Source organism: Aliisedimentitalea sp. MJ-SS2 (assembly GCF_032586155.1).
In the GTDB taxonomy this organism is placed as follows: Bacteria; Pseudomonadota; Alphaproteobacteria; order Rhodobacterales; family Rhodobacteraceae; genus JAWHTC01.
In genome coordinates, this window is record NZ_JAWHTC010000001.1 from 901,759 (window position 1) to 1,012,888 (window position 111,130).

General features: G+C 61.0%; 110 protein-coding genes and 2 tRNA genes (2 of these 112 running past the window's edge). 56 read left to right on the top strand and 56 right to left on the bottom strand.

The genetic code is table 11. The features are described 5' to 3' along the window. Both RXV86_RS04425 and RXV86_RS04430 read right to left on the bottom strand, forming a co-directional pair. Positions 1–205, bottom strand: the beginning of a protein-coding gene (locus RXV86_RS04425; protein WP_316297787.1) for a methyltransferase. Its footprint begins 515 nt before the window's first position; 205 of the gene's 720 nt are visible here — the first part of the coding sequence; it begins with the start codon at positions 203–205; its stop codon lies beyond the left edge, outside the window. Between the two features lie 55 nt (positions 206–260). Beyond that, on the bottom strand, positions 261–515 hold the full coding sequence (locus RXV86_RS04430; protein ID WP_316297790.1) for a hypothetical protein: 255 nt from the start codon (positions 513–515) through the stop codon (positions 261–263). A 330-nt stretch (positions 516–845) separates the two neighbouring features. Between RXV86_RS04430 and clpB the strand changes: the two genes are divergently transcribed. Continuing rightward, positions 846–3,461, top strand: coding sequence for an ATP-dependent chaperone ClpB (gene clpB / locus RXV86_RS04435; RefSeq protein ID WP_316297792.1), 2,616 nt, complete (start codon positions 846–848; stop codon positions 3,459–3,461). A gap of 70 nt (positions 3,462–3,531) precedes the next feature. Here clpB and RXV86_RS04440 read toward each other — a convergent pair whose 3' ends face one another. Beyond that, positions 3,532–3,978 (bottom strand): DUF302 domain-containing protein, encoded by a 447-nt coding sequence (locus tag RXV86_RS04440; protein WP_316297794.1) that lies wholly within the window; start codon positions 3,976–3,978, stop codon positions 3,532–3,534. Between the two features lie 114 nt (positions 3,979–4,092). On the opposite strand from RXV86_RS04440, the gene RXV86_RS04445 reads away from it, so the two are divergent. Then, complete coding sequence (locus tag RXV86_RS04445; RefSeq protein WP_316297796.1) at positions 4,093–5,583, top strand: FMN-binding glutamate synthase family protein; 1,491 nt, start codon at positions 4,093–4,095, stop codon at positions 5,581–5,583. Here RXV86_RS04445 and RXV86_RS04450 read toward each other — a convergent pair. Continuing rightward, on the bottom strand, positions 5,580–6,791 hold the full coding sequence (locus RXV86_RS04450) for a multidrug effflux MFS transporter (RefSeq protein ID WP_316297798.1): 1,212 nt from the start codon (positions 6,789–6,791) through the stop codon (positions 5,580–5,582). The two genes, RXV86_RS04445 and RXV86_RS04450, sit on opposite strands and share 4 nt — an antisense overlap. 221 nt (positions 6,792–7,012) lie before the next feature. Here RXV86_RS04450 and RXV86_RS04455 point away from each other — a divergent pair, with 221 nt between their 5' ends. From RXV86_RS04455 to RXV86_RS04485, 7 genes are all read left to right on the top strand, one after another. Then, entirely contained in the window at positions 7,013–8,545 is a 1,533-nt protein-coding gene (locus tag RXV86_RS04455; RefSeq protein ID WP_316297801.1) for an acyl-CoA carboxylase subunit beta, read from the top strand. An 11-nt stretch (positions 8,546–8,556) separates the two neighbouring features. Further along, positions 8,557–9,024, top strand: coding sequence for a DUF6497 family protein (locus tag RXV86_RS04460; RefSeq protein WP_316297803.1), 468 nt, complete (start codon positions 8,557–8,559; stop codon positions 9,022–9,024). A gap of 214 nt (positions 9,025–9,238) precedes the next feature. Further along, positions 9,239–9,379, top strand: a complete 141-nt coding sequence (locus RXV86_RS04465; RefSeq protein WP_316297805.1) for a hypothetical protein — start codon at positions 9,239–9,241, stop codon at positions 9,377–9,379. A 66-nt stretch (positions 9,380–9,445) separates the two neighbouring features. Beyond that, complete coding sequence (locus tag RXV86_RS04470) at positions 9,446–9,814, top strand: hypothetical protein (RefSeq protein WP_316297807.1); 369 nt, start codon at positions 9,446–9,448, stop codon at positions 9,812–9,814. Between the two features lie 340 nt (positions 9,815–10,154). Then, on the top strand, positions 10,155–10,361 hold the full coding sequence (locus tag RXV86_RS04475) for a hypothetical protein (protein WP_316297809.1): 207 nt from the start codon (positions 10,155–10,157) through the stop codon (positions 10,359–10,361). Between the two features lie 150 nt (positions 10,362–10,511). Next, complete coding sequence (locus RXV86_RS04480; RefSeq protein WP_316297811.1) at positions 10,512–12,512, top strand: acetyl/propionyl/methylcrotonyl-CoA carboxylase subunit alpha; 2,001 nt, start codon at positions 10,512–10,514, stop codon at positions 12,510–12,512. A gap of 5 nt (positions 12,513–12,517) precedes the next feature. Continuing rightward, a complete protein-coding gene (locus RXV86_RS04485; protein WP_316297813.1) occupies positions 12,518–13,048 on the top strand; it encodes a hypothetical protein in 531 nt (176 codons plus the stop codon). 19 nt (positions 13,049–13,067) lie between these two features. Here RXV86_RS04485 and RXV86_RS04490 read toward each other — a convergent pair whose 3' ends face one another. Then, entirely contained in the window at positions 13,068–13,499 is a 432-nt protein-coding gene (locus RXV86_RS04490) for a DUF4174 domain-containing protein (RefSeq protein WP_316297814.1), read from the bottom strand. A 284-nt stretch (positions 13,500–13,783) separates the two neighbouring features. Here RXV86_RS04490 and scpA point away from each other — a divergent pair, with 284 nt between their 5' ends. Beyond that, positions 13,784–15,913: a methylmalonyl-CoA mutase gene (gene scpA / locus RXV86_RS04495; RefSeq protein ID WP_316297815.1), complete on the top strand. Its 2,130-nt coding sequence runs from the start codon at positions 13,784–13,786 to the stop codon at positions 15,911–15,913. A gap of 92 nt (positions 15,914–16,005) precedes the next feature. Here the strand turns inward: scpA and RXV86_RS04500 are convergent, their stop codons facing one another. Next, positions 16,006–16,467 (bottom strand): tail fiber protein, encoded by a 462-nt coding sequence (locus RXV86_RS04500; RefSeq protein WP_316297816.1) that lies wholly within the window; start codon positions 16,465–16,467, stop codon positions 16,006–16,008. A 74-nt stretch (positions 16,468–16,541) separates the two neighbouring features. Here RXV86_RS04500 and RXV86_RS04505 point away from each other — a divergent pair, with 74 nt between their 5' ends. Genes RXV86_RS04505 through RXV86_RS04530 form a run of 6 tightly spaced genes read left to right on the top strand, consistent with a single transcriptional unit; the run spans position 16,542 to position 20,291 of the window. Then, entirely contained in the window at positions 16,542–17,027 is a 486-nt protein-coding gene (locus RXV86_RS04505) for an MAPEG family protein (RefSeq protein WP_316297817.1), read from the top strand. A 1-nt stretch (position 17,028) separates the two neighbouring features. After that, positions 17,029–17,643: a VOC family protein gene (locus tag RXV86_RS04510; protein ID WP_316297819.1), complete on the top strand. Its 615-nt coding sequence runs from the start codon at positions 17,029–17,031 to the stop codon at positions 17,641–17,643. Continuing rightward, positions 17,640–18,122, top strand: a complete 483-nt coding sequence (locus RXV86_RS04515) for an N-acetyltransferase family protein (RefSeq protein WP_316297821.1) — start codon at positions 17,640–17,642, stop codon at positions 18,120–18,122. The genes RXV86_RS04510 and RXV86_RS04515 overlap by 4 nt, the downstream gene beginning before the upstream one ends. A 46-nt stretch (positions 18,123–18,168) precedes the next feature. Continuing rightward, the gene (locus tag RXV86_RS04520; RefSeq protein WP_316297823.1) at positions 18,169–18,849 is read left to right on the top strand and encodes a molecular chaperone DjiA; all 681 of its coding nucleotides are present in this window, start codon (positions 18,169–18,171) and stop codon (positions 18,847–18,849) included. 4 nt (positions 18,850–18,853) lie between these two features. Continuing rightward, positions 18,854–19,879, top strand: a complete 1,026-nt coding sequence (locus RXV86_RS04525; RefSeq protein ID WP_316297825.1) for an endonuclease/exonuclease/phosphatase family protein — start codon at positions 18,854–18,856, stop codon at positions 19,877–19,879. Between the two features lie 37 nt (positions 19,880–19,916). Further along, positions 19,917–20,291, top strand: coding sequence for a hypothetical protein (locus tag RXV86_RS04530; protein ID WP_316297827.1), 375 nt, complete (start codon positions 19,917–19,919; stop codon positions 20,289–20,291). Between the two features lie 119 nt (positions 20,292–20,410). Here the strand turns inward: RXV86_RS04530 and RXV86_RS04535 are convergent, their stop codons facing one another. The 3 genes from RXV86_RS04535 to RXV86_RS04545 form a co-directional block, all read right to left on the bottom strand. Then, the gene (locus tag RXV86_RS04535) at positions 20,411–21,955 is read right to left on the bottom strand and encodes a trimethylamine methyltransferase family protein (protein ID WP_316297829.1); all 1,545 of its coding nucleotides are present in this window, start codon (positions 21,953–21,955) and stop codon (positions 20,411–20,413) included. A gap of 239 nt (positions 21,956–22,194) precedes the next feature. Beyond that, complete coding sequence (locus RXV86_RS04540; protein WP_316297830.1) at positions 22,195–23,040, bottom strand: TPM domain-containing protein; 846 nt, start codon at positions 23,038–23,040, stop codon at positions 22,195–22,197. 63 nt (positions 23,041–23,103) lie between these two features. Beyond that, positions 23,104–24,276: a pyridoxal phosphate-dependent aminotransferase gene (locus RXV86_RS04545; protein ID WP_316297832.1), complete on the bottom strand. Its 1,173-nt coding sequence runs from the start codon at positions 24,274–24,276 to the stop codon at positions 23,104–23,106. Positions 24,277–24,301: 25 nt separating this feature from the next. Between RXV86_RS04545 and RXV86_RS04550 the strand changes: the two genes are divergently transcribed. The 6 genes from RXV86_RS04550 to RXV86_RS04575 all read left to right on the top strand — a co-directional run bounded on the left by RXV86_RS04550 (position 24,302) and on the right by RXV86_RS04575 (position 29,960). Then, positions 24,302–24,541: a hypothetical protein gene (locus RXV86_RS04550; RefSeq protein ID WP_316297834.1), complete on the top strand. Its 240-nt coding sequence runs from the start codon at positions 24,302–24,304 to the stop codon at positions 24,539–24,541. Positions 24,542–24,856: 315 nt separating this feature from the next. Then, positions 24,857–26,284, top strand: a complete 1,428-nt coding sequence (gene cysS / locus RXV86_RS04555) for a cysteine--tRNA ligase (RefSeq protein WP_316297836.1) — start codon at positions 24,857–24,859, stop codon at positions 26,282–26,284. Between the two features lie 189 nt (positions 26,285–26,473). Continuing rightward, positions 26,474–28,087 carry a citramalate synthase gene (gene cimA, locus RXV86_RS04560; RefSeq protein ID WP_316297838.1) on the top strand — a complete coding sequence of 538 codons (1,614 nt, stop codon included), beginning with the start codon at positions 26,474–26,476 and terminating at the stop codon, positions 28,085–28,087. Positions 28,088–28,099: 12 nt separating this feature from the next. Continuing rightward, entirely contained in the window at positions 28,100–28,816 is a 717-nt protein-coding gene (locus RXV86_RS04565; protein ID WP_316297839.1) for a class I SAM-dependent methyltransferase, read from the top strand. Beyond that, positions 28,813–29,205 carry an alpha/beta hydrolase gene (locus RXV86_RS04570; protein WP_316297841.1) on the top strand — a complete coding sequence of 131 codons (393 nt, stop codon included), beginning with the start codon at positions 28,813–28,815 and terminating at the stop codon, positions 29,203–29,205. Before RXV86_RS04565 ends, RXV86_RS04570 begins: the two co-directional genes overlap by 4 nt. Then, complete coding sequence (locus RXV86_RS04575) at positions 29,202–29,960, top strand: squalene/phytoene synthase family protein (protein WP_316297842.1); 759 nt, start codon at positions 29,202–29,204, stop codon at positions 29,958–29,960. The genes RXV86_RS04570 and RXV86_RS04575 overlap by 4 nt, the downstream gene beginning before the upstream one ends. 60 nt (positions 29,961–30,020) lie before the next feature. On the opposite strand, the gene RXV86_RS04580 is transcribed toward RXV86_RS04575, so the two are convergent. From RXV86_RS04580 to cobA, 3 genes are read right to left on the bottom strand one after another with little or no spacing between them, the layout of a single operon-like run. Beyond that, positions 30,021–31,253 (bottom strand): MFS transporter, encoded by a 1,233-nt coding sequence (locus RXV86_RS04580; protein WP_316297843.1) that lies wholly within the window; start codon positions 31,251–31,253, stop codon positions 30,021–30,023. Between the two features lie 44 nt (positions 31,254–31,297). Further along, positions 31,298–32,575 carry a cobyrinate a,c-diamide synthase gene (locus tag RXV86_RS04585; RefSeq protein WP_316298447.1) on the bottom strand — a complete coding sequence of 426 codons (1,278 nt, stop codon included), beginning with the start codon at positions 32,573–32,575 and terminating at the stop codon, positions 31,298–31,300. A gap of 7 nt (positions 32,576–32,582) precedes the next feature. After that, positions 32,583–33,443, bottom strand: coding sequence for a uroporphyrinogen-III C-methyltransferase (gene cobA, locus RXV86_RS04590; RefSeq protein WP_316297844.1), 861 nt, complete (start codon positions 33,441–33,443; stop codon positions 32,583–32,585). A 227-nt stretch (positions 33,444–33,670) separates the two neighbouring features. Here cobA and RXV86_RS04595 point away from each other — a divergent pair, with 227 nt between their 5' ends. From RXV86_RS04595 to RXV86_RS04610, 4 genes are read left to right on the top strand one after another with little or no spacing between them, the layout of a single operon-like run. After that, the gene (locus RXV86_RS04595; RefSeq protein ID WP_316297846.1) at positions 33,671–33,886 is read left to right on the top strand and encodes a twin-arginine translocase TatA/TatE family subunit; all 216 of its coding nucleotides are present in this window, start codon (positions 33,671–33,673) and stop codon (positions 33,884–33,886) included. 6 nt (positions 33,887–33,892) lie between these two features. Beyond that, positions 33,893–34,468 carry a Sec-independent protein translocase protein TatB gene (gene tatB / locus RXV86_RS04600; RefSeq protein ID WP_316297848.1) on the top strand — a complete coding sequence of 192 codons (576 nt, stop codon included), beginning with the start codon at positions 33,893–33,895 and terminating at the stop codon, positions 34,466–34,468. Beyond that, on the top strand, positions 34,465–35,508 hold the full coding sequence (locus tag RXV86_RS04605) for a twin-arginine translocase subunit TatC (RefSeq protein ID WP_316297849.1): 1,044 nt from the start codon (positions 34,465–34,467) through the stop codon (positions 35,506–35,508). The genes tatB and RXV86_RS04605 overlap by 4 nt, the downstream gene beginning before the upstream one ends. Next, positions 35,505–36,347, top strand: a complete 843-nt coding sequence (locus RXV86_RS04610) for an ATP-binding protein (RefSeq protein ID WP_316297851.1) — start codon at positions 35,505–35,507, stop codon at positions 36,345–36,347. The genes RXV86_RS04605 and RXV86_RS04610 overlap by 4 nt, the downstream gene beginning before the upstream one ends. Before the next feature lie 13 nt (positions 36,348–36,360). Here RXV86_RS04610 and RXV86_RS04615 read toward each other — a convergent pair whose 3' ends face one another. The 4 genes from RXV86_RS04615 to RXV86_RS04630 form a co-directional block, all read right to left on the bottom strand. Next, positions 36,361–37,575: a LysM peptidoglycan-binding domain-containing protein gene (locus RXV86_RS04615; RefSeq protein WP_316297853.1), complete on the bottom strand. Its 1,215-nt coding sequence runs from the start codon at positions 37,573–37,575 to the stop codon at positions 36,361–36,363. A 57-nt stretch (positions 37,576–37,632) separates the two neighbouring features. Continuing rightward, positions 37,633–38,286: a protein-L-isoaspartate(D-aspartate) O-methyltransferase gene (locus RXV86_RS04620; protein ID WP_316297854.1), complete on the bottom strand. Its 654-nt coding sequence runs from the start codon at positions 38,284–38,286 to the stop codon at positions 37,633–37,635. After that, positions 38,283–39,062: a 5'/3'-nucleotidase SurE gene (gene surE / locus RXV86_RS04625; RefSeq protein ID WP_316297856.1), complete on the bottom strand. Its 780-nt coding sequence runs from the start codon at positions 39,060–39,062 to the stop codon at positions 38,283–38,285. Before surE ends, RXV86_RS04620 begins: the two co-directional genes overlap by 4 nt. 106 nt (positions 39,063–39,168) lie before the next feature. Beyond that, a complete protein-coding gene (locus RXV86_RS04630; protein WP_316297857.1) occupies positions 39,169–39,810 on the bottom strand; it encodes an SDR family oxidoreductase in 642 nt (213 codons plus the stop codon). A gap of 123 nt (positions 39,811–39,933) precedes the next feature. On the opposite strand from RXV86_RS04630, the gene RXV86_RS04635 reads away from it, so the two are divergent. Then, the gene (locus RXV86_RS04635; RefSeq protein ID WP_316297859.1) at positions 39,934–40,242 is read left to right on the top strand and encodes a hypothetical protein; all 309 of its coding nucleotides are present in this window, start codon (positions 39,934–39,936) and stop codon (positions 40,240–40,242) included. A 10-nt stretch (positions 40,243–40,252) separates the two neighbouring features. On the opposite strand, the gene RXV86_RS04640 is transcribed toward RXV86_RS04635, so the two are convergent. From RXV86_RS04640 to RXV86_RS04745, 22 genes are all read right to left on the bottom strand, one after another. Then, complete coding sequence (locus RXV86_RS04640; protein WP_316297861.1) at positions 40,253–40,564, bottom strand: amidophosphoribosyltransferase; 312 nt, start codon at positions 40,562–40,564, stop codon at positions 40,253–40,255. A gap of 133 nt (positions 40,565–40,697) precedes the next feature. Beyond that, positions 40,698–42,152: an amidophosphoribosyltransferase gene (gene purF / locus RXV86_RS04645; RefSeq protein WP_316298448.1), complete on the bottom strand. Its 1,455-nt coding sequence runs from the start codon at positions 42,150–42,152 to the stop codon at positions 40,698–40,700. A gap of 126 nt (positions 42,153–42,278) precedes the next feature. Then, positions 42,279–42,842 (bottom strand): CvpA family protein, encoded by a 564-nt coding sequence (locus tag RXV86_RS04650; RefSeq protein ID WP_316297863.1) that lies wholly within the window; start codon positions 42,840–42,842, stop codon positions 42,279–42,281. A 30-nt stretch (positions 42,843–42,872) separates the two neighbouring features. Next, entirely contained in the window at positions 42,873–44,240 is a 1,368-nt protein-coding gene (gene radA, locus RXV86_RS04655; protein WP_316297864.1) for a DNA repair protein RadA, read from the bottom strand. A gap of 111 nt (positions 44,241–44,351) precedes the next feature. Then, positions 44,352–44,801 (bottom strand): paraquat-inducible protein A, encoded by a 450-nt coding sequence (locus tag RXV86_RS04660; RefSeq protein WP_316298449.1) that lies wholly within the window; start codon positions 44,799–44,801, stop codon positions 44,352–44,354. A gap of 234 nt (positions 44,802–45,035) precedes the next feature. Next, a complete protein-coding gene (locus RXV86_RS04665; protein WP_316297866.1) occupies positions 45,036–45,782 on the bottom strand; it encodes an ATP-binding cassette domain-containing protein in 747 nt (248 codons plus the stop codon). Positions 45,783–45,869: 87 nt separating this feature from the next. Next, positions 45,870–46,652, bottom strand: coding sequence for an ABC transporter permease (locus tag RXV86_RS04670; RefSeq protein ID WP_316297868.1), 783 nt, complete (start codon positions 46,650–46,652; stop codon positions 45,870–45,872). Beyond that, positions 46,649–47,686, bottom strand: a complete 1,038-nt coding sequence (gene alr, locus RXV86_RS04675) for an alanine racemase (RefSeq protein WP_316297869.1) — start codon at positions 47,684–47,686, stop codon at positions 46,649–46,651. Before alr ends, RXV86_RS04670 begins: the two co-directional genes overlap by 4 nt. A gap of 340 nt (positions 47,687–48,026) precedes the next feature. Next, positions 48,027–49,265, bottom strand: a complete 1,239-nt coding sequence (gene pepT / locus RXV86_RS04680; RefSeq protein ID WP_316297870.1) for a peptidase T — start codon at positions 49,263–49,265, stop codon at positions 48,027–48,029. A 6-nt stretch (positions 49,266–49,271) separates the two neighbouring features. Then, positions 49,272–50,213, bottom strand: coding sequence for a 2OG-Fe(II) oxygenase family protein (locus RXV86_RS04685; protein ID WP_316297872.1), 942 nt, complete (start codon positions 50,211–50,213; stop codon positions 49,272–49,274). Positions 50,214–50,469: 256 nt separating this feature from the next. Then, on the bottom strand, positions 50,470–51,234 hold the full coding sequence (locus tag RXV86_RS04690) for a DUF1194 domain-containing protein (protein ID WP_316297873.1): 765 nt from the start codon (positions 51,232–51,234) through the stop codon (positions 50,470–50,472). 60 nt (positions 51,235–51,294) lie between these two features. Beyond that, positions 51,295–51,696, bottom strand: a complete 402-nt coding sequence (locus tag RXV86_RS04695) for a VOC family protein (protein ID WP_316297875.1) — start codon at positions 51,694–51,696, stop codon at positions 51,295–51,297. A gap of 4 nt (positions 51,697–51,700) precedes the next feature. Beyond that, on the bottom strand, positions 51,701–52,129 hold the full coding sequence (locus RXV86_RS04700; protein ID WP_316297877.1) for a nuclear transport factor 2 family protein: 429 nt from the start codon (positions 52,127–52,129) through the stop codon (positions 51,701–51,703). Next, complete coding sequence (locus RXV86_RS04705; protein ID WP_316297879.1) at positions 52,129–53,613, bottom strand: replicative DNA helicase; 1,485 nt, start codon at positions 53,611–53,613, stop codon at positions 52,129–52,131. The genes RXV86_RS04700 and RXV86_RS04705 overlap by 1 nt, the downstream gene beginning before the upstream one ends. Positions 53,614–53,841: 228 nt before the next feature. Further along, the gene (locus RXV86_RS04710; protein ID WP_316297881.1) at positions 53,842–54,522 is read right to left on the bottom strand and encodes an orotate phosphoribosyltransferase; all 681 of its coding nucleotides are present in this window, start codon (positions 54,520–54,522) and stop codon (positions 53,842–53,844) included. Positions 54,523–54,603: 81 nt separating this feature from the next. Further along, positions 54,604–55,641, bottom strand: coding sequence for a dihydroorotase (pyrC, locus tag RXV86_RS04715; RefSeq protein WP_316297882.1), 1,038 nt, complete (start codon positions 55,639–55,641; stop codon positions 54,604–54,606). A gap of 63 nt (positions 55,642–55,704) precedes the next feature. Beyond that, positions 55,705–56,667: a phosphoadenosine phosphosulfate reductase gene (locus tag RXV86_RS04720; protein ID WP_316297883.1), complete on the bottom strand. Its 963-nt coding sequence runs from the start codon at positions 56,665–56,667 to the stop codon at positions 55,705–55,707. Between the two features lie 119 nt (positions 56,668–56,786). Continuing rightward, positions 56,787–57,848: a glycosyltransferase family 2 protein gene (locus RXV86_RS04725; protein ID WP_316297885.1), complete on the bottom strand. Its 1,062-nt coding sequence runs from the start codon at positions 57,846–57,848 to the stop codon at positions 56,787–56,789. A gap of 4 nt (positions 57,849–57,852) precedes the next feature. Then, positions 57,853–58,545 (bottom strand): FkbM family methyltransferase, encoded by a 693-nt coding sequence (locus RXV86_RS04730; protein WP_316297886.1) that lies wholly within the window; start codon positions 58,543–58,545, stop codon positions 57,853–57,855. Between the two features lie 4 nt (positions 58,546–58,549). Beyond that, positions 58,550–60,979, bottom strand: coding sequence for a glycosyltransferase family 2 protein (locus tag RXV86_RS04735; RefSeq protein WP_316297887.1), 2,430 nt, complete (start codon positions 60,977–60,979; stop codon positions 58,550–58,552). Further along, positions 60,976–61,629: a hypothetical protein gene (locus RXV86_RS04740; protein ID WP_316297889.1), complete on the bottom strand. Its 654-nt coding sequence runs from the start codon at positions 61,627–61,629 to the stop codon at positions 60,976–60,978. The genes RXV86_RS04735 and RXV86_RS04740 overlap by 4 nt, the downstream gene beginning before the upstream one ends. Beyond that, positions 61,626–62,657: a glycosyltransferase family 2 protein gene (locus RXV86_RS04745; RefSeq protein ID WP_316297890.1), complete on the bottom strand. Its 1,032-nt coding sequence runs from the start codon at positions 62,655–62,657 to the stop codon at positions 61,626–61,628. The genes RXV86_RS04740 and RXV86_RS04745 overlap by 4 nt, the downstream gene beginning before the upstream one ends. Positions 62,658–62,889: 232 nt before the next feature. Between RXV86_RS04745 and RXV86_RS04750 the strand changes: the two genes are divergently transcribed. From RXV86_RS04750 to RXV86_RS04760, 3 genes are read left to right on the top strand one after another with little or no spacing between them, the layout of a single operon-like run. Beyond that, positions 62,890–63,798, top strand: coding sequence for a MoxR family ATPase (locus tag RXV86_RS04750; protein WP_316297891.1), 909 nt, complete (start codon positions 62,890–62,892; stop codon positions 63,796–63,798). Next, on the top strand, positions 63,795–64,187 hold the full coding sequence (locus tag RXV86_RS04755) for an ADP-ribosylation/crystallin J1 (protein WP_316297893.1): 393 nt from the start codon (positions 63,795–63,797) through the stop codon (positions 64,185–64,187). Before RXV86_RS04750 ends, RXV86_RS04755 begins: the two co-directional genes overlap by 4 nt. 58 nt (positions 64,188–64,245) lie before the next feature. Next, positions 64,246–65,508, top strand: coding sequence for a VWA domain-containing protein (locus RXV86_RS04760; protein WP_316297895.1), 1,263 nt, complete (start codon positions 64,246–64,248; stop codon positions 65,506–65,508). A gap of 58 nt (positions 65,509–65,566) precedes the next feature. Here the strand turns inward: RXV86_RS04760 and RXV86_RS04765 are convergent, their stop codons facing one another. Next, the gene (locus tag RXV86_RS04765) at positions 65,567–66,085 is read right to left on the bottom strand and encodes a hypothetical protein (protein WP_316297896.1); all 519 of its coding nucleotides are present in this window, start codon (positions 66,083–66,085) and stop codon (positions 65,567–65,569) included. 314 nt (positions 66,086–66,399) lie between these two features. On the opposite strand from RXV86_RS04765, the gene RXV86_RS04770 reads away from it, so the two are divergent. Both RXV86_RS04770 and RXV86_RS04775 read left to right on the top strand, forming a co-directional pair. Next, positions 66,400–67,374, top strand: a complete 975-nt coding sequence (locus RXV86_RS04770) for an XdhC family protein (RefSeq protein ID WP_316297898.1) — start codon at positions 66,400–66,402, stop codon at positions 67,372–67,374. Next, the gene (locus tag RXV86_RS04775) at positions 67,371–68,375 is read left to right on the top strand and encodes a molybdopterin-binding protein (protein WP_316297900.1); all 1,005 of its coding nucleotides are present in this window, start codon (positions 67,371–67,373) and stop codon (positions 68,373–68,375) included. The genes RXV86_RS04770 and RXV86_RS04775 overlap by 4 nt, the downstream gene beginning before the upstream one ends. 220 nt (positions 68,376–68,595) lie before the next feature. Here RXV86_RS04775 and RXV86_RS04780 read toward each other — a convergent pair whose 3' ends face one another. Both RXV86_RS04780 and infC read right to left on the bottom strand, forming a co-directional pair. After that, a complete protein-coding gene (locus tag RXV86_RS04780; RefSeq protein WP_316297902.1) occupies positions 68,596–69,183 on the bottom strand; it encodes a class I SAM-dependent methyltransferase in 588 nt (195 codons plus the stop codon). Positions 69,184–69,253: 70 nt separating this feature from the next. Then, entirely contained in the window at positions 69,254–69,802 is a 549-nt protein-coding gene (gene infC, locus RXV86_RS04785) for a translation initiation factor IF-3 (protein ID WP_367575554.1), read from the bottom strand. Between the two features lie 213 nt (positions 69,803–70,015). On the opposite strand from infC, the gene RXV86_RS04790 reads away from it, so the two are divergent. Beyond that, positions 70,016–70,852, top strand: a complete 837-nt coding sequence (locus tag RXV86_RS04790) for a translation initiation factor 3 (protein ID WP_316297906.1) — start codon at positions 70,016–70,018, stop codon at positions 70,850–70,852. 96 nt (positions 70,853–70,948) lie between these two features. On the opposite strand, the gene RXV86_RS04795 is transcribed toward RXV86_RS04790, so the two are convergent. The 5 genes from RXV86_RS04795 to RXV86_RS04815 form a co-directional block, all read right to left on the bottom strand. Further along, positions 70,949–71,803 (bottom strand): ferredoxin--NADP reductase, encoded by an 855-nt coding sequence (locus RXV86_RS04795; protein WP_316297907.1) that lies wholly within the window; start codon positions 71,801–71,803, stop codon positions 70,949–70,951. Between the two features lie 229 nt (positions 71,804–72,032). Beyond that, the gene (locus tag RXV86_RS04800; protein WP_316297908.1) at positions 72,033–72,458 is read right to left on the bottom strand and encodes a DUF934 domain-containing protein; all 426 of its coding nucleotides are present in this window, start codon (positions 72,456–72,458) and stop codon (positions 72,033–72,035) included. Then, complete coding sequence (locus RXV86_RS04805; protein WP_316298451.1) at positions 72,455–73,219, bottom strand: phosphoadenylyl-sulfate reductase; 765 nt, start codon at positions 73,217–73,219, stop codon at positions 72,455–72,457. Before RXV86_RS04805 ends, RXV86_RS04800 begins: the two co-directional genes overlap by 4 nt. A 5-nt stretch (positions 73,220–73,224) precedes the next feature. Beyond that, positions 73,225–74,871, bottom strand: coding sequence for a nitrite/sulfite reductase (locus tag RXV86_RS04810; protein ID WP_316297910.1), 1,647 nt, complete (start codon positions 74,869–74,871; stop codon positions 73,225–73,227). Between the two features lie 27 nt (positions 74,872–74,898). Continuing rightward, a complete protein-coding gene (locus RXV86_RS04815) occupies positions 74,899–75,204 on the bottom strand; it encodes a DUF2849 domain-containing protein (protein ID WP_316297911.1) in 306 nt (101 codons plus the stop codon). A 147-nt stretch (positions 75,205–75,351) separates the two neighbouring features. Here RXV86_RS04815 and RXV86_RS04820 point away from each other — a divergent pair, with 147 nt between their 5' ends. Continuing rightward, the gene (locus RXV86_RS04820) at positions 75,352–75,813 is read left to right on the top strand and encodes an Lrp/AsnC family transcriptional regulator (RefSeq protein ID WP_316297915.1); all 462 of its coding nucleotides are present in this window, start codon (positions 75,352–75,354) and stop codon (positions 75,811–75,813) included. Between the two features lie 61 nt (positions 75,814–75,874). Here the strand turns inward: RXV86_RS04820 and RXV86_RS04825 are convergent, their stop codons facing one another. Next, entirely contained in the window at positions 75,875–77,038 is a 1,164-nt protein-coding gene (locus RXV86_RS04825) for a cytochrome P450 (protein ID WP_316297917.1), read from the bottom strand. Positions 77,039–77,097: 59 nt separating this feature from the next. Here RXV86_RS04825 and RXV86_RS04830 point away from each other — a divergent pair, with 59 nt between their 5' ends. From RXV86_RS04830 to RXV86_RS04860, 7 genes are all read left to right on the top strand, one after another. Then, positions 77,098–78,771, top strand: a complete 1,674-nt coding sequence (locus RXV86_RS04830) for an ATP-binding protein (RefSeq protein ID WP_316297918.1) — start codon at positions 77,098–77,100, stop codon at positions 78,769–78,771. Further along, positions 78,768–79,997, top strand: a complete 1,230-nt coding sequence (locus RXV86_RS04835; RefSeq protein ID WP_316297921.1) for a sigma-54 dependent transcriptional regulator — start codon at positions 78,768–78,770, stop codon at positions 79,995–79,997. The genes RXV86_RS04830 and RXV86_RS04835 overlap by 4 nt, the downstream gene beginning before the upstream one ends. Before the next feature lie 205 nt (positions 79,998–80,202). Continuing rightward, positions 80,203–80,619 (top strand): hypothetical protein, encoded by a 417-nt coding sequence (locus RXV86_RS04840; RefSeq protein ID WP_316297923.1) that lies wholly within the window; start codon positions 80,203–80,205, stop codon positions 80,617–80,619. A gap of 275 nt (positions 80,620–80,894) precedes the next feature. Beyond that, complete coding sequence (locus RXV86_RS04845; RefSeq protein ID WP_316297924.1) at positions 80,895–81,899, top strand: TRAP transporter substrate-binding protein; 1,005 nt, start codon at positions 80,895–80,897, stop codon at positions 81,897–81,899. 90 nt (positions 81,900–81,989) lie between these two features. Beyond that, on the top strand, positions 81,990–82,655 hold the full coding sequence (locus RXV86_RS04850) for a TRAP transporter small permease (RefSeq protein WP_316297925.1): 666 nt from the start codon (positions 81,990–81,992) through the stop codon (positions 82,653–82,655). Next, entirely contained in the window at positions 82,655–84,031 is a 1,377-nt protein-coding gene (locus RXV86_RS04855) for a TRAP transporter large permease (RefSeq protein ID WP_316297926.1), read from the top strand. The genes RXV86_RS04850 and RXV86_RS04855 overlap by 1 nt, the downstream gene beginning before the upstream one ends. 244 nt (positions 84,032–84,275) lie before the next feature. After that, positions 84,276–86,159, top strand: a complete 1,884-nt coding sequence (locus RXV86_RS04860; RefSeq protein WP_316297927.1) for an SLC13 family permease — start codon at positions 84,276–84,278, stop codon at positions 86,157–86,159. A 151-nt stretch (positions 86,160–86,310) separates the two neighbouring features. Here RXV86_RS04860 and tpiA read toward each other — a convergent pair whose 3' ends face one another. The 4 genes from tpiA to RXV86_RS04880 all read right to left on the bottom strand — a co-directional run bounded on the left by tpiA (position 86,311) and on the right by RXV86_RS04880 (position 88,998). Beyond that, complete coding sequence (tpiA, locus tag RXV86_RS04865) at positions 86,311–87,063, bottom strand: triose-phosphate isomerase (RefSeq protein WP_316297928.1); 753 nt, start codon at positions 87,061–87,063, stop codon at positions 86,311–86,313. 87 nt (positions 87,064–87,150) lie between these two features. Further along, the gene (locus RXV86_RS04870) at positions 87,151–87,543 is read right to left on the bottom strand and encodes an iron-sulfur cluster assembly accessory protein (protein WP_316297930.1); all 393 of its coding nucleotides are present in this window, start codon (positions 87,541–87,543) and stop codon (positions 87,151–87,153) included. Positions 87,544–87,572: 29 nt separating this feature from the next. After that, the gene (locus RXV86_RS04875) at positions 87,573–87,935 is read right to left on the bottom strand and encodes an SUF system Fe-S cluster assembly protein (protein ID WP_316297932.1); all 363 of its coding nucleotides are present in this window, start codon (positions 87,933–87,935) and stop codon (positions 87,573–87,575) included. Positions 87,936–88,215: 280 nt separating this feature from the next. Then, positions 88,216–88,998, bottom strand: coding sequence for an enoyl-CoA hydratase-related protein (locus RXV86_RS04880; RefSeq protein ID WP_316297934.1), 783 nt, complete (start codon positions 88,996–88,998; stop codon positions 88,216–88,218). Between the two features lie 120 nt (positions 88,999–89,118). On the opposite strand from RXV86_RS04880, the gene tgt reads away from it, so the two are divergent. Beyond that, the gene (tgt, locus tag RXV86_RS04885) at positions 89,119–90,249 is read left to right on the top strand and encodes a tRNA guanosine(34) transglycosylase Tgt (protein WP_316297937.1); all 1,131 of its coding nucleotides are present in this window, start codon (positions 89,119–89,121) and stop codon (positions 90,247–90,249) included. A gap of 62 nt (positions 90,250–90,311) precedes the next feature. Here the strand turns inward: tgt and RXV86_RS04890 are convergent, their stop codons facing one another. Further along, on the bottom strand, positions 90,312–90,710 hold the full coding sequence (locus RXV86_RS04890) for a hypothetical protein (protein WP_316297938.1): 399 nt from the start codon (positions 90,708–90,710) through the stop codon (positions 90,312–90,314). A 129-nt stretch (positions 90,711–90,839) separates the two neighbouring features. After that, positions 90,840–91,307, bottom strand: coding sequence for a helix-turn-helix domain-containing protein (locus RXV86_RS04895; protein ID WP_316297940.1), 468 nt, complete (start codon positions 91,305–91,307; stop codon positions 90,840–90,842). A 389-nt stretch (positions 91,308–91,696) separates the two neighbouring features. On the opposite strand from RXV86_RS04895, the gene lon reads away from it, so the two are divergent. Continuing rightward, positions 91,697–94,099, top strand: a complete 2,403-nt coding sequence (lon, locus tag RXV86_RS04900) for an endopeptidase La (RefSeq protein ID WP_316297942.1) — start codon at positions 91,697–91,699, stop codon at positions 94,097–94,099. 225 nt (positions 94,100–94,324) lie between these two features. Here the strand turns inward: lon and RXV86_RS04905 are convergent, their stop codons facing one another. After that, complete coding sequence (locus RXV86_RS04905; protein ID WP_316297944.1) at positions 94,325–94,510, bottom strand: hypothetical protein; 186 nt, start codon at positions 94,508–94,510, stop codon at positions 94,325–94,327. A 150-nt stretch (positions 94,511–94,660) separates the two neighbouring features. Here RXV86_RS04905 and RXV86_RS04910 point away from each other — a divergent pair, with 150 nt between their 5' ends. From RXV86_RS04910 to RXV86_RS04920, 3 genes are all read left to right on the top strand, one after another. Next, positions 94,661–95,182 carry an HU family DNA-binding protein gene (locus tag RXV86_RS04910; RefSeq protein WP_316297946.1) on the top strand — a complete coding sequence of 174 codons (522 nt, stop codon included), beginning with the start codon at positions 94,661–94,663 and terminating at the stop codon, positions 95,180–95,182. A 19-nt stretch (positions 95,183–95,201) separates the two neighbouring features. Beyond that, positions 95,202–95,276: transfer RNA gene (locus tag RXV86_RS04915), tRNA-Val, on the top strand. Between the two features lie 186 nt (positions 95,277–95,462). Beyond that, positions 95,463–96,038 (top strand): histidine phosphatase family protein, encoded by a 576-nt coding sequence (locus RXV86_RS04920; RefSeq protein ID WP_316297947.1) that lies wholly within the window; start codon positions 95,463–95,465, stop codon positions 96,036–96,038. 48 nt (positions 96,039–96,086) lie between these two features. Here the strand turns inward: RXV86_RS04920 and RXV86_RS04925 are convergent. After that, a tRNA-Val gene (locus tag RXV86_RS04925) sits at positions 96,087–96,162 on the bottom strand. Between the two features lie 334 nt (positions 96,163–96,496). Here RXV86_RS04925 and RXV86_RS04930 point away from each other — a divergent pair. Further along, the gene (locus RXV86_RS04930; protein WP_316297949.1) at positions 96,497–98,476 is read left to right on the top strand and encodes a hypothetical protein; all 1,980 of its coding nucleotides are present in this window, start codon (positions 96,497–96,499) and stop codon (positions 98,474–98,476) included. A gap of 56 nt (positions 98,477–98,532) precedes the next feature. On the opposite strand, the gene RXV86_RS04935 is transcribed toward RXV86_RS04930, so the two are convergent. Continuing rightward, on the bottom strand, positions 98,533–99,030 hold the full coding sequence (locus RXV86_RS04935; RefSeq protein ID WP_316297950.1) for a hypothetical protein: 498 nt from the start codon (positions 99,028–99,030) through the stop codon (positions 98,533–98,535). A 191-nt stretch (positions 99,031–99,221) separates the two neighbouring features. Between RXV86_RS04935 and RXV86_RS04940 the strand changes: the two genes are divergently transcribed. From RXV86_RS04940 to RXV86_RS04980, 9 genes are all read left to right on the top strand, one after another. After that, positions 99,222–100,739: a class I adenylate-forming enzyme family protein gene (locus RXV86_RS04940; protein WP_316297952.1), complete on the top strand. Its 1,518-nt coding sequence runs from the start codon at positions 99,222–99,224 to the stop codon at positions 100,737–100,739. A gap of 160 nt (positions 100,740–100,899) precedes the next feature. Next, the gene (locus RXV86_RS04945; RefSeq protein ID WP_316297953.1) at positions 100,900–102,006 is read left to right on the top strand and encodes a class I SAM-dependent RNA methyltransferase; all 1,107 of its coding nucleotides are present in this window, start codon (positions 100,900–100,902) and stop codon (positions 102,004–102,006) included. 201 nt (positions 102,007–102,207) lie between these two features. Further along, complete coding sequence (locus RXV86_RS04950) at positions 102,208–104,361, top strand: indolepyruvate ferredoxin oxidoreductase subunit alpha (protein WP_316297954.1); 2,154 nt, start codon at positions 102,208–102,210, stop codon at positions 104,359–104,361. Continuing rightward, entirely contained in the window at positions 104,358–105,908 is a 1,551-nt protein-coding gene (locus RXV86_RS04955) for an indolepyruvate oxidoreductase subunit beta family protein (protein WP_316297956.1), read from the top strand. The genes RXV86_RS04950 and RXV86_RS04955 overlap by 4 nt, the downstream gene beginning before the upstream one ends. Continuing rightward, positions 105,901–106,821 carry a PDR/VanB family oxidoreductase gene (locus tag RXV86_RS04960; protein WP_316297958.1) on the top strand — a complete coding sequence of 307 codons (921 nt, stop codon included), beginning with the start codon at positions 105,901–105,903 and terminating at the stop codon, positions 106,819–106,821. The genes RXV86_RS04955 and RXV86_RS04960 overlap by 8 nt, the downstream gene beginning before the upstream one ends. Positions 106,822–107,129: 308 nt before the next feature. Next, positions 107,130–108,476, top strand: coding sequence for an aromatic ring-hydroxylating dioxygenase subunit alpha (locus RXV86_RS04965; RefSeq protein ID WP_316297960.1), 1,347 nt, complete (start codon positions 107,130–107,132; stop codon positions 108,474–108,476). Continuing rightward, positions 108,473–108,952: an aromatic-ring-hydroxylating dioxygenase subunit beta gene (locus RXV86_RS04970; protein ID WP_316297962.1), complete on the top strand. Its 480-nt coding sequence runs from the start codon at positions 108,473–108,475 to the stop codon at positions 108,950–108,952. Before RXV86_RS04965 ends, RXV86_RS04970 begins: the two co-directional genes overlap by 4 nt. Further along, a complete protein-coding gene (locus RXV86_RS04975; RefSeq protein WP_316297964.1) occupies positions 108,949–110,571 on the top strand; it encodes an AMP-binding protein in 1,623 nt (540 codons plus the stop codon). The genes RXV86_RS04970 and RXV86_RS04975 overlap by 4 nt, the downstream gene beginning before the upstream one ends. After that, positions 110,568–111,130 carry the beginning of a thiolase family protein gene (locus RXV86_RS04980; RefSeq protein WP_316297965.1) on the top strand. It continues 604 nt past the right edge of the window, so 563 of the gene's 1,167 nt are visible here — the first part of the coding sequence; it begins with the start codon at positions 110,568–110,570; its stop codon lies beyond the right edge, outside the window. The genes RXV86_RS04975 and RXV86_RS04980 overlap by 4 nt, the downstream gene beginning before the upstream one ends.

Genomic DNA, 111,130 nt, shown 5'->3' on the forward strand with positions numbered 1-111,130 from the left:
CCACGACTTGATGCAAGATCGCCAGCAGAATCGATGTCTTGGCCCATGTCGTGGCGGACATCCCGAGAAGCGTTGCGTTAGGGACGGGGACAAGCAGGGAAAATGCGCCGAGGGTCAGGAGAGTGGCAATCGCGGCGTGCTGCGGCTGACCTTCGAGAATGTCGGAGAGGCGGGATTGGCTGCGAATGTCAGCGAGTCGGGACATGTGGTCAGTATGCGGACCGGCAGAGTGTCGGTCCAGCCTTTGGCATCAGCCTGTGTCAGGCGGCCAGTGGACGCGAAGTGGCCAGTGGGCGCGAATGCATGCGCAGACCAGGCCGGGCCGACTTATGGGCGCGTAGGGCGGCCTCGGACAAGCGGCGCGAGATCAACGCCGCTTCGGCATTCAGAGGGGCGGCGGCGAAGGCTGGGTAGAACCAGACGGTACCTCGATCATGGACGGCAACCTTGGCCTCGAACCCTTCGCGTTCGGGGTTATAGCGGATGTCCGACAATCTGAGCTTCTGAGCATACATTCCGTTCACTCCTGGGCAGCACGCCGATTCGATTCGGCGCTTGTGGATAAATCTGTGGGTAACATGGGCAGGTTTTGTGACATTTCACCCCCTGACCACAAAATAGTGAGGGTTTCGTGTTGAAAATGCTGCAGGTGCAAAGTGAGTTTGCTGAATTCCGCCGATTTTGGCGTAAATTGCAAGCGGTATGGCGTAAAATGTTTATCGCAAATTGATCCAGGAACCCTTGAACAAGGCAGGATGACCCCCATTTTGATCTCAAGGTTCCCGCATGTTGCATGCCTCGAAGAGGGTGTGGCGCTTGGGAAAGCTTAACAAAGGAGAGAGTATATGAACTTGGAGAAGTTCACCGAGCGGTCGCGTGGTTTCATTCAAGCGGCACAAACGATCGCCATGCGGGAAGATCACCAGAGGCTTCTTCCCGAACACCTTCTGAAAGCGTTGATGGATGATGAACAGGGGCTGGCAAGCAACCTGATCAAACGCGCGGGCGGAGCGCCCGAACGCGTGGTTGAAGCCGTTGAAACGGCGATTGGCAAGATTCCCAAGGTCAGCGGCGATGCCGGGCAGGTCTATATGGACTCGGCCTTTGCCAAGGTGACTGCCGAGGCTGAGAAACTGGCCAAGAAAGCTGGCGACAGTTTCGTACCGGTCGAGCGGATGCTGATGGCGCTGTGCATGGTCAAATCCAAAGCGAAAGAGGCGCTCGAAGCCGGAGCTGTGAATGCGCAGGCGTTGAACGCCGCGATCAACGATATTCGCAAGGGGCGAACGGCCGACAGTGCCAGCGCCGAAGAAGGGTATGACGCGCTGAAGAAATACGCGCGCGACCTGACCGAAGCCGCGGGCGAGGGCAAGATCGATCCGATCATTGGCCGTGACGAGGAAATTCGCCGCTCGATGCAGGTTCTGAGCCGCCGGACCAAGAATAACCCGGTTCTGATTGGTGAGCCGGGTGTGGGCAAGACCGCGATTGCCGAAGGTATGGCGCTGCGCATCATCAATGGCGACGTGCCTGAAAGCCTGAAGAACAAGAAGCTGTTGGCGCTCGACATGGGCGCGCTGATCGCCGGAGCGAAATACCGGGGTGAATTCGAAGAGCGTCTGAAGGCAGTTTTGACCGAGGTGACGGAAGCCGCGGGTGAAATCATCCTGTTCATCGACGAGATGCACACACTTGTTGGCGCTGGCAAAGGTGATGGCGCGATGGATGCGGCCAACCTGATCAAACCGGCGTTGGCACGTGGCGAGCTGCACTGTATCGGGGCCACCACGCTGGATGAATACCGTAAGTACGTCGAAAAAGACGCGGCCCTGGCGCGGCGGTTCCAACCGGTTTTGGTTGAAGAGCCCACGGTCGAGGACACTGTATCGATCCTGCGGGGCATCAAGGAAAAATACGAGCTGCACCACGGGGTGCGGATTTCGGATAGCGCCCTGGTGTCGGCGGCGACCTTGTCGCATCGCTACATCACCGACCGGTTCCTACCGGACAAGGCGATCGACCTTGTCGACGAAGCGGCATCACGGCTGCGGATGGAAGTGGACAGCAAACCGGAGGAGCTGGATCAGCTGGATCGGAATATCCTGCAGATGCAGATCGAGGTTGAAGCGCTGAAAATGGAAGACGATGCGGCCTCCAAGGACCGGCTGGAGAAGCTTGAAAAAGAGCTGGCGGATCTGCAGGAGAAATCCGCCGAGATGACCGCGAAATGGCAGGGCGAGCGTGACAAGTTGGCTTCGGCTCGTGATCTGAAGGAACAGTTGGACCGCGCCCGCGCCGAATTGGACATTGCCAAGCGTGAGGGCAACCTCGGAAAGGCTGGTGAGCTGTCCTACGGCGTCATTCCCAAACTCGAGAAAGAACTGGCCGAGGCCGAATCCGCCGAGAGCGACATGATGGTTGAAGAAGCAGTGCGACCGGCACAGATCGCAAGCGTGGTCGAGCGTTGGACCGGCATTCCGGCCGGTAAGATGCTGGAAGGTGAGCGCGAAAAGCTTCTTGCGATGGAAGAAAACCTGCATGCGCGGGTGATCGGCCAGAATGCGGCTGTGACCTCGGTGGCCAATGCGGTGCGCCGGGCGCGTGCGGGGCTCAATGACGAGAACCGTCCGCTGGGCAGCTTCCTGTTCCTCGGGCCGACTGGTGTCGGCAAGACCGAGCTCACCAAGGCTGTGGCCGAGTTCCTGTTCGATGATGACAACGCCATGGTGCGCGTGGACATGTCCGAGTTCATGGAGAAACACTCGGTCGCGCGTCTGATTGGTGCCCCTCCGGGTTATGTCGGTTATGACGAAGGCGGTGTGCTGACCGAGGCCGTGCGTCGGCGTCCATACCAGGTGGTTCTGTTCGATGAAGTCGAAAAAGCCCATCCGGACGTGTTCAATGTGTTATTGCAGGTGCTCGACGATGGCGTCCTGACCGATGGCCAGGGGCGCACCGTAGACTTCAAGCAGACGCTGATCATCCTGACCTCTAATCTTGGGGCGCAGGCGCTGAGCCAATTGCCGGACGGCGCCGATGCCTCGGATGCGCGGCGCGATGTGATGGACGCGGTCCGGGCGCATTTCCGGCCCGAGTTCCTGAACCGTCTGGACGAGACCATCATCTTTGACCGGCTGTCGCGTGGTGACATGGACGGCATCGTCGAGATCCAGCTGAAACGTCTGGCCAAACGTCTGGCGGGTCGCAAGATCGTTCTGGAGTTGGACGAGGCGGCCAAGACATGGCTGGCGGATGAGGGTTATGATCCGGTATTCGGCGCGCGGCCGCTCAAGCGGGTAATCCAGCGTGCAGTGCAAGATCCGCTGGCCGAAGCACTGCTGGCCGGGGACATCCTGGATGGCAGCACCGTCGAGGTGAGCGCGGGGGCCGATGGTTTGATCATCGGAGACCGCGTCGGGGCGTCGAACCGCAACCCGCCCGAGGATGCGGTGGTGCACTGATACGCCCGCAAGAATGAGACGGCCCGCCAGATTTGTCTGGCGGGCCGTTTCCTATTTCAGTTTGCCTGGATCACTCGATACCGATTGCAACCTTGGAGATCCCGTCCAGCAGAGCCTGAACTTCTTGCATCGGGCCGTCAGGATAAGTGCGATAGCCGATGGTGACCTCGTCGCTGTCCGGCATTTGCAGGACAAAAATGTTATAAGGGCAATAGACCACGTTCATCGGGTCGGCCTCCATCACCCGACGCGAGATCGCTGCCGAGCAAAAGGAATAAATATCGGCCTTCTTGAAGATCGTCACATCTGAGCCGACATCACCCTTGGTGCGTTCCAGCATGTCGCCGGTATGGGATACAGAATCGACCACGAGGCCTGCATCGACAATGGCGTTTTCCAGCCCGAAGACCACGTCGTCGAAGCTCTCATCGGTGGTGTAGGTGATTGCGCCGTCATCAGCGTGCACCGGGACGGCGAGAAAGGCCGCGGCAAAGGCGGCATAGAAATAGCGTTTCATCGAATCCTCCGTAACATTCAAAGGCGCGCACGGCTTGCTCCGTGGCTTTGTCCGGCCCACAGTAATGAATGACGATGATAAGGCAACTGATACATATGAAAAGGGGAATTTGTAATGAATTTCGCGCTCAATGCCCTGAATGTCCTGATGATGCTGTTCGTCGTGGCAGTGGGCGTGATCTCGGCCACCATTCTGGTGCTGTTTGTCATCGACCGGATGCAGCGCAAGGATGCGATCCGGCGGAATTACCCGGTGATCGGGCGGTTCCGGCACCTGTTCTCGGCGCTGGGCGAGTTCTTCCGGCAGTATTTCTTTGCCATGGATCGCGAGGAAATGCCGTTCAATCGGGCGCAGCGGGATTGGGTGGAGCGGACTTCTGACGGGGGCGGCAATACCGTTGCCTTTGGCTCGACAAGGAGTCTGGGTGTACCGGGGACGCCGATCTTTATGAACGCGGCCTTTCCGCCACTGGAAGAGCAATTTGCCGAAACACGGCCGATGGTAATCGGGCCGGGGGCGGCGGTGCCTTTTGTCGCCAAGTCGATTTTCAACATCTCAGGCATGAGCTATGGCGCGCTGTCACGACCCGCGGTGCGAGCGCTGAGCCGCGGTGCGGCCAAGGCCGGTGTCTGGATGAATACGGGCGAAGGGGGCTTGAGTCCGTTTCACCTGGAAGGGGGCTGTGACGTGGTGTTCCAGATCGGCACGGCGAAATACGGTGTGCGTGACGGCGAGGGACATCTGAGCGATCAACGGCTGCGCGAAGTGGCCGAGAACCCGCATGTGAAGATGTTCGAGCTTAAGCTGGCACAGGGCGCCAAACCCGGCAAGGGCGGCATCCTTCCAGGTGAGAAGGTGAGCGAAGAGATCGGCAAGATACGGGGTATCGAACCGGGCAAGCCGTCGATTTCACCCAACCGGCATACCGAAATCGATGGATGGGGCGATCTGCTGGACATGATTGCCCATATCCGCACCGTGACGGGCAAGCCGGTGGGGTTCAAGACGGTACTGGGCTCGTCTGATCCATGGGAAGAATTTTTTACCCTGATTGACGAACGCGGGGCGGAGAGTGCACCGGATTTCATCACTATCGATGGGGGAGAGGGCGGCACCGGGGCGGCACCGATGCCCTTGATCGATTTGGTGGGGATGCCCATTCGTGAAGCGCTGCCGCGGATCGTTGATCTCCGCGACCGCCATGGGCTGCATGACCGCATTCGGATCATTGCCAGCGGCAAGCTTGTCAATCCCGGCGACGTGGCCTGGGCGATCTGCGCGGGCGCTGATTTTGTTACCTCGGCACGCGGGTTCATGTTCTCGTTGGGCTGTATTCAGGCTTTGAAATGCAATCGCAACACCTGTCCGACAGGGATCACCACCCATGACGCGCGTTTGCAGCGTGGGTTGGTTGTCGAGGAAAAGGATGACCGTGTGGCACATTATGCCAAGGGGATCATTAAGGAGATCGAGACCATTGCCCATTCGGTCGGCGTGACGGAGCCGCGTCAGATGCGGCGGCGGCATGTGCGGATCGTGCAGGCGGATGGGCGCTCGGTACCGATGAATCAGCTGTTTCCAAGCGTGGATTTGGGGGCAAGCTAAACTGCCGTACCCAGCCGTGCTTCGCGCCGCATCACCAGTAGAATCATCACGATCCCGATCACCGTCGAGAGTGTCATCAGCAGCACCAGGGGAAAAGCGCTGGTGCCGTCCTTGAGTAGCAGGCCTGACAGGGCTGACAGTCCGGCCCCTCCGGCCAGCATCAGAGCGCCACTGAGCCCCGATGCGGTGCCGGCCAGCTCCGGGCGCACAGATAGCGCACCAGACATACCGTTGGGGATGCTGACCCCATTGCCGACCCCCACCGGTACCATCAAGGCAAAGAAGGTCCAGAGCTGTTGGGCGCCGGCGAGTTCCAGCGCGAAGGAGGTGCCAACGCCAAGTAACGTAAAGAGGAACCCCAGCAGGATCATGCGGTTGACACCGATCCGCGAGGAATAGCGCCCGGCAAAGAAATTGCCGAAAAAGTAGCCCAGAGAAGGCGACGCGAAATAGAGTCCCAATTCCTGTGGTTCGAGATGGAAGACATTACTGGCAATGAAGGGCGCTCCGCCCAGGAAAGAAAAGAATGATCCGGCGGCGAACAGGGTGGACAGGCTGTAACCCCAGAACCGTGGGCTTTTAAGAAGCTCGGGCATCTCGCGATACTGCTGGGCGAGCGTAAACCCGGAAGGTCGGGCCGTTTCTCCCATATCGGCCCAGGCCAATGCCAACGTTGCCAGGCCGGCAGCAAAGAGCAGCCAGAAATTGGCGTGCCAGCCGAAATGCTGTTCCAGATAACCGCCGATCGCCGGGCCGATCATCGGGACGATCGCCATGCCCATGGTGACGTAGGCGATCTTGGAGCCGGATTCTTCTGCCGGGGTGGTGTCACGGACCACGGCGCGGGAAAGCACCATGGCGACGGCGACACTGGCTTGTAGCATGCGGAACGACAGAAACATTGTGGCATTGGTGGACGCCAGGCAGCCAAGCGTGGCCACAAGGTAGATCAGAAGCCCGGCCAAGATTACACGGCGGCGACCGTATTTGTCCGATATCGGACCTATCACCATCTGCAGCGCGGCGTTGACGAAGAGGTAGACGCCCACTGACAGGCCAATCACTGCGGGAGAAGTATTGAAATACGCCGCCATGCCGGGCAAGGAAGGCAGGAATAGGTTCATCGCCAGCGCCGACATGCCCGAGAGAGCAATCAGCGTGCCGATATGTGGTGGACTGTTGCGATCAAGGAATTGCGGCGGTGGCATTGGGCTTCGGCTCGGACTGACAGGTGACGCCCGACTAGAACAGGTCGTGGGCGGATTGACCAGATGGCACACTTGGGGTTTGCATCTTCCGTCACGGAATTTGCATAGTTGCAGTTTGCTAACCATGTCTTCTCATTTGTTTGCAAATTTGCGGAATTTTCCTTCCGCCGCGGTGCAGCGCCGGATATGTTGCGTCAAATCGGCCTGACGGGAGAGACCCCATGAAAGACATTTTGAACGAGCTTGACAACCGCCGCGAAGTTGCACGGTTGGGTGGCGGCGAAAAGCGGATTGCGGCACAGCATTCCAAGGGAAAACTGACCGCACGCGAGCGGATTGAACTGCTGCTCGATGAGGGCTCTTTCGAAGAGTTTGATATGTTTGTTAGCCACCGATGCACCGATTTCGGCATGGAAAATCAAAAGGTTGCCGGCGATGGCGTTGTCACGGGCTGGGGTACGATCAATGGCCGGATGGTTTACGTGTTCAGCCAGGATTTTACCGTTTTCGGTGGCTCGCTTTCGGAAACCCACGCCCAGAAAATCTGCAAGATCATGGATATGGCGGTGCAGAATGGCGCGCCTGTCATTGGCCTGAACGACTCGGGTGGGGCGCGGATTCAGGAAGGTGTCGCCTCGCTTGCCGGTTACGCCGACGTATTCCAGCGTAATATCATGGCCTCGGGCGTGGTACCGCAGATTTCCGTGATCATGGGGCCGTGCGCTGGTGGGGCGGTCTACTCGCCCGCAATGACAGACTTCATCTTCATGGTGAAGGACACCTCCTATATGTTCGTTACCGGTCCGGACGTGGTGAAGACCGTAACCAACGAAGTGGTGACCGCCGAGGAACTGGGTGGGGCATCAACCCACACAAAGAAATCTTCGGTCGCCGATGGGGCATTTGAAAACGACGTGGAGGCGCTGGCCGAAGTGCGCCGCCTCGTCGATTTCCTGCCTTTGAACAATCGCGAAAAGCCGCCCGTGCGTCCGTTCTTTGACGCACCGGGCCGTCTGGATAGCAGCCTTGATACGATCATCCCGGACAACCCAAATACGCCCTACGACATGAAGGAGTTGATTCTGAAGGTCGCAGACGAGGGTGACTTCTACGAAATCCAAGAGGATTTTGCCAAGAACATCATCACCGGTTTCATCCGCATCGAGGGTCAAACGGTAGGTGTCGTTGCCAACCAGCCGATGGTCCTGGCCGGCTGCCTTGATATCGACAGCTCGCGCAAGGCCGCCCGGTTCGTACGCTTCTGCGATGCGTTCGAAATTCCGATCCTCACTTACGTCGACGTGCCGGGATTTCTGCCGGGGACCGGCCAGGAGTATGGCGGCGTGATCAAGCACGGTGCAAAGCTGTTGTTTGCCTATGGTGAGGCGACGGTGCCCAAGGTGACAGTGATTACCCGCAAGGCTTATGGCGGCGCCTATGACGTGATGGCGTCCAAGCACCTGCGTGGCGATTTCAACTATGCCTGGCCCACCGCCGAAATCGCTGTGATGGGTGCCAAGGGGGCAACCGAGATCATTCATCGCGCTGATCTTGGCGACGAAGAGAAGATCGCGGCACACACGGCGGAATATGAAAAGAACTTCGCCAACCCGTTCAAGGCAGCAGAACGTGGCTTCATTGACGAGGTGATCATGCCGCATTCGACCCGCAAGCGCGTGGCGCGCGCGTTCGCGTCGCTGCGCAACAAGAAACTCCAGAACCCCTGGAAAAAGCACGATAACATCCCGCTCTGAGGACGTTGTAGATGCGGTGGTCAATCCTCATAGCTGTGCTGGCCCTTGCTGCGTGCAAGGACGGGTCAGAGCCTGTGTCGCAAGAGGCAAGCCCGGTTCTGGCCGAGCTTGCCGCGCGTACAGCGGCAGAGGGGCGGCCAGAAGTCCCGGCCTTGCCTTCGGGCATGGCGGCAGGGTTGCAGGAGGTCCGCTTCGACGAAAAACCGGACGGGCAGTTCAGCTATTTCCGCTTCCGTTTCGTCGTCCCGGCGATTGCCGGGGCGCGGCCCAAGGGGGTTGAAGAGCGGGCCGGGGACATGGAATTCCTGTGCAACGAATACGCGTTGAAAACCCTGTCAGGAACGCCGCGTGCCTATGACCGGATCGTCATTTCGATGGCCGACCAGGAAACCGAATTTGGCGTTGCTAATCCACAAGCCACCCAGTTTTTCGAAAGCTTCCGCGTCGAAAACGGGGTCTGCATCTGGGAGGATTTTTGATGCGGCCACAACATCTTGCGGATCGGCGCGTGTTGCGACCCCTGGTTGAGGCTTTGGAGTCACAGGCTGTGGGCAGCTTTGGGGATAAGTATCAATTGTCGCCGGATTCCGGTATGTTACGGGCGGGTTCTCTCCAGGACCCGCATACCTCGTACGAGGGGCAGGAAGGGTCAACGAACCCGGAACTGTCCGTAACAAGAGACAGGAGAAACAGATGTCGAAAGCCATCAAGAGCGTTCTGGTTCTTGGCCTCGCAGCCCTCGTGGTTGCATGCGCCCAGCCGGAAGAAGAATACGTCGTGGTCGATCCCGAGCCTATCTCGGTCGAACCGACTTACACCGGTAAATACAAGTAATCGGTCTTTGGGGCGGGCCTTGCGGCCCGTCCCGCCTTACCGCCCCTGCAATCCGGGGGGCGGGACATGCTGAAACATCGCGGCTTTCCCGGGCGTCTTCCCGGTACGGATTTCCAGTTTACAATTCGAAGGGCCAACCCGCGCGGCGTGACCGAGATCACCCGGCGCGAGCGCTACCGTGATCGGCGCACACCGGACAAGAAGGCCGATCAGGCCTTTCTGAGGGCCCTGTGGGAGCATTTTGGTGATGCACCTTTCGAACGCGGCAACCTGGATGCTGGGCGTTTGAGCTGGCTTTTTGGTCGCGAGGTGGTGGCGGCAGAGGATCCGTTCGATCCAGCCAATTATGAAGCCATGCTGCAGATTGATGAGGATGTGGCGCGGGCCAGCTTTCCCGAGGCGTTTGCCGAGGACTTTCCGGAGGGATCGGCATGATTCAGCCGGGCAGAGGCAAAAATAGGCGTATCTCAGCGCATTTTGCCCGCGGGGATTGTGCGGGCTTGGCATATCCATCCGTTCGGGCAAGGCTCACAGATGTAGTGGCGGTCTTCAGCGAGACCGAGACGCATTGTCTGAACCGTTACCCTTCCCCTAAGGGGCGGATTGGTTATCCCCAAGGCCATCCGCCCCAATTTTTTTGCAAAAATTCAAAGTGTTGCGAGATTCGGCAATCTGCCGCGCATCGCCCGCGTATGCGCAGATTTCGCTTCACAACGTCTGGAAATCAGGCCATTCCGGTTGTCATAAAAAAGACAACCGAAAGAGGCACTACAATATGCGCAGACATATGCTCAAACTCGTGGCCGTTGGCGCGCTTGCGTTCACGGCCGGGTGTGGCGACACGGCGGTCGAACAGGCCCTCATGGGCGGTGGCGCCGGTGCGGCCACGTCGCTCTTGCTGGACGGGGACCTCACCACGGGTGTCGTCGTCGGCGCTGCGGCCAACGTCGCTTATTGCCAGAAATACCCGACACGCTGCTGACCTGAAACCGGGTCAGGGTGATTTCATTTATCCGGCCCTGGGGTCGGACCAGTTTTGCACGGCCATCGCAGGGGTGATTCCCGGCGATGGCCGTTTTCATGCCATGACCCGGGCGTCACGTCCCGGGCTGAACGACGGAAGGGACGTACCATGTTCAAGAAGATCCTGATTGCCAACCGGGGCGAGATCGCCTGCCGGGTGATCAAGTCTGCCCGCAAGATGGGTATCAAGACGGTGGCGATCTATTCGGATGCCGACCGTAACGCGCTGCATGTGCAGATGGCCGACGAGGCGGTGCATATCGGTCCGCCGCCCGCGAACCAGTCCTATATCGTCATCGAAAACGTGATGAAGGCGATCAAGGAAACCGGCGCCGAGGCCGTCCACCCTGGGTATGGTTTCCTGAGTGAAAACAGCAAGTTCGCGGAGGCTCTTGAAGCGGCTGGCGTGGCGTTTATTGGGCCGCCCAAAGGTGCCATCGAAGCCATGGGCGACAAGATCACCTCGAAGAAGATCGCACAGGAAGCCAACGTATCGACCGTGCCCGGTTACATGGGGCTGATCGAAGATGCCGACGAGGCGGTGAAGATATCCAACGAGGTCGGCTACCCGGTGATGATCAAGGCCTCTGCCGGTGGCGGCGGCAAGGGCATGCGGATTGCCTGGAACGATGAAGAGGCCCGCGAGGGGTTCCAATCCTCCAAGAACGAGGCGGCTAGCAGTTTTGGCGATGACCGGATCTTCATCGAAAAATTCGTGACCCAGCCGCGCCACATCGAAATTCAGGTTCTGTGTGACAGCCATGGCAACGGCATCTGGCTCAATGAGCGGGAATGCTCGATCCAGCGTCGGAACCAGAAGGTGGTCGAAGAGGCGCCCAGCCCCTTCCTTGACCCGGAAACCCGCAAAGCCATGGGCGATCAGTCGGTCGCGCTGGCCAAGGCGGTGGGCTATGCCAGCGCCGGGACCGTGGAATTCATTGTCGATGGCGACAAGAACTTCTATTTCCTTGAAATGAACACCCGCTTGCAGGTGGAACACCCGGTAACCGAACTGATTACCGGCGTCGACCTGGTGGAACAGATGATCCGTGTTGCCAATGGCGAAGAGCTGTCGATCAAGCAGGAAGACGTGGGCATCAACGGCTGGTCGATCGAGAACCGGCTTTACGCCGAGGACCCGTATCGTGGTTTCCTGCCGTCGATTGGGCGTCTTTCCAAGTACCGTCCGCCGGAAGAAATTGCCGAAGCGGGCCATGTGGTGCGCAACGATACCGGCGTCTATGAAGGCGGCGAGATCAGCATGTATTATGACCCGATGATTGCCAAGCTCTGCACCTGGGCGCCGACGAGGGAAGAGGCCATCGAGCACATGAGGAACGCGCTTGATGGGTTTGAAATTGAAGGGATTGGCCATAACCTGCCATTCCTGAGCGCGGTGATGGATCACCCGATCTTCATGTCTGGCGACATGACCACGGCCTTCATCGAGGAACAGTATCCTGACGGGTTTGACGGTGTCGAACTGGACGGTTCCACCCTGCGCCGGATCGCGGCCTCGGCGGCGGCCATGCACCGGGTTGCCGAGATTCGCCGCACGCAAGTCTCGGGTCGCATGGACAATCACGAGCGCCGGGTTGGCGATGACTGGGTGGTGACGCTGCAGGGCGAAAGCTTTCCGGTATCGATCAAGGCCGACCACATGGGCTCGACCGTCGTGTTTGACGATGGCAGCGAGCATCGTGTCACCGGCGACTGGACCCCGGGGATGAGCTTGGCCGACATGGTGGTGGATGGCGATCCGCTGGTTCTGAAGGTGGGCAAGATCCCGGGCGGATTCCGCATCCGCTCGCGCGGTGCTGATCTGAAAGTGCATGTGCGCAGCCCGCGCCAAGCCGAACTGGCAGCGTTAATGCCCGAGAAACTTCCGCCTGATACCTCGAAAATGCTGCTCTGCCCGATGCCCGGCTTGGTCGTGAAGGTCGATGCCGCGGTGGGCGACGAGGTTCAAGAGGGCCAGGCCCTGTGCACCATCGAGGCAATGAAAATGGAAAACATCCTGCGCGCCGAGAAAAAGGCCGTGGTGACCAAGATCAACGCCGGTGCGGGCGACAGCCTTGCGGTGGACGACGTGATCATGGAGTTCGAATAGGCCGGATGCATGACACCCCCCGCCATATCCGAAAGCTTGGGGCAAGGGCCGGTTTGGCCCTTGCCGGGCTTCTGGCCGTGGCAGGCTGTGATCGTCATAGCGAAGACGACGCGCGAGCGATGCTGGCCGGGTGGTTCGACTTGGGCGAGACGCTCTATTTCAAAAGCCAACGGGGCTGCACGGCGGGCGTGTTTCGGGTCAAGACGATGGACGTGAAGTCGCGGGTGCCGCTGTTTGACAATGCTGAGGCCGTGGTGGTGAGCGGGCGGCAGGAGGGGGCCTTTGCCCTGTCAGTGCCGGGCAAGACGCCGGACAAGCTGTTCATCGAGTTGATGAATGTCCATCGTCCCACCGGTGTGGCGATTCAGGCGGCGGGGCTTGAGGCCAAGCCATGCATGAACGAAAAGGCCCGCAACAGCTTTTTTGCCGCGCTCAATGCTGATCCATCAGTGGTGGTGTTTTCGCGCCCCGATGCCAGTTTTGCCGTGCTGGACCCGGTGCGTGGTATCGTGGTTCTGACCAGCGGGGGCGATTGATGACCTCGCTGGCCGCAGATCACTTGCGCATTTCCTGGCGTCTGAGCGGCATTTTGTCGATGGAGCGCGAGATTTCGCGCGTGTCCCAGGGGCGCGGCTTGCGTAGGTATACGTTGCTGTCCTTGCCGATCAGCACCAACATGAAGCCACGCGGCCGGAATTTCTCACGTAGCTCCGAGTCGACTGTGGGGGCGGTGTCGATCAGGACGATCACGTCGCGCTCGACCAGATCTTCGACCCGGATTTCGAGCAAGCCCATCTGCTCGACGAATTGGGGGTCGCCGGGGCTGTCGGCAAATATCACCAGCAGCCGGTTTTTCCAGCGGAATTGCGATAAATCCAACGCTTCACCCGTGCTCGCCCCCGGGGAAACCTGCGGTGGCACGTCGGTTTGCGCCCCCACCATGGTGGCAAAAAACGCTGCGATTACAAATGGCAAGACTGGCTTCATGATGTCTCCTGACTGCCAAGATATAGGGCCTAGGTCGACAAATACGACTGTGAATCTGCTCAAACCGAAAAAAAACGGCAATATGCGCTTTGACGGGAAAGCCGCTCGGGTTGTCTCGCAGGGCTCAATTGCCCACCTGGAGCGACCCCGAGTCAAACGAAATAGCCTGGCGGGCGTGATACTGCTGCCGGTCTCAAGAAAACAGCCCGATACACCAAGGAAGATCAGCCGGATCAGGCGGGGGCAAAACCTGCCAGGCGGCGCAACGACAAGAGGACCAAGACATGACCGACAAGACGGAAGACTGGCGCGCGCTGGCTGAAAAAGAGCTGCGGGGCCGGGCGTTGGACGATCTCAACTGGAACACGTTGGAAGGGATCGAGGTCAAACCGCTTTATACTGAGGCTGACACCGCCGAGCTGCCGCATATGGGTACGCTGCCGGGGTTCGGGCCGTTCACCCGGGGTGTGAAGGCGACGATGTATGCCGGGCGACCCTGGACGATCCGGCAGTATGCCGGGTTTTCGACCGCCGAGGCGTCGAACGCATTCTATCGCAAGAACCTGGCCGCTGGTCAGCAGGGCGTTTCGGTGGCCTTCGACCTGGCGACGCACCGTGGATACGACAGTGACCATCCCCGTGTTGTCGGCGATGTCGGCAAGGCCGGTGTGGCGATCGACAGTATCGAGGACATGAAGATCCTGTTCGACGGTATCCCGCTGGACAAGGTTTCGGTCTCGATGACGATGAACGGCGCAGTGATCCCGATCCTGGCGAGTTTCATCGTTGCCGGAGAAGAGCAGGGCCACGACAAATCAGTGTTGGCGGGCACGATTCAGAACGACATTCTGAAAGAGTTCATGGTGCGCAACACCTATATTTATCCACCCGAGCCGTCGATGCGGATCATTTCCGACATCATCGAATATACTTCGAACGAGATGCCGAAATTCAACTCGATTTCGATCTCGGGCTACCACATGCAAGAGGCCGGGGCGAACCTGGTGCAGGAACTGGCCTACACGCTGGCGGATGGCCGGGAATACGTGCGCGCCGCGATCAACGCTGGCATGGACGTGGACAAGTTTGCCGGGCGCTTGAGCTTCTTCTTTGCAATCGGCATGAACTTCTTCATGGAAGCGGCCAAGCTGCGCGCGGCGCGGACCCTGTGGCACCGTGTTATGACGGATTTCGACGCCCAGTCGGAACGCTCGAAAATGCTGCGCACCCACTGCCAGACCTCGGGTGTAAGCTTGCAGGAGCAGGACCCCTATAACAACGTGATCCGCACCGCCTATGAAGCGATGAGCGCGGTTCTGGGCGGTACCCAATCGCTGCACACCAATGCGTTGGACGAGGCGATTGCCCTGCCGACCGAGTTTTCCGCGCGGATTGCCCGGAATACCCAGATCATCCTGCAGGAAGAGACAGGTGTGACCAACGTCGTCGATCCGCTGGCCGGGTCCTATTACGTTGAGTCCTTGACTGACGAGCTGATCGAAAAGGCGTGGGCCCTGATGGAGGAGGTCGAAGAAATGGGCGGCATGACCAAGGCCGTGGCCAGCGGCATGCCCAAACTTCGCATCGAGGAAAGTGCGGCCAAGCGCCAGGCGATGATCGACCGGGGCGACGAGGTGATCGTAGGGGTCAACAAGCACCGCTTGGACAAAGAGGACCCGATCGACATCCTGGACGTTGACAACATGGCTGTTCGCGACTCGCAAATTGCGCGGCTTGAAAAGATGCGCGCCGAGCGTGACGGCGCGGCCTGTGACGCGGCTTTGAATGAACTAACACGTCGCGCTCAAGAGGGCGGCAACCTGCTCGAAGCGGCGGTTGAGGCCGCGCGCGCACGGGCCTCCGTGGGGGAAATCAGCATGGCAATGGAAAAGGAGTTCGGCCGTCACCGCGCCGAGGTCAAAACGCTGGCCGGGGTTTACGGCGCCGCTTACGAAGGCGACGAAGGCTTTGCCGCGATCCAGAAAAGCATCGAGGCCTTCGCCGAGGAAGAGGGGCGTCGCCCGCGCTTGCTGGTGGTCAAAATGGGGCAGGATGGTCACGACCGCGGCGCCAAGGTGATTGCCACGGCCTTCGCCGATATCGGCTTTGACGTCGATGTTGGCCCACTGTTCCAGACGCCGGATGAGGCGGCCCAGGACGCGGTTGACAACGACGTGCACGTGGTTGGTATTTCCAGTCAGGCGGCGGGGCACAAGACCCTGGCACCGCAGCTGATCGAGGCGCTGAAGGAGAAAGATGCCGAGGATATCATCGTGATTTGCGGCGGGGTGATCCCGCAGCAGGATTATGATTTCCTCAAATCCGCGGGAGTGAAAGCGATCTTTGGACCGGGGACCAATATCCCGGCGGCCGCGCAGGATATCCTGGACCTGATCCGGGCAACACGTGGTTGAAAACAACAAGGGAAAGGCGCGTGACTTGCGCCCTTCCCGCCGTTTTCATGGGGTGGCGGATCGTTGGAGTGAAATCACAAAGGCGAACCGTGTCATGCCTCGCTACGCGACGGGTAGAGCCCTTGCAGCGCAATGCACCAAACAAAACTGCTTGGATAATCCTCGTCGATGACAACCGGTTTTGGCCCTTGTCCCCTGAGATCTGGCAGCGCGAAGGTTGTGCGCCCATCGCCACCATACGCAGTGCCCAGAAGAGAAAACAGCGCCTCGTTTTCTGTTATTGCAAGCAATTGGCCTTCAGCGTGGGCAAAATTACGTGGGCAGAAATTGGCGCCAAACAACATCATTTGCCCGATAAACGGCTCGGCCTCGGTCTCGGCCTTGACCACGGGCGCGCTGGATAGTGTCGCCATCAAAGCCAAGCCTGCGCCCATTACGTAGCGTTTCAAGCGATATACCATTTTTCCTCCCCGCATGACATTTCTTTGTTGGTTTGATCCTCCGACCTGATGTGTTCGGTATGTGAAATGGTCAAACCTGCCACTGTTGTACATTAAGGTTGGTTTCTGACTTGCATTTTCTGTCTCCGGAACGAGGATTGCGGAGAGAACGAAGGGATGGGGGCGCAATGACCAAGCGGCACAAGATTGTCATCGGTATGGTGCTGGCGATGATCTGGTCCGTGGTCATCGTCTGGTTGCCGCAGACCATGAAAGCCCCGTTCATGCCACTGAATGCGGTAATCATCACGGCGCTTTTACCCGGCGGGCTGGTGATGGTTTTGCTCATCGGGGCGCTTGGATTCCGGCGTTTTTTCGATGCCTCTGCGATTGACGGCGCACCGTTCGAGGTCGGGACCGGTGGCGATATCGACCAACGCGTGCTGATCAACACCGCCGAACAGATACTTCTGAGCGCGGTGCTGTGGCCTTTTGTGGCACTGACATTGGGAGGTCTGGTGACGCTGTGGCTGGGGGTCGGCTTTGCCGTAGCCCGGCTGGCATTCTGGATCGGCTACCACATCTCGCCGCCCCTGCGCGCTTTTGGCTATGGGGCAACCTTTTACCCGACTGTTTTGGCCACGCTTTGGGCGCTGGCCGTGTGGATGTTCTGAAATGATGAAACTGGACCATATCGCCGTTGCCGCCGAAACGCTGGAAGAGGGCCGCGCCTATGTCGAGGACGCTCTGGGTGTGGCGTTGGAGCCCGGGGGCAAGCACACCAAACTTGGTACCCATAACATGCTCATGGGGCTAGAGGACGGCGTCTATTTCGAGCTTATTTCCATCGACCCTGACGCCCCGGATCCGGGGCTACGGCGCTGGTTCAACCTGGATGACTTCGCGGGAGCGCCCCGATTGACTAACTGGATTTGCCAGACCGAAGACCTGGAAGATGCGTTGGCTGTGGCCCCGGAACAGATGGGCCAGCCGATCGAGCTGACGCGCGGAGATCTACGCTGGATGATGGCGGCGGGGATAGAGGGGCGGTTGCCCTTTGAACAGGGGTTCCCGGCAATGATCAGCTGGGGTGATAGCCCGCATCCCTCGACCCGGTTGAAACCGTCTGGGCTACGGCTTGAGCGGTTGGTGATCACCAACCCCGAGGCCGAGGCCCTGCGAAAGGCTCTGGCACCTTTGATTGCCGACACGCGGATCATGATCGTACAGGGCGACGTTGGCATGCGGGCCGAGTTTTCCTCGCCCAGCGGGCAAAAGGTGCTGGAATGATCCGGCAGGCAGTGTCCGGAGACGCCGCGGCCATCGCTGCAATCTGGAACCCGATTATTGCTGAGACTACGGCGACCTTTACCACCGAGCAGAAAGACGAAGCAGTGCTGGCGGAACTGATTGCCGATCGGGGCGAAGCATTCGTGGTGGCCGATGAGGGCGGGTTCGTTCTGGGATTTGCCACTTATGGGCCGTTTCGCGGCGGACCCGGCTATGCCGCCACCGCCGAGCACAGCGTCATGCTGGCAAAAGAGGCACGGGGACGGGGCGTGGGACGGGCGCTGTTGTCCAGGCTTGAGGTTATTGCGCAAAAAAACGGTATCCACGTAATGATAGCCGGGATCAGCGGTGAGAATGAGGGCGCCATCGCCTTTCATCACCGCATGGGCTTTGCCGAAACCGCCCGCATGCCCGAAGTCGGACGCAAGTTCGGCCACTGGCTTGACCTGGTTTGCATGCAGAAGATTTTGAATTCATAACCCAAATAAGCCTGACTTCCGCAACTCCGCCGCCTATGTTGGCCGCATGTCGATTTGGACCCGCATCACCGCTGCCGTTTCCGCCCTGGCCAAGGGTGAGCCGCTTTCGGCGGTATTCGATCACCTGAAATCGCCGCCTGAGCGCTCGGTCGGGTTCACCATCGCGGTGATCGCGCTGGGCGCCAAGATGGCCAAGGCCGATGGGAGGGTGACCCGCGATGAGGTTACGGCGTTTCGCGAGGTCTTCAAGATAGCTGGCGAAGATGAGGCCGGGGCGGCCAAGGTCTTTAATCTGGCCCGCCAGGACGTGGCCGGGTTCGAGGATTACGCACGCAAGATTCGCGTCATGTTCGGCAAGGGCGACGCGGCGTTGTGTGATCTGATGGAGGGGTTGTTCCATATCGCGATGGCCGATGGGGACTATCACCCGAATGAGGACGAGTTCCTGACCCGGGTGGCGGACATTTTCGGCGTGCCCGAGAGCAATTTCCGGCAGTTACGCTCACGCTTCGTGCCGGATGCGGTGCCAGACCCGTACAACGTGTTGGGCGTGGCGCCGGATGCACCGATGGAGGAGGTGCGCGCGGCCTGGCGAACGCTGGTGCGCGAGACCCACCCTGACCGAATGGTGGCGCGGGGCCTGCCGGAAGAGGCCGTGACGCTGGCTGAAAGCCGCATGGCGGCCATCAACCAGGCCTGGGAGGAGATCCAGGCCGAGAGGGGATAGGCGCATGCGGATCGCCACCTACAATGTCGAATGGTTCAACAACTTGTTTGACGATGACGGCAACCTCTTGATGGATGACGGCTGGTCTGGGCGGCAGGACGTGACCCGGGCACAGCAGATCGAAGCCCTGGGTGTGGTTTTCACCGCGCTCGATGCCGATGCGATCATGGTGATCGAGGCACCTGACCACAATGGAAAACGGGCCACCGTGCCCGCGCTGGAAGGGTTTGCCGAGGCGTTCGGTTTGCGCGCCTGCAAGGCAATTGTCGGATTCGAGAATGACACCCAGCAGGAAATCGCGCTGCTTTATGATCCCGAACAAATGACTGCGCGACACGATCCGGTGGGGCAGGAGACCGGCAAGAAGGGCTCGCATGGTTCCCCCCGGTTTGATGGGGTGTTCCGGATTGACCTGGATATCGATGCCACTGAAGACTTGGTGCGGTTTTCAAAGCCGCCGCTTGAGCTGGCGATGGCGACCAAGGGTGGCTTTGCGTTCCGCATGATCGGCGCGCACCTCAAGTCCAAGGCACCGCACGGTGCGCGCTCGAAGGCAGAAGTGATGAAACTGTCGATCCAGAACCGGCGCAAGCAGCTGGCTCAGGCGATTTGGCTGCGCAAGCGGGTGGATGAGCATCTGAGCCAGAAAACACCGCTGATCGTATTGGGTGACCTTAATGACGGCCCTGGGCTGGATGAATACGAAGGCCTGTTTGGGCGCTCGTCGGTCGAAATCGTGATGGGGGAAAACGGCGACGCGCGCCTGTTCGATCCGCATGCGCGCCAGGCGTTGCAACGGCGGATCGGGGCCCGCCCGACCTCGGCCCGGTTTTACATTGCCAGTAACAAGCGTTACCTTCAGGCGCTGCTCGATTACATCATGGTCTCGCTTGATCTGGCAGACCGGGTGCCGGTCTGGCGGATATGGCATCCGCTGGACGATCCGGATTGCTGGAACCTGCCGGAGCTGCACCGGGCGCTGCTGACGGCGTCGGATCATTTCCCTGTGACACTTGATATCGATCTGTGATCTTAAAATCGTGACGTTGACCGCCTATATTGGGGGCATGAGACGGATTGTTGTTTTCGCGCTTGCCGCGTCACTTGCCACGACCCCAGTGGTTGCCGGGGATACGGAAGAGGGCTTTTCTCTGATGGAGGAGGGAGCCAAGCTGGTTTTACGCGGCCTGATGCAGGAGATGGAACCTGCCATGGAGGATTTGCGCAGATTCAGCGAGGAGATAGAGCCGGGCTTCCGCCAGTTGATGGAAGAGATGGGACCGGCCTTGGTCACGCTGATGGGCAAGATCGACGATTTCACTGCCTATCACCCACCGGAAATCCTGCCCAATGGCGATATCATCTTTCGCCGCAAGACTCCTCTTGAACAGGAACAGAAACAAGATCAGGGCAAGGGCGACGGCGAAGAGATCGAATTGTAAGGGGTCAAGGGTTTTCGAAAGCCCTTGACCACACAAATTCGAATTTACGTCGGAAGCGCGTTCGCAGGCGCTTGGCGAACGTGTTTTGAGACGCGTTGGCAAAGTCCGTCGAAGGGACCCTAGGCCGGCAGGTGAATGTTGAACCTCGCGCGAATGGCCCTGTCGAGAACAGGGTCGAAGCGTGCGCTCGAGCGTTCTAACAAGATTTCCTCTTTGCGCGCGATGGCCTTGGCGATCAGGTCGGGTTTGCCTCTTTCGTCCCATTCCTTGGGCGAGGTGCGGTCGCCGAGTGATGGGTAGACATGGTCGGCCTGCATCCGCGACAGGGTCTGGCTGGTGCCCAGGTAATGGCCCGAACCGCCCAGGCAGACTTCGCGCATTTGGTCCAGCGCCAGGGTTTCGTCATCCACCTCGATCCCACGCACGCAGCGCAGGGCCTGGCCGATGATGTCGTCGCCCAGGATCAGGGATTCGTGGCAGAATCCGAGAAGCGAGGCATGCATGCCGGCTGCCTCGTATACCATGTTGAGTCCGGAAAGACCGGCCATCACGTTCGAACACATCTGTTCCCACCCCGCCTGCATGTCTGGCAGTTTGCTGTCGGCGATGCCTGCGGCGGCACCACCTGGCAGGCCATAGAACTTGTGCATCTGAGAACAGCCCGCGGTCAGCAGCGCCTGTTCACCCGAGCCACCGGTCATGGCGCCTGTTCGCAGATCGAGGCCAAAGGGCCAGGTGCCGAAGATCGCTGGGTGGCCGGGCTGGATGGCGTTGACATAGACGACACCGGCAAGGCATTCCGCAACCGCCTGTACGATGGCTCCGGCAACGGTCGAGGGTGCGGTGGCCCCAGCCATGCCTGCACTGAGCAGCAGGACGGGCATGCCTGCTGCAATGGTCTTTTCCATAACCTCGCAGGATTCGGTGGCGAATTTCATCGGCGGTACGACGAAACAGTTCGAGTTCGACATGAAGGGGCGCGCGCGCCAGGCCTCTTCGCCGCCTGCAATCATGTGCAACATCTCGATGGCGTCATCGACGAAATCGGGCTCGGTGAAAGACGTGCCGATATGCTTGGTCGTGCCACAGGCGCAAGCATAGACGGTGTTGAGGTCCATCTCGCGATTGTCGGCGATGTCGCGCGCCACCATGGGGCGTTGCAGGAAGTGGATATTGTCGAGCCGGTCGGTAATGCGCGCGGCATCGTGCAGGTCTTGCAGCGTGCTGTCACGGTAGTGTTTGGCATCAACATCGACCATGTGCACGGCGGCCCCGGCGGTGCCGAAGTGCACGCGGTTGCCCGAGAGGGTCAAGTCATGGGCCGGATCGCGGCCCGGAAGAGTGATGGCTTTGGCGGCCTTGGCCAGCATGTCCTCGACCAAGGCGCGCGGAAAGCGCAGCCGCCCGTCTTCGCCAAGAATGGCACCGGCACGGGTCATGATCTCGACACCGGATTGTGGGGCATCGGCAAGGCCGATCTCCTCCAATGCCTGAAGGGCGGCGTGGTGGATGCGCTGAACGCCGTCGTCGCTCAACGGGCGGTACTGGCCGCCTTCCATTCCCGCACGGATGGGGCGGATGTCTTGCGAAAGGGGGGCGGAGCGGGCGGCGTGGCGGGCACGGCGGCCGCCCGAGCGACGGCTTGATGATGTCATCTGGTTCATTTGTCTGGGGTCCCTGTATTGATCTGAATAGTGGTTCAAACCAGGGTAGGTCGCCCCCGAGCGGCGCGGCCACGTTCCGCCCCGATGGTGATGATCACCAGATTGATTTTACACAGCGAATCCTGCATCGCGCGCCTCGGTTGTCTACGCGCCAACCATGCCAGCGTTCTTGAGCCGATCTTGTCCGACTGCGACATCTTGTCGTTTTCAGACCAATCCGGCCCGTCAATCCGGCCTGTTTACCAGCGCCCCGAGGCCCCGCCACCACCCGACGAGCCACCACCAAAGCTGGACGATGAACTCTTGGAACTGGATATCCGCGAGATCGTGTAGGACGACGTGTCGTGGTAGTCGCAGCTTGTGCAATGGGTTGTGCGTTCACCCCGGCCCGAATGCGCCCGCGTAGCGGCTTCGAGCGTATGGCGTTCAATTGACAGAGTGCGTTGGCCGCATTTCGGGCAGCGGCGCATCGAGGCGAGCTTGTCCTTGATGGTTCGTCCGAAGATCACCAACCCAATGGGCACGAAAATCAGGCCAAACCACCATAGAGGAGCCCCGTCACCACCGCGATCCGGTGGCGCCGCGCCCGCGTGAAAAGGGCGGGCGATCTTGCGGATTGTTTCGTCGACGCCCTCCTTGATGCCGGATTCGTAGTTGCCGTTCTTGAACTCGGGAATGATGGCGTTGTCCATCACCCAGTTGGCCTCGAACTGCCATTCCCCGGCATAGCCTTTGCCCAGTTCGATCCGGGATTCGCGGTCAGTCAGCAAAACAAGGAAGAGGATACCGTCATTGCGGGTCTTGTGGCCAATGCCCCATTGATCGAAGAGACCGGCGGCGAACTCTTCAAGGCTGAGGTCCGGCGCGAACATGTCCTTGCGCGACAGGGTGACGACGGTCATCTCGATGCCGGTGTCCTCGCGCAGCAAGTCAAGCTGGGTGGAGATCTCGGTTTCGGTCTCGTCCGAAAGAAGCCCGGCAAAGTCGTTGACCGTGAGGCTTTCATAGTCGGGATAGGTCTGTGCTATGGCAATGCCCGACAGCATTGCGACAGCCACCAGAAGGCTGGTCAGAAAACGTGTCATATGAAAACTCTCAGGCTGCAAATGTGATGCCCAAGAATAGGCCCGTGACGGGTTGGAACGCAATCAGATTTGCGCTGCAGCGAATGCGACAAGTGATTTCAGGGCCGCGGCAAATGCGTCGTCCCCGATGGTCATGGCAACGCGGATATGGCCTGATGCTGCTTTGCCAAAGCTTTCCCCGGGCATGACGGCGATACGGTGCGTGTCGAGCAGTTTCTCGGCAAAGGCATTGCCCGAAAGGCCTGTCGCACGGATGTCGAGCATCAGGTACATAGCTCCTTGCGGGGGTACTGCGCGAACAACATTCTGTCCGGCGAGGATGTCCAGGGCGATCTCGCGGCGGCGACGGAATGGGGCCGCGATTTCTTCTTCGAAACCGGGGCCCTGGCGTAGGGCGTAAAGCGCGGCATCCTGCACGAACCCTGCGACGCCATAGTTTGTGTGGGTCGAGAGGTTGGTGATGTGGGCAATGGCCTCTTTCGGTCCAACGATCCATCCGATGCGCGAGCCGGTCATGGCGTGGCTTTTCGACATGGAGCCAACGACAAGTGTGCGCTCGGCCATACCCGGCAGGGCGCGGATCGACAGGTGGTCTCCCTGCCAGACCTGCGTGTCGTAGACCTCGTCCGAGATGACCCAGAAATCGCTGTTTTGCGCCACCTCGGCAATGCCTTCCAGGGTGGTGCGGGAATAGACCACGCCGGTGGGGTTGTTGGGGGAGTTGATCAGCAGCGAGGCGGCACCGTCCGCTGCGGCGGCGTCAATGTCTGCCGGGTCGGGTTGAAAGGCGGAATCGGGGCTGGCCTTGACAGGGACCGGGGTCGCGCTGGCCCCGCGCAAGGTGCCGGGATAGGTGGCGTAGTAAGGATCGATGAACAATGCCCGATCGCCAGAATCACAAGTGGCGACATGAGCGGCGAAAAGCGCGGCCTGTCCTCCGGCCGTGACAACCACGTTGTCGAGCGTCGTGGGAACGCCGGTGGCAGCTTGTACCCGGGCGGCGATTTCTTCCCGCAACGGCGCGATGCCGGGGATCGCGGCGTATCCAGTATGGCCAGCGCGCGCGGCGCGGTGCATCTCGTCAAGGATGCGCGTGTCGGTGCGGATGTCGTGTTCGCCTATGGTCAGCTCGGTCACTTGTTCGCCTGCATCAATCATGGCGCGCGCGCGAAAAAAAAGTTCCCATCCGCCCGAGGCATCGGGGGTCAGCGTGGTGATCCGGTTTGAAAGTGACATGGCGATTCCCCTCTGCTCCTGTCGCATGACAGGCCAGAAGGTTCGCGCCCTGTCAATTGCTACGCAGGGGCAGGGTGGTCCGGGCTTTCTTGCTTTGGCTGGTACGGACGGTGTCATAGGAGATCGTGAGGCGGCGGCGGAGTTCGTCCTCTTTTGTCCCGTCAAACGGCATATGCTGTCAGAAGCGCTACAAATTGGACGCTTTGATGCCGACGCTGGCCTTGATCAGCATTTGTGCCATGTCGATATCTGGGGATTTTTTTGAGATACTCCGTCACCAACCGAACCAATACAGGCAAGCAGCTTATCGCCAACCGTCCATGCGTTATGGCCACCACCCCAAGGGTTCGATCGCTCGACTTCGCGGAAGGTGGCGGTGATGCGATTGGCCGTGTCGCGGCTCATTGCACTCTCCTACTTGGCAGGTACGGATTTATTCCATAAGATTGATCTCATGAACGGAACTATCATCATTATCTGCTGCATTACCTGCTGACATCGTCAGGCGGGCCGTTCTTCTGTTTTCATCCATGATCGAAGTTGCTAAGCCCGCCACGGATTACGTGTGCGTGAGGACACCATGACCGACATCAAGCTCTACAATACCAAGACGCGAACCAAGGAACGGTTCGAGCCAATCGACGCGCAGAATGTCCGCATGTATGTCTGTGGTCCCACGGTCTATGACCGCGCTCATATCGGCAATGCCCGGCCGGTGGTGGTGTTCGACACGCTCTATCGCCTACTGCGCCATGTCTATGGGCCGGATCACGTGACCTATGTGCGCAACTTCACCGATGTGGATGACAAGATCAACGCGACCGCGCTGGCCCGCAAAGAGGCGGGGGCCGCGGGGACGTTGGAAGAGCTGGTGCATGAACGGTCCGCGGAAACCATCGGCTGGTATCTCTCGGATATGGGTGCGTTGGGGGCGGTGGAGCCTGACCATATGCCGCGGGCAACCGAATATATCCCGCAGATGATCGCGATGATCGAGGACCTGATCGCCAAGGGCCATGCCTATGAGGCCGAGGGCCACGTGCTTTTTGCAGTGGATTCGTGGCGCGAGCACTATGGCGAACTGTCAGGGCGCTCTTTGGATGACATGATCGCGGGAGCGCGGGTCGAGGTCGCGCCTTACAAGCGCAACCCGATGGATTTCGTGTTGTGGAAACCGTCAACGGATGAATTGCCGGGATGGGATTCGCCTTGGGGTCGGGGGCGGCCGGGCTGGCATATCGAATGCTCGGCGATGTCTTATGAGCTGCTGGGCGAAACGTTTGATATTCACGGCGGCGGCAATGACCTGATGTTCCCGCATCATGAGAACGAGATTGCGCAGAGTTGCTGCGCCCATGGTGATGATACATTCGCCAAGGTTTGGATGCACAATGAGATGCTGCAGGTTGAGGGCAAGAAAATGTCCAAGAGCCTTGGCAATTTCTTTACCGTGCATGATCTTCTGGAGGGCCATGACGGGGAACCGCCAGTGCCCGGAGAGGTGATCCGGTTTGTCTTCCTGTCGACGCACTATCGCAAGCCGATGGACTGGACCGAGAAGAAGCGGCAGGAAGCCGAGGCAACGCTGCGCAAATGGCGTGGGCTGGTTGACGGTGTAGAGGCCGGGAAACCCTCGGAGGCGGTGCTGGCGGCCTTGGCGGATGACCTGAACACGGCAGGGGCGATTACCGAGATGCATAAGCTGGCTGCGGCTGGTGATGCGGCATCGCTGAAAGGGTCTGCTGGTCTATTAGGACTACTATTGCCGATGTGGGATGAAGCTTTCCATTCCAAGCACAAGCAAAAAGATTTGGCAGCCTTGGCTCGCCTTGAAAAACAGCTTTTCGCAATCCGCCAAGCCGCGATGGCTAGCAAGGACTTTACCCAAGTTGATGCCATGAAAGCCGCATTGACGGACGCTGGGGTCGAAGTGCGCATGTCCAAAGAAGGGGTCGAACTGATCCCTGGACCGCAGTTCAATGCCCCGATGCTGGAGGGGTTAGAATGACGCACACCGTTTCTACAGGGAACAACCGGCGCGCATGCGCCATGCCCGACCTCCCCCTCGGGAGGGCATTCAGCAACATTGGCAGCGTGCGCAGCGTGAGCGGGTGTTTCGCCACCTCTGCCACACCAAACCTTGACACCTCCCGAGGTCAAGCATGGCGCATGCACACCTCCGGGGAAGGGGGCCAACATGACTGAACGCCTTTACATCTACGACACCACACTGCGCGACGGTCAACAGACGCAAGGCGTGCAGTTCTCGACCCCGGAAAAGCAGCAGATCGCCGAAACGCTGGATGCGCTGGGGGTGGATTACATCGAGGGCGGCTGGCCCGGGGCGAATCCGACCGATAGCGACTTCTTTGCCGAGGCTCCCAAGACCAACGCCACCTTCACTGCCTTTGGCATGACCAAGCGGGCCGGTCGGTCCGCCGAAAATGATGACGTGTTGGCCGAGGTGATGAACGCCGGAACCCCCGCCGTCTGTCTTGTCGGCAAGACCCATGATTTCCACGTGCGCACCGCGCTGGGTATCGCGCTGGAGGAAAACTGCGAAAACATCCGCGCCAGTGTGGCCCATATCAAGGCGCAGGGCCGTGAGGCGCTGTTCGACGCCGAGCATTTCTTTGACGGTTACAAGGCCAATGCACCTTATGCGCTGGAATGTGTGCTCGAGGCCTATGAGGCCGGCGCGCGCTGGGTGGTTCTGTGCGACACCAATGGCGGCACCCTGCCGCAGGATATCCACGACATTACCCGCGCGGTGATCGAAGCGGGTATTCCCGGTACCCGTCTGGGCATTCACACGCACAACGATACGGAAAACGCCGTGGCAGGCACGTTGGCCGCGATTGATGCAGGTGCGCGGCAGGTGCAGGGCACGCTGAATGGGCTGGGCGAGCGTTGCGGTAATGCGAACCTGACCACGCTCGTTCCGACGCTGTTGCTCAAGGAACCCTATGCCAGCCAGTTCGAGACCGGGATCACGCTTGAGGCGCTGAAAACCCTGACGCTGGCCTCGCGGCAACTCGATGACATCCTGAACCGGGTGCCATTGCGCCAGGCGCCTTACGTTGGGGCCAGTGCCTTTGCCCACAAGGCCGGGCTGCATGCCAGTGCGATCCTCAAGGACCCGACGACCTATGAGCACATAGATCCCGAGACGGTGGGCAATGCGCGCATCATCCCGATGTCGAACCAGGCGGGGCAGTCGAACCTGCGCCGCCGACTTGCCGATGCCGGGCTTGAGGTGGAAAAGGACAACCCGGCGCTGCCGCGTATCCTCGACGAGATCAAGCGGCGTGAAGCGGCGGGCTATACCTATGACAGCGCCCAAGCATCTTTCGAATTGCTGGCGCGGCGCGAACTGGGGCTTTTGCCCGAGTTCTTCGAGGTCAAGCGCTACAAAGTCACCGTCGAGCGGCGCAAGAACAAGTACAACCGCATGGTGAGCCTCTCCGAGGCCGTGGTGGTGGTGAAAATCGACGGGGAAAAGAAGCTCTCGGTCAGCGAGTCGCTGGACGAGAGCGGTTCTGACCGTGGTCCTGTGAACGCGCTCAGCAAGGCGCTGGGTAAGGACCTTGGTCCATATCAAGCGATGACTGACGACATGCGGCTGGTGGACTTCAAGGTGCGCATCACCCAGGGCGGGACCGAGGCGGTGACCCGCGTCATAATCGACAGCGAGGACGGGCAGGGGCGGCGCTGGTCGACCGTGGGGGTCAGCGCTAACATCGTCGATGCGTCCTTCGATGCGCTTCTCGATGCGATCAACTGGAAGATCTTGCGCGATACTGGTTCGTAAGGGGCACCCGAGATGGACATGGAGGGTTTCTTTCGCCTGCATGACGGGTTGCCACGCGAGGGGCCCGGTTGTGACGGTGATGTGGAATGGGCCGTTGCCAAGGCCGGAATGGCGGGTGCGGCGCGTGTTCTGGATGCCGGGTCAGGGCCCGGGGGCGATGTGACCGCGTTGCGTCGGGCCATGCCCGGGGCTAAAATCGTTGCGGTGGACAGCCACACGCCCTTCATCGATACGTTGAATGCACGCTTTGCCGGCGATCCGAAGGTAAATGGCGTTGTCGGTGATATGATGGTGCAGGACGGCCCGTTCGACCTGATCTGGTCTGCCGGGGCGATCTATTTCATCGGCGTCACAGAGGCATTGACCGGCTGGCGGCAGGCCTTGGCACCGGTTGGCGTGGTGGCGTTTTCGCAGGCCTGCCTGTTTCGTCCCGATCCGCCCGAGGCAGTGAACACACTGTTCGAGGGATATCCGATCACCGATGCGGCGGGAATTTCGGCGCAGGTTGTTGCGGCGGGGTACAAGGTTCTGGCCTCGCGCCCGGTGGGCGATACGGCCTGGGAGACCTACTACCAGCCGCAGGAGGCGCGGATTGCCGAGCTGTGGGCAGCGGGGGGTATTGATCAGGCGCTGCAAGTGGCGATTGACGAGGCCGAACAGGAAATTGCTATCTGGCGCACGCATCGGGCGGATTTTGGCTATCAGTTGTTTGTGGTGGAACCGGCATGATTACCGGAGTGACAAAATTCCTCGCGATTTCCGTTGCAATTTACTTTGCCATTGCGCTGGGTTTGATCTTGTCGCAATCACCCAAGAGCCTGAAGGGCAACGCGCAATCACTTGATTTCGAAGCAATATTAGATCGGCCTTGGATGTTACGTCCGCCCAACGGCGTGGAAGAGCTCCAGGCGACCTTTACCGCGGCGAACGGGGACGAATTGCCGGAGTTCCTGCTGATTGCCGGGGCAGAGGACGAGTCTTTTATCGCTTCGCTATATCAACCGACCATGGAACCGTTGTCCACGAAGGGACGCTACGAGGTCGTTCCTGACTTAGGCCATCTGGCGGTGGTGGACGCGCCCGAGACACTGAACCTGATCCGCGAGTTCCTGCGATGATTGACGATTTTACCGCTTGTGCACAAATTGTTGAGCGGGGTGACCCGGCGCGGTTTCGTGCGGTGATGGCGGCACCGCCGGGGGTGCGGGAGCGATTGTTCGCCCTTTATGCTTTCAATGTCGAAATCGCCCGCGCGCCGTACGTGACCTCGGAACCTGGAATCGCCGAGATACGCTTGCAGTGGTGGATCGACGCGTTGGGCGAGATTGCCCAGGGCGGAGCGGTGCATAAACACGAGGTGGTGGTGCCCCTGGCGCTCTCCATCACATCCTCGCAGGCGCTGGATTTGCAAGCCGTGGTCGAGGCACGGTTTCATGATGTTTATAACGATCCCTTTGCCGACGGCGTGGCGTTGTGCCGGTATCTGGAGGCTACGTCGGGTACCGTGCTTGAAGTGGCGGCGGGGATGTTAGGGCAGGGCGACGCGGCTCCGGCACGGGCGGCGGGATTTGCGCAAGGTCTGGCGAATTGGTTGCGGGCAGTGCCTGCACTCAAGGCGCATGGCAAATCTCCCTTGCCGGATGAAAGCGACGCGGCGATTGCGGCTCTGGCGACTGAAGGGCTGGTGGCTTTGAATGAGGCTCGTGGTATCGTCAAAACGGCGCAACCGGCCTTCTATGCCGTGGCGGGAACGCGGCGAGTGTTGAAAAGCGCGCGGGCCAATCCCGGTCGGGTTCTCGCGGGGAGGTTGGAGCCGGGGCCGATGGCGGAGAGCCTGTCTTTGCTACGGGCAGTCGTTCTCAAGTCCTGGTAGATTGCTCTTCGGACGTGACGGTCCGCCTCGCGAGGCCGTCCGCCAGGACGGAAGAGCGGTTCAGACCAAATCCTCGTCGCGACGGAACCACAACCAGATCAGCGCGCCGCCAGCCAGCATCAGGAACGGGGCCATAGCGAGGTTGACGCTGGCCCAGCCGGCCTGGGCATCACCACCCGAACAGTTCATCAACCCGCCTGAGGCGAGTGACGCCATGGTCACGCCCCCAAATACGATCACGTCGTTCAAGCCCTGCATCCGACCGCGTTCCTCGGGGGCATGCGAAGACGCCAGCAGAGTCGTGGCGCCGATGAAGCCAAAATTCCAGCCGATGCCGAGCAGGATCAGGGCAATGTAGAAGTTTTCCAATGCTACGCCCTGAAGCGCCACCGCACCCGCGCCCGCAAGGATGACAAGACCTGTCGCCATAATCGTCTTGATCCCGAACCGGGCAATCAGGTGGCCGGTAAAGAAGCTGGGCACATACATGGCCAGCACGTGGGCGCTGACGATATTGGCCGCCGTACCAGTCTCGAAGCCACAACCGACCACGGCCAGGGGCGTCGAGGTCATGACCAGGTTCATTAGTGCATAAGATACCATCGCCACGATCACAGAGACCGTGATGACCGGTGTTGTGATCATTTCGCGCCGAGTGCGGCCCACCGGTGCACCTTCGGCTGGCGGTTTTGGTGTCGGTATATCGAGGAACAGGAACAAGGCAGAGCCCAGAACGTTGGTGACGATCACCGCAAGGTAGGTACCCATGAAGGGAACCACCATCGCTTCGGCGGTGAATTTCACCACCTGCGGGCCGATGATCGCAGCGGCCAGCCCACCAGCCATGACATAGGAGATCGCCTTGGGGCGGAACTCGTCACTGGCGGTATCTGCGGCAGCAAAGCGGTAAAACCCGTGTGCCGACATGTAGACGCCGGTCAGAAGCGAGCCTGTCAGAAAGATCGGGAACGAGGCTTGATAGAGCCCATAAGCCCCGACGATGCCACCCAATGCACCGAAGGCAGCGCCAAGGAAGAATCCGGTGCGGCGGCCCCATTTCTGCATAATCATCGACACCGGCGTCGCCGCCAGCATCGAACCGAGAACGATTAGCGAGATCGGCAGGGTTGCAAAACAGGCATTGGACGCAAGCGACTGCCCCGCCAACCCGCCGATGGTAAAAATCATCGGCATCTGCGCGCCCAGAATGGCCTGCGCCAACGTGAGGATGATCACGTTGCGTTTGGCACGGCTGTCGTCATGCGGGGCAGGTGAGGCGGTCGCTAGGGTCATGCCGTCCCGCCTAACGGTTTCGCGGCAGGGCTGCAAGCGGCACCTTACGTCGGGTGTTTCACGTCAATCAGGTGGGCAAACGAGCCCGCCACTTTACCGTTCACGAGCCCCATGTCGGGCAGGGCCATGCCCTCGGCATCGCTTGCGCGAAAAAGAGGTGTGCCGTCTGTCTTGAGCGTGGTGGCGTAATGAAACTCGTGCCCGTTGAAGCTGCCCTGGAATGGGCCGCGCAGGGCAGTTAGGCTACGATAGCCCAAATGCAAGCGGCGCTTTTCGAAGGAGGTGGCAAGCGGGAGCAACCCGGCCATGGCATGCGCCACGCCCTGAGCGTCGATCAGGGTCTCGCCAAGTGTCATGTATCCGCCGCATTCTCCATATATTTCAGCGCATTGCGCGGCGTTCCTGAGGGTTGTCAAAAAGATTTTTGCCGTGCTGAGATGTCCGGCATGCAATTCGGGATAGCCACCGGGGAGATAGACGAAATCGGCCTCGGGTACCGGATCATCGGCCAGCGGCGAGAAAAAGCGCAGCTCGGCACCGGCTGTGCGCCAATCGTTCAGCATATGCGGATAAGCAAAGGCGAAGGCTTGGTCGCGGGCTATGGCAATGGTCTGCGCCGGAGGACGAAGCCTGGCGGTCGGCGTTTTGGCTGGGCGCACTGGTTGTGCGATTTGCAGGAGCCTGTCGACATCGAGGCTTTTGCCCAGCTCAATCGCTGCCTTGTCGAGAAACGCGTCGAGATCGGCTCGCTCGCCCGCCTGCACAAGGCCCAGATGGCGCGAAGGCAGGGTCAGGTCGGGATTGCGGTGAAGTGCGGCCAAAACCGGCACGCCCAATGGTTCAAGCGCAAGTCGTAACAGGCGTTCATGCCGGTCCGAGCCGATATTATTGAGGATCACCCCAGCGATCGTGATCCGCGGGTCATGCGCTGCGAAACCACGCACCAACGCAGCCACCGATTGCGCCATGTGGCTGGCATTGACCACCAGAACCACGGGGATGGCCAAGGACTGCGCCACATCGGCCGCAGCCCCTTTGCCAGCGGGTGGGGTGCCGTCAAACAGGCCCATGGCGCCTTCGACAACCAAAAACCCGTTGCCTGCGGCCAAGATACGTAGCCGGTCTGGCACCATCGCCCAAGCGTCGAGGTTCAGGCACTCTGCTCCGCAGGCGGCTTCGTGAAAGCGGGGGTCAATGTAGTCGGGGCCGGATTTGGCGCCGCGCACGTCATGGCCGAGGGTCTTGAGCAACCGCAACAGCGCCAGCGTGACGGTGGTCTTGCCTGCACCCGATCCGGGTGCCGCGATCAGCACGCCCGGCATGGTGGGCTCAGCCCTGTTCAGCGGGTTTGCCGCGTCCAAGCGGGTCAAGATTTCGCGGGGGCTCGCCGCGGGCCAGCCCCTGCCAGTCCAGAACTTGCCGCATCAACACAGACCGTCCGACACAGACGATGGCGGGGGGTTCCATGCCGCTTGTCTCAATATCTGCCGCCAAGTTGCCCAGCGTGGTTTCCAGGACCTTCTGATCCTTGGTGGTGGCCTGGCTGACCACGGCGACTGGTTCATCGGTGGGTTTGCCTGCCTTCAGAAGAGCATTCGCAATCCGCTCGGCATGTTTCATGCCCATATAGATCACCAGCACCTGAGCTCCCTTGGCCAGTGCGTCCCAATTGAGCGAGGCCGGGGTTTCCCCCGACTGGTCATGGCCGGTGACAAAAGTCACGGCCTGGTTCACGTCGCGGTGGGTGACCGGCACGCCGGCATAGGCCAACCCGCCGATGCCAGCGGAAATGCCGGGAATGATGCGCACGTTGACGCCGTGCTGGATCAGGGTCTGGGCCTCTTCGCCGCCACGTCCGAAAACAAATGGGTCGCCGCCCTTGAGCCGCAGCACGCGTTTGCCTTCCTTGGCGAGGTCCACCAGACGCAGCGAAATGTCGCGCTGTTTCACCGAGGGCTTGCCGCCGCGCTTGCCAGCATAGACAAGTTCGGCCTGCGGCGCCCAATCAAGAATTCTGTCCTCGACCAGCGCATCGTAAACAACGACGTCGGCCTGGCGTAAAGCGTTTACGGCATGTAGGGTCAGAAGCCCGGGATCGCCTGGGCCTGCGCCGCACAGCCATACCCAGCCGGGTTCGAGAACGGGCCAGTCCTGGCCGGGCAACGATATCTTGGTATCTGAATCGGTCATGCCCCCTTATGCCGCGCCGGAATAGCCAAGGAAAGAGCGTCAATTCGCCCTTGTTTGACCGTCTCGATGGGGCGTTCCGGCGGGCCCCCGGCAGAAAATTGCGCATTTTCCGCCACACGAGGCGCAGTTTCGGCCTTTTATCCCGGCGTTCAAGCCACTAGATAACTCTGCAACAGACATTTTGGGCGGCGCTGCGACCGTGCTGCTCGAACTAGGGAGAAGACACAATGCTCAACAATATCGGCCTTCCCGGCATCCTTCTGATCGCAATCGTGGTTCTGGTCCTGTTTGGACGTGGCAAGATCAGCTCGCTGATGGGCGAAGTTGGCAAAGGCATCACGTCGTTCAAGAAGGGCATCAACGAAGGCACCCAGGAGCTTGAAGACCAGGCGGCTGACGCGGCCAAGGACGTCACCCCCGAAGACGAAAAAGACAAGGTCTAAGCGCACATGTTCGACCTGGGTGGGTCCGAGCTTCTGGTTGTGGGCGTCGTTGCGCTGATCGTGGTCGGCCCCAAGGACCTGCCGATGCTGTTCCGCAAGGTCGGGCAGTTCGTTGGCAAGGCGCGCGGCATGGCCCGCGAGTTCAGCCGCGCCATGGAGGACGCCGCCGACGAGGCCGGGGTCAAGGAAACCGCCAAATCGCTGAAGAACATCACCAACCCAAAGCAAATGGGGCTGGATGCGGTGAAAGATGCGACAAGCGCTCTGACCAATATCGACCCTGACAGCGAGACCGGCAAACTGGCCGCCGAACGCAAGGACGCCGCGGACAAGATCCACGAGGCGACGGCGAAGAAAGCGCTGGAACGCAAGGCGGCCGAAGAGGCGGCCAAGCAGGCAGAGGCCGAGGTCGCGAAATCGACTGAGGATGCGGCAAAACCGGCCAAGAAGGTCCCGGCAAAAAAACCTGCGGCGAAAAAGGCCCCGGCCAAGAAACCGGCAGCGAAGAAACCGGCAGCGAAAAAGGCGACCACCAAGACGGCGACTAAGACGGCGACCAAGAAAAGCGGTTCCAAAGCATGAGCCAGACCGACACCTCCGAACACAATGACGAGATGGAAGAAAGCTCGGCCCCGCTGATCGAACATTTGGCCGAGCTACGCACGCGGCTGATTCGATCGGTTCTGGCCTTCGTGGTCGGCATTTGTCTGGCCTTTGTCGTGGCCGAACCGATCCTGCAATTCCTGTTGGCACCGATCGAAGCGACCCTGCGCGACCTGGGCGACCCGTCGCCGACGCTGCAATATACCTCACCCCAAGAATACCTGTTCACGCTTTTCCGAATATCGATGGTGTTCGGATTCGTGCTGGCTTTCCCGGTGATCTCGTTCCAGATGTGGCGCTTCATCGCGCCGGGGCTCTACAAGACCGAAAAGAACGCCTTTCTGCCGTTTCTGATCGCATCGCCCTTCATGTTCTTTCTGGGCGCAGCCTTTGCGCATCTGGTGGTGACACCGCTGGCGATGAACTTCTTCCTCGGCTTTGCCGATGTCAGTTCGATCTTTGCCAACCTCCTGTCCGGCGCGGCAGGAGATTTGCCCCCCGATGCCGCGGTGGTGCCGGAAACCGACGAGGGTATCAGGGTCACGTTCTTCGGCAAGGTCAATGAATCGCTGGATATCACGCTGAAATTCATTATCGCCTTCGGTCTGTGTTTCCAGCTTCCGGTGCTTCTGACCCTGATGGGCAAGGCCGGGCTGGTGAATGCCAAGGGCTTGGGCAACGTGCGCAAATACGCCATGGTCGGCATTTTGGTGCTGGCCGCACTTGTGACCCCGCCGGACGTGGTGACGCAGCTCATTCTCTTCACCGTAGTGTATGGACTCTATGAAGTGTCGATCTTCCTTGTGGCGCGGGTCGAGAAGAAACGTGAAGTCGAGCTGCGGGCGCAGGGCTTGTGGTTCGAGGACGATGAAGAGGAAGGCGAAGACCCAGAAGGCGAAGAAGACCTCTCGGAGGACATCTTCGGCGAAGGTGAGGCGTTCGACGATCCGCTGTTCAACGAGTTCGACGCCGATGAAGACGACGAGGACGACCCCGGCATGGTCGATGACACCAAGTGAGTGACATCGCGCTAAACCGGATCGCCGCGGCGCTGGAGCGATTGTCGCCCGCGCCGCTGGACACCCCGGAGTTTTCTGCCGCATCGGCCTTTGTCTGGCATGTGGAGCCCGACCGGCTTGAGCCGGTGGGCGAGGTCAACCGGGTGCCGTTGTCGCTTTTGCTCGGCGTGGATCGGTCGCGGGACACGCTGTTGGCCAATACACAGCAATTCGCTGCCGGTCTTCCGGCCAACAACGCACTTCTTTGGGGTGCGCGGGGCATGGGCAAATCTTCGCTGGTGAAGGCAGTGCATGCGGATGTGCAAGCCACCCATGCCGGACTCAAACTGGTCGAGCTGCAACGCGAGGACTTGCCTTCGGTCGGGCGCCTGCTGAACGTGCTGCGCGGGGCGTCGGAACGGTTCATTCTGTTTTGCGACGACCTGTCCTTTTCGCATGATGACCAGCACTACAAGTCTTTGAAGGCGGTTCTTGACGGCGGGATCGAAGGGCGGCCTGTCAACGTGGTGTTTTACGCCACCTCGAACCGCCGCCACCTAATGCCACGTGACATGATCGAGAACGAGCGTGGCTCGGCGATCAACCCGTCCGAGGCGGTCGAGGAAAAGGTGTCGCTGTCGGACCGGTTCGGGCTGTGGCTGGGCTTCCACCCCTGCACCCAGGACGAGTTCCTGACGATGATCCAAGGCTATTGCGACCATTACGGCATCGATATCTCTGACGAGGAAATGCGTGCCGAAGCCATTGAATGGCAGGCGACGCGCGGGGCGCGATCGGGTCGGGTGGCCTGGCAATACGTGACCGACCTGGCCGGACGAAAAGGTGTGACCCTGCGATAGGGCCACCGACCGGTTACTTAAGATAGGGCATCGGATCGACGCGGTCGAAGCCTTCCAGTACCTGGAAATGCACGTAAGAGCTTTTGCCCGAGCGGATCGCGGCGAGTTTCTGGCCGCGCCTGACCTTATCGCCTTTCTTGACGGCGATATTGGCGACATTGGCATAGACCGTCACCAGATTCTTGGCGTGTTTCACGATGATGATCGGCACCTGATCTGGGTCCGAGGTGATCGCGGCGACGGTTCCGGCCTCGGCCGCGGTAATCGACGTGCCGGCAGCGGCGGCGATGTCGATTCCATCGGTCTTGCCCTTCACGAACTCGCGGATGATCTTGCCCTGGACCGGGTAGGCGAGCTTGCCACTGCCGGTTGAGACCTTGGTCTGAGTCTTGCCCAGGTCGGTCGTGGTGGTTTTGGCTTCTGCCTTGGCCTCGGCCAGCGGTTTGGTGCTTTCCTTGGGCAGCGGCTGGGTTGAACTGGGTGGTGTTGGGGTTGGCGTACCGGTGCCGGGAGGTTCGGTTTCGGGCTGTTGCTTCTTCGCGGGTTTCTGTGGTGCAACTTCGGGCACCGGGATCAGCAGATAGCGGCCTTCCTGAATGGCAAAGTCACTGCCCAGCCCGTTCCATTCGGCCAGGGATCGCACCGATACGCCATAGAGACGAGCAATGGTATAGGCGGTTTCACCACGTTGCACCTTGTGGCGCTTGGGTTCGATCCCACGGGCGATCTTGGGCTCGGGCGGTGGCGTGGCTGCGGGCAAGGTGGTGGTTTCCACCTTCTGACTGTCGGCCCTGGCAATGGCGCTCGAGGCCAGTGTCGTGATGTCCACGCCGGGTGGCTGGATCGGGCCCGTAGTGGCCGAACCGGTCGCCGGAGAGGGTTCCGCGACGCGACGGGGCAGGGCGACCACTTCGCCGGGACGCAGGAGATCGGTAGTGGCGATGCCGTTGTACCTGGCCAAGGCATTTGCATCGGTGCCCACGCGGGCAGCCACATCGGCCAGCGTATCGCCACGCTTGGCAATGGCCACCTGGTAGTTTGGGTAGGAAATCACACCGCGATCATCGGGTTTGGGGCGTTTCGCTGTGGCCTGCCGGGCCGCATCGGCGGTATTCAGCCCGCCACCGAAGGCGCCGCGCAGATCGAGGTCCAGAGGCTGGTCACAGGCGCTTAGCGCCAGCGCGCCGATGGCCAAAAAATAGGGGGCGGGTCTGATAGAAATCCGCATCTCGATATCCTCACTCCGACCCCTTGTTGCCGGGGCTCTGGGTTTCTTTACCATTTATCAAGTGTCTCTGCCGAGACCTTCCAGCAAAGGCACAAACCGAACCGGGCGCAACTCTTCGTAGTCGAATCCGTGCTCGCCCTTGGTCACCTTGATCAGGCTTTGCACCGCGTCCGACTGGCCCACCGGCACGACCATGATACCCCCGATTTTCAACTGGGCCAAGAGCGGCCCTGGCGGGTCTTCGGCTGCGGCGGTCACGATGATGCGATCAAAAGGTGCCTGCTCGGGCAGGCCGAAGCTCCCGTCGCTGGTCATGGTGGTGACGTTGGTCAGGTCCATGGCCCGGAATATCTCGCTCGCTTCCCGCACCAGGCGGCGGTGGCGGTCAACAGTGTAGACCCGGCGCGCCAACTGGCTGAGAATGGCAGCCTGGTAGCCTGAGCCGGTCCCGACTTCGAGAACCTTGTCTCGCGGGCTGACCTCGAGTGCCTGGGTCATAAGTCCGACGACCGAGGGTTGCGAGATGGTCTGGCCACAGGCGATCGGCAGCGGCATGTCCTCGTAGGCGCGTTCAGCAAAGAGGCCGCGGACAAAAGGACCGCGGTCGATCTTTTCCATCGCTTCAAGCACGCGCGCGTCTGTCACCCCCTTGGAGCGCAGTGCAAAAAGAAACTGCATTTTGCGTTCCGCGATGTCGTTGCCCGCGCTCATTCGATGCCTTTCAGCGTATCAATCATGTCATGCGCCGTAAGATCGGCACGCATTGGCGTGACCGAGATGTAACCGTCCAGATTGACTGCGGCGTCGGTGCCCGGTTCGGTCGGGCGGTGCTGTTCGCCGCCCTTGATCCACAGGAACTTGCGTCCCGAGGGCGAGCGGTGCGGCTCGGTTGAGAACCGGGTGTGGCGGCGAAACCCTTGCGCGGCGACCCGCGTACCCAGAACACGATCAGCGGGTTGGGGCGGGAAGTTGATGTTGTAGAATAGACGGTAGTCGTCTTTGTTTTCGGGGGCGGCGTCCAGCACCTTGCGGATAACTTCGGCACCATAGACGCGGGCGGCCTCAAACGGATCATCAGCGTGGAAATTCTGCGGTCCAAGATACTGTGAGAGGGCAAAGGAGGTGACGCGCTGCAATGCGCCTTCCATCGCCGCACCCAACGTGCCGGAGTAAAGCGCGTTTTCAGCCGAGTTGTTGCCACGGTTGACACCGGAGAGGATCAGGTCCGGCTTTTCCCCCAGAACCTCGTGAATGCCGGCCATCACGCAATCGGCCGGGCTGCCCTCGGCAGCATAGCGCCGGTCGCCCATCTTGTTGATCATCATCGGGTGGGTGTAGCTGATGCAATGGCCAACGCCGGATTGCTCAAACGCGGGGGCCACGGTCCAGACCTCGCCATCGGGGCCAGCAAGAGCTTCAGCGATCTCCTGCATGACCACGAGGCCCGGTGCGTTGATCCCGTCGTCATTGGTGATGAGAATGCGCATGGTTCGGCCCCTGTTACCCTGTCATTTGCCTTAGTGGACAACGCCCCATGGGGCAAGCGGGCCAGAAACATTTCCGTTGCGATTGTGGTGAGGTGTGTTGCCCGGATCAGCCGATTTCACCCAACAGGCGCAGGGCTTCGTCGCGGGGGGCAGCCAGCGGGCTGCGGTCTTCGCCGGGGAAGAACCGGGCTCGGTTGGCCGTGGCCAACGGTTTCGGCGAAAGGACATGGACCTTAGGACCGGACTTGACCGATTCCGCGGCCCAGCTTTGTGCCAGGGCGATCTGCGCGGATTTGGTGGCCCCGTAGGCGCCAAAGAACTTCTCGCCACCACGCGGGTCGTTGAAGAACAGTGCGGTGCCGTCGCAGCCCAGAAGCGGCGCCACGAAACGGATCAGGGTGCCGGTGGCCGCGACGTTGATCGAGACCGACTTGTCCCAATCCTTGGCGTCGATGTGATCGGCTGGGGTCAGGGGGGCGGCATGAATGGCGGTATGGGCCCAGGTGTCGACGCCGCCCCAGCGATCATAGATCGAGCGGCATAGCTGGGCCATCGCGTCAGGGTTGGTGATGTCCATCGGCGCCAGCGTTGCCTTGCCGCCCTTGGCCTGGATGCGGTCATCCAGCTCTTCCAGTGCGCCGGTGGTACGGGCCACAGCAACGATGTGATGCGTGTCGCACAGCGCTTCGGCCAGTCCCGCGCCAAGCCCGCGCGAGGCTCCGGTTATGAGGGCGATTTTCTCGGACATGGGGCTACTCCGTCATTGGCTTGGTGGCGGTATTCCAGAGCGGCGGGCAATAGTCCAGTGTCTGAAGGGCTTGGCGCGCGGTCAGAGCTGCGACATGATCAACCGCAGAGATTGGAGAACGACATGAAACAGCTTCTAGCCGGACTGGCCCTGAGTCTGTCCGCCATGGCGGCGCAGGCCGATGAGATCAGCGGAGATTGGTGCTCCCCGCTGGGCGCGCATTTGCGGATAGAAGGAGAGGAGATTGTCACACCTGGTGGGCAACGCACCCACGGCGTCTATGGGCGTCACAGCTACGAGTTTATTGTGCCCGATGGCGAAGAGGGTGCAGGGCTGGTGGTGCGGATGCAGCAGCTGTCCGAAGAGCAGATGGTGCTGACTTACGAAGGCCGCGACCCGGAAGAGTGGCGCCGGTGCCAGGTGGTCAGCTGATCATTCTGAATCAGCGGCTTCCGCCACGGTTCGATTGGGCGGCAGGGGTGTGCTCGCCGGGTTGGAAAAGCGACCTGTTGCGCCCGGAGGCGGTGAAAACCACCTCGCCGTCGCTGATTGCAGCGACCCTGCGGCCAGCGACGACGTCACCAGGCGCGATGCGCTGAACCGAGCCATTCGGCAGGCGCAGCAGCGCGCCCGGGCTGCCTTTGCTGCCGAAAGTGCCAAGAAGCACGAGGCCTTTGAGATCGATGGCTACGGAGGTGGTGGCCAGGCGCGCGGCCTCGTTGCGGCCCCGCGCGGCTGTGTTGGATTGAGACATGTTGATGGGCTCGTTGATGGGCTCGGCTATCTGATTGCTTCAGGAAGCGTGCAGATATGGATCATGCTGCAGGTGCGAAAGGCCCTGACAGTAGTTCTGCGAAAGCCTGGCGGAAAGGTGCCGAAATGACGGGTTACTCGGCCGCTTTCAGCTCGAATCCCTTTTCGATCATGTCCGACGGGGCCACCGGGTATTCGCCTGAGAAGCAGGCGTCGCAATACTGCGGGCAGGATGCGTCACGGCCCGAAGCCTCGCCCACGGCGCGATAGAGCCCGTCCAGTGAGATGAACTTGAGGCTATCGACGTTGAGGTGATCGCGCATTTCTTCTTCGCTCATCGTTGCGGCCAGAAGCTTTTCGCGTTGCGGGGTGTCGACGCCATAGAAGCAGGGCCACGCGGTGGGCGGGCTTGCGATGCGGAAGTGCACTTCGGCGGCACCGGCATCAAGGATCATCTCCTTGATCTTGCGGCTGGTGGTGCCGCGCACGACGCTGTCATCCACCAGAACCACGCGTTTGCCCCGGATCAGGGCACGGTTGACGTTGAGCTTCAGGCGCACGCCCATGTTGCGAATCTGCTCGGTCGGTTCGATGAAGGTCCGGCCCATGTATTGGTTGCGGATGATGCCCATGCCAAACGGAATCCCGCTTTCGTGGGCATAGCCGATGGCGGCCGGGGTGCCGCTGTCGGGCACCGGGCAAACCAGGTCGGCCTCGACTGGCGTTTCACGGGCCAGTTCCACGCCGATCTGGCGGCGGGTTTCATAGACCGAGCGGCCGCCGATGATGCTGTCGGGGCGGGAAAAATAAACATGTTCGAAAATGCAGAACCGCGCCGATTGCTTGCGGAACGGGAAATGGCTTTCGATCCCCTTTTCAGTTATCACGACCATTTCGCCCGGTTCGATCTCGCGCACCAGCTCGGCGTTGATGATGTCGAGCGCGCAGGTCTCCGAACTCAGCACCCAGCCGCCATCTGCCAGACGTCCCAGCACCAGCGGGCGCACCCCCAACGGGTCGCGCACGCCGATCAGCTTGGTCCGGGTCATGGCTACAACAGAAAAGGCACCCTCGACACGGCGCAAAGCATCCTCCATCCGCTCGGGGATGTTGCGTTGCAGAGATCGCGCCATCAGGTGGATGATGCATTCGCTGTCCGAGGAGCTTTGAAAGATCGAACCGCGTTCGATGAGTTCACGGCGCAAAGCGTTGGCATTGGTGATGTTGCCGTTATGGGCAATGGCGGCGCCGCCCATGGAGAACTCGCCAAAAAACGGCTGCACGTCGCGGATCGCTGCCCCTTTCGAACCGGCGGTGGAATAACGCACGTGGCCGATGGCAAGCGGCCCAGGCAAGGTTTGCATCAGCGATTGCTTGGTAAAGTTGTCGCGGACATAGCCGAACCGTCGGGCGTTGTTGAACCCATAGTCGGGGTGGTGGCTGACAATACCGCCGGCCTCTTGGCCGCGGTGCTGCAGGGCGTGCAGGCCGAGCGCCACGAAATTCGCTGCATCGGTCACGCCGATAACGCCGAATACGCCGCACTCCTCTTTCAGTTTGTCGTCATCGAAAGGGTGGGCAGGCGGCATCTGGAAGGGCACGGTGAGCAGCTCCGAATCCATCGTTTTGGCAACTGACCCGTTCATACGGGCTCAGACGGGCCATGTCACGAAAGGATCACAAAAGAAACCCTGCGCAGTCCACCTGCGGCAATTTTATTGTGACGGTTGCGAACAGGACCCGACAAGTTCTTCGTATTGGCGCGTGATCCAGCCAAGCGCCTCGTCCGGGTTGTTCTCTTCGATCTTACCGGTGAAGCGCGAGAACACGCGATGCGAGCGCGAGTCGTCGATCATCTGGATATCCTGGCTTGTTACCACGGTTTCGTAGACGAAAAAGGCGATGGCAACCAACAGGATGCCGCGCAAAACCCCAAACAGGAAGCCCAGCCCCTGATCAAGCCCGCCAAGGATAGAGCGTTGAACCAGCGAGGAAAACAAGGGCGTAAACAGTGCTGCCACCACGAGCGCGACGGCAAAGACGGCGGCAAAGCCGGCAATCATCGAAAGTTCGCAGCTGTCAGCCAGGAAATCTCCCAGCATGGGGACCTCTTTGACCAGCGGTTGCACCTGCGGGGCGAATATGAAGGCAAGGATGGCGGCCACGATCCAACCGGCAATTGCCAGCGCCTCGCGCACAAGGCCGCGCGAATAGGCCAACAGTGCCGAGACCACGATGATGAGCGCAACAACGCCGTCGATGATGGTGAAACCTTCCATGGGTGTTCCCTCTAGTCCTGTTGCCGCGCCTCAACCTGCGCCAAATGTTTCCCCGACGAAGCTCGCCAGATCGCGCATCTTCGTCAGCTTCATATCACTGGACGGGGCAGATTTCCCACCCGCTGGCGTGATTGCAGAGGTGAAACCAAGTTTTTGCGCTTCTTTCAACCTGTTTTCCGTCTGGGACACCGCGCGAAGGGCGCCCGAGAGGCTGATTTCGCCGAAGACAACGGTATCTGCAGGGAGCGCGGCATCTTCTCGCGCGGACAGCAGAGCCGCTGCCACCGCCAGATCGGCTGCAGGTTCGCTGACCTTCATACCGCCGGCGACGTTGAGATAGACATCGAGCCCGGCAAACGGGATACCACAACGCGCCTCAAGAACGGCGAGGATCATGGCAAGGCGGCTTCCGTCCCAGCCGACTACGGTGCGGCGCGGTTGGGAATGCGGACTGGGGGCCACAAGCGCTTGAAATTCCACGAGAACTGGTCGCGTTCCTTCGATCCCTGCAAAGACGGCTGAGCCCGGTGTCGGGTCGCCGCGTTCGCTGAGGAACAGGGCCGAGGGGTTGAGGACTTCTGCGAGGCCGTTGCCGGTCATTTCGAACACGCCGATCTCGTCCGCCGGGCCGAAACGGTTCTTAACAGCGCGCAGCACGCGGAACTGATGACCGCGCTCGCCTTCGAAATAAAGCACCGTGTCGACCATATGTTCGACCACGCGGGGACCGGCGATCTGGCCTTCCTTGGTGACGTGACCCACCAGGATGACAGAGATGCCGACCCGTTTGGCAAAGCTGGTCAGTTCATGCGCGGCGGCGCGGACCTGGCTAACCGAACCGGGGGCGCTGTCGACATTGTCGGCCCACATCGTCTGAATCGAATCGATGATGGCCAGCGCCGGGCGCTCGGCCTCGAGCGTGGTGAGGATGTCGCGCAGGTTGGTTTCGGCGGCCAGTTGTACCGGGGCATCCGTCAAGTCGAGGCGGTTGGCTCGCATGCGCACCTGGGCGCTGGCCTCTTCTCCGGAAACATAAATTGTTTTCAGACCCTTGCGGGCGAAAGCTGCAGCAGCCTGCAACAGCAGCGTCGACTTGCCGATGCCGGGATCTCCGCCGACCAGGATCGCCGAGGCGGGCACCAGCCCGCCGCCCAGAACCCGGTCCAACTCTCCTAGCCCGCTGGTGGTGCGCGGCGGCGGGGTCTCTTGCGTGCTCAGATCGCTGAGCGCCATGGCCTTGCCACGTGCGTTGCCCAGCGATTTTTTCGCCGGACCAGCCGAAGACAGTGCGGTCTCTTCGGCGATGGTGTTCCATTCGCCGCAATTGTCGCAGCGTCCGGACCACTTGGTGTAACGCGCGCCGCAGCTTGAACAGGTGAAACTAGGGGTTTTTGCCATGGCTGCGGTGATGCATCAGAGCGCGGGTGCCGTCAAACATCAATTTTGGAATGGCAGTTTCCGGCACCGTGGTTAACGCGTTGCCAGGCGACCGTTCGGTGCGGTGTGCGGTTATACCGCGCCGAATCTTTTGAGGGTCCGTTCGGTCAGCATGCTGATTGCAAATGAGGCGATGATACAGGCGGTAAAAAGATAGAGACCCCAGGCGGTTTCGATCTTGCCGATGCCGATCCCCTTGGAAATCGTGATGTAGAGCGCGATGAGAAAGATGTCGGCCATTGCCAGTTTACCCAGCACATGCAGCACCGGTGCCACCACCGGAGAGAGCAGGTTGAAATGCGTAAGAGCAAGCCCTATCGTCTTGATATAAGGGGCGAAAAGCGCAAAGAACGTGACCAGAAGGGCCAGGAAGACATCCACGCCCCAGAGCGCCTGAAGCCCGGAAATCACCGAGATTTCATCAAGGTCAAACAGCGGCAGGCCAAGGCCGGCGCGCATCATTGGTGCAAACCAGGCGATGGGAAACAGGATCAGCAGGGACAGGTTGGCAATGCGCAGCATGGGGGCCTCGGGGTTGTCGTTCGTCATCACCTAAGGGCTCGGGATTGTTCACGCAATGAGGCGAATTAACCGGATGGTCATTTTGATGACCGTTCGGTGGCCGGGAAAAACCGGTGTATGGACTCCGTCTGGTTTCTGTCGGGTATCCGTCGGGCGTTCGGTGCGGCAAGTGGTTGTTAACGACGAAGGTTAACGGGCCGGACGGTGGAGTGGTGGGTTGGCACCCATCCTACGTCAGCGCACCGCCTCGATCGGGCCGTCGGCGCGGCCATGGATGAACTGGTCGAGATAGGGGTCGCCGCTGGCGTCCATGTCGGCCACCGGGCCGGTCCACTGGATCACGCCGTCATGCAGCATGGCGACATTGTCGGCAATGGCGCGCACCGAGGACATGTCATGGGTGATGGTCATCGCAGTGGCGCCCATTTCGACCACGATTTCGCGAATGAGCTCGTTGATGACGCCCGACATGATCGGGTCAAGCCCGGTGGTGGGCTCGTCAAAGAAGATGATCTCGGGCTCGGCGGCGATGGCGCGGGCGAGGCCGACGCGTTTCTGCATACCGCCCGAAAGTTCAGCCGGAAAGAGATCGGCGGTTTCGGGTTTCAGGCCGACGCGGCGGAGTTTTTCGATCGCGATCTCGCGGGCTTGCGCCTTGGGGCGTTTGAGCGAGCCGCGCAGCAGGCGAAAGGCGACGTTTTGCCAGACGGGGAGGCTATCGAACAGCGCACCACCCTGGAAGAGCATGCCGAAACGCGCCAGGAAGGCGTCGCGGTCGCCTGAATGGACGTCCTTGCCGTCGAGAGTAATGGTGCCCGCATCGGGCTCGATCAGGCCGAGGATGCATTTCAGCGCGACGGATTTGCCGGTGCCCGAACCGCCGATGATGACCATCGAAGTGCCCTTGTTGATGGTCAGGTTCACGCCTTGCAGGACGCGTTTGGGGCCGAAGGCCTTGTGGACGTTTTTCAGGTCTATCATTCTGGCGGTGTCTCTGGTGGAGAGACCCGGGGGCGCTGCCCCCGGACCCCCGGGATATTTACGGCAAAAGGAAGAGGGGGGCGTGTGTCATGCGGAGAAGAAGAGTTCGGTGAGGATGTAGTTGGCGGCGAGGATCAGGACAGAGGCGGCGACGACGGCGGATTTGGTGGCGCGGCCGACGCCCTGGGCGCCGTGGCCGGAGTGCATGCCGTAGAAACAGCCCATGGTGGCGACGAGGAAGCCGAAGACCGCGCCCTTGATCAGGCCCGAGACCACGTCCCACATTTCGAGGAAATCAACGGTGTTTTTCAGGTAGGCGGCGGCGTTGAAATCAAGCCGGGTGATGCCGACGAGGTAACCGCCCATGATGCCGATGGCGTCGCCGACGCCGACCAGAACCGGCACGGCCAGGGTGGCCGCCAGCACGCGCGGCAGGGTGAGGTATTTCATCGGGTTGGTCGACAGGGTGACGAGGGCGTCGATCTGCTCGGTCACTTTCATGGTGCCGATTTCAGCGGCAATCGAGGAGGCGACGCGGGCGGCGACCATCAGGCCGCCCAGAACGGGGCCAAGTTCGCGCGCCATGCCGATGGCAACGATCGAGGGCACGACGCTTTCTGCGTTGAAGCGCGAGCCTCCGGCGTAGATCTGCAGCGCCAGCGCACCGCCGGTGAAAAGCGCGGTGAGGCCGACCACGGGCAGCGACAGCCAGCCGATCTGGATCAGCGCGTTCAGGAATTCACGCGTGTAAAAAGGCGGGCGCAGCAGGTGGCTGACGGTTTCTAACGCAAACAATGCCACCCGGCCTATGAGGGCGAGCGCGGCCAGTACGGGGCGGCCAATGGCGGCGAGAGGAGCAGTGAGGGTCATCCGCCGACGTACCGCCGTGCGTAACGCGGGCCCAGCGAGGTGAGGATTTCATATCCGATGGTGCCTGCGGCGGCGGCGAGATCGTCGACCTTTTGCTTGGCACCGAGAATGTCGAGCGCGTTAGGGACCTCGGACAGGTGGGTGATGTCGACGCCGATCAGGTCCATCGAAACGCGGCCCAGGATCGGGCAGGGCGTGTCGCCGAACCAGAGCTGGCCGGTATGCGACAGCGCCCGCAAAAGGCCATCGGCGTAGCCGCCGGCAACGGTCGCAATGCGGGATGGGACCTCGGCGGTCCAGGTGTTGCCATAGCCGACGGTTTCGCCGGGTTCCAGATCGCGGGTCTGGATCATCGGCAGGGTGAGGCGCACCACCGGCGTGGCGAGATCGAAGGGCAACCCGCCATAAAGGCCGATGCCGGGGCGGGTGACGTCGAAATGGTAATCATTGCCGAGCAGGATGCCGCCCGTGGCAGCAAGCGAGCGAGGCGCGTCGACACCGGCGGTCATTTCCGCAAACTGGGCCAGCTGCTGGCGGTTCATGTCGTGGTTGGGTTCATCCGCGCAAGCGAGATGCGACATGATCAGGGTCGGGTTCTGGGCCAGGGCGATGTCGCGCACCGCGCCCCATTCGACCGGTTCCATGCCCAGCCGGTTCATGCCGCTGTCAAGCTGGATGCCGAAAGGGGCCCCAGGGAGGGCCTCGACATGGCGCAGGAGCTGATCGACATTGTTGATCATCGGCGTCAGCGTCATGTCGCCGATCATGTCGGTGTCGCCGGACATGTGGCCGGAAAAAACATTGATTTCCGGGCCGGGACCGAGGGCTTCGCGCAGCGCGGCGCCTTCTTCGGCGACGGCAACAAAGAAGCGGCGCACCCCGGCCTTGGCCAAGGCACGGGCGACCTTGGCGGCACCCAGGCCATAGCCGTCGGCCTTGACCACGGCGCCGGTTTCCGCGTCACCAAGCGCCGCGAGGCTGCGCCAGTTCTGCACCAGCGCGTCGAGATCGATTGAAAGAGTTCCTGTAGCCATGGGGCTTTGTTCACGGAGGGGGCAAAGAGGTCAAGGGGGAATGGTGAGAGATGATGCGCAGCGGGATTAGGTTTTCTGTTGGAGTAAATTTTCGCTAAGCGGGATTTGGGCGGATTCAAGGCCCTTGGGCCGCCGCCCAACCGCCAAATCGCCCGCAGGGCTGGCGATATCGAGAGGGCGTGCTTCATTGCGGGGCGGCGCGTGTTTCTCGGCAATAATGGGGGTGCCGCAACCGTTTGGTCGCCAGCCCACGATCTGGCGATTGGGCGGTTTGGCGCGTGACCAGCAGAAGGTCGCTGGGCGTTTCAGTTGCCCGGCAGCGCGTTTTCCATGCAGCTGATCACCCGTCAGCTGCCAATGCCGCAAGTTTCACGCAGGCCTGTGTTGCCAGACCCATATCCTGAACCGAGATCCACTCCAGCGGCCCGTGCAGGTTCTGCATGCCGGTGAAGATGTTGGGGCAGGGGATGCCCAGTTCGGTCAGGCGCGAGCCATCGGTGCCGCCGCGGATGGGTTGCGAAAGCGGTTCGACCCCAACGGCGCGGGCGGCGGCGCGGGCGAGGTCGACCGGTGTCATGTCCTCTTCCAACCAGTAGCGCATGTTGCGGTATTGCGGAGTAATGTCACAGCGGATGCGGGCGCGCGGTTCGGTGGCCTGCACGGTGGCGCATACGCGACGCAGCAGATCGCCCTTGGCCGCCAGCCCGACGCGCTCGAAATCGCGCAGGATGAAGGTGAGCGTGGCTTGCGCGGCGGTGCCCTGCATGTCGGTGATCATGATGAAACCGTCGCGGCCGTCGGTGGTTTCCGGAGTCTGTGTCGTGTGAGGCAATGTCTGAATGATCTTGGCGGCCAGATGCAGGGCATTGACCAGCTTGCCCTTGGCGGTGCCAGGGTGGATCGAGACCCCATCGATATGAACCTTGGCGCCGTCGGCGGAAAAGCTTTCATACTCGATCTCGCCAATGGCACCCCCATCGAAGGTGAACGCGAAATCGGCAGCGAGATCTGCGGGCAGACGTTCATGCACGCCCCGGCCGATTTCTTCGTCCGGGGTAAAGGCGACACGGATCGGGCCATGGGGAATGGATGGGTTGTCCAGCAGGTGGCGCATGGCGGTCATGATGATGGCGACGCCGGCCTTGTCATCGGCACCCAAGAGCGTGGTGCCGGAGGCGGTGATGATGTCATGGCCCTGTTTCCCGGCCAGATAAGGGAAGTCGTTGGGGCTGAGGATCAGATCGGGGTTGTCGGCAAACCGGATCGGACCGCCGTCATAGGCCCGGTGCACCACCGGTTTGACATCTTCGGCGTGAAACCCCGGCGCGGTGTCGACATGGGCGAGCAGGCCCATAGTGGGGGCATCGGTGTTGCCGGGTATGGTGGCGAGAACTGCGCCATAGTCGGTGAGCGTCACATTCTCGGCACCGATTTCGGTGAGTTCGGAGACGAGCTGGTTCTGCATGTTGAACTGGATCGCGGTGCTGGGCGAGGTGGCGGAACTGGCGTCGCTTTGGCTGTCGATGGCGCAATAGCGGGTCAGACGGCTTTCAAGCTCGGAATCGAATTGGGTTTTCATTTGTCATCAGCCTTTTGGCGGGGATTTGTGGTGGTCATAGGCGGCGCCCAGTTCGGCGCGCAGGAAGTTGTCGAAATTGAGCGGGTCATAATTTGGCGTGCCGGTGCCGGGCAGCGGCGTGACGGTGGTGCTGACATGCGGGTCGTAGAAGAAGGGCACCGAATAGCGCTCGTGCCCGGAGCGGTTGATGACGCGGTGCGGAGTCGACTTCAACCGGCCATTCGACATCCGGTGCAGCATGTCGCCGACATTGACGACGAAAGCGTCGGGAATCGGTGGGGCGTCGATCCAGTCGCCGGTTTCGGTCTGGACCTGCAAGCCGCCGACATCATCCTGGGCCAGGATGGTGAGCGCGCCGAAATCGGTATGCGGAGCCGAGCCGTAGAGATCCTCGGCACTTGCGGGCGGTGACGGAGGATAGTGCAGCAGGCGCAGCCAGGTGGTGGGGGTGTCGAAGGCTTGGAGGGTTTCGGCTTGGGCCTGTGGCGTGGCGCCGGTCGCGGCAAGGGCGATCTGGATCAGGCTGTGTCCGAGCCGTAGGAGGGCGGTGTGGTAGGCCTCGAGCGTCTCGCGAAAGCCCGGCAGGTCGGGCCACTGGTTGGGGCCGGATAGGAAATGCGCCGGGTCATGGGCCGCGTCCTCGCGCATCATCATGAAGGATTCGGACTGGTTCGGCTTGGTGACCTCGGCGAGCTGCGAATTGACGTCTGTTGAAGTGTTGATCGGGATGTAACCGCGGTGATGACCATCCAGTTCGACCTGCATCTTGGTTTCGAGCGGCTGGTCGTGGAAGCGGCGGTTCATGTCGAATACCTGCGCACGCAGAGCGGGGTCGATGCCGTGGCCAATGATATAGCCAAAACCGACTTCGCCGTAAGCGCGGGCAAAGGCGGCGGGCAGGTCGGGCGTGGTGGCAAGGTCGATGATCGGGATATCGGACGTGGACATGGGGGCAAGGTGCTTTGGCGGGAAGCGGTTGGCAAGGGGGTGCATGTGCTCGGGCCATAAGCGCTGCCCCGGTTGAGGGCCATGCTGCGGGTTGCGACCGCAAGCCGCTGTGTTCCAACATCCCGGCCCGCCTCATCATCTGACCGGAAATGCCCCGGGGTGGGGGGTGGTTCCCCGGCCGGTCGGATTGCGCAGGCAGTTCGAAAGTCGGCTCCAGGCCAAACATGACCTCTACCTGCGTGGAGGGACAAACGGCTCAGCGGCTGAAGAAATCGAGTCGCATGTTGCGATGCCAGATCTTTTCACCGACCAGGCAGTCGTAGGAACGGCTGCGCCAGAGCCGTTCAGGTTGCGCCGGACGCGCCGCCAGTTCGAGTACCAATTTGCGGCGGACGGCCCGGGAGAACTCGCTCCAGTCGCGCACCGGCAGGACAAAGGCGCCGGGGCCGCCGATGACGCATTCGGCGTAGTAGAGATCAAGGTCTGGGATGCTCCATTCGTCCCAAGCGCGACCATGGGGCATGAGGGGTAACCCGTTGATGATGATGCCCTGCGTCAGCAGTCGGTCGCGGGTGGGGGCGACCGGCGGGCCGGTGTTGTTGGGGCCGTCACCGGAGATGTCGAGCACTTTGCGAAGGCCGCGGAACTTATTGGCTTCAAAAGAATTTGCTGCAAAAAACATAACAGATGACATGGAGGTGCCGCGCTGTGTGGTTTCGAAATTGGTAGCGATCTCCTCGGCAATCTCGGCGGCATCGTCTGGGGTGTCGAGCCGAGTCCAGGGCACGATGGTACGCATTCTTCCAACCCCGGCCCATTCGACATAGGTAATGGCAATCTTGCCGAGCGGACCACGCTCGATGGCGTGCAGGACCTCCGGGCTGGTGAGCGCTGCGGCATAGCCCTGGCGTTGCAGGTCAAGTTCTTCGAAGCTCATGGATTGGGACATGTCGACGGCCAGAAACAGTTCGACATCAACCTCCTCGGCGTATGAGACGCTGGCCAGCACGCAGAGGATCAAGGACAAAAGGCGCATGCCTTATTGAGACCGGGCAGTCCGTCAAAGTCCAGACGCGTGTCATCAGTCGTAAAGAGTCACGCCTTTTTCGGGATGAGCGGTGTAATGGTTGAGGCGTGTTTCCAGCGTTCCGTCATGCAGTTCCAACCGGTGGCCGTCGGGGTCGAGGAAATAGACCGAGCCGCCTTCGGAGTGGTTGTCTTGCCAGAGCGGGGCCTGGGCGGCGATGCGGGCGGCAAGGGTATGATAGTCCGATGAAGAAAACGCGATGTGGGTGTAATCGGTGCGTTGATCGACGGCATCAGCGCGGGTCAGGCACAGCCAGATCGTTCCGAGTTCGAGATAGGCCCCGTCCGACCAGCCAGCGCGCAGATGGCCGCCCAGAAGGTCGCGGTAGAAGGCGATGGACCGCGGCAGTTCGGTAACGGCAAGCGTGATGTGATTGAGACCGGTGACCTGCGCCATGGCGTCAGGGCATTTCGGCACGGGAGTGCCACCAGATGCGGACCTCGGTGGCAAGACCTTCAGGATTGAACTGGCCCACCAGCGTCCCGTCGAGGATGAGATAGGGCAGCGGGTCACCCGGTTTGCGGTCGGGCAGGCCGGTGCCGGTGGATTTGGCCCAGATATCAAAGAGCTCCTCGGACGAGACCTGGTATTCGGTATGCCAATGGGCGAATCCGCCATTGGGAGTTTCTGCCAGCACTTCGTTGGAGTGGGTGATATTGTCCTGCAGCTTGATCCGGTCCCAGTAAACCTTGCGCAGCTCCCAGGTGTCCTGACATTGGAACGGGGTGTTCCAATATTGCCCGTCCGGCGTGAACAGATCGGCGAAGCCCTCGCTGTCCTGAGCTTCCCAGACGCGCTTGTAGGCATCCATGAAGGCGTGGATTGGCATCAGAAGTCTCCGCCGCCGCCTTGTTGCCAGGGTTTCACGAGGTTGCCAAAGCGGGTGAATTCTGGCGTGAAGCTGAGTTCAACCGTGCCGATGGGGCCGTGGCGTTGCTTGCCGATGATAACCTCGGCTTTGCCGTGCAGCTTTTCGCCCTTCTCCATCCATTCGGCCATGTTCGGGCTGTCATCATCGGGTTTTTCCCGCTCGTGATAGTACTCGCCACGATAGACGAACATGACCACGTCGGCGTCTTGTTCGATCGAGCCGGATTCGCGCAGGTCCGAAAGCTGCGGGCGCTTATCTTCGCGGCTTTCGACCTGACGGGAAAGCTGCGACAGGGCGATGACGGGAATGTCGAGCTCCTTCGCAATGGCTTTCAAACCCATCGAGATTTCGCCTATTTCCTGCACCCGGTTGTCCGAGGTGCCGCGCACCAGCTGCAAGTAGTCAACGATCAGAACGTCAAGCCCGTGAATCCGTTTCAGGCGTCGGGCGCGGGCCGCGAGCTGGGAAATCGGGATGGCGGCAGTGTCGTCGATGTAGAGCGGACAGGCTTCCAATTGTTTGGCGGCATCGACGAAGCGGCGGAATTCGCTTTCGTCCATGTCACCCTGGCGAATCTTGTGCGACGAGATTTCCGAAGCTTCGGCGAGGATACGGCCGGCGAGCTGCTCGGCGCTCATTTCAAGGCTGAAAAAGCCCACGACGCCGCCGTCAATCGCGCCTTCGGTGCCATCCGGGCGGGTGCCGCGTTTATAGGCCTTGGCGATGTTGAAGGCGATGTTGGTGGCGAGCGAGGTTTTCCCCATCGAGGGACGCCCGGCAAGGATCAGAAGGTCGGATTTGTGCAATCCACCAAGCTTTTCATCCAGGTCGACCAGCGCAGTGGGGACGCCTGCCAAGCCGCCTTCGCGCTGGTAAGCCGCATTTGCGACGTTGACCGCGTCGGTGACGGCCTTGAGGAAGCTTTGAAAGCCGCTTTCGGTCTGCCCCTGTTCAGCCAGTTGATACAGCGCCTGTTCGGCTTCGACGATCTGTTCTTTCGGCTCCGACGCGATGTCGACCTTGGCGGCCTTGGTCGAGATGTCGCGACCCAAGGCAATAAGGTCGCGGCGGATCGCCAGGTCATAGATCATCTGGGCGTAATCGCGCACTGCAAAGGCCGAGATCGCCGCCCCGGCAAGACGGGCGAGATAGGCCGGGCCGCCAAGTTCCTTGAGGCCGTCATCATCTTCGAAGAAGGCCTTGAGGGTCACCGGAGAGGCGAGGTTGTTCTTGGCGATACGGGCCGCGGCGGTTTCATAGATGCGGGCATGGACCGGGTCATAGAAATGCGACGAGGTGATGATCGAGGCAACCCGGTCATAGATGTCATTGTTGGTCAGGACCGCCCCGAGAAGCTGTTGTTCGGCCTCGATCGAGTGCGGCATGGTGTCGGGATTTTGTACCTCGGCACCGGTCGCGTTGAAGGTTGATACTTCGTTCATTGATCTTCCACTCTGTCGCCGTGGCCACGTCATACGCGGGGCCGGGCGGCGGGGGCAAATTGTATGTTTCTGTGGATAGTTTGTGGGTATCGCCTGACCCCGGATCGACCCCATGATATTGCGGTCGCAGCGGGTGTGTTGTCAAGATTTGGGGGTGAAGGTGGGCAGATTGCCCACCCCACGAGGCTTTGCGGGACAGATTGACCAAGCGTCAAGACGGCGCCTGTATCAGCCCTTCTTATGCATTTCCTGCCAGGCGCGCGGATCACTCAGGAACGATTCGACACCGGCCAGGGTTTCGGCGTCAAAGGCGCCTTGCGCCTTGGCCTCGGCCAGCACGTCCCACCAGGTGCAGAGGTAGTGCAGCGAGACGCCGTGATCACCGAGCGTCTTCTCGGTTTCCGGGAAGATGCCGTAGTAGAAGATCACCGCCGTGTGGGCGCAGGTGGCGCCGGTGTCGCGGATGGCGTCGACGAAAGAGAGTTTCGAGCCGCCATCGGTGGTGAGGTCCTCGACCAGCAGGACGCGCTCGCCCTCGTGCATGGTGCCTTCGATCCGGGCACCACGGCCATAGCCCTTGGGTTTCTTGCGCACGTAGGTCATTGGCAGGCCGAGCCGCTCGGCCATCAAGGCGGCGAAAGGAATGCCGGCGGTTTCGCCACCGGCGACGTTGTCGAAGGCTTCGAACCCGGCGTTGCGCATGACGGTGACAGCCATGAAGTCCATCATCGTCGAGCGAATACGCGGGTAGGAGATCGGTGTGCGGCAGTCGATATAGGTCGGGCTGGGCAGGCCGGAGGCGAGCGTAAAGGGCTCGCGCGAATTGAAATGCACCGCCTTGATTTCCAGGAGCATCCGGGCGGTGAGGCGGGCAATTTCATCTTTGCTGGGGTAGGACGTGGGGATCATGTGTACGGGCCCTTGTTCTGGTGGCGAGACCCGGGGGCGCGGCCCCCGGACCCCCGGGATATTTCTGGCAAAAGGAAGAGGTCAGGTGACATTCCAGTGGATGGGGAAGCCCGGGTCGAACACTGTGACGGTTTCGGAGCCGGCGGGGATGGTGGCGGGCCAGGTGATCGGCTCGGCCTGCCGGGTGAGGGTGATCGTGTCTTGGTTGACGGGCAGGCCGTAAAAGGCGGGACCGTGGAGCGAGGTGAAGCCTTCGAGCTTGTTGAGCGCATCGGCCGCGGCGAAGGTCTCGGCCAGGATCGAGAGCGCGTTGGGGGCGGTGAAACAGCCCGCCGAGCAGCATTCGGCCTCTTTCTTGTGGGTCGGGTGGGGCGCGCTGTCGGTGCCGAGGAAGAAGCGTTTGTCGCCGGAGGTGGCGGCGGCGAGCAGTGCTTCGCGGTGGGAGCCGCGTTTCAGGATCGGCAGGCAATAGTAATGCGGGCGCATGCCGCCAACCAGCATGTCGTTGCGATCGAGCACGAGGTGCTGGACGGTGATCGTGGCACCAAGGTCTTTGTCATTGGATTTGACATAATCAGCACCTTGCGAGGTGGTGATGTGCTCCATCACCACGCGCAGGCCCGGCGTGGCGCGGCGGATCGGGTCGAGCACGCGGTCGATGAACACCGCCTCGCGGTCAAAGATGTCGATGTCTGCATCGGTGACCTCGCCATGGACGCAGAGCGGGCAGCCGATTTCGGCCATGCGATCCAGCACGGCGCGGACGTTTTCGAAATTGCTGACACCCGAGGCCGAGTTGGTTGTGGCCCCGGCGGGGTAGAGCTTGACGGCGGTGATCAGGCCGGAGGCATGGGCGGCGGCGAGATCGTTCGGGTCGGTGTCCTCGGTCAGATAGAGCGTCATCAGCGGGGTGAAATCGGCACCATCGGGCATCGCCGCGAGGATGCGGTCACGATAGGCTGCGGCCTGGGCACCGGTTACCACCGGGGGCACCAGGTTGGGCATGATGATCGCGCGGGCAAAATGGCGGGTGGTTTCGGGCAAAACACCGGCAAGCATGGCGCCATCGCGCAGGTGCAGGTGCCAGTCATCGGGGCGGCGAATGGTGATCTGGGTCATGCCCTGCCGATTAGCCCAAACGGAAGCGGGTGACCAGAGGATTTAACGGCGCAGGGCCGGGGATCAGAGCCGCTCGGGGGGAATGACGACGCCGCCGTCGCGGGCCTCGCGTTCGAGCTGTTTCAGGCGGCGGGAAAAGCGTGGGGCATGATCGAAGCGTTTGAGCACGTTGCGGCAGATCATGGTGGCAAGCCAGGGCCGGTCCTGTCGGTCGACATGGGCCAGCACGGCACGCAGGTAGGGCGGGTATTCCCGGCGATGCCGCATCAGGCGGGCGAAATTCGTGGTGTTCAACTTGTCCGAACCGGCACGGGCCAGTAGCGGGAACAGGAGCTGCATCTCGAGAAGCTCGGTCTGGATCGTCGACCCCATGAAGCGCAGACGGAATTTCTGCACGTTGGGCCGGGTGAAAAGCGCGGCATGCATCGCGTCCAGTTCGACCTGGGGGTCATAGATCACATATGCGTGCGATGCGGCATCGAGCATGTCGGGGGCATAGCCGTAGCGGTCGGTGAACGAGGTGCGGCGCATCTCGACAAAGCGTTCGTCCCACTCGGTAACGCGCGGGTCGAGTGTGGCCTGGGGTTGGATCGCCAGAACGGTGGCACCGGGGGCAGCGACCGAAAACGCCGCCGCTGCATAGCCGCAGGGACCGGCGCCATAAAAGATGATGTTGTCGAATTCGTCGAAAAACCCGTCGTCGATCAGCGCATCGAAATAGCCATAGACCGCCGGGTCGCGGAACCACGTGTCGCCTTCGGAAATCACCGACAGCGACGACCAGCCGAGCGCGCGGGTCAGCTCCCAGCCCAGCGGCTGGGCGGTGTCCGAGAGCGTGCGAATACCTTGAATCGATTCAAAGCTGACAAGAAGGGTGGCGCCGGCATCGACAAAAGCGGCGAGGTGCTTTTGGCCAAGCGGTTGGAAATGGCCACGCTCGTCGGCGATATCCGCCAGACGGTTCAGCCATTCTGCCTTGTCGAGCCCCGCAAGCGGGGTATCGAACGTATTGGGCGTGTCTTGCATCGCGTTTTTGCCTCTGCTCGCCGCTGCTTTCATGCATGCTGGTCGGGTGTTTGCCGACCGTGATAGGCGGCAATTCAGGCGAAATTGCGAAAAATCCGTGGGGTTTTGCGGGTAAGGCGCTAGCCCTTTTCGGCTGTCTTTTCGGCGGCCCGCCCAAGGTTGGCCTGCCGGGTCAGAAAGTGGGCAGCTTGCAACGGTACGGAGCGCGAGGGCGGGGTTTGCAGCAACCGGCCATAAAGGGCCCGATAGGGCTCCAGCTGCATCAGTTCGAGGAAGCGGGATTTGCGCCAGGCGACGGCGGCGGCGTGCAATTCGGCGAGTTTCACATCCGATGCCAGCGCATCCAACTGGGCAGAACGGGGGGCGGCAAGAGCCTGAATGCTGGTGTCGTCCTCGATCATGTAGTTGCGCTCGACCCAGTAGTCGAGATCTAGCATGTGATCGCCGTGTACCGCCCGGCCTCGGTCGGCCTTGATGACGAAATTTTCCATGCTGCCAAGGGGATAGTGGTTGAGCTGCGCCAGGCCGTAATTGGGCCGGCCAAAGGGCGAAAAGATCTTGGCGGTCTTGAATTTTGCGTCCAGTTCACGACCGTGGCCGTCGAACCAGCGGGCCTGCTCCACCCGGTCGTGATCGGGCTGGCGCGGGCGGTGGATGCCGAGTTTTCCATAGGTGCCGTCGGCGCGGTAGAGCGTCTTGAACATCGAGGCGCGCCAGGGCCAGTACATCACCTCGGGGGCGGCACGGGTGAAGGTGTCGAGAATCGGAGTGTCTTCGTAACGCGCCAGCCCCATCGAGCCGAACAGCCTCCAGGTCAGGGTGATGGCTGTGGCATCCGGCAGGGCGGCCAGCAGCGCCGGGATGGTGTGATCGCCGACATGGATATTGATGAATTCGTCGGCGTCCAAGGTGATCACCCAGTCGGCTTTGCGCACCTCGGGGCGTTTGTCGGCGCGTTTCATTGCCGTGAACTGGATGCCCCCTTTGTCATGGGGGCCGTCGTTGCGGATGTGTTTGACAAGGCCCATCTCGTCGAGCCGGTCGAGCATAGTGTCGGTGCCGTCGTCGCAATCGTTCGAAAAGACCAGGAAATCGGTGATACCCACGGCCATATGGTGGGCGAGCCATTCCAGTAGGTAGGCGCCTTCGTTTCGAACCGTGAGGACTGCAAGGATTTTCAAAGGCTTACCACTCTCTTCGGAAGACGACGACCTTGCGGTAGGACCAGCGCGGATAATAGGTGAGGCCGGCCTCGTGCATGGCCTCGAAGACCGCGCGCACGCCTGTCGCGCCGATCCATTGCGGGTGCAGTTCGATCACCGCGGCACGCAGCTTGTCGTATTTGAGCGCCGGGAGGAGGTCGGCTTCGCCACCTTCGATGTCGCAGATCAGGACGTCGGGTTTGACCTCTTTAAACACCGTGTTGATGCCGCGGACCTCGACCTTTTCGACCGAGACGATACCGTCTTCAGGTCCGGTGTTGGGATCTAGCGCCGAGGCGAGGAAGTTCTGGCGGACGTAGAAATCGCGCGGCGGACCCTTGCGCGGCGCCAGAAGGGCGTTGTGGACATGGGCGTTTTCGACGCCGTTCAAGGCGTGGGCCGAACGGATATAGTCGATCAGCATCGGGTTGGCTTCGAAGCTGTGGATTTGTTTCACCGGTTTGTGTGCGCCGATCAGGGTCGAGATATAGCCGATGCCGCCACCCAGTTCGAGAATGCTGTCACCTTCGCGGGCGATCTTCATCACGGCGTCGGCCTCGTACCCCTCGTATTCGTGACGGCGCAAGGCCTTTCGGGTGCGAGGCCGGATGACATCGGGGTTCTTGGGCATCTTGATGCCACGAGACTTGATGAAGGGGATTGGTTGGTCGCTCATCAGATCAACTCTCCATATCGAGCGCCAACGCATAGGCGACGCGCTCGGTCTCGGTCAGCTTGATGGTCAGGGCCTGCTCGTAAAGATCCTGGAACTCGGGCATTCCATGCAGCTCGTCGGCCTTGGCGCGGTGCCAGGCGAGGCCGGATTGGTGCAGTTTGTTCAGCGTGCCATCCGCCAGAAGACGGTCCATTTCGGCGCGGGTGCGGGGAATGTTGCGCTTGATGGTGATGTCGCGGAAATTCGACCAGTCCATGCGGATCCAGTAGTTGATGCCGATCGAGCGGTCGACATGGAGGGCGCGGCCACGCTGGCGCTTGATCAGGTAGCTTTCGGCCGATCTCAGCGCGTAGTGATTGAGCTGAATCAGGTCGTAACCGATTGACTTCTTGGAGCTTCTCCAGCCTTTTTCAGCAGCTTCGCGGGTCATGTCATGGCCTGAGCCATTGACCCACCTGACCTTGCCCTTGAAGGCGTCGTCGAGCTTGTTGGGGCGGTGGCAAGAGATTTTTGCGTAGGCCCCGATATTGCGGAACATGGTCTTGAAGCCCCAGACGGTGTGTGGCTTGGGGCAGAATTTCGGGGCGCAGGTGTCGAACTGTTGGATCACCAGTTCGTCGGCGAGGTCGGTCACACCGTTATGGCCGAACAGCCGCCAGGTCATGGCGACATTGGTGGCATCGGGGACGTGTTCGAAAAAGTCTGCAAGCGTGCCGTTGCCGCAGCGTACATTGATGAACTCGTCCACGTCGATATGGGCGATCCACTCGGCGTTTTTGATGACCGGTTCCTTGAGCGCCTGGTTGAGGGCGTATTGCTGCGGTGAATTGCCCTTCCAGTTGTCGTTGTTGCGGTGCTGAAGCACGCCAAGCTCTTGCAACCGATTAAGAATTTCGGATGTGCCATCCGAGCAGTCATTGGTGTAGATCAGGAAATTGTCGATGCCCATGGCGCGGTGGTAGGCGATCCATTCAACGATATAGGGGGCTTCGTTCTTCATGCAGCCGACGATCACGTTGCCGGAGTTGTTTTTCGGCAGATCGCGCGGGGTGATTTCGGCGTAAGCGGCGGCCAGTTCTTCCTCGTTGACGCGGCCCAAACGGTTGTGCGGGGCGAAGGAGGAATGTTGAAGTTTTTCGAAATTTTGCTGGGCGAGGGGGGGCATGATCTTGCGGGCGACCTCGCTGAGGCCGTCAGCGGGGGCCTCATCGCCCCCGCTCGCGGCAGATTTTCCATGAAAATCGCCTGCCGGGGCAGTGGCATGCGCGCGCGCCTCGGCGGTGTGCGCGCTGCCATTGAGCTGGTTCAACGCGGCAAGCTTGGTCGTCTTGGCTTCGCGGGTGGCCTTGTCGATGCGCCACATGAAGGAAAGCAGGTATTGCGAGGCGCGGTAGCCATTACCGGGATCGGCCTCTTCCCACGCATCGGCGGCGGGATCGGGGGTCAGGCAGGCCTTGGTCAGGGCCGGATGGGCCTTGAGCAGGGCTTTTGAGGCTGGTGCGAAGGCGGTTGAAATCTCGGACAGGGCGCCGGGGTCGATGGCGGGGCCGTCGATGGCGATTTCGTTGATGAACTTGCGCCAGAGCATGCGAGGCAGGATGCGCTTGCGGCTGCCCAACACCTTGAGCAGCAATTCATTGAGCTGGCGCGCGCGGGCGAGCCAGGCAGCGGAGGGGTGCGCGGGGGGATCGACCGGCTCGGCGCGGCCGATATTGGCGGTGATGCCAAAGGTGTCGCGGATTTCCCCGGTCACATCGACCCCGTGTAACCTGTCAGCATCATACGGGCGTAGGGACATGCTGCCCTGGCCAAAGACGCCTTCCCAATGCTTGACCAGTCTTGCGTAGTCGAGCCAGAACGCAGGGGTCTGGGTTTCGAGGAACTGCCCGGCCTGCGGGTCGATCTGATGCGCATCAAGCAGGGCGTCGCCCCACCAGTCGGCGCTACCGGCCAGTTCGAATTCGAGATCAAGTGGCGCGGCGCGGCCTTCGAGGACCTGCGACGCGTAGTGACGGCTCAGCAGGCGGCCCGGTTCGTCGATATGGGCGACGACTTCGATGTCGGTGGTCAGAGGTGACAGCAGCGCCTTGAGCCGTTCGAGCTCGGACATGCGCGCCAGCGAACTGCCCAGTTGCGAGGCCGACAGGATCAGGAGGTCGGGCTTGTGGGTCTCGACCTCGCGCGCCAGACCGGCGGCGACCTGTTCGCGCAGATCGGCCTGCGACGCAGGCGCAATGTAGCCGCGATTGTAGCGCAGCGGGTCGATATGGTCGGGATCACTCACGGCCATATAGAGCCTTGTGTGATTCTTGGACCCGGGCGAGCGCGGGTAGAGCACGCCTTTGGAGAGCAGCCCTTCACGCTTGGCATTCAGCACCGATTGCAGCCGTTCGGCCCCGACCTGTTCCAGGCCAATGTGGAGGATGAGCTTCATGAGGCAACCTTACTGATATTATTGGACTTACTGTCCGTACTGTTGACATTGAGGCGGCCCCACCAAGGCAGATCACAACCAAGGTGGGCGGCGATTTTCTCGCGGGCCTCAGGGTTGGCGATGTCGAACTTCAAATAGTTCGGGTCGCCATCGAATATCCGATCAAGAAAGGCGTGATGGGCGGAAATCCAGCGGGCGCGTTCCTGGCCGGTTTCACCGTAGCCCACAGGCAGGCCGGGTACCGTGAGTTTCGGCAGGCGATGGCTGCCAAGGTCCGACCAGCGCAACAGGCTCATTGCGTGGTCTCGCGGGTTGCGGGACGAAGCGAGGAAGCGGGTTGAGGGGTGATGTTGACGGATCGCCTCGATCACGCCGAAATCGGTTTGTGGCCAAAAGGAGTGGCCGCGGCGCAGCTTGTTGATTTCGGTGAAGGCGTTGAAGTCCTCGAGGTGCTCCAGCGGATCGCCGGTAGTGAAATAGCCCTCGTATATCAAGCCGCCAACGAATCTCCCGCGCAGCTCGGGGTTTTCGGTGTCCGCCGGGCGAATGCGATAGTCGGCCACCGTGAACCCAGCCTCTCGTAAGGCGCGGGCCAGCGTGGTGGTGCCCGATTTCGGCAGGCCGAGGTTGATGACGATCGGCAGGCTCACGAGGCCAGCCCCAGCTCGACCAGCATGCTCTGTTCCTGCGGACTGATCCGAGGGGCGGTGCGCAATTGTTCATACATGCCGCGATAGGCCGGCTGGGCCAGCAGTTCGTCGCGTTTGGTGATGTGGGCCGCCACAGCTTTGTCGTGCAGTGCTTTGATTTTGCTGTCGGACTTCAAATCATCCAGTGCCGATTTAAGATCAGGCAAGTAGCGGTGGATCGAGGTGTCCAGGAACACGTCGTCATTACGCTCGCGCCAATAGGTATCGTCAAAAGCGCGGTTTTCGCGGTTGACGTCGCCGCGGTCGTTCTTGACGAGGTAGCTGTCGAGTGAACGCAGGGCATAATGGTTGAGCGTGGCGTATTCGCGCGCGCCCTGAGCCGGGAATTTGCGGATACGGCGTGGGTTGGCGGCCACGAGGAAGCGATGCGGCACTGTGCGGCCCGCGCCATCGGTCCAAGTGGGATGTTTCTTCTTGGGCAGCTTGTCGCGGAAAAACGGTCGATGAGCGCCGAAATACTTCAGCGGAAAGTCATGGCGCATCAAGGATTTGACTTCGATCGCCGTTTCGCCGCACCACAAATCCGGGTTATGCGAACGGGTGAACTGTTCAATGATTGGACGGTCGGCGTATTTCTCGATGCCGCAGTCGGAAAAGAACTGGAAGTGCAGCGATATGGCCTGGGGGTTGCCGCAGGCCTCGACCAGGGCAGGGATGGTGTGGTCGCCAACATGGATATTGAGGAATTCGTCGACATCCGCGACCCAGACCCAATCGGCTTCGGTCACGATTTCCCACCTCTTGGCGTCCTTCAGCGCCTCCATCTGGTAATTGCGCCCCTGGGCTGGGTTGGGCAGGTGCTGTACCAATCCGCGGTCTTGCAGCGCCTCTAGAAGCTCATCGGTGCCGTCGGTGCAATCGTTGGAATAGAACAGGTGATCGGTGACGCCGATCAGCCGGTTGAAGGCGATCCATTCCAGAAGGAACGGCCCTTCGTTTTTCACACAAGTCACCGCCGTGATGCGCATATCTACGCTCCCGCCGGTCTGCCGGTTGGCATTGTCATGGGGCTGCCCGCCTTGCTGCTTTTTTCTGTTCCACGGCTTTTTGCCATGGTTTTGTTGAAAAACAGCATCGCATCCGGGGGCGCTTGCGTCAATCTTTCAAGGGGATTTTAGCGATTTGGCGGTCAACACGCGACGTTGGTGTTGCTTGACCGCAGCGCGATGTCATGAAGAGATGCACGGACGGAGGAGAGCGATGAGCGAGATGCAATCCATAGATGACGTACAGGCGATGCTGGCGGGGCAGGATTATGTTTGTGGCCGGGCCTTGGCGACGGTGGTGTTTTTGTCGTTGCGGCTGGGGCGGCCGTTGTTTCTTGAGGGCGAGGCCGGAGTCGGCAAGACCGAGATCGCCAAGGCGATTGCCAGCGGGTTGGGGCGGCGGTTGATCCGGCTGCAATGTTACGAGGGGCTGGACGCGGCCAGCGCGGTTTACGAATGGAACTTTGCCGAGCAGATGATTGCCATTCGTACCGCCGAGGCGGCGGGCGGGGCCGACCGGGACGTGCTGAAGACCGAGCTCTTTACAGAAGAATATCTTATCGAGCGTCCCTTGCTTCAGGCGATGCGGGAGCAGGACGGCGGCGCGCCGGTGCTGTTGATTGATGAGCTGGACCGCACGGACGAACCCTTCGAGGCGTTTCTGCTTGAGGCGCTGTCAGATTTCCAGGTGACGATCCCCGAGCTGGGCACGGTCAAGGCGCCCGAACCGCCGATCGTGATCCTGACCAGCAACCGCACACGCGAGGTGCATGACGCGCTGAAGCGGCGGTGTCTGTATCATTGGGTGGATTATCCCAGCTTTGATCGCGAGATCGAAATCCTGCATGCCCGCGCGCCCGAGGCGGCGGAAGAGCTGTCACGGCAAGTGGTTGGCTTCGTACAGAAATTGCGCTCCGAGGATCTGTTTAAACGGCCCGGTGTGGCTGAGACGATTGACTGGGCCAAATGCCTGCTGGCGCTGGATGTGATCGACCTGTCGCCGGAAGTGATTGCCGATACACTGGGGGCAATCCTGAAGTATCAGGATGACATAGCGCAACTGCAGGGCAGTGAGGCCAAGCGGATTTTGGATGAGGTCAAAGCGGAGTTGGAGCCGGTATGATCCTGTATCGCCCTACCGGCTTGAAAGAGTTGTTGTTGGTGCGCGATTCCGGCTGGAAAGAGTGGCCGCCGCGTCTGCCGGACCAACCGATTTTCTATCCGGTTACAACCTTCGACTATGCCGAGAAGATCGCGCGTGACTGGAACTCAGTAACACCAGTGCCGGACAATCTGGGGTTTGTCACGCGTTGGGAAATGTCTGATGACATCATTGAAGCATATCCTCTTCAACTTGCTGGGGGTCGCGACCACGAGGAGTTGTGGGTACCTGCGGAAGATATGGAAGTTTTCAATGAGAGGATCGTCGGTGAAATCGAGGTGATTGCGGCCTATCGCGACAAGGCACCGATTGACTTGAATGAAGCGCAGCCATTGTGGCAATCATCCTGATGCTTCATTTTGCCCAAAATACTCCGGGGGTTTGGGGGCAGCGCCCCCATGGCGGCTGATGGTTGAACTTCCCGACCTTGAATTGCCGGACAATCCCCGGCTGACCCATAATATCACCCATTTTGCCCGCGCCTTGCGCAAGGCGGGTTTGCCGATCGGTCCGGGGCGTGTGATTGACGCCATTCGCGCAGTCGAGGCGGCGGGGTTTACCGAGAAACGTGATTTCTACTGGGTGCTGCATGCCTGTTTCGTGAACCGCCCGGAACATCGCCGGATCTTTGCCCAGGTGTTCCGGCTATACTGGCGCGATCCGCGTTACATGGAACATATGATGTCGATGATGCTGCCGGCGGTGCGCGGTGTGCAGGAAGAACGCCGGGCCGAGGCAGCGGAAAAGCGGGCGGCAGAGGCGCTGCTTGACGGGGTCAATCGTGATCTGCCGGATGTGCCCGAGGCGGGCGAGGACGAAACCAAGATCGAGATCGACGCCTCGGCGACCATGTCGGGTGAAGAGCGGCTGCGGTCGTTGGACTTCGAGCAGATGAGCACAGAGGAGGTGGCGCAGGCCAAGCGTATGCTGGCGCAACTGAGTCTGCCGGTGAAGCCAATCCCGTCGCGGCGCACACAGGCGGCAAACCTGGGTCACAAGCTGGATTGGCGGCGGACCTTGCGTAGCTCGATGCGGCGCGGAGGAGAGTTGCAAAAACTGGAAATGAAGACGCCGCGGATGCGTTGGCCCAACCTGGTGGTGTTGTGTGATATTTCCGGCTCGATGAGCCAGTACAGCCGCATGGTGCTGCATTTCCTCCATGCGGTGGCCAACCACAAGGGGGCGGGCTGGGCCAAGGTGCATGCGTTTACCTTTGGCACGCGGCTGACCAATATCACCCGGCACCTGGCAACACGCGACGTGGATCAGGCGTTGAAATCGGCCGGGACCGAGGCGCAGGACTGGGAAGGCGGCACGCGGATCGGCGCCTGCCTGCATGCGTTCAACCGCGACTGGTCGCGCCGGGTCATGGGGCAGGGAGCCGTGGTGCTGTTGATCACCGACGGGCTGGACCGCGACGAAGTGGGGCTGCTCGAACGGGAAGTGGAGCGTTTGCATCTGAGTTCGCGGCGGCTCATCTGGCTCAATCCGTTGCTCCGCTGGGACGGATTTGCACCCCGTGCGCGTGGGATCGCGGCGATGCTACCCCATGTGGACAGTTTCCGCGCCGGGCATTCGATTGCCTCGCTGGAAGACCTGGCACGGGCGATCTCGCGGCCCGAGGATGCGGGTGAAAAGGCGCGGTTGATGGAGGCGCTGCGCGACCGTTGAGGCAGGACCAGGATTTCTCGAAAACTCTTGGCCAAATTCGCCGGAAAGCTGCTGTGTGCTACTCGGGCAGAGCGCAGAGACTGCTTTCGACGCGAGTCATCAGGAAACTCTTGTCATCGGGTTCGGCCGTTAGCACCTCTTCGCCCTCATCGCAGTCATGAAAATAGATTTCATTGTTTATTTTTAGCAGGATCTGGTCGGGCCCGCGATCTTCCAGTGAAAACTGCCCACCGTCGCATTCCAGGCCGCATCCCATTCCGTCGCCTTCGGGCCAACAGAAACCGGTTGCGTTGTACATGTCCGGATAACCCCGCAAGGCAACCCAAAAATTGACGACGATCTCGGGTGCGTCCGGATACAGCATCGGTTTCCCGTCGGTGCCGAATGGGCCCGAGTGTTTGGCATCATGGGTCAGCCGGATATGGGTGACCCGTTGCAAGGGGTGCTGCGCCAGGTGGCTGTCAGAATAAACCCGTTCATAACAGCTTTGCTCGGCACCGAAATGGCGGCTGAGAGGGGGCTCGGCCAGAGCGGGAGAGCCAAGCAGGACAAGACAGGAAAGTGCAATGCCACGCATGAAAAACTCCCGTGTTTGAGCCGGTTTGAATTCGTTTGATCAAACCATTTTTAGCTGAATTGCGATAGGTTTGATTTGCGTCATTTACAATTCAATCCAGGTGGTCTTGTTTGGTCTCAATTGGCAGATAGGTGGCTTTTTCGCAGTTCCGAATTGCGGGGCTGTTGAAGGCGTTTTTTGGGGTATCGAGGCCGTTGCGATGCGGATCGCGGCGGCTTTGCCAATATCTGCCCGTGCCGGAAACACGGCCAAAGTCGGGGGAGACAAGCCGGCGAGGGCGCGCCATAGTGAGCTTTGCGAGGGGAGGAAACGCGATGGAACGGTTCGACAATATGCCGGAAACCGCGCTGGCGTGGCATCGTGCCGGGCGTAAGGTTGCATTGGCCACCGTGGTGCAAACCTGGGGCAGCGCCCCGCGCCGTGTGGGTAGCCAGCTGGTTATCGCCGAGGATGGTGCCATCGAGGGCTCGGTTTCGGGCGGTTGTGTCGAAGGTGACGTTGTGCTTGAGGCCTTGGAAGCGATTGCCGAGGGGGCCCCGCGGGCGTTGGAATACGGAATTTCCGATGGCGATGCCTTTGCCGTGGGGCTGGCCTGTGGCGGCACCATCCGGGTGTTGGTCGAACCGGTGGGGCCGGTTCTTCCGGTGGCGCTGTTGCAAGAGCTGGTGGCGGCACGGGCCGCACGTGACAAGGTGGCGGTGGTGTCGCCGCCCGAGGTCGGGGTACGGCGGCTGGTCCGCGAGGGTTTTGACGACCGGTTCCGCATGGATTGGTCGGGGTTCGAGGAAGACGGCAGTTTTGTCACTATCCACAACCCGCCTTTGCGAGTGATCATTGTCGGCGCGGTGCATATTGCCCAGGCGCTGGTGCCTATGGCGCGGCTGGCCGGGTTCGATCCGATACTGATCGAGCCGCGCCCGGCCTTTGGCAGTGAAGAGCGTTTCCCCGGCGAGACCATCGTGGATGAGTGGCCGGATGAGGGGGTGCGGGCTTTGGGCCTGGACGGGCGGACCGCGCTGGTGTTGCTGACCCATGACCCGAAGCTTGACGACCCGGCACTAATCGAAGCTTTGGAGACGGATGTGTTTTATATTGGCGCCCTGGGGTCGACCCGGACGCAGGCAAAGCGGGTCGCAAGGATGCAGGAAGCGGGATTGAGTGACGCCCAGATTGGTCGAATTCACGGGCCCGTGGGGCTGGACATTGGCGCAGCCAGCCCGGCCGAGATCGCAGTGTCGATCCTGGCGGAATGCTTGCAGGTGCTGAGAAAAGGGGAGAGCGGACAATGAAATTCGGACCGGTTTCCATTGGTCAGGCCGAAGGGGCCATTTTGGCGCATTCGGTCAAGGCGGGCCGCAAGAAGCTGCGTAAGGGAATGGTGCTGGAAGGGGCGCATATCCAAGCGCTGCGCAAGGCCGGAATCAAGACCGTTACAGTAGCACAGCTCGAGGCCGATGACAGCCACGAGGACGTGGCGGCGCAGGCGCTGGCACAGGCGCTGGTGGCGGGCGGCGATGACGGGTTGAGATTGACCAGGCCCCAGACCGGGCGTGTCAACATCCTTGCCCGGAGACCGGGGGTTGTGACGATGGACAAAGACCAGGTGAACAAGGTCAACAGGGTCCATCCGATGATCACTGTGGCGACGGTACCGCCTTTTCAGCAGATGGAAACCGGCGGCATGGTCGCGACGGTCAAGATTATCTCTTATGGCGTGCCGGGGATGGACCTTGGCAATGCCGTGGGCAAGGCACGACGCGCGATCAAATTGAATGAGCCGATTTTGGCAAGTGCGTCGCTGATCATCAGTGACATTCCCGGCGGAGCTGGCAAAAAGGGGCGCGCAGCCATTGAAAATCGGTTGACCCGGTTGGGGGTGGAATTGATCGAGACGATCACGGTGGCGCATGAGACCGAGGCCCTGACAGAGGCCATCAAGGCGGCCGAGGGGGAGTTGATTCTGATCCTGACCGGCTCGGCCACGTCAGACCCGCAGGATGTGGCGCCCGAGGCGCTGCGTTTGGCAGGGGGCAAGGTACGCCGTTTCGGGATGCCGGTTGATCCGGGCAACCTTTTGTTTGTCGGACGTGTGAAGAAGGGGCGTCCGGTGATCGGATTGCCGGGCTGTGCCCGCTCGCCCAAGCTCAACGGGGCCGATTGGGTGTTGAGCCGTGTGGTCTGTGGTATTGATGTGGGCAACAAGGATATTGCCGCGATGGGGGTTGGCGGGCTGTTGAAGGAAATCCCGACCCGGCCGATGCCGCGGTTGGGGAAGACTCCCAAGAATTGATCAGAACCGGGGCCTGGCGGTTTGTGCCATTTGTGGTTGGTGCTTTCCGGTCTGGTTTCCGGCCTCAAGCCGCCACTCGAACAACCCGGCCCCCCTTCATCTGACTAAAAAATTACCGGAGGTCTGGGAGCTGGCCCTCCGGCCGGTCGGATTGCGCAAGCAATTCGAAAACCTGTTCAAGGTCAGAAATCGGACCTCGTTTCAAACTCGGTCGACGGTCTCAGACGGGTTTTCGGGCGATGAAGTCGATATAGGCGGCCACACCTTTGCCGGACTGGGCTTCGCGTTCGTATTCCTTCACTTCCAGCACCTCACAAGTGGGGAAGCATTCGCGCAGGGTCTTCTCGGTATACATATTCTCGACGAAGGGTGGGCCGCCGGTGCCATGGGCAACCTGTTCGGGTGTATAGCCGTGCAGGATGATCAGCCCACCGGGTTTGGTGGCCTTTTGCATCTTGGCGAAGAGCTTGTTGCGTTCGACCGGGCCGACGAATTGGATGAAGAGGCCCATCACGATGTCGTATTGGCCTTCGAATTCCTGGGCGAGTACGTCGAACTGGCGGAAATTGACCGTGGCGCCGCGCTCGGCAGCCAGCATCCGCGCCTTGGCCAGCGCCGAAGGGGCAAATTCCAGCGCCGTGACATCCAGACCGCGTTCGGCCAGATGGACCGAGTTGCGGCCCTCGCCATCGGCGACGGACAACACGGTCTGGCCGGGTTTGAACCAGTCGTCGTATTCGATCATGAACCGGGCGGGGTCCTTGCCGAAAACGAAATCGGAGGTGGCGGCAAAACGTTCTTCCCACATGGCCTGATATCCTGTTCCAGAATTGAAAAACGCCCCGCGAGTGCGAGGCGTTCAGGTATTTAGGTATGGATCACTTCTGCGGCAAGGGCGCGATCATCATGATCATCTGGCGGCCTTCCATCTTGGGCATGTTTTCAACCTTGCCGACCTCGGCAATGTCGTCCGCCACCCGGAGCAGAAGCTCGCGGCCAAGGTTCTGGTGCGCCATTTCGCGACCGCGGAACCGCAGCGTGATCTTGACCTTATCGCCATTGCCCAGGAACTTGAACACGTTGCGCATCTTCACATCGTAGTCATGCGTGTCGGTGTTGGGGCGGAACTTCACCTCTTTCACCTCGATGATCTTTTGCTTCTTGCGGGCCTCGGATTCGCGTTTCTGCTGTTCATATTTGAACTTGCCGAAATCCATGATCTTGCAGACCGGGGGCGTGGCATTGGGCGAGATTTCGACCAGGTCAAGCCCGGCCTCTTCTGCCAGGTCCATCGCCCTGCGCGGGGAAACAACCCCGTGGTTTTCGCCTTCGGCGCCGATCAGGCGGATTTCGTCGGCGCGAATCTTGTCGTTGACGCGGGGGCCAGTGTCGCGCTGTGGGGGCGCATTGTGAGGTCTGCGGGCTATGGTTTTGATCCTTCGGTTGTTTTTCAACGGGTTTCGAGGGTGCAAGGTAGCTGCGCGGGCCGGGCACTTCAAGCGGCAAAATTAGCCACATTTGGGCAGAGTGCGACGAGATTCCCCCTAGTTCCCCCTTGTGGACAGGTGGCAAAGAGTGCATCCCGACAGCGTTATGAATGTCCGGCGCCGGAGTTGGCGTCGTAAACGGGGACGAAAACTATGAAAAACCTGATCTGGGCTGCTGTGGCCGTTGTTGTGATTGGCGGTGGGTACTACTGGTACTCGGAAAATGCACGTCAGGCGGAAGAAGCTGCTGCCGCCGCCGCAGCCGAAGCCGCGAAGAAGGCTGAAGAAGAGGCTGCCGCCGCTGCGAAGAAAGCCGAGGAAGAGGCTGCTGCCGCTGCCGCCGAGGCTGCCAAGAAGGCCGAAGAAGAGGCCGCTGCCGCTGCTGCCGAAGCTGCGAAGAAGGCTGAGGAAGAAGCTGCTGCCGCTGCTGAGGCTGCCAAGAAGGCCGAAGAAGAGGCCGCTGCCGCTGCTGCCGAAGCTGCGAAGAAGGCCGAAGAAGAGGCTGCCGCCGCTGCGAAAAAAGCCGAGGAAGAGGCTGCTGCCGCTGCCGCCGAGGCTGCCAAGAAGGCTGAAGAAGAGGCTGCTGCCGCTGCGAAGAAAGCCGAGGAAGAGGCGGCTGCTGCCGCTGCCGAGGCCGCCAAGAAGGCCGAAGAAGAGGCCGCTGCCGCTGCTGCCGAAGCTGCGAAGAAGGCTGAGGAAGAAGCTGCTGCCGCTGCCGAGGCCGCCAAGAAGGCTGAAGAAGAGGCCGCTGCCGCTGCTGAAGCCGCTGCTGCCGAAGCCGAGGCGGCTGCGGAAAGTGCCGACGGGATGGCCGATTTGCTGACCGTGGACGGGTTCAACATGGACAAGGTTGTCGAGATGATCGACGGCACCGATGCCATCGGCGCGATGGAAAAGACCCTGCTGAAAACCGGCCTCGAGAAGGCCAAGGACAATCCCGAGCTGCTGAAAGCGACGCTGGACAAGATCAAGGAAGCGATGGGGATGTAAACCTAACGCCATCCGGTAAAAAGAAACCGCGCCGATTTCCGGCGCGGTTTTTCTTTGGTTGGAGTGGGCACGGTGGGCAGGTTGCCCACCCTACAGTCAATCTAGGAAGGCTTTTTCCACCACGTAAGTCTTGGGATCGGAGTTGGCACCTTCTTCGAGCCCGAACTCTTCGAGCATGTCCTTGAGTTCAAGGTTGAAGGCGAGGTTGCCGCAGATCATGGCCCGGTCATGTTCGGGTTTGATCGGGGCGACATCCAGGTCCTCGAACGCCTGACCCGAGCGCATCAGGTCGGTGATGCGGCCCATTTTCGGGCTCTCTTCGCGGGTTGTGGTCGGGTAGTATTTGATCTTCTTCCAGAAACCTTCGCCGATCACTTCGTTCAACAGCTCGTCATGTTTCAGGCTGTCGATGATCGCGGCACCGTATTCCAACTCGCCACAGGTGCGGCAGGTGTGGGTGATGATGACCTCGTCATAGTCGTGATAAGTCTGCGGTTCGCGCAAAAGCGAGGCGAAGGGCGCAAAGCCAGTGCCGGTGGCAAAGAACCAGAGCCGCTTGCCGGGCAGCAGCGCATCATGCACCAGCGTGCCCACCGGTTTGGGGCGCAGGATGATCTCGTCACCGGGCTGAATATGCTGCAGTCGAGACGTAAGCGGACCGTCGGGGACCTTGATCGAGTAGAATTCCAGCTCTTCGCCCCAGGACGGTGAGGCGATGGAATAGGCCCTGAGCAGCGGTTTCTGCTTGCCCGTCTTGGGGTCCGGATCGCCCATCAGCCCGATCATCACAAACTCGCCCGAGCGGAAGCGCAGCGCCGACGGCCGAGACACGCGGAACGAGAACAGTCGGTCGGTCCAGTGTTTGACGGAAAGAACAGTCTGCGCATCGGGCAGGGCAGGGGCCTTGGGAACTTTGATGTTTGTATCGGTCACTGGGGTCAACTCGGTCATTTCATTAGCGGGCAAACGTGTTTGCCCCTCCTTAAAGCGTCACGCCAAAAATCTGAATAGAGGTTTTTGGCGTGACGCGAGAAACTTTCATGTGATGCGCAGCGCTTCAATTGCCCCGGAACAGGTGCAGGGCGAGACGCTTTGACAGATTGCGGTGGGTTTTAAGGTATATTGCTCGTGCGTCTTTGATCTGGCTCAAATTGAACCACGTGCCGTCGCGGGAGGTTGGTCAGGCGGCGGAACGCAGCCGGGACTGGAAATCGTGATCCCTCCAGTCGGCGCGAAACAGCCAATCGGCCTCGGGTTGGCGTTCGGCAAGCGATGCGGGGATTTCAACCTCGTCGAAACCGGCGCGGCGGGCCATGGCGTATTGATCGGCCACCAAAGGGCCGGCGGCGCGCAAGCGACCGTCGTAGCCCGCAAGCCGCAGTTGACGTCCGAGCGTGAAGCCACGGCCATCGGCAAAGCTTGAGAACTCGACGCGGATCATGCCGATGCTGGGCAGGCGTTGGGCCAGATCGGACAGGTTCGCGGTGTCGGGCGTCAGGATCAGCCCGGCACCGTTTTCCCCGGCGATATGGCGCGGGTTGCGGGTATAACCATGGGCCCAGTCCTCGGGGACAAAGCCGGTGTCGCGGATCAATTGGGTGGTCATTGGTCGTTTCCTTGGCGCGTGTTTCGGATGGCTTTGCCATTGGCAAAGTGGATGCCGCATTCGATCTTGTCGCGGCCGCGCCAGCGTCCGGCGCGCGGGTCTTCACCGGGTTTCGTTGGCGTGGTGCAGGGGGCGCAGCCGATCGAGGTAAAGCCGCGCGCGACCAGCGGATGGCGCGGCAGGTCGTGCGCGTCGAAATACGCAGCCACCTGAGCGGGCGACCAGTCGAAAAGCGGGTTGAGCCGGACCTTGCCGGCGTCCGGGTCTCGTTCGACCGCTTGCAGGCTGGCGCGCGTGCCCGACTGGGCTCGTTTGCGCCCGGTGATCCAGCCGTCGAACTGCGTCAGTGCGCGGGTCAGGGGTGCGGTCTTGCGCAGGGCGCAGCAGGCATCGGGATCGGTTTGGTGCAGGCTGTTGTCCGGGTCTGACTGTTCTGTAACGGCGCGCAGGATGTGCAGGTTGCCCAGGCCCAGATGCGCGGCCAGCTCCGACTGGTACGCCAGGGTTTCGGCAAAGAGCAGATGGGTGTCGAGAATCAAAACCGGCACGTCCTGGTCGATGCGCGACGCCATATGCAGCAGAACCGCGGCCTCGGCCCCGAAGGACGAAACCAGTGCGATCCGGCCTAGGGCGCCGGAAAGGGCATAGTCGAGCAGGTCTTCCGCTTTGCGGTCGGCGAAATGCGCGTCCAGCAGCGACAGGCTGCGTGGATGCAGCAGGCGCGGACCGCCCGGCGCGGTTGGATCGGTCAGGTGTAGCATGTCGATCAAGCCGATATCTTGGTGGTTTCGGGATAGAGTGCCGCCTTGAATGGGGCCATGCCGACCCGGTCAAACGTGGCTGAGAAGCCTTCGTCCGCATCGCGGCGCAGCACGAGATGGGCCTGCGCGAGCCGTTCGATGGCGGGAACGATGTCGTCGGCGGAAAAGCCGGGGCCGGTGCGGGTGCCGACGCGCATGTCATCGCCCGGTGCGCCGCCAAGAGTGATCTGGTAGGTTTCCACGCCACCCCGGTCGAGCCCGAGAATGCCGATATCGGCCAGATGGTGATGGGCGCAGGCGTTGATGCAGCCCGAAATCTTGATGCCCAGCTTGCCCAGTTTTCCGTCGAGACCGGTGTCATGCAGCATGGCCGACAGGTCCTGCGCGAGCGGGATCGAGCGCGCGGTGGCAAGGGCGCAGTAATCCATGCCGGGGCAGGCGATGATATCGGATGCGCGTCCGACATTGGCGGTGGCAAGCCCGGCGGCCAGAAGGCCATGATAAAGCGCGGGCAGGTCGGCCAGCGCCACATGCGGCAGGACGATGTTCTGCTCGGGGGTGAAACGCAGTTCGCTATGGGCATGGCGGTCGGCCAGATCGGCCAGAATGCGCATCTGGTCCGAGGTGATATCGCCCGGGGTGCCGCCATAGGGTTTGAGCGACACGGTCACGATGGCATGGCCCGCCCGTTTGTGCGGGGCAAGGTTGGTATCGGTAAAGCTGCGGAACCCCGGATCGGCGTCGCGCGCGGTGTAATAGGGGGCCGCATCACGCAGCGGCAAGACGGGCAGGGCGAATTGCTGTTCGAGCTGGGTGAGCAGGGCCTGATCGGCGCCTTTGAACGTGGGACGGCGGCGGGCAAACTCGATCTCGACCAGATCGCGCAGGTTCTCCAACCCGTGTTCATGCACCGCGATCTTGATCCGCGCCTTGTACTTGTTGTCGCGCCGGCCCAGCAGGTTGTAGGTGGCCAGCACCGCCTCGAGATAGGGCAGAAGATCGGCCTGCGGCAGGAACTCGGCCAGGGTCTGGCCGACCATCGGGGTGCGGCCCAGACCGCCGCCGATCAGTACCTCATAGCCGATCTGGCCATCATTTTGACGGATGCGCACGGCGAGGTCATGCGCCTTGAGCACGGCGCGGTCGGTGGTGGCGCCGGACACGGCGATCTTGAACTTGCGTCCCAGAAACTGGAATTCGGGGTGATCGGTGGACCACAGGCGGATCAGCTCGGCCAGCGGGCGGGGATCGGCAATCTCGTCGGCGGCAGCCCCGGCAAAGGGGTCGGCGGTGACATTGCGGATGGTGTTGCCGCTGGTCTGGATCGCATGCAGGTTCACGGTGGCCAGATGATCGAGCATGTCGGGAATGTCGGTCAGGCGCGGCCAGTTGAACTGCATGTTCTGGCGGGTGGTGACATGGCCGTAACCACGGTCCCACTTGTCAGCGATATGGGCCAAAGCGCGCAGTTGATCCGCGTTGAGCGTGCCATAGGGGACGGCCACCCGCAGCATGTAGGCATGCAGTTGCAGGTAGACACCGTTCATCAGGCGAAGCGGCTTGAATTCCTCTTCTGTCAGATCGCCCGCGAGACGGCGGGCGACCTGGTGGCGGAACTGGGCGTTGCGCGTGGCGAGAAAATCCTGCGACATGGGAGCGATCCGTTTCTGCGGGGCCGGTTATTCGGCCGCGATGGCGTGGGGTTGCGGGGCGGCGACGCTGGGACCCTGGGCGCGCAGCGCCTCGCGACGGGTCAGCGGCACGGGACCGTTATCGGTGATCTCGACCTCGGCCAGGTGGGCATCGACCACCAGACGGGTCTGGCCCTGGGCCACGAAAAGGCGGAAATCGGCGTGTTCCGTGTCGTCGATGAACTCGGCGGTCAGGATCTCGGGGCTCCATTCATCGCAGCCGGTGAGATAAACGACATCACCGGTGTCGAGCGCATTGGCAGTAACAACGTGGAAGTTGGGTTGGGTCGACATGGTTTTGCTCCTGCGTGTGAGGTGTTTCTTGTGTCTAATTTAGGAAAATGTTCTGCCTGAATGCTAGATGGCTGGAAAAACAAGAACGTATGTTTTAGTGTTCCCCTGTGATGGCGAAATAATTCGCCAAGATAGGAGATTGGCAGAATGGCAGTGCGACTGGATGATCTGGACCGGAAAATCCTTTCCGAGCTGCAACGCGATGCGGGGCAGTCATTGGACGAAATCGCCCGCAAAGTAGGCTCTTCCAAGACGCCGGTATGGAATCGGGTGCGCAAGATGCGCGAGAGTGGAGTGATCCGCCAGCAGACCGTTCTGCTGGATGCCGAGGCCCTGGGTTTTGAGGCCTGTTTCTTTGTTCTGATCCGCACCAGCGAGCATGATGCAGATTGGCAGGCGCGGTTCCTGAAAGCGCTGCAAGACCGACCCGAGGTGCAGGAGGCGCACCGGCTGGCGGGGGATATCGACTATATCCTGAAGGTGCGGGTGCAGAACGCGCGGGCTTATGACGTGTTTTACCAGGCGCTGATTTCAGAGGTGAAGGTGCATAACGTTACCGCGCTGTTGTCGATGGAGGAGATCAAGGCGAGCGTGGCGTTGCCGCTATAGATTTGCGAACCATGGCGGGCTGAGAAACGATTTATCGCGAAAAACCGGTGCGGGCGCTCACCTAACGATTGACCATCAGCCGGGCCAGCCCATGGAAATGGTAGCTGTCAGCGTAGGAAGGTGGTTCGGCCAGTTGCAGGCCCGGACAGCGAGCGAATAGAATTTCCAGCGCCAGGGTAATTTCCAGCCGTGCCAGTGGGGCGCCGACACAGAAATGGATGCCACCGCCAAAGGCGTGGTGGGGAACCGCCTCGCGGGTCGCGTCAAAGCGGTTCGGCTCGGACCAGGTTGACGGGTCGCGACCGGCCGCCGCCAGCAGAAGGCCCACCCGGTCGCCGCGTTTGAAATCATGGCCGAAGGCGGAGAAGTCTTCATAGGCATAGCGGATGAACATGTGCAGCGGGGGATCGAAGCGCAGGCATTCCTCGACCGTGTCGGGGGTTATTTTCCGTGTGTCATGCTCCAGCAAGGTTTTAACGGCGTTGCCAATGGAATGCACGGTGGCCTCGTGACCGGCATTCAGCAGCAGGATGCACGTGGAGACCAATTCGTCGGTGGTGAGCTGGTCGCCTTCTTCCTCGGCAGCGATGAGATGCGAGAGCAGGTCACATTTCGGGTCCGAGCGGCGGGATTCGATATGGGCCCGTATGAAACTGGCGAATTCATCCGCTGCCTGGGCGGCGGCGTCTTCCATCGCGCGGGTACGGCCCGCTTGGTACATGCCGACCATGTCGTGGGACCAGGCCAGGAACTGATCCGCCATCTGTTCGGGCACGCCCAGCAGACGGCAGATCACGGTGACGGGGATACGGCTGGCAAAGGCCGGGATCAGGTCGAAAGGCTCATCGGGGAAGGCGTCGATCAACTCGCGCACCAGGGTGCGGATCTGCGGGGCCAGGGCCACGATGCGGGCCGAGGTGAAGGAACGCGTGACAAGGCGGCGCAACCGGGTGTGGCGCGGCGGTTCGGCCTCGAGCATGGAATTGGCTTCGAGTGCGTAGAAGGGCGCCAGATGCTCAGGGATCGGCATGGTCAGCTCGGGAGGGCATTCGCGGCCCATGCGACGGTCGCGCAGGAGCGCGTGCACCGCCTCATGAGAGGTGGCGCAGATCAGGTCGTAATCCTGCCAGAAAAACAGGTCGCCCCCGGCGCGGGCACGGTCATAAAAAGGATAGGGATTCTGGACAAAATCGGGATCGGTAGGCGATTGGGCGAGGCTCTGCATTCGGGCATTTGCGCGCAACACTCTGGTCAATGCAAGCGGGTCGCGGTTAAACCGATGCCATGGATAGGTGGATTTTCAGGCGGGCCGCATTGGTGCTTGGCTTTGTTGTCGTGGTGTTTGCGATGACGGCGGGCCTGTTTGTTTACGGCTATGGCCAGGCTCTTGGGCAGCTGGCGCGGCGTGGTGAAGCCGACCTTGCGCTGGCCGCAGACCGGTTGACCGGCCAGTTGCGCCGGTACCAGGAGATGGCGGTTCTGCTGGCGGACCACCCGACATTGACGGGTGATCGGGCAACGGCCGAGGCGCTCTTGTTGGCGGCGTCGGACAAAACCGCGGCGCTGAACCTGATCTATGTGGACCGGCAGGGGCAGGTGTTGGCGCGGGCCAACACAAGCGGCCCGGGAGAGGTCGCGGCAGGACCGTGGGTCGCACGGGCAATGCAGGGGGCGTTGGGCTCGGGGCACGGGCTTTACGGGGCCAGACAGTTGCGGGCGCATTTCTATGCTGCACCGCGGTTTGGCGCGGATGGTCAGGTTAAGGGCGCTTTGATCGTTGTCGTCGATCTGGCCAAGCTGGAAGATGACTGGCGCGGCTCGCGCCCGGCGGTGTTCTTCGTTGACGAGGGCGGAGAGGTGTTTGTCTCGAACCGCTCGGAAATCCTGTTCTGGCGGCGCGAGGCGGGGCAGGCAGGCTTGCAACCTGCGATGTTGCGGCCACCGGCCTTCGAAGCGGTGAAACGGTCGGGACATGACATCTGGCGGATAGATTGGGGAGCTTACATCCCGCGCGAGTCGCTGCACCTGGTGCGTGACCTGCCGGTGATCGGCATGCAGGCCGAAGCGCTGGTGGGCACAGGCCCGGCCAAGCGGATCGCGATGTTGCAGGCGGTGGTGTTCGCGGCGCTGTGGCTGGTATTCGGGGCGTTCCTATTCCTGGCGATGGAAAGGCGGCGCACGCTGGCCGAGGCGAACCGTTTGTTGGAGGCGCGGGTCGAGGCGCGGACGCAGGAATTGAAACGCGCCCAGGCGGATCTGGTACAGGCAGGCAAGCTGAGCGCGCTTGGGCAGATGAGTGCAGGGATCAGTCACGAGCTAAACCAGCCGCTGATGGCGATCCGTCAATTTGCTGAGAATGGCGAGGCTTTCATCGACCGTGGCAAACCCGAAAAGGCGCAGGAAAACCTTGGCCGCATCTCTGCGTTGGCGGCGCGGGCGGCACGGATCATCAAGAACCTGCGGGCATTCGCGCGCAATGAAAGCGAGCCGATGGGGCGCGTGGATCTGGTGCAGGTGATCGAAAATGCGGTCGAGTTGACTCAGACGCGATTGAAGAGTGACCGCGTGAGGCTGATTTGGGATCGGACGGGTGAGCCGATCTATGCCTATGGCGGTGAGGTGCGGCTGACGCAGGTCTTTGTCAACCTGATCAACAACGCCGCCGATGCCATGTCCGGGCAAGAGCCGGAGAAGACAATTCGAATAGCCATAGAAAAGGGCCCGATGTTGCAGGTGACCGTAGAGGACAGCGGGCCGGGCATTGCCGATCCCGAGCGCATGTTCGAGCCGTTCTATTCAACCAAGGAAGTGGGCAGCGAAGAGGGTATGGGGCTGGGCCTGTCGATCTCTTACGGTTTGGTTCAGAGTTTCGGTGGCAATATTCGCGGGCGCAATGGCACCCGCGGGGCGGTGTTCACCGTGGAATTGGATCAGTGGCGCGAGGAGCAGGCGGCATGACGCGTAAGGTTCTGTTTGTCGATGATGATGCGGCGGTGCGTGAGGCGATTGGGCAGACGCTGGACCTGGCCGAGATGGAGCCGGTGCTGGCGGGATCCTTCGTGGCGGCCAAGGATCAAATCGCGCCCGGTTTCGAGGGGGTTGTTGTCAGTGACATTCGGATGCCGGGGCGTGATGGGTTTCACCTGCTCGATTATGCGCAGGAGGTGGATGCGGAATTGCCGGTGATCCTGCTGACCGGGGAGGGTGACATTCCGATGGCAGTGCGGGCGATGGAGCAGGGGGCGTTCGGGTTCCTGGAAAAACCCTGTGCGCCTGCCGACCTGCTGGCCGAGGTCGAGCGGGCGTTGAAAACCCGGGCGTTGGTGCTGGAGAACCGGCGGCTGAAAGCACAGTTGGAGGCGGGCGATCCGGCGGCAAGGATGCTGTTTGGTACGTCAGAGCTGGCCGAGGAATTGCGCGACAAGGTGCGCAGCGTGGCGGCGACGGGGGCCGAGGTGCTGGTCACTGGCGCGCCGGGCTCGGGCGTGTCGAAAGTGGCCGAAGTGATCCATCTGATGTCCGAACGCGGGCAGGGAGCATTTGTCAAATGCCGGGCGGCACAGATGAGCCCAAAGGAGTTCGAGGCCTCGTTGAGCGAGGCCGCAGGAGGGGCATTGTTCCTGGATGACATTGCGGCCTTGCCGGATCAGACCCAGTTTGCGGCGTTGGAACGGCTGGAGCAGGGCGTTGATGCACGGGTGATAGCCGGGACCACGGTTGATCTGGCGGAACGTGTCGAGACGGGGACGTTCAATGCCGATCTGTTCTATCGGTTGGATGTGATGCGGGTGCGCATTCCGTCGCTGAAGGAGCGGCCCGAGGATATCCCGGTTCTGTTTCGCCACTACGTGGAACAGGCGGCCGAACAGGCGGGGATTGAACCGCCCGAGGTGGCACCCGAACACCTGGGCAGCCTGATGGCGCAGGACTGGCCGGGCAACGCGCGCTCGCTGATGAGCGCGGCGATGCGCTTTGTGCTGGGGATGCCGGAAGAGGTGCAACCAGACACAGGGATGGGGCTGGCTGAGCAGATGGCCCGGGTGGAACGGGCCTTGCTGATTGCGGCTCTCGGGCGCGAGAATGGCAAGGCGTCCAAGGCGGCGGAGCGGCTGAAGCTGCCACGCAAGACCTTCTATGACAAGCTGGCGAAATACGGCATCAAGCCCGAAGATTACCGACGTTGAGCAGGATCCGGCCGCGTGGGCGAAATGCGACAGGCGGGGTGGATTTTCGGTACGGGTGCTCGAATTTTCTTGCCCGGGGCCGTCCTCCGGGGGCAGACAGAGAGCACTTGGGGGCTTTGTGACATCTGGGATGAACCGGGAGGCAAAGCGATTCATGTGGATTTCAAGGTATTCTAATCGGCTTGTTGTTTTTGTGGCCGCACTGATGGCGACAGGGCCGGTGATGTCGGAACCGGACAGGTTCTCGGTTCTGCTGGGCTCGCATCATATCAACGGAACGGGGTTCAACGAGATCAACCCTGGCCTGTTCGCGACCTGGGAGCGGGAGCGCTGGGCCTATTCGATCGGGGGTTACCTAAACAGCTATGAAAAAGGATCGTTGGCGGCGACCGCGCACCTTCCATTGTTTCACTGGGACAGGGGCGCGATCAGCGCATTTGGCGGTTTGGCCTGGTATCCCGGTGACGGGCGTCGGTTTTCTACTCGTCTTGGCGGCGATGTCGTGGGGATTGGGGGCGTGGAATTGCGGCAGGGCAACGTGTTCATGCAGTTCGTGCCGATGAGCACCAACAGTGTTGACGGGCTTGTCACCTTCGGTTTGACCTGGGCGGCGGAACAGTAGGTCGCAAAGGCGGGTTGTTACCGGGGTCGGGATTCGCCCAGACTGTGCGGATTTCCGCACAACACGGCGCTGACCTGTGCGGGATTTCGCACAATGCGGCACTGCGGCAATTACGCCATTGCCTGGAATTCCACCTAATACTCTGAAGTAAAACAATAAAACACATCTCTGCAAAGCGCGTCTCTGAGCGCTTGCCAAGGCGGCTGGCCTGCGCGGATGCTGAGATGTGACCCCCAATGTGGGGCGGACGTTTCATTGTACCGGGAGGATGAAGAATGAAATTCCTGATTGCTGCGGCCACTGCGATGGCCCTGACTGTTACTTCGGGCGCGGCACTGGCCAGTGCCTGTGACGATGGCGAGATCGTCGTCAAGTTTAGCCACGTGACCAACACCGACAAGCACCCCAAGGGGATCGCCGCGTCGCTGCTGGAAAAGCGTGTGAACGAGGAAATGAATGGCAAGATGTGCATGGAGGTCTTCCCGAACTCCACGCTTTACAACGACAACAAGGTGCTAGAAGCGATGCTGCAGGGTGACGTGCAGCTGGCCGCGCCGAGCCTCTCGAAATTCGAGAAATTCACCAAGCAGTTCCGCCTGTTCGACCTGCCCTTCATGTTCAAGGACATGGATGCGGTGGACACCTTCCAGAACGGTGAAAACGGTCAGGCACTGCTGGACAGCATGCAGCGCCGTGGCCTGCAGGGTTTGGCCTTCTGGCACAATGGCATGAAGCAGATGTCGGCCAACAAGGCACTGGTCAACCCGAGCGATGCCAATGGCCTGAAATTCCGCGTTCAATCGTCAGACGTTCTGGTCGCCCAGATGGAAGCCATCGGTGGCAGCCCGCAGAAAATGGCCTTCTCTGAAGTTTACGGCGCCTTGCAACAGGGTGTTGTCGACGGTCAGGAAAACACCTGGTCCAACATCTATGGCAAGAAGTTCTTCGAGGTGCAGGACGGTGTGACCGAAACCAATCACGGCATCATCGACTATCTTGTTGTGACCAATGTCGATTGGCTGGACAGCCTGGACGCGGATGTGCGTGACCAGTTCATGACCATCGTCAAGGAAGTCACCATGACCCGCAACGCCGAGGCCTTCGCGGTGAACGAGGCCGCCAAGCAATCGATCATCGATGCAGGTGGCACTATTCGCCAGCTGACGCCGGAGCAGCGCCAGGCCTGGGTCGACGCGATGAAACCGGTTTGGGCGAAATTCGCAGGCGACGTGGGTCAGGACATGATCGACGCGGCGCAAGCCATCAACGCGGGCAGCTAAGCCCAAGACCACTCACGTGACACGCGGGCGGGCCGTTACTCCAATGGCCCGCCCGTTCCATAAGCAGCCACAGCGCTGCGGGAGGGGACAATGCCACATCGAAAGTCATGGACGGACCAGATCGAGGAGACGCTGATCGCGTTGATCCTTGGCCTGATGACGGCGATCACATTCGCCAATGTCATCGCGCGGTTCGTTTTCAATTCCAACATTCTCTGGGCGCTGGAGCTGACCGTGTTCCTGTTTGCCTGGCTGGTGCTTCTGGGCGCCTCTTACGCGGTGAAAACCCACAGCCATTTGGGCGTGGATGCCATCGTCAACATGATGTCGAAACCGGTGCGCCGGGCGATGGCACTGATCTCGGTGGCCTGTTGCCTCGCGTTTTCGCTGCTCTTGGTGAAGGGGGCCTATGACTATTGGGCGGTCTTTGCCGAGTTGCCGCCGACATCGGGCCGCTGGTTCCCCACCGGATTCGTCGACAAATTCCGCGGGCAGGGCTGGTACGAGGTGCAGGATGTGCCGATGATCGGGCTTTTTGCCTTTCTCGAGGATTGGATCAATTTCGGCGAGGAATACGAGAAGATCCCCAAGGTGATCCCTTACATCGTACTGCCGATTTCGATGCTGCTGCTGACGCTGCGGTTCTTTCAGGTGGCAATGGAAATCTGGCATGGCCGGATCGACCGTCTGGTGGCCTCTCACGAGGTCGAGGATGAGATCGACGATGCGCGAGCCAAGATCGAGGAGGCGAACTGATGGATGTTGTTCTTCTCTTTGGCATGGTGATCGGCCTGTTGCTGATTGGTGTGCCGATTGCGGTATCGCTGGGTCTGTCTTCGGTCCTGTTCCTGCTGTGGTTTTCGGATGCGACAATGGCGTCGGTGGCCGGCACCCTGTTCGAGGCGTTCGAGGGGCACTTCACTCTGCTGGCGATCCCGTTCTTCATTCTTGCGTCGTCGTTCATGTCGACGGGCGGGGTGGCGAAACGGATCATCCGCTTCTCCATCGCTTGCGTCGGCCACTTGCCCGGCGGCCTGGCGATTGCGGGTGTGTTTGCCTGCATGATGTTTGCGGCCCTGTCAGGGTCGTCCCCCGCTACGGTGGTTGCCATCGGCTCGATCGTGATCGCAGGCATGCGGCAGGTGGGCTATTCCAAGGAATTCGCCGCCGGCGTGATCTGTAACGCCGGTACGCTGGGCATCCTGATCCCGCCGTCGATCGTGATGGTGGTCTACGCGGCTTCCGTCGAGGTGTCGGTGGGGCGGATGTTCCTGGCCGGTGTGATCCCGGGGCTGTTGGCCGGGTTCATGCTGATGGTGACAATCTATGCTATCGCCAAGATCAAGAACCTCCCCAAGGGTGATTGGCTGGGCTGGGGTGAAATCATCGAGTCCGGCCGTGAGGCCGGTTGGGGCCTGTTCCTGATCGTGATCATCCTGGGTGGCATTTATGGCGGGATCTTTACGCCGACCGAAGCCGCCGCCGTGGCCGCGGTTTACGCCTTCCTGATTGCCACGTTCATCTACAAGGATATGGGGCCGCTGGCACAGGGCGAAGGCGAGAAAGGGCGCAGCCTGATGAGCAAGCCGCAGGCGATCCTGACCGCGTTCGTCCACCCGGACACCAAGAAGACGCTGTTTGACGCGGGCAAGCTGACGGTGACGCTGCTGTTCGTGATTGCCAACGCGCTGATCCTGAAACATGTGCTGACCGAACAGCAAGTTCCGCAGGAAATTGCGGGCGCCATGCTGTCGGCAGGCTTTGGCCCGGTGATGTTCCTGATCGTGGTTAACGTGATCCTGCTGATCGGTGGACAGTTCATGGAGCCCTCGGGCCTGTTGGTGATCGTTGCACCGCTGGTGTTCCCGATTGCCATGCAGCTGGGCATCGACCCGATTCACCTGGGCATCATCATGGTGGTGAACATGGAGATCGGGATGATCACGCCACCTGTGGGGCTGAACCTGTTCGTGACCTCGGGTGTGGCAGGGATGCCGATGATGAGCGTTGTCCGCGCGGCGCTGCCGTTCCTGGCCGTGCTCTTCGTCTTCCTGATCATGGTGACGTACATCCCGTGGCTTTCGACCTATCTGCCCAATACCTTCATGGGGCCGGAGATCGTGACAAACTAGGTGCTGATCAGGCATTTAATTCCAAAGGCGGGCCTTGCGGGGCCCGCTTTTTCATTTGGCAGCGACAATTTTGCATTTGAGGCAGAGAAAATAACCACATATGCTAATCCGTGAATAAGAAGCCCGGCCTGACGGTTTCAATGAGTCCAGTTGGCCGGGCGTTCTTGTTTCAGTAACAACATTGGCGTATCGGGACCGGGCCGGAGGGGGCCACGGCACCCATGGCGCACCCGGGAGGATCTTGATGGAAGCGCTCACCCTGACGACCGAGATGATGGCGGTGCTGGCCGTGCTGGCCTTGACCGTGACCCTGTTCGTCACCGAATTTTTCCGCATCGATTTCACCGCCATCCTGATGATGGTGCTGTTGGGCATGCTGAGCATGTTGCCGGGGATGACCAACCTGGCCGATCCGACACAGCTGTTCGTGGGCTTTTCGTCAAACGCGGTGATCTCGATCATCGCGGTGATGATCATCGGGGCGGGGCTGGACCGCACGGGGCTGATGTCCAAGGTCGCCGCGACGATCCTGAAGTATGGCGGACGGACCGAGGCGCGGATCATCCCGATCATCTCGGGGACGGTCGGGTTTATTTCCTCCTTCATGCAGAACGTCGGCGCTGCGGCACTGTTTTTGCCCGTGGTTTCAAGGATTTCGGTGCGCACAGGATTGCCACTGAGCCGTCTGCTGATGCCAATGGGCTTTTGCGCCATTCTGGGCGGCACGATGACGATGGTTGGCTCGTCGCCGCTGATTCTCTTGAACGACCTGATCATCACGTCGAACAACGGTCTGCCCGAGGGGCAGAAGATGGACACGTTCGGCCTCTTCTCGGTCACGCCGGTTGGCGTGGCGCTGGTTCTGTCGGGGATTCTCTATTTCGTGCTCTTTGGCCGCTGGGTCCTGCCAAGCCGGTCGTCGAGCGAAGAGGGCAGCTCGGGCCAGTCCGTTAAGGAATACCTGAAAAATACCTACGGACTGAAATCGGACATCGTCGAAGTGGTGTTTCCGGCGGGCAACCTGCTGGAGGGGCAGACCTTCCGTGATGTGATGCAGGCGCACAATCTCTATATCATCGGTTCGGCCCACGGCGGCAAACGCTGGTTTGCGCCGCCCGTCGACACGGTGATTCAGACCCCTTGCCGGTTGGCCGTTCTGGGCCGCCGCAAGGTGATCGAGGAAGTGGCAAGCTGGTACGGGCTTGAGGTGCTCGATGACCTTGAAATGTTCGCCGAGGATTATGCGCCGACCGTGGCCGGTGTGGGCGAGGTGGTTGTGCCCCCCAACAGCCCGGTGGTGGGCAAAACGCCGCTGCAACTGGCGATGCGGCGGACCTATGGGCTGTCCTTGCTGGCAGTGAACCGTGGGGGCTCGACCTTTTCTCTGGTGGAGACGCCGGAACACGACCCTGATGACATTCTGAACATTCCGATCCAGGCCGGCGATGCGCTGGTGGCGTTTACCTCGTGGGACGCGCTGGCGCGGCTCGACCGGGGCAATGATTTCGTGGTGGTGACCTCGGACTTCCCGCGCGAAGAAATGCGGCCCAAGAAGGTGGGTTGGGCGCTTCTGTTCTTCCTGATCGCGCTGTCGCTCATTCTGTTCACCGATGTGCGCCTGTCGCTGGCCCTGCTGGTGGGTGCGGCGGGGATGATCGCCACCAAGGTTCTGCGCATCGACGAGGCTTATGAGGCGGTCAGTTGGTCGACGGTGTTCCTGTTGGCCTCGCTCATTCCATTGGGGCAGGCGGTCCAGAATACCGGCACGGCAGCCTGGATTGCGCAACAGATCCTGTCGCTGCTGGATGGCTGGCCGATCTGGGGGCTGCAGGTGGGGGTTGCCGTGCTGGCAACTATTTTCACGTTGGTTATGTCCAATGTGGGCGCCACGGTTCTTCTGGTGCCGCTGGCGGTGTCGATCGCTGTAGAAGCAGGGGGCGACCCGGCAATTTTTGCCCTGACGGTGGCGATTTCGACCTCGAACTCGTTCCTGATCCCGACCCATCAGGTGAATGCGCTGATCATGGGGCCGGCAGGTTACAAGGTGGCCGATTTCGTGCGCTCGGGCGGCATCATGACCGTGATCTTCCTCGTGGTTTCGATGGTGATGATGAATCTGGTCTATTAATTTATCGGAGCGCTAACGCGCACCGGTTTGATTGCGTTCAGGCCCATTGCCGACAGGGCCTTTTGGAACAAAGGGTCCCGAGAGGACGCAGGCCCTGGGGGACCAGTCCCCCAGACCCCCTGAGATATTTCGGGCAAGAGGAAGAAACAGATTAGGCGCTTTCTTCCAGGGCCTTGATAATCGGTGAGAAATCAGAGGCCTTGAGCGAGGCGCCGCCGACAAGGGCACCATCGACATTGGGGACGCGGAAGATGTCGGCGGCGTTGTCGGGCTTGACCGAGCCGCCATAGAGGATGCGCACACCGCGGCCGACACCGGCACCGAAGCGGCGCTCGAGGCGGGTGCGGATGAAATCGTGAACCTCGCCGATTTGCGCCAGCGTGGGAACCTTGCCGGTGCCGATGGCCCAGATCGGTTCATAGGCGATGACGAGGTTCTCGGCGGTGGAGTTGTCGGGCAGCGAGGCGGCGAGCTGGCCAGCAATGATGTCGAGCGTGTTGGCGGCTTCGCGCTGAGCCAGGCTTTCGCCGAGGCAGATGACGGCGGTGAGGCCGGAGGCTTGCGCGCTGCGGGCCTTGGCGCGGACCATCTCGGAGCTTTCCTCGTGGTCTTCGCGGCGTTCTGAATGGCCGAGGATGACTGCCGTGGCGCCTGCGTCGCGCAGCATGTCGGCGGAGATGTCGCCGGTATGGGCGCCGCTGCTTTCCGCGTGGCAATCTTGCCCGCCGATGGAAATGGGAGTGTTGTCAACGGTTTGTGCGGCGGATTGCACGATCGTGGCAGGCGGGCAGATCAGCACGTCGACTGACGGATCGGCATGGGTCCCGGCGAGCGATTTGAGCTCGTCCAAGGAGGCCGAAACCCCGTTCATTTTCCAGTTTCCGGCGGCAAGCTTGCGGCGCATTTTTCTCTCCCTGTTTCCCTGTTGGCGCAATCTCTACGAGGGCCGGGACCGGGTCAAGGGAAGCAATGTCGCGGGGGTCGAGACAGTTTACAGACGTGGGGCGCCATTCTCATGTTCGGCGGATAACTCGTCAATATCCTTGAACTTTATCGACTCGCCACAGCCGCAGGCGTCTTCGACATTGGGGTTGTTGAAGACAAATTCGGAGCTGAGCAGTGAGGTCTTGTAGTCGATCTCGGTGCCGAAGAGGAACATCTGGGCCATGGGGGCGATCATGACGCGGGCGCCGTCGATTTCGACCACCTCGTCGTGGGGGTCGACCTCGTCAACGTAGTCCATGGTGTATTCCATGCCCGCACAGCCGCCCTTCTTGACGCCGATGCGCAGGCCCTGGTGGCCTTCCTTGTTCATCAGTTTGGCGATCTGCTTGATCGCGGCAGGGGTCATGGTGACGGCCTGTTTGCCGGGAATTCCAAACATGAATGTCTCCTTTCAAGCCGTTGTGTTTATTACATGAAACCCAATTCAAGGCGAGCTTCGTCACTCATCATGTCCATGCCCCACTGCGGTTCCCATGTGAGCTCAACAGTGACATGGCGCACGCCTTCGACCGGGGCGACAGCGTCCTGAATCCAGCCCGGCATGTCACCGGCCACGGGGCAGCCCGGGGCGGTCAGGGTCATGATGATACGCACATCGCATTCATGGTCGATCTCGATCGTGTAGATCAGGCCCAGGTCGTAGATATTCACCGGGATTTCAGGGTCATAGATCGAACGGCAGGCCTCGACCACTGGCTCGTAGAGCTTGTGCGACGTCGAAGACGGTTTGATCAGCGGGGTGCCTTCGAGCGGTTCGGTCAGTTCGGTCATGCGTGGGCCTCAAGTATTTCCTGACGAAACATATAAGGTTTCCCGCAGGTGAGGTAAAGAGGTGCATCTGGGAGAAAGGTTAATGGCACCGTGCGGTGGTCTGTCGGGGGGCTGGAACCCGTCGGCTATCTGTCGGGTAGCTGTCGGGCGAATTTTAGTGAATGCGTTAACGACACCGAAGCTTAACACCGCGCGCGGCAAGGTAAACTCCGACGCGGAAAAGGCGCGTGTAAATCCGAGTCGGATTGGAAATTGTTTCCCGTGTCGGGAAACGGTTGCCTCAGCTGTTCCAGCGCGACGCTTTTTCATGGGCGATGCGGTCGGGGTCCATGAAGTGGCCGATCATGACGCGGGTCGCTTCGTCGTAGGCCGATGGCAGGTCCATGTCGAGATGGCGCATGGTAATGGACTTGCCGTCGGCGATGGGGCCGGGATTGCGGGAGGCCAGCGTCGTGGCGAAGTCGCGAGTTCGTGGCGCGAGTTGATCAGGGCCGGTGACCTCGTTCACCAGTCCTGCGCGCAGGCCCCAATCGGCGGATTTGACCGCACCCGATAGCAGCAGTTCCATCAGGTGTTTGCGGCCCACGGCGCGCGAGACCGCGACGGCAGGCGTGGTGCAGAAGCCGCCATTGTTGACGCCGGGCAGGCAGAAGGATGCATCATGGCTGGCAAAGGCCATGTCGCAGGCAGCAACGAGCTGCAATCCGGCAGCGGTGGCGATGCCGCCGACCTGGGCGATTGTGGGTTTCGGCGAATAGGTCACGGCCTGCATCATCGCGGCGCAATCCTCGAATAATTCAGTCAGGTAGGCGTGGCCGTCATCGGCGTCGGTGCGGTGGCGGGCGATTTCCTTGAGGTCATGGCCGGCGCAGAAGATATGACCCGGCCCGTCGATCACGATGACGCGGGCGTCGGGGTTTTCATTCGCTGCATTGATGACGTCGTGCAGGGCGCGGATCATCGGCTGTGACAGGGGGTGGGCCTTGCCGTTGCCAAGGGTGATTGTGATCACGCCATCGGCCAGATCGGTGGCGACGAGGTCGGGCAGGGACATCTGGTTCATGGGAGCCTCCGGGTTGCGCCGTGAGTTTGGTTGGTCGGCGTGCGTTTGTCCATGGGGGGAGGTGGGTTGGCACCCGCCCAACGGGGCGTTATGCAGGCCGCGATCAGAGGAGAACGGGTTATGAGCCAGCGCGTTGAGTTTGAGCTGAAGGCCACGGATGGGGCAGCGCGAACCGGAGTGATTTCCACGCCGCGCGGCGAGATTCGCACACCCGCCTTCATGCCGGTGGGCACGGCGGCGACGGTGAAGGCGATGATGCCGGAAAGTGTTCGGGCGACCGGTGCGGATATCCTGCTGGGCAATACCTATCATTTGATGCTGCGCCCCGGGGCCGAGCGGATTGACCGGTTGGGCGGCTTGCACCGCTTCATGAACTGGGAGCGGCCGATTTTGACGGATAGCGGTGGATTCCAGGTGATGTCGCTGGCGGGATTGCGCAAGCTGACCGAGCGGGGCGTGACCTTCAAATCCCACATTGACGGGTCCAAGCATGAACTGACGCCGGAACGGTCGATGGAGATCCAGCGGCTGCTTGGGTCGGACATCGTGATGTGTTTCGATGAATGTCCGGCATTGCCGGCGGATCGCAAGCGCATTGCCGAAAGCATGCGGTTGTCGATGCGGTGGGCGGAGCGATCACGCGAGGCCTTTGGTGACCGGCCGGGGCATACGCTGTTCGGGATCATGCAGGGCGGGCTGGAGCCGGACCTGCGCGAGGAAAGCGCCGAGGCGCTGAAGGCGATCGGGTTTGATGGCTATGCGGTGGGCGGCCTGGCTGTGGGCGAGGGGCAGGCGGCGATGTTCGACTGTCTTGATTATGCGCCGGGGTTCCTGCCCGCGAACAAACCGCGCTACCTGATGGGGGTGGGAAAGCCCGATGACATCGTCGGCGCGGTGAAACGTGGCATCGACATGATGGATTGCGTGCTGCCATCACGCTCGGGGCGCACGGGGCAGGTGTTTACCCGGCGCGGTGTGGTCAACATCAAGAATGCCCGCCATGCGGATGATCCACGGCCGCTGGATGAAGCCTGTTCCTGCCCGGCGTGTTCGAACTACAGCAGGGCGTACCTGCATCATGTGTTCCGAGCCCAGGAGATGATTTCCGGGATGCTGCTGACCTGGCACAACCTGCATTACTTCCAGGAGATCATGCAGGGCATGCGGCAGGCGATTGCCGAAGGACGTTTTGCGGCATGGGAGGAGGTGTTTCACGGCACTCGGACCCTAGGGGACATCGAGCCGGTGTGACGGCAGCAGTGCGCAAGCCGTAAGGCGGATGTCCTGCCTGCCAGTTTTCGGTCAGTGCGGTGTCAGTAGAACTCTCTCATCAACAGCATGTTGCCATTGCCGTCCGAGGTTGTGGTTTCGACCATGTTCTTGCCGTTGGGCTGTTGGCTGACCGAGAACGTTGCGCGGCTGCCCTTGTAGCGCGAAGCCAAACCGCCGGAGCAGGTGGTTTGGAACTTCTGGTGGGGGACGCGGCGCCGTTTGCGGGGCTTGCCCTGGTACTCAAGGGCCCCGACCTTGCCTTTGCACTCCCGTGCGATGAGAGCGGCAACCTGGGCCGGGCTGTAGCCTCCAACATTGAAGCTGCCGGTTACGGTGGGCTTCTTGTTGGAAATCGAGAAAAATGCCAGTTTCTTGACATCGGCTTGAGCCGGAAGCGTGCTGACGGTTAAAAATGCAATGGTGAAAAGCAGGCGTGTCATGCAATTCCTCTGGGTTGTGTCACGCAAGGATTAGCCCGGATGTGTTGTATGTTCAAGAGGGTGAGCCGGTGTGATGCGACGGGGGTGACGCGCGCGTTCCGCGACGCCCCACCCGCCGTCCCGGGGGCTCTAGTGGCCCATCTTGCGCAGGCGTTTTTCAATCTGTTTGCGTTCCCAATCTGGGCTGAAGAAATCCATAACTTCGAAGACAGTGAAGGCGTGGCTGATCAACCCGATGGCCCAGCCACCGATGACCCAGAGAACCCAGGGATAACCCGGGGTGACGAAGATGTTGATGATCGACAGAAAGACGATCACCAGCACGAAGGTCACAAGGTGGGTGTAGAACGATTTTATGTCGCGCACGTATTCAACCGCTTCGCGTTCATGGTCAACAGAATGTGTATTTTGCATGTCGGTATCCTCTCGCAAATTGTGAAAGTCTGTCTCGAACACGGCGGCCAGGCATTTCAGGGTTTCGGTCGAAGCGGGGGCGCCGCGTTCGATGCGTTGCAAGGTGCGCGTGGAAATGCCCGCCATTTCGGCCAGTTGTTCCTGTGACCAGCCCTGATCCAATCGCATTTTCCGGATGTGCATCACTGTTCGATCCTTCTTTTTCGGTGAAGGCGATATGAGACTCGACGCATAACTATACCACGACACCGGTACGACAGCGACCCGACATGGTGCAGCGACAGGCGGGTTTTCGCGGTAATTCCGAAGCGGTGCGCGCGCGGCGCGGTTGTCAGGAGTATTTGGGTCAAGAAAGAGGCGGTGTTCCGGCAAGCCACCAGGGGCTTGCGGCAAATCGCTTCAAAGGCGCGGGATTTGGCGCTTGCCGGGGTGCGGACGCGCGGGCATTCTGCCAAAAAGAGGTTGAATCCCCGGCGGGCAACCCCCAATTTAACCTTTCAGAAACGCGGAGGTGCCGTGTGCCGCCTAAAATAGGGGCCGGGCACCTTGCCAAGAACAAGGAATATTGAGCGATGCAAGAGCCACTGAACGCATCCTATCCGGTGCTGCCTCTCAGGGATATTGTCGTCTTTCCGCACATGATCGTGCCGCTGTTTGTCGGGCGCGAAAAGTCGGTCAAGGCGCTGGAAGAGGTGATGGCGGATGACAAGCAGATCCTGCTGGCCAGCCAGATTGATCCGAGCGTCGACGAGCCTGACACCGACGGGATTTTCAAGGCCGGGGTTCTGGCCAATGTTCTGCAATTGCTGAAACTGCCCGATGGCACCGTCAAGGTGCTGGTCGAAGGTCAGGCGCGGGTGCGGATCGACGAGTACCTGGAAAACGACGATTTCTTCGAGGCGCGGGCCGAATACCTGACAGAGATGCCGGGCGATGCGGCCACGATCGAGGCGTTGCAGCGCACGGTGATGACCGAGTTCGAGCGTTACGCAAAGGTGCGCAAGAACATCCCGGAAGAGGCACTTTCGGCGGTTTCCGAGACCGACGATTCAGCCAAGCTGGCCGATCTGGTGGCCGGGCATCTGGGCATCGAGGTGGACCAGAAGCAGGACCTGCTTGAGACGCTTTCGGTCAGCGAGCGGCTGGAGAAGGTCTATGGCCTGATGCAGGGGGAAATGTCTGTTCTGCAGGTCGAGAAGAAGATCAAGACGCGCGTGAAATCGCAGATGGAGAAGACACAGCGCGAGTATTATCTGAATGAGCAGATGAAGGCCATTCAGAAAGAGCTGGGCGATGGCGAAGAGGGCCAGAACGAAGTTGCCGATCTGGAAGAGAAGATCAACGAGACCAAGCTGTCTAAAGAGGCGCGCGAAAAGGCCGATGCCGAGCTGAAGAAGCTCAAGAACATGAGCCCGATGAGCGCCGAGGCGACGGTTGTGCGCAATTACCTCGACTGGATGCTGAGCATTCCGTGGGGCAAGCGCTCGCGCGTTAAGAAGGACCTCAATAAGGCGCAGGAAATCCTGGATGCGGATCACTATGGCCTGGAGAAGGTCAAGGAACGGATTGTCGAATACCTTGCCGTGCAGCAACGCAGCAAGAAGCTGAAAGGCCCGATCATGTGCCTTGTTGGCCCTCCCGGTGTGGGTAAGACCTCGCTGGGCAAGTCGGTGGCGCGGGCGACCGGGCGCGAGTTTATCCGGATCTCACTGGGCGGCGTGCGTGACGAGAGTGAAATTCGCGGGCATCGGCGGACCTATATCGGCTCGATGCCGGGCAAGATCATCCAGGCGCTGAAAAAGGCCAAGACGACGAACCCGCTGATCCTGCTCGATGAGATCGACAAGATGGGGCAGGATTTCCGCGGTGATCCGGCCTCTGCGATGCTGGAAGTGCTTGATCCGGAACAGAATTCGACCTTTGTCGATCACTATCTGGAGGTCGAATATGACCTTTCCAACGTGATGTTCCTGACCACGGCGAACTCCTATAACATGCCGGGGCCGCTGCTCGATCGGATGGAGATCATTCCGCTGGCGGGCTATACCGAGGATGAAAAGCGCGAGATCGCCAAGCAGCACCTGATCGAGAAGGTGGTCAAGAATAACGGACTGAAGGCGCATGAGTTCGAGGTCAAGGACAGCGCGCTGACTGCGATCATCCAGCATTACACCCGCGAAGCCGGGGTGCGGAACCTTGAGCGCGAAATCGCCAAACTGGCACGCAAGGCGGTGACCCGGATCGTCAAGAAGGAAGCCGAGAAGATTGTCGTCAGCGACGAGAATATCGACGACTTCCTGGGCGTGAAGAAGTTCCGCTATGGCCTGGCCGAGGATGAGGACCAGGTGGGTGTTGTCACCGGGCTGGCCTATACGTCGGTTGGTGGGGAATTGTTGAACATCGAGGCGTTGCGCCTGCCGGGCAAGGGTCGGATGAAGACCACTGGCAAGCTGGGCGACGTGATGAAGGAGTCGATTGATGCGGCGTCTTCTTACGTGCGTTCGATTGCGCCACGGATCGGGGTGAAACCACCGCAGTTCGAAAAGTGGGACATCCACGTGCACGTGCCTGATGGCGCGACACCCAAGGACGGGCCGAGCGCCGGTCTGGCGATGGTGACGTCGATCGTGTCCGTGCTGACCGGTATTCCGGTGAGGAAGGACATTGCGATGACCGGCGAGGTGTCGCTGCGTGGCAATGCGATGCCGATTGGCGGATTGAAAGAAAAGCTGCTGGCGGCGCTGCGGGGGGGCATCAAGACGGTGCTGATCCCGGATGAAAACGAGAAGGACCTGGCCGAGATCCCGGACAATGTGAAGGAAGGGCTCAAGATCGTGCCGGTGAAGCATGTCTCGGACGTGCTGAAGCTGGCATTGACCGGCGAACCCGAACCGGTGGACTGGGACGAGGAGGCCGAAGAGGCCGCCGCTGCGGCCCTGGCCGAGAAGGATGGTCCCAGCGCCACGGCGCATTGATCCTGATCAGAAAAAGACATGCAGAAAGGCCGCCTGAATGGGCGGCCTTTTTTGTTGGAAACTGTTTGTTATCAGGCAGGTAAGCGCGGGTACTTGGGTGGTTTTGGGCAGCCCGGAGTGAAAGACTTCCGACCCGGGACGAAACGGCCCGGGACCGGGCGGGCGCAAAACACTGCCAACCGGAACCTAAGCCCGCCTGTTGTACCGGAGTGTTGGTGTCTCTGGTTAGTCGGAAGCGACGGCGAAAATCACCGCAGCGAGGAACAGTACCAGCGGAACGCCCGCGGCAGAGGAGTTTGCAGCCGCGTCAGCCGCCACGTCATCGGCCACGATCGGATCGGTCAGCGAACCGGCAGCCGCCGGACCAGCCAGAAGGGCAGCGAGCGCAAAAGCAGAGAGAAAAGGTTTCATGATGACCCCCAAGTCTTCAATCAAATGTGGCTACACCCTAGCGCTAGAGGTGAGCCGGCGCAACTTAGGCTAGATATTGTTCGCAATAAACGGTAAGCTGTAACCAATGAGAAACAATAAACAATCGGCAAACACCGAGAGGCAAGGCAGATGGCAACCAGGAAAACCACCCGTAAATCCGCGAGTCCGCGCAAGGCGACAAGCGTAAGCAAGAGCAAGGTGACGAAGCCCGCTGCCAGCGTCGGCGAGAGCGCAATCGACGCGGCGCCCATCGACAAGACGCCGAAGGTGACCGCTGCACGCGAGACCGTGAAGATTGCCCCCAAGGTGGCGGCGAAGCCTGGTGAGGCCAAGGCGCCCGAGGCCGCGGAAACAAAGACCGAACAGCCACATCTGCGCAAGCGCCCCCTTATCGACGCGATCGCCAAACGGTCGGGCGTCAAGCGGCGCGATGCCAAGGCCGCCGTCGAAGCGGCGCTGGAGATTATGGGCGAGGCGATCGCCGACGGTAGCGGTTTGAACCTGCCCGGATTGGGCAAGTTGAAGGTGGTTCGGACCAAGAAACTGAGCAATGCGCATGTCTATGTCGCCCGTATCCGCCAGGCCGACAAAAGTGCGAGACCCGATCCGGAAACCGGTGGCAAAGACCCTCTTGCAGAGGCTGCCGAGTGAGGCTACATAGCGCGGCAACGGGTGATTAGCTCAGTGGTAGAGCGCTTCGTTCACATCGAAGATGTCAGGAGTTCAAATCTCTTATCACCCACCAGAATTCTGGGGGCGTGCTCGGGTCGGGCGCGCCCTTTTTGCTTTGCGCCGGACCGTCTCGCACCGGCTGAGCCGGCGCTCTTGGTCAGAATTTCAAATCTCTTGTCACACATCAGAATCCTTGGAGTGCGTCCGGTTTCGGGCGGGGCCTTTTTCATGGGTACCAATCATGTGAGGTTTGCTGGAAATGGCTGAATTCCCACCACTTTTCCTGTTGCGCCACGGTCAGACCGAATGGAACGCGATAAGACGCATCCAGGGGCAGATGGAATCGCAACTGACCGAGATGGGCAAGGAACATGCAGCGCGGCAGGGGGACATCCTGGCCAGGATCGACCTGCCGGAAGAGATCAAGGCCTGGTGCAGCCCGCAGGTGCGGACACGACAGACCGCCGAGATCGCCTTGGGGGTGGTGGGTTTGGCCCCTGTTTTCGACGACCGGCTGAAGGAAGTCTCGCTTGGCAGCTGGGAAGGGCGAATGTGGGAGGACGTTCTGACGGACAAAGCCAGTGGCCTGCGCGGGGCCAGTATTTTCCAGGCATGCCTGATGAGCGACGGTGAGAGCGAAGCTGACATGCGTGCGCGGATCGGTGACTTTGTTGCCGGGTTGAGCGGACCGACACTGGTGGTCAGCCACGGAATTGCGCTGACCTTTCTGCGTGGCATCGTTCTGGGCAGCAGTTTCAACGAGATGGACGCGATGGTGCGCGAACAGGGTGTCGTGCTCGAGCTTCGGGATAGGCGGGAAGTAACCCATCGGTAAGGAGCACGAATTCTCGCGGAAATCGGGGGCTGTTGCGAAATGTGGGAATGGTGGGTCGTGAGAGGCTCGAACTCCCGACATCTTCGGTGTAAACGAAGCGCTCTACCAACTGAGCTAACGACCCGACGGGCGGCTACCTAGCGCGATGCGGCCCGCCGCGCAAGACCCTGATCCGGAAAAAACTCGCATATCCGCAGTAACGGCTGTTTGATTGTGGCGCAGCGCGCCGGGCGACGGTCGGGAAGCAGTGCGGGACATGCGGCAAGACGACCGGGCGCAGGGTTCACCTCTTGTAAAATCTCACCGCTCTAATTCCAAAAAGGGTAGCCAGGTTGTCCGGCATCGCCGCGGCAGCATCTTTGCTCATTTCGATTTTCAAGAATTCAGGCGCGCATACCCGAAAGACCGATGACCTAGCGCGCTCCGTCTCTGGGGCCAATTTTCAACGAGGCTTTCTCATGGCAAAAAACAGCGTAGGCGATTGCGACACAACCGCCGGAAACAATTCGGACGTCGGCGGGATCAGCATTGCCGAAAACTGCCCAACATCAAATCTCGACGACGCCCTGCGGGAAATCATGGCGCAGGTTGCGGCGCTTGATCCGGTCGGGACGGCAAGCCTTCCGACCGAGAACGTGACCTATGACACGGTGGGCGATCTGTTGACCAGCAGCGAGGCGTCGCGCGGGGCGGGCGAGATCTGGCAGGCCGGGGGGTTCCGCTATGAGGAGGCCGCCGCCGCGGCCATCGACCACCACCTGACAACGGCGGGCGGGGTGAAGCTTTATGTGCTGCCGTCGCCGGGCGGGTATAACCTGCTTGCCTTTGGTGCCGACGACAGCGGGGTGAGCGACAGCAACGATGCCTTCCGCGCCGCCCTGGCGGCAATTGACGGCAACGGCGGGGGGTGTCTGAACATCCCGGCCGGGACGTTTTCGTTCCAGCGCAACCTGAATGCCAGCCAGCCGCCGGCGACAGCGACCTTTGGTCAGAAGGCGGGGTTTGTGGCCGGTGATAACGTGAGCATTCGCGGCGCGGGCCGCGAGGTCACGATCTTCGACATCGAAACCCCCGGGCAAAGCGCGGGATCGGTCGATACGGCGCAGTTCTGGGTGTTCCTTGCCCATTCCGATGGGTTTTCCTGCGAGGGCATCCATTTCAAGGGCAATGTGGACGCGGTGGATTTCGAGTTCGTGTCGTCCTGGGGCACCACCAATGTTCCCGGCTTCCTGCAATATGCCAACAGCGCGGGCACCGTTTTCGGAGAAGGATCAAGCGTCACGCATTGCCGCTTCAGCGGCACGCGGGGCATGGCCTATGTCACCTCGATCCTCGACGGGGTGCGCTTCGAGCACAACGACCTGTCGCATACCAACGGGGTCAATACCTCGGGCGCGGACGTGTCGTGCAGTTTCAACACCTGGTACTATTGCGAATTGCTGGAAGCGGCGGGCGAGCCGTCGTTTAACAAGACGGCCGGCATCCGGTTTGTCGGCAATGTCTGCCGCGAATGCAATGGCGGCGCCATCGGCGGGAGTATTACAACCGCCGACAGTGCGCAGACGTATGGTTACGTGTTCTCGGACAACGTGCTGACCAATTGGGTGGTTGAGGCCGGGTCCGGCTTTACCGTCGCCAACAACGCCCTGAATGTCGCAATAGATAACAACGTGATCCTGGGGCTGTTCACCAATTGCCTGACCATCACCCAGGGCGGTGTGCTCGATTGTCCGCCCTTTGACATTTCGATCAATGGCGGGCGCTACGAGACCACCAAAAGCGGTACCAGTTACGGCATCTTCGTCGCCACCGCCGAAGGCGATGTGCATTTGAATGGGCCCTTTATCAAGACGGATGATCTGTTTGCGCTCGGGGTGTCGCTAAAATCCACGGCCACGCTGTTTATCAACAGTGGCACCGTGCTTGAGGGGCAATACGCCCTTGGCTACACCACGGGCAGCGCCGGTGATGTCAGGCTGTCCCCCGGTGCCACCTGGAACCCGACCACCAGCAATGTCACGGATTTTGCGGCGAACGTGGTCGGCCCGGCGGCAAATTGCACCAAGTTCCAACCCACGGTCTATACCACCAAGACCGCCGCCCTGGCGACAACACAGCCGGTGGAGGTGTTCAAGAAGGCCGGCGGCACGCAGACGCTCTATCGCAGGGGCTACTTCGTTCGCTACATGTCCGGGCGCATGGGGTGGGGGGACCCGAGTGTGAACAACAAGGATGCGGATGTCTATCTCGACCGCAAGGCGGCGGGTGTCCTGGGCCTTGATGCCGACGATTGTTTCATGACCGGCAAGGATACGAGCGTGAACCGTCCGTCTGCCGCTGCGGTCGGCGCGGGGGCGCAGTTCAATGACACCACGCTGAGCAAACCGATCTGGTCAGACGGAACCAATTGGAAAGATGCGTCGGGGTCCACGGTCTAGGCACTAAGATGTCGGCGCTTCGCCCGTGGTGGCGGGCACCGACACCGCGCCGGGCGTCAGCGCAAGATGTTCTTGATCCGGTCAAGTGCGTGCTGGTGCTGGGTTTTCATCTCTTGCACGATCATGTCGAAATTCGCGGCCTCAAACCTGCCGCAACGCGTGTTTGGCCTGAAACTGTTCTGTTCATACATTCCCATCCAGCCACCAAATTGAATCACCGCGCCGCCGCCGGTGGGCACCAGGCCGATGTTACAGGCATCGGCAAAGGTGATCTGATAGCCGGGAAACTGTTTAACCGAATGAACGTTCTGCTGAACGAAAAGCGGCGTGCCGGTCTGGTCGACGCCAAGAAACCCGCCTCGTTCCAGAAGGAACCTGTATTGCCAGTTCGCGCCGACCCCAAGACCTGCACCGAGCGCCGCCGGGTCAATATCCTGGGCCTGGGCATGTGAGGGCGCGGTCCAGAGCGGTGCGATCAAGGCCGCCATGGAAAGAGCGCCGACGATGTGTCCGGTGATCCGCGCAGGCCGTTGACGTCGTGGTGCAAATAACATTTGCTCACCCTCCTTGAAGCGTAAAAGGCACGGTCAAATTTTAGATGCCACAGCCCGGGCGAACCATGATGTCGGTCAATCGAAAACCGGTTGGTGGCTTGCAGAGAGCGGGTGCATGCCCCGGGCGAGACGTTGCGGCACGTTTTGCCGTCACGGGTGACAGGCACCGGACAACCGGCCATGATCGTGGAATGAAAAAATATGACCATCGCATTCATGATCTGCTGCTTGCGGCCGCGCGGGCGCGGGGCGACGCGCTCGCTATCATTGATCACGACGATACCCGATATAGTTGGGCCGAGATGCTGAAAGGGGCCGAGGCGGCGCGCGATGCGCTGCAGGCGCGCGGGGTTCGGCGCGGTGACCGGGTGGTGATCGTGCTGGAAAATGCTGCCGTGATGCTGGCTTATCTCTACGGGGCCTCGATGCTGGGGGTGGCCGCGTGCCCGGTGAATGCAAGGTTGAGCGGTCCGGAGCTGGGGCGGATCGTCGAACGTGGTGATGCGGCCGCGGCTATCTTTACCGTCGAGACCGGAGAAGCGCCGCGGGCGCACGCGGCTGATTACGGCGCTGAGCCGGTGGACGGCCCGGTGGGACGGGTGGCGATTGCCTTGCGTTCCGGGACCGAGCCCCTGCCGGAGGAGGATGATCCGGCGCGCGAGGTGGCAATCCTGCTTTATACGTCCGGCACGACCGGGGCGCCCAAGGGGGCAATGCTGAGCCAGAGTTCGATGGTGCAATCGGCGGCGGCGTCGCGCCATGCGCGGGATCTGGTGGAGCGCGATCTTGTCTACCTGGCGCTGCCGATGAGCCATGTCTTCGGCCTGGCCACGATACTGGCGGTGACGATGGCACACGGGGCCGCAAGGCTGGAGGCCAGATTCGATGTCGGGCGGCTGTTCGAGGCGTTGCAGGAGGAGATTACGGTGCTGCCGGCGGTGCCGCAGATGCATGCACATCTTTTTCACTACGCGCGCACCCATGGGGCGGCGCGCTATGGCGGGCATTCACTGAGATATGTTTCGTCCGGTGGGGCACCGCTGGACCCGGTGTGGAAACGCGAGGCCGAGACGTTTTACGGGTTGCCGTTGCAGAATGGTTATGGGCTTACCGAGAGCTCGTCCGGGGCCTGCATGACCCGCAACGCATTGGGGGACCCGGATATCTCCGTGGGTGTGGCAATGCTGGACAGTGAGTTGCGAGTCGATCTGGAGGCACAGGGAGCCTCGCCAAACGAGGGGATTGGCGAGGTCGAGATCGGCGGTGGGCAGGTGATGCTGGGCTATTTTCGCGATGAAGCAGCAACGGCGGCGGCGATCACCGAAGACGGCTGGCTGCGGACCGGGGATCTCGGGCGTTTCGACGAGGAAGGGCGGCTGCACCTCGTGGGGCGCTCGAAGGAAATGATTATCCATTCGGGTTTTAACGTTTACCCGGTCGAGGTCGAGGCGGCGTTGACCGAACATCGCGGGGTGATCGTGGCCGCGGTGGTGGGCCGCGCGGTGGAGGGCAATGAAGAAGTGGTGGCTTTTGTCACCTGCCGGCCCGAAGCAGGGTTGGACGAGGCCGGGTTGCAGGCGTTCCTGCGCGACCGGCTGGCCCCCTACAAGGTGCCGTCAAAGATCGTAATTGCCGATGCGCTGCCGGCAGCGCCGACAGGCAAGATCCTGAAAGCGAAACTGTTGGGGCATTTTGCCGATCGGTTATGAGGGACGGGGGTGTCGCTCGCTTGCGCATCGCCCCACCCGCCGTCCCGTCGCCACAGGGGATTGCAGCCTTGTGTGTGTGGATGGGTGGGGATGAGTATTTGAGCCAAGAAAGACAAATGGGGTGTTTCATACCGTCGTGCAAAGGCTTTAGAAGGGCGGGATGAGCGGTAGCTTCGAGATATTCATGAGCATCGCGCCGGGGTTGGAGCCGATCCTGGCCGAAGAAGCGCGCGACAAGGGCTTTGACGGCGTCGAGGTGGTGCCCGGGGGGGTGACGGTGCGCGGCGGCTGGCAGGCGGTTTGGCAGGCCAACCTGGAGATGCGCGGGGCCGCGCGGGTGCTGGTGCGGGTGGGGGCGTTTCGGGCGTTCCACCTGGCGCAGTTGGACAAGCGGGCGCGCAAGTTCCCTTGGGGCGACGTGCTGCGTGCGGATGTGCCGGTGAAGGTCGAAGTGACGACGAAGCGATCGAAAATCTATCACGCAGGCGCGGCGGCGCAACGGATCGAGCGGGCGTTGAGTGAGGAGTTGGGCGTCACCGTGAGTAAGCAGGCGGCGTTGGCGGTGAAGGTGCGGATTGATGACAACCTGGTCACGATCAGCCTGGATAGCTCCGGCGAAGGGCTGCATAAGCGCGGACACAAGGAGGCTGTGGGCAAGGCGCCGATGCGTGAGACACTGGCAGCGCTGTTCCTGCGGGCCTGCGGTCACAGGGGCGACGAGCCGGTAGTGGATCCGATGTGTGGCTCGGGCACCTTCCCGATCGAGGCAGCCGAGATGGCCGCGGGAATGCAGCCGGGTCGTGGGCGGGGCTTTGCCTTTGAACGGTTTGCCGGGTTCGAAGCCGAGGCTTTTGAAGGGATGCGCCGTGCCGGGCCGGCGCGGTTGCCGGGTGTGTTGTTTCACGGCTACGACCGGGACCAAGGCGCGATACGCAATGCCGGGCAGAACGCCGAGCGCGCCGCGGTGGCAGAGTGGTGCCGATTTGCTTGCCAGCCGGTTTCGGCGCTGGAGCCGCCAGAGGGTAAGCCCGGACTGGTGATCGCCAATCCGCCTTATGGCGGGCGGATCGGAAACCGCAAGATGCTGTTCTCGCTCTACGGCAGTTTCGGGCGGGTATTGCGCGAGCGGTTCAAGGGCTGGCGTGTCGGGGTTGTGACCTCGGATGCAGGGTTGGCAAAGGCGATGGATGTGAAGTTCCAGGCCGGGCCGCCGGTGGACCATGGCGGGTTGAAGGTGAAGCTCTACCAGAGCGGGGTATTGGGGTAGGGGCTGGTTTCGAATTGGCTGCGCCAATCCGACCGGCCGGGGGACGCTGTCCCCCGGACCCCCTGGAGTATTTTCACCAAGAAAGAGCGGTGATCGCCGGGACCGCGGCAAATCTTTTGACGGCTTGCTTTCAATATTGTATAAAAAATCATATAAACTGACCGGCGGCGCGAGATTGCCGGCAGCCCGGGGGGGAAATGATTGGCTGAACGCTCGTTCAAGAAAGAGGTCGAGCACCTGCGCCTGGGCGCTGGTGAGACATTTCGTGGCGAGGGGATCCTGGCCATCACCAAGGCGCTTTTGGAAAATGGCGTGGGCTATGTTGCGGGCTACCAGGGGGCGCCGATCAGCCACTTGATGGACGTGTTGGCGGATGCCGACGAAATCCTGTCCGAACTTGGGGTGCATTTCGAGAACTCGGCCAGTGAAGCGACAGCGGCGGCGACCCTGGCGACATCGGTACATTATCCCATTCGCGGGGCCGTGACCTTCAAGTCGACCGTGGGGTTGAACGTGGCCTCGGATGCTCTGGCGAACCTGGCCTCGGGCGGGGTGAAGGGCGGCGCGCTGATCATCGTCGGCGAGGATTACGGCGAAGGCTCGTCCATCATGCAGGAGCGCAGCCATCCTTTTGCGATGAAGTCCCAGGTCTGGCTACTTGATCCGCGGCCCAATCTGCCATCCATCGTCAAGGCGGTGGGGGACGGGTTTGCCCTGTCGGAGGCAAGCAATACGCCGGTGATCCTGCAGGTGCGGATCAGGTCGTGCCATGTGCTGGGCGAGTTTTTGGCAAAGGACAACGTGGCGCCAGGAATGAGCGTGCGCGATGCGCTGGAGAACCCGACGCGGACGCCGGACCGGATCGTGTTGCCGCCGTTTTCCTATCAGCATGAACAGGAGAAGGTGACACAACGCGCCCCGGCGGCGCAGAATTTCATCGTCGAACGCGGGTTGAACGAGACGTTCGGGGCCACTGATGCGCCTTTTGGGATCGTATTGCAGGGCGGCATGTACAACGGGGTGATCCGGGCGTTGCAACGCCTTGGGCTTGCCGCTGTGAATGGTGAAACAGATGTACCTCTGTACGTGATGAATGTCACCTATCCCATTGTGGATGAAGAGTTTCTGCGCTTTGCGAGGGGCAAGGAAAGTCTGTTGATCGTCGAAGAGGGGCATCCGGCTTATATCGAAGAGGCGATGCGGGCGATCCTGCACAAGGCCGGACGCGGCACGGTGATCGAGGGCAAGGGCGAGGAACGCTTCCCGGAGGCTGGAGAGCTGACCGGTCAGGTGATGTATGACGCGATTGCGGGGTATCTGCGCGATCATGCCGGGGCCGAGTTGCCCGATCAGGGCCGTGCGCCGAACCGACCCGAGATGCCGGACTTGAAGGGCCTCGCTGAAGTGGTGCCGATGCGGCCGCCGAGTTTCTGCGTTGGCTGCCCGGAGCGGCCGATCTTCGCAGCGACCAAACTCGTTGAGCAGGAGCTTGGGCCGCATCACATCGCGGGTGATATCGGCTGTCACCTGTTTTCGACCAATGCTCCGTTTGACATCGGGGCGACAACAATGGGCTATGGGTTGGGGCCGGCCTCGGTGTCTGCCCTGAACGATCCGGCGGCCAAGAGGCGCTCGATTGCATTCATGGGCGACGGCGGGTTTTGGCATAACGGGTTGAATTCCTCGATCGGAAACGCGGTTTACAACGAAAACGATGGCACGATCGTTATCGTCGACAATTACTATTCGGCAGCGACCGGAGGCCAGGACGTGTTGTCGAGCCGGGCCACGCGCAAGGGGCGGGTGACGAATAATCCGATTGCGCGCGCCGTGCAGGGAGTGGGGGCGAAATGGGTGCGCCAGATAGACCGGACCTACGACGTTGGCGGGCTGCGGGATACGTTGCGTGATGCGCTGACGAGCAAGAAGCGCGGGCCGAAAGTGATCGTTGCCTCGTCGGAATGCATGTTGAACCGGCAGCGGCGCGAGAAACCGTTGGCCAAGGCGGCGGTGGCCCGGGGCGAACGGGTATTGCGCACGCGTTTTGGCGTGGACGAGGATGTCTGTACCGGCGATCACGCCTGTATCCGACTGTCAGGATGTCCATCCTTGTCCCTGAAAACACTGGATGATCCGCTGCGCGATGATCCGGTGGCGACGATTGATACCGGCTGCGTCGGCTGTGGCAATTGTGGCGAGGTGGCGGATGCGGCGGTCCTGTGTCCGAGTTTTTATCAGGCCGATCTGGTGCAAAACCCCGGCGGCTGGGAGCGATGGTGGGACAGCGTGCGGCGCCACATAAGCGGCTGGCTGCAACGTCGCCGCGCCGCGCGCAGGCTGGAGTTCCGGTCATGACGTTGCAAGGGGTACTGCCGGATCAGGGGGGCGATCTGAGCCAGGGGATACTGAAAATCGCGATCATGGCCGTTGGCGGTCAGGGCGGCGGGGTTCTGGGCGGATGGGTGGCCGACCTTGCGATGCGGGGCGGATATGCTGTGCAATCGACGTCCGTGGCCGGGGTGGCGCAGCGCACCGGTGCGACAATCTACTATATCGAGATGGCGCCGAAAGCAGGGGTCGCACCGGTGTTTGCCTTGAGCCCCAGCCCGGGGGATGTGGATGTCGTGGTGGCCGCCGAGCTGATGGAGGCGGGCCGGGCGGTGCTGCGCGGTTTCGTGACGCCGGACCGGACTGTGCTGGTGGCGTCGTCTCACAGGATATTGGCGGTGTCTGAAAAGATCATTCCGGGCGATGGCCGTGCGGATCAGGCGCCGGCGCATGCGGCATTGACCGCGGCGTCGCGTCAACTGGTGATTGGCGATCTTGAGAAGGTGGCGCAGCGGGCGGGAAGCGTAATCTCGGCGTCGCTGTTCGGAGCGCTGGCCAGGAGCGGGGCGCTGCCGTTCCCAGTTGAGATGTTCGAAGAGGTCATCCGCGCCTCGGGCCGTGGAGTCGAGGCCAGTTTGGCTGCGTTTCGTGGCGCATTGACAGAGGAGGTCGAGACGCCGCTGCCAGAAACGACGGCCGGTGAGCGCCACGTCACCGGGCCCGAGAAGCTGTTGCAAGAATGGCGTGCATTGGAGGCGCGGATCGCTCCGTGGCCGGGGCCAGTCCAGGAGATGGCGCGGGCCGGGCTGGAGGTCTGCGTCGATTATCTCGATCTGCGCTATGGCGGTGAGTATCTCGATCGGGTCGAAGTGTTTGTCGAGAAAAGCGAGATACTGGCCGTTGCAGCGGCGAAATATCTCGCCCGGGCCATGTGTTATGATGACATTCCGCGCGTAGCGGACCTGAAAACCCGGGCGTCGCGTGAGCAGCGCGTACGCCGCGAGCAGGAGATTGACGCAGGCGCGGTGATGCATGTGACCGAGTATTTCCATCCACGTGCGGAAGAGGTGATCTCGATCCTGCCGCGCCGGTTTGGTGCGTGGGTTGAGCGTACCGGCTGGGCGAAGGCGTTGATCGGGCGGGTGTTTTCCAAGGGGCGGCGGGTGCGCTCGGACCGGCTGGGCGGGTTCGTCATGCTGTGGCTTGTTGCAGGGCTGGGCAAGCGGCGCAGGGGCATGCTGCGCCACGCGGTCGAGAAGGCGCACGCCGACCGGTTACAGGACATGGCGCGGTGGGCCGCGCTGGAGGGGGATGACCCGGCAGACACCGACGAGGCGCTGGCGGCGGAGATTCTGGCCTGCCAGCGGCTGATCAAGGGCTATTCCGATACCCATGCGCGGGGGCTCAGCAAGTTTGAGCGCGTGATCGGGGCATTGCCGATGTTAGAGCGGCGTGCGGATGCGGCGGATTGGCTGCGGCGGCTGCGCGAGGCCGCGTTACGGGATGAAAAGGGCGAGGCGCTGGACGGGGCGATTGCCACGGTAAAGACATTTGCGGAGAGGCAGGATGGTTGAACTGGTCTTGAAGGATAAGGTGGCAGTGACCGAGCGGGTGAGCCTGTTTCGGTTCGAGGCGGCGTCGGGGGCGTTGCCGGGGTATGAGCCGGGCGCGCATGTGGATTTTGAATTGCCGGTTGGGATGCGGTCCTATTCGCTGGTGGATTTTACCGCGCCCGTGGCCGGTGTCTGGCAGGTGGCGGTGCAGCGCGAAGAGGACGGCGACGGCGGCTCCAAGGCGATGCATGGGCTGGCCGCGGGGGACACCGTTCAGGCGTCCGAACCGAAGAATGATTTCCGATTGTTCGGTGGCGACGCGCCGACGCTGCTGATCGCCGGTGGCATCGGGGTGACGCCGATCCTGAGCTTTGCCGAGACGTTGAAGCGGGGTGGCAAGGACTATGCGTTTCACTATGCCACCCGGTCGGAGGGTGTCTGTGCCTTTGGACGTGAGGCGCGCGATCTGGGGGCGTGGCTGTGGTTTGATGATGACACGGCGATTGATTTGTCGGGGGTGATCGGGGCGGCAGACAGGGCCGCGCATATCTATTGCTGCGGTCCGCGCCCGATGATCGAGGCGGTGCGGGAACTGGCCGAAAAGGCCGGGTTTGACCATGAGCAGGTGCATTTCGAGCTGTTTGCCTCGCCTGATAGCCATGAAGGGGATGCGGCGTTCGAGGTGGAAATCAATGACGGGCGGGTCTTTACCATTCCCGCCGACAAGACCATCGTGGAGGTGCTGGAAGAGGCCGGAGTCGACGTGATGTATGACTGTGCCCGCGGCGACTGTGGCATTTGCCAGACGGATGTTCTGGCGGGCGAACCGGATCACCGCGACGTGGTTCTGTCGGACGCCGAGCGGGCCGCCGGGGAGGTCATGCAGATTTGTGTCAGCCGGGCGAAATCGGCGCGGTTGAAGTTGGATATTTGAGGGGATTGGCGTGAGAAGTAGAAAATGGAGTGTCTCAACAGCCGTCATTTGCGGCGCCGTTGTTAGCCTGATCTTTGCGTACACGCTCTACTCGCGCGGCGAAATGCAACTTGATAACTCCGTGGCAGGTAAAATCGGAAATGTGATAGGTGCTGCGCTCCCAGGCGCCGCTCTTTTTTATTTGGTAGCGAAGGTTCGCAACCGGTTTGTGAAGGATGATGCTGAGCCAGAGATTTAAAATGGAAACACCTAAGAACAATCGCTGTAAGCAAGAAAGCCTCTGAAGCTGGGTGGATAGGAGAGAAGTCATGGGAAAATACACAGGGAACCCCGCAGCGGTGGCGGCACTGGTGCGCCAGCACGAGGTGCATCGCGATACCTATATCGACCGGGAGATCTATGAGCTGGAGATGAAGCATCTCTTTGCCAATACCTGGGTATTTGTCGGCCATGACAGCCAGTGCCCTAACAAGGGCGATTACATCACCACGCAGGTCGGCGATCAGCCGGTGATCATGGTGCGCCATAGCGATAATGAGATCAAAGTGCTGCTCAATCGTTGTCCGCACAAGGGCACCAAGATCGCGATTGATCGCGCGGGCAATACCGGCAAGTTCTTTCGCTGCCCCTATCACGCGTGGTCGTTCAAAACCGATGGGTGTTTGCTCGCGATCCCGCTGAAGAAGGGCTACGCCGACACGGGGTTTTCCGACAATCAGGCCAGCAAGGGGATGAAATCGGTGGGCGCGGTGCACAATCATCGCGGCTTTGTCTTTGCCCGGTTGAACGCGGACGGGATCAGTTTCGAGGATTACTTCGGCGAAGCAATGTCGTCGTTTGACAATATGGTCGACCGAAGCCCGGAAGGGCGGTTGGAAGTCGCGGGGCCGCCGCTGCGTTATATGCACCAGTGCAACTGGAAAATGCTGGTCGATAACCAGACCGATACCTGTCACCCGATGGTGGCGCATGAAAGCAGTGCGGGCACGGCGGTGGACCTGTTTGAAAAGGCCAATTGGCCCGAGGACAAGCCCAAGCCGATGGCGATGGAGATCATCGCGCCGTTCATGAGCCCTTATGAGTTTTTTGAGGAAATGGGGATAAGAACATGGCCGAACGGGCATGGTCATACCGGGGTGCATCATTCGATCCATTCGGATTATTCGGCCATTCCCGGCTATGTCGAGGCGATGGTTGAGAGCTATGGCGAGGAGCGGACCCAGGAGATATTGGGCGAGAACCGGCACAACACGGTCTATTGGCCCAACATCATGATCAAGGGGCCGATCCAGCAGTTGCGCAATTTCATTCCACTGGGGCCGGACAAGACGCTGGTGGAGAGCTACATCTATCGGCTGGTGGGGGCGCCGGAGCAGTTGTTGCAACGTACGGCGATGTACAATCGGATCATCAACGCGCCGACCTCGATCGTCGGGCATGATGATCTGGAGATGTACGAGCGCGCTCAGGAGGGGCTGCATGCCGAGGGCATGGACTGGATCAACATCCAGCGGCTGCACGAGGGCGAGGAAGATTTCGACGAGATCGCGGTCGAGAACGGCACCACCGAGCGGCAGATGCGCAACCAGATGCAGGCCTGGGTCAAGTTCATGACCATGACCATGGATGATGGTGCCAAGGAGGCGGCTCAATGAGCATTTCACGCGATCAGATCATTGATTTCATCTATGACGAAGCCCGGATGCTGGATGAGGGCCGTTATAACGAGTGGCTGGAATTGTGGCTGCCCGAGGGATTTTACTGGATGCCTCTGGATTACAAGCAGACCGACCCGGATCTGGTGACCTCGCTGATGTATGAAGATGATTTCATGCGGCGGCTGCGGGTCGAGAGGCTGAATGGCGAGCGGACGTTCAGCCAGAAGCCGAAAAGCCGCTGTCATCATGTTATTCAACGGCCATTTGTCGACAAGTTTGATGACAAGACTGGCGAGTTCGAGACCAATACCTCGATGCATTACGTCGAAACCCGGCTGGACGAACAGTTCCTGCTGGCGCTGGTGGCGACCCATGAGCTGAAACTGGTGGATGGGCAGTTGAGGATTGCCAACAAGCGGGTCGATATCCTGAATTGCGACGCCGCCTTCGGCAATATCCAGCTGCTGCCATGAACCAGGCCGGGCCCTCAGTTTTCGACGTTTTTGCCGGGGCCGTGCGGCGCTGGCCAATGCGGTCGTTTCTGAACGTGTTGCCGGGGACGGCGCGGGCCTATGGGATTTCCGCCGGTGAGATCAGCTATGCGGCGGCGGCGGGTATCGTCGAGGACTGGGGATCGCGATTTCGCGCCGCCGGTTATGGGCCGGGGATGCGGATCGCGCTGCTGCTGGAGAACCGGCCGGATTATTTCCTGATCTGGCTGGCAGCGAACCGGCTGGGGATGAGCGTGGTTCCGATCAATCCGGACCTGCGCGCGGCCGAGCTGGAATATCTGATTGGCCACGCGGAACCGGCGTTGATCATTGCCACGCGGGCACGGCAGGGCGAATTGCGTCGTGCAGCGCGGGCGGCGCGGATGAGGGCGCCGGTGATCATGGTGGGCAACACCCTGCCTGAACCGCGCGGGACGGCGAAAGTTGCGAGGTCGTCCGGTAGGTCGGACGAGCGGGAGGCGGCGGTGCTTTATACATCCGGCACCACCGGCCAGCCCAAGGGCTGCGTGCTGGCCAACCGCTATTTCACCGAGATGGCGGAGTGGTATGCCGGGCTGGGCGGCATCATCAGCCTGACCGAGCAGGGCGAGCGCATGATCACGCCCTTGCCGATCTTTCATATGAACGCGATGGCGTGTTCGTTCATGGTGATGATGCAGGTGGGGGGCTGTTTGACGGTGCTTGACCGGTTCCATCCCAGTACTTGGTGGCAGGATGTGCGCGACAGCGGCGCGACGTGTCTGCATTACCTTGGCGTGATGCCGTCGATCCTGATGGGGATGGATGCGGGGGATGCTGAGCGCGCTCATGACGTGCGGTTCGGCTTCGGGGCAGGGGTTGACCCAAAGCTGCATGGTCCGTTCGAGCAACGCTTTGGATTTCCGTTGATGGAGGCCTGGGCGATGACCGAAACCGGCGCGGGGGCAGTGATTTCGAACCACCATCATGACCGGTTGATCGGGCAGTCCTCGCTTGGGCCGGTACCGGAGTGGCTGGAGGTGCGGCTGGTGGATGAGGCTGGCCTTGACGTGCCCACGGGCGATCCGGGCGAGTTGCTGGTGAGGCGCCGGGGCGAGCGGTCGCGGGACGGGTTCTTTTCCGAGTATTACAAGAACGAGGCGGCAACAGAAGAGGCCTGGGCGGGCGGCTGGTTTCATACCGGCGACGTGGTCCGACAGGGCGAGGGCGGCAACATGTTCTTCGTTGACCGGCGCAAGAACGTGATCCGCCGCTCGGGCGAGAACATTGCCGCAGTTGAGGTGGAAAGCGTGCTGATGCGCCATCCCGAGATCACCGCGGCGGGGGTGGCCCCGGTGGCCGATGCCATTCGTGGCGATGAGGTGTTTGCTTGCCTGTGTGTTTCCGACCGGTCCTATGACAAGGCGCGGGAAATCGGGCGTTGGGCGCTTGATCAAATGGCTTATTACAAGGTGCCGGGCTACATTGCTTTTGTTGATGCACTGCCCCTGACGCCGACACAGAAGATTCAGCGGGCCGAATTGAAGGTTATGGTGGCAGAGCTGGTTAATGCGCCTGAGACGGTGAACCTGACCGACATGAAGAAGAGGCAGGTGGCATGAGGCGGCAGAATTATGATGGCGTGGCCTTGGTTGCGCCGACGACGCTGCCGTACCAGCGCTATTCGATCGAGACGGCGCATTGGTGGATTGCACGAGTGCTGAAGACCATGCTGGACGGGGCGGGGGTTAAGCCTGCCGAGCTGGACGGGTTTTCGGTGGCGAGTTTCACGTTGTTTCCCGATACCGCCGTGGGGCTGACCCAGCATCTTGGGCTGTGTCCGCGTTGGCTGGATCATATCCCGATGGGCGGGGCGTCGGGCGTGGTGGCGTTGCGAAAGGCGGCGCGGGCGGTGCAGGCGGGGGATGCCGATATCGTCGCCTGTGTTTCGGGCGACACCAATCATATCGACAGCTTCCGGGCGCTTTTGAGCAGTTTTTCGCGATTTGCGATGGATGCGTCCTATCCATACGGGTACGGCGGGCCAAATGCGAATTTCGCATTGCTGACAGACCGTTACATGACAGAGTTTGGTGCCGATCGGGCCGATTTCGGCAGGATTGCGGTGGCGCAAAGGGCCAACGCGTTGAACAATCCCGGCGCGGTGATGAAGAAGCCGCT

Excerpts from the sequence above, each read along its gene's own strand:
- tgt (WP_316297937.1), top strand. The coding sequence starts at position 89,119 with ATGAGCCAGCGCGTTGAGTTTGAGCTGAAGGCCACGGATGGGGCAGCG.
- cobA (WP_316297844.1), bottom strand. The coding sequence starts at position 33,443 with ATGACCGATTCAGATACCAAGATATCGTTGCCCGGCCAGGACTGGCCC.
- RXV86_RS04430 (WP_316297790.1), bottom strand. The coding sequence starts at position 515 with ATGTATGCTCAGAAGCTCAGATTGTCGGACATCCGCTATAACCCCGAA.
- RXV86_RS04840 (WP_316297923.1), top strand. The coding sequence starts at position 80,203 with ATGGCGACAGGGCCGGTGATGTCGGAACCGGACAGGTTCTCGGTTCTG.
- RXV86_RS04630 (WP_316297857.1), bottom strand. The coding sequence starts at position 39,810 with ATGTCCGAGAAAATCGCCCTCATAACCGGAGCCTCGCGCGGGCTTGGC.
- tatB (WP_316297848.1), top strand. The coding sequence starts at position 33,893 with ATGTTCGACCTGGGTGGGTCCGAGCTTCTGGTTGTGGGCGTCGTTGCG.
- RXV86_RS04905 (WP_316297944.1), bottom strand. The coding sequence starts at position 94,510 with ATGAAACCTTTTCTCTCTGCTTTTGCGCTCGCTGCCCTTCTGGCTGGT.
- RXV86_RS04620 (WP_316297854.1), bottom strand. The coding sequence starts at position 38,286 with ATGAGCGCGGGCAACGACATCGCGGAACGCAAAATGCAGTTTCTTTTT.
- RXV86_RS04880 (WP_316297934.1), bottom strand. The coding sequence starts at position 88,998 with ATGAACCAGATGTCCCTGCCCGACCTCGTCGCCACCGATCTGGCCGAT.
- RXV86_RS04825 (WP_316297917.1), bottom strand. The coding sequence starts at position 77,038 with ATGCAGAGCCTCGCCCAATCGCCTACCGATCCCGATTTTGTCCAGAAT.
- RXV86_RS04510 (WP_316297819.1), top strand. The coding sequence starts at position 17,029 with ATGATGAAACTGGACCATATCGCCGTTGCCGCCGAAACGCTGGAAGAG.
- RXV86_RS04570 (WP_316297841.1), top strand. The coding sequence starts at position 28,813 with ATGATTACCGGAGTGACAAAATTCCTCGCGATTTCCGTTGCAATTTAC.
- RXV86_RS04635 (WP_316297859.1), top strand. The coding sequence starts at position 39,934 with ATGAAACAGCTTCTAGCCGGACTGGCCCTGAGTCTGTCCGCCATGGCG.
- RXV86_RS04505 (WP_316297817.1), top strand. The coding sequence starts at position 16,542 with ATGACCAAGCGGCACAAGATTGTCATCGGTATGGTGCTGGCGATGATC.
- RXV86_RS04515 (WP_316297821.1), top strand. The coding sequence starts at position 17,640 with ATGATCCGGCAGGCAGTGTCCGGAGACGCCGCGGCCATCGCTGCAATC.
- RXV86_RS04940 (WP_316297952.1), top strand. The coding sequence starts at position 99,222 with ATGAAAAAATATGACCATCGCATTCATGATCTGCTGCTTGCGGCCGCG.
- RXV86_RS04615 (WP_316297853.1), bottom strand. The coding sequence starts at position 37,575 with ATGCGGATTTCTATCAGACCCGCCCCCTATTTTTTGGCCATCGGCGCG.
- RXV86_RS04700 (WP_316297877.1), bottom strand. The coding sequence starts at position 52,129 with ATGCCAATCCACGCCTTCATGGATGCCTACAAGCGCGTCTGGGAAGCT.
- clpB (WP_316297792.1), top strand. The coding sequence starts at position 846 with ATGAACTTGGAGAAGTTCACCGAGCGGTCGCGTGGTTTCATTCAAGCG.
- RXV86_RS04750 (WP_316297891.1), top strand. The coding sequence starts at position 62,890 with ATGAGCGAGATGCAATCCATAGATGACGTACAGGCGATGCTGGCGGGG.
- RXV86_RS04960 (WP_316297958.1), top strand. The coding sequence starts at position 105,901 with ATGGTTGAACTGGTCTTGAAGGATAAGGTGGCAGTGACCGAGCGGGTG.
- RXV86_RS04605 (WP_316297849.1), top strand. The coding sequence starts at position 34,465 with ATGAGCCAGACCGACACCTCCGAACACAATGACGAGATGGAAGAAAGC.
- RXV86_RS04820 (WP_316297915.1), top strand. The coding sequence starts at position 75,352 with ATGGCAGTGCGACTGGATGATCTGGACCGGAAAATCCTTTCCGAGCTG.
- RXV86_RS04575 (WP_316297842.1), top strand. The coding sequence starts at position 29,202 with ATGATTGACGATTTTACCGCTTGTGCACAAATTGTTGAGCGGGGTGAC.
- RXV86_RS04660 (WP_316298449.1), bottom strand. The coding sequence starts at position 44,801 with ATGCTGCGCATTGCCAACCTGTCCCTGCTGATCCTGTTTCCCATCGCC.
- RXV86_RS04595 (WP_316297846.1), top strand. The coding sequence starts at position 33,671 with ATGCTCAACAATATCGGCCTTCCCGGCATCCTTCTGATCGCAATCGTG.
- RXV86_RS04710 (WP_316297881.1), bottom strand. The coding sequence starts at position 54,522 with ATGATCCCCACGTCCTACCCCAGCAAAGATGAAATTGCCCGCCTCACC.
- RXV86_RS04525 (WP_316297825.1), top strand. The coding sequence starts at position 18,854 with ATGCGGATCGCCACCTACAATGTCGAATGGTTCAACAACTTGTTTGAC.
- RXV86_RS04705 (WP_316297879.1), bottom strand. The coding sequence starts at position 53,613 with ATGAACGAAGTATCAACCTTCAACGCGACCGGTGCCGAGGTACAAAAT.
- tpiA (WP_316297928.1), bottom strand. The coding sequence starts at position 87,063 with ATGCGCCGCAAGCTTGCCGCCGGAAACTGGAAAATGAACGGGGTTTCG.
- pyrC (WP_316297882.1), bottom strand. The coding sequence starts at position 55,641 with ATGACCCAGATCACCATTCGCCGCCCCGATGACTGGCACCTGCACCTG.
- purF (WP_316298448.1), bottom strand. The coding sequence starts at position 42,152 with ATGCCGCCTGCCCACCCTTTCGATGACGACAAACTGAAAGAGGAGTGC.
- RXV86_RS04945 (WP_316297953.1), top strand. The coding sequence starts at position 100,900 with ATGAGCGGTAGCTTCGAGATATTCATGAGCATCGCGCCGGGGTTGGAG.
- RXV86_RS04480 (WP_316297811.1), top strand. The coding sequence starts at position 10,512 with ATGTTCAAGAAGATCCTGATTGCCAACCGGGGCGAGATCGCCTGCCGG.
- RXV86_RS04445 (WP_316297796.1), top strand. The coding sequence starts at position 4,093 with ATGAATTTCGCGCTCAATGCCCTGAATGTCCTGATGATGCTGTTCGTC.
- RXV86_RS04800 (WP_316297908.1), bottom strand. The coding sequence starts at position 72,458 with ATGACCACCCAATTGATCCGCGACACCGGCTTTGTCCCCGAGGACTGG.
- RXV86_RS04920 (WP_316297947.1), top strand. The coding sequence starts at position 95,463 with ATGGCTGAATTCCCACCACTTTTCCTGTTGCGCCACGGTCAGACCGAA.
- lon (WP_316297942.1), top strand. The coding sequence starts at position 91,697 with ATGCAAGAGCCACTGAACGCATCCTATCCGGTGCTGCCTCTCAGGGAT.
- RXV86_RS04975 (WP_316297964.1), top strand. The coding sequence starts at position 108,949 with ATGAACCAGGCCGGGCCCTCAGTTTTCGACGTTTTTGCCGGGGCCGTG.
- RXV86_RS04465 (WP_316297805.1), top strand. The coding sequence starts at position 9,239 with ATGTCGAAAGCCATCAAGAGCGTTCTGGTTCTTGGCCTCGCAGCCCTC.
- cysS (WP_316297836.1), top strand. The coding sequence starts at position 24,857 with ATGACCGACATCAAGCTCTACAATACCAAGACGCGAACCAAGGAACGG.
- RXV86_RS04930 (WP_316297949.1), top strand. The coding sequence starts at position 96,497 with ATGGCAAAAAACAGCGTAGGCGATTGCGACACAACCGCCGGAAACAAT.
- RXV86_RS04460 (WP_316297803.1), top strand. The coding sequence starts at position 8,557 with ATGCGGTGGTCAATCCTCATAGCTGTGCTGGCCCTTGCTGCGTGCAAG.
- RXV86_RS04935 (WP_316297950.1), bottom strand. The coding sequence starts at position 99,030 with ATGTTATTTGCACCACGACGTCAACGGCCTGCGCGGATCACCGGACAC.
- RXV86_RS04890 (WP_316297938.1), bottom strand. The coding sequence starts at position 90,710 with ATGACACGCCTGCTTTTCACCATTGCATTTTTAACCGTCAGCACGCTT.
- RXV86_RS04475 (WP_316297809.1), top strand. The coding sequence starts at position 10,155 with ATGCGCAGACATATGCTCAAACTCGTGGCCGTTGGCGCGCTTGCGTTC.
- RXV86_RS04855 (WP_316297926.1), top strand. The coding sequence starts at position 82,655 with ATGGATGTTGTTCTTCTCTTTGGCATGGTGATCGGCCTGTTGCTGATT.
- RXV86_RS04565 (WP_316297839.1), top strand. The coding sequence starts at position 28,100 with ATGGACATGGAGGGTTTCTTTCGCCTGCATGACGGGTTGCCACGCGAG.
- surE (WP_316297856.1), bottom strand. The coding sequence starts at position 39,062 with ATGCGCATTCTCATCACCAATGACGACGGGATCAACGCACCGGGCCTC.
- RXV86_RS04910 (WP_316297946.1), top strand. The coding sequence starts at position 94,661 with ATGGCAACCAGGAAAACCACCCGTAAATCCGCGAGTCCGCGCAAGGCG.
- pepT (WP_316297870.1), bottom strand. The coding sequence starts at position 49,265 with ATGAAAACCCAATTCGATTCCGAGCTTGAAAGCCGTCTGACCCGCTAT.
- RXV86_RS04775 (WP_316297900.1), top strand. The coding sequence starts at position 67,371 with ATGAAATTCGGACCGGTTTCCATTGGTCAGGCCGAAGGGGCCATTTTG.
- RXV86_RS04770 (WP_316297898.1), top strand. The coding sequence starts at position 66,400 with ATGGAACGGTTCGACAATATGCCGGAAACCGCGCTGGCGTGGCATCGT.
- RXV86_RS04650 (WP_316297863.1), bottom strand. The coding sequence starts at position 42,842 with ATGGAAGGTTTCACCATCATCGACGGCGTTGTTGCGCTCATCATCGTG.
- RXV86_RS04580 (WP_316297843.1), bottom strand. The coding sequence starts at position 31,253 with ATGACCCTAGCGACCGCCTCACCTGCCCCGCATGACGACAGCCGTGCC.
- RXV86_RS04545 (WP_316297832.1), bottom strand. The coding sequence starts at position 24,276 with ATGTCACTTTCAAACCGGATCACCACGCTGACCCCCGATGCCTCGGGC.
- RXV86_RS04440 (WP_316297794.1), bottom strand. The coding sequence starts at position 3,978 with ATGAAACGCTATTTCTATGCCGCCTTTGCCGCGGCCTTTCTCGCCGTC.
- RXV86_RS04730 (WP_316297886.1), bottom strand. The coding sequence starts at position 58,545 with ATGAGCGACCAACCAATCCCCTTCATCAAGTCTCGTGGCATCAAGATG.
- RXV86_RS04535 (WP_316297829.1), bottom strand. The coding sequence starts at position 21,955 with ATGAACCAGATGACATCATCAAGCCGTCGCTCGGGCGGCCGCCGTGCC.
- RXV86_RS04970 (WP_316297962.1), top strand. The coding sequence starts at position 108,473 with ATGAGCATTTCACGCGATCAGATCATTGATTTCATCTATGACGAAGCC.
- RXV86_RS04760 (WP_316297895.1), top strand. The coding sequence starts at position 64,246 with ATGGTTGAACTTCCCGACCTTGAATTGCCGGACAATCCCCGGCTGACC.
- RXV86_RS04585 (WP_316298447.1), bottom strand. The coding sequence starts at position 32,575 with ATGCCGGGCGTGCTGATCGCGGCACCCGGATCGGGTGCAGGCAAGACC.
- RXV86_RS04965 (WP_316297960.1), top strand. The coding sequence starts at position 107,130 with ATGGGAAAATACACAGGGAACCCCGCAGCGGTGGCGGCACTGGTGCGC.
- radA (WP_316297864.1), bottom strand. The coding sequence starts at position 44,240 with ATGGCAAAAACCCCTAGTTTCACCTGTTCAAGCTGCGGCGCGCGTTAC.
- RXV86_RS04795 (WP_316297907.1), bottom strand. The coding sequence starts at position 71,803 with ATGACCGAGTTGACCCCAGTGACCGATACAAACATCAAAGTTCCCAAG.
- RXV86_RS04850 (WP_316297925.1), top strand. The coding sequence starts at position 81,990 with ATGCCACATCGAAAGTCATGGACGGACCAGATCGAGGAGACGCTGATC.
- RXV86_RS04735 (WP_316297887.1), bottom strand. The coding sequence starts at position 60,979 with ATGAAGCTCATCCTCCACATTGGCCTGGAACAGGTCGGGGCCGAACGG.
- RXV86_RS04830 (WP_316297918.1), top strand. The coding sequence starts at position 77,098 with ATGGATAGGTGGATTTTCAGGCGGGCCGCATTGGTGCTTGGCTTTGTT.
- RXV86_RS04450 (WP_316297798.1), bottom strand. The coding sequence starts at position 6,791 with ATGCCACCGCCGCAATTCCTTGATCGCAACAGTCCACCACATATCGGC.
- RXV86_RS04695 (WP_316297875.1), bottom strand. The coding sequence starts at position 51,696 with ATGGCGCAGGTCACCGGTCTCAATCACATCACGCTTGCCGTTACCGAA.
- RXV86_RS04720 (WP_316297883.1), bottom strand. The coding sequence starts at position 56,667 with ATGCAAGACACGCCCAATACGTTCGATACCCCGCTTGCGGGGCTCGAC.
- RXV86_RS04845 (WP_316297924.1), top strand. The coding sequence starts at position 80,895 with ATGAAATTCCTGATTGCTGCGGCCACTGCGATGGCCCTGACTGTTACT.
- RXV86_RS04805 (WP_316298451.1), bottom strand. The coding sequence starts at position 73,219 with ATGCTACACCTGACCGATCCAACCGCGCCGGGCGGTCCGCGCCTGCTG.
- RXV86_RS04875 (WP_316297932.1), bottom strand. The coding sequence starts at position 87,935 with ATGACCGAACTGACCGAACCGCTCGAAGGCACCCCGCTGATCAAACCG.
- scpA (WP_316297815.1), top strand. The coding sequence starts at position 13,784 with ATGACCGACAAGACGGAAGACTGGCGCGCGCTGGCTGAAAAAGAGCTG.
- RXV86_RS04665 (WP_316297866.1), bottom strand. The coding sequence starts at position 45,782 with ATGATAGACCTGAAAAACGTCCACAAGGCCTTCGGCCCCAAACGCGTC.
- RXV86_RS04765 (WP_316297896.1), bottom strand. The coding sequence starts at position 66,085 with ATGCGTGGCATTGCACTTTCCTGTCTTGTCCTGCTTGGCTCTCCCGCT.
- RXV86_RS04870 (WP_316297930.1), bottom strand. The coding sequence starts at position 87,543 with ATGTTTGGAATTCCCGGCAAACAGGCCGTCACCATGACCCCTGCCGCG.
- RXV86_RS04955 (WP_316297956.1), top strand. The coding sequence starts at position 104,358 with ATGACGTTGCAAGGGGTACTGCCGGATCAGGGGGGCGATCTGAGCCAG.
- RXV86_RS04550 (WP_316297834.1), top strand. The coding sequence starts at position 24,302 with ATGACAGGCCAGAAGGTTCGCGCCCTGTCAATTGCTACGCAGGGGCAG.
- RXV86_RS04815 (WP_316297911.1), bottom strand. The coding sequence starts at position 75,204 with ATGTCGACCCAACCCAACTTCCACGTTGTTACTGCCAATGCGCTCGAC.
- alr (WP_316297869.1), bottom strand. The coding sequence starts at position 47,686 with ATGGCTACAGGAACTCTTTCAATCGATCTCGACGCGCTGGTGCAGAAC.
- RXV86_RS04755 (WP_316297893.1), top strand. The coding sequence starts at position 63,795 with ATGATCCTGTATCGCCCTACCGGCTTGAAAGAGTTGTTGTTGGTGCGC.
- RXV86_RS04455 (WP_316297801.1), top strand. The coding sequence starts at position 7,013 with ATGAAAGACATTTTGAACGAGCTTGACAACCGCCGCGAAGTTGCACGG.
- RXV86_RS04685 (WP_316297872.1), bottom strand. The coding sequence starts at position 50,213 with ATGTCCACGTCCGATATCCCGATCATCGACCTTGCCACCACGCCCGAC.
- RXV86_RS04500 (WP_316297816.1), bottom strand. The coding sequence starts at position 16,467 with ATGTACAACAGTGGCAGGTTTGACCATTTCACATACCGAACACATCAG.
- RXV86_RS04540 (WP_316297830.1), bottom strand. The coding sequence starts at position 23,040 with ATGACACGTTTTCTGACCAGCCTTCTGGTGGCTGTCGCAATGCTGTCG.
- RXV86_RS04810 (WP_316297910.1), bottom strand. The coding sequence starts at position 74,871 with ATGTCGCAGGATTTTCTCGCCACGCGCAACGCCCAGTTCCGCCACCAG.
- RXV86_RS04895 (WP_316297940.1), bottom strand. The coding sequence starts at position 91,307 with ATGCACATCCGGAAAATGCGATTGGATCAGGGCTGGTCACAGGAACAA.
- RXV86_RS04640 (WP_316297861.1), bottom strand. The coding sequence starts at position 40,564 with ATGTCTCAATCCAACACAGCCGCGCGGGGCCGCAACGAGGCCGCGCGC.
- RXV86_RS04530 (WP_316297827.1), top strand. The coding sequence starts at position 19,917 with ATGAGACGGATTGTTGTTTTCGCGCTTGCCGCGTCACTTGCCACGACC.
- RXV86_RS04835 (WP_316297921.1), top strand. The coding sequence starts at position 78,768 with ATGACGCGTAAGGTTCTGTTTGTCGATGATGATGCGGCGGTGCGTGAG.
- RXV86_RS04745 (WP_316297890.1), bottom strand. The coding sequence starts at position 62,657 with ATGCGCATCACGGCGGTGACTTGTGTGAAAAACGAAGGGCCGTTCCTT.
- RXV86_RS04490 (WP_316297814.1), bottom strand. The coding sequence starts at position 13,499 with ATGAAGCCAGTCTTGCCATTTGTAATCGCAGCGTTTTTTGCCACCATG.
- cimA (WP_316297838.1), top strand. The coding sequence starts at position 26,474 with ATGACTGAACGCCTTTACATCTACGACACCACACTGCGCGACGGTCAA.
- RXV86_RS04520 (WP_316297823.1), top strand. The coding sequence starts at position 18,169 with ATGTCGATTTGGACCCGCATCACCGCTGCCGTTTCCGCCCTGGCCAAG.
- RXV86_RS04790 (WP_316297906.1), top strand. The coding sequence starts at position 70,016 with ATGAAAAACCTGATCTGGGCTGCTGTGGCCGTTGTTGTGATTGGCGGT.
- RXV86_RS04860 (WP_316297927.1), top strand. The coding sequence starts at position 84,276 with ATGGAAGCGCTCACCCTGACGACCGAGATGATGGCGGTGCTGGCCGTG.
- RXV86_RS04780 (WP_316297902.1), bottom strand. The coding sequence starts at position 69,183 with ATGTGGGAAGAACGTTTTGCCGCCACCTCCGATTTCGTTTTCGGCAAG.
- RXV86_RS04470 (WP_316297807.1), top strand. The coding sequence starts at position 9,446 with ATGCTGAAACATCGCGGCTTTCCCGGGCGTCTTCCCGGTACGGATTTC.
- RXV86_RS04485 (WP_316297813.1), top strand. The coding sequence starts at position 12,518 with ATGCATGACACCCCCCGCCATATCCGAAAGCTTGGGGCAAGGGCCGGT.
- RXV86_RS04670 (WP_316297868.1), bottom strand. The coding sequence starts at position 46,652 with ATGACCCTCACTGCTCCTCTCGCCGCCATTGGCCGCCCCGTACTGGCC.